Below are 114581 nucleotides of genomic sequence, written 5' to 3'. Positions count from 1 at the left end.
CGATCCTTACAAGGAACTGGCCAAGTGGAAGCCTTACCTCGGCGACGGCTTCGAAGCTCAAGGCTACGCTGACAGTCAGAATCTCTTCACGCTCGGCAAAGCTGCGATCTATCCGGCCGGCTCGTGGGAAATTGCTCTCTTCAACACCCAGGCGCAGTTCAAGATGGGTGCATTCCCACCGCCGGTGGCCAAGGCTGGCGACACCGCCTATATCTCCGACCATCCGGATATCGGTGTCGGCTTGAACACGAAGAGCAAGCATCAGGAAGAAGCGAAGAAGTTCTTGAGCTGGGTCGCTTCCGACGAGTTTGCCAACATCTATGCCAACTCACTGCCCGGCTTCTTCAGCCTGAACTCGCATCCGGTAAAGATGAGCGATGCACTTGCGCAGGAATTCGTCTCCTGGCGTGACAATCACAAGTCGACTGTTCGTTCTACCTATCAGATCCTGTCGCGCGGTAAGCCGAATCTGGAAAATGAAACCTGGACCGAATCCGCAAACGTGATCAACGGCACGGATACACCGGACGATGCTGCCAAGAAGCTCCAGAAGGGCCTCGACAGCTGGTACAAGCCCGGCAAGTAAATAGCTGCATCATGCGGGCGAGGGACCTTACGGGCTCCTCGCCCTTTTCATTGTTTGATAATCGAACCGGCGATCGCCTCGCCATTGCATTCGACACACCCGATGCTGTTTCACTTCGGCCATAAGCCGTAACTGCGGGTGGATTTGAACCTTAGAGCTGCTGCGTCGGCATGCAGCCAAGAAAAACAGGCAGAAAGCCATGAGCGACGCTGCGACATCAGATGCCCTTGAGGTCATGCCGATCAGGCGCTCCAAGCGCTGGCACATCCTCGTCTTCTTATTCCCGGCCTTTGTCGTTTATACGGCGGTCATGATCCTGCCGCTGATCGAGACCTTGCGGCTGTCGCTTTACAATGTCGTCGACAATCAGTCCGTCTTCGTTGGTCTGAACAATTTCAAGGTTTTGTTCGGCGACGAACGCTGGTCGCATGATTTCTGGAACGCGCTGCGCAACAACCTGATCTTCTTCGCCATCCACATGTGCGTGCAGAATCCGATCGGTGTGGCTTTGGCTGCACTCCTGTCTTTGCCGAAGCTGCGTTTTGTCGCCTTCTACCGCACGGCCATCTTCCTGCCGACGCTGCTTTCCTTCGTCGTCGTCGGCTTCATCTGGAAGCTGATCCTCTCGCCGCTTTGGGGTGTTGCGCCCGAGCTTCTGAATGTCATCGGTCTGAAATCGTTCTTCGCCCCATGGCTCGGCAGGCCGAGCACGGCGCTGATTACCGTCGCGCTGATCTCGGTCTGGCAATATGTCGGCATCCCGATGATGCTGATCTATGCGGCACTGCTCAACATCCCCGAAGAGGTCATCGAGGCGGCCGAATGCGATGGCATCACCGGCTGGAGCCAGTTCTGGAAGATCAAGTTGCCGTTGGTATTGCCGGCGATCGGCATCATTTCGATCCTGACCTTCGTCGGCAATTTCAATGCGTTCGACCTGGTTTATACCGTGCAGGGTGCCTTGGCTGGGCCGGACGGCTCGACGGATATTCTCGGCACGCTGCTCTACCGCGTCTTCTTCGGCTTCCAGCTGCAGTTGGGCGACCGTTCGATGGGCGCGACGATTGCGACGGTGATGTTCCTGATCATCCTGGCCGGTGTGTCTTTCTATCTTTTCATCGTCCAGCGGCGCATCCGCCGCTACCAGTTCTGAGGAGGGCGACTCATGTCCAAGGCACGCACTTCCCTTATCCGTACCGGCTTCGTCCATCTGGCGCTTATTGCCTATACGCTGGTTGCTATTTTTCCGGTATTCTTGACGGTCATCAACTCCTTCAAGGATCGCGCTTCGATTTTCCGCGCACCCTTGAGCGTCCCGACGCCATCCTCCTTCAGCATGATCGGCTATGACACCGTTCTGAAGCAGGGGGATTTCCTGACTTATTTCCAGAACAGCTTCGTCGTCACCATCGTCTCGATCATCCTGACATTGCTATTCGGGGCGATGGCCGCTTTTGCGCTGTCGGAATACCGCTTCCGCGGCAATACGGTGATGGGCCTTTATCTGGCGATCGGCATCATGATCCCGATCCGTCTTGGTACGGTCGCCATCCTGCAGGGCATGGTGGCTGCCGGCCTCGTCAACACGCTGACGGCGCTGATTCTCGTCTATACGGCGCAGGGTCTGCCGCTCGCGATCTTCATCCTGTCCGAGTTCATGCGGACAGTTTCCGACGACCTGAAGAATGCCGGCCGTATCGACGGTCTCAGCGAATATGCCATCTTCGTCCGTCTCGTCCTGCCGTTAGTCCGTCCGGCTATGGCGACAGTTGCCGTCTTTACCATGATCCCGATCTGGAACGATCTGTGGTTTCCGCTGATCCTCGCGCCGAGCGAGGCGACCAAGACGGTGACCCTCGGATCGCAGATTTTCATCGGCCAGTTCGTGACCAACTGGAATGCGGTGCTAGCGGCGCTGACGCTTGCCATTCTGCCGATCCTCATCCTTTACGTCATCTTTTCGCGTCAACTCATTCGCGGCATTACCTCCGGAGCAGTCAAGTGAGCTCATCCGAAAAGCCGATCCGCGTTCTCGTCGCCGGCCTCGGCAATATGGGCCGCAGCCATGCGCTGGCCTATCACAACAATCCGGGTTTCGAGATCGTCGGCCTCGTCAATCGCTCCAGGCCGGAGCTGCCTGAGGAACTGCGCGGCTATACGATCCATGCGGATTTCGAGGTGGCATTGAGGGAGCTGAAGCCGGATCTCTGCTCCATCAATACCTATTCCGACAGCCATGCTGATTTCGCCGTCATGGCTTTTGAGGCGGGTTGCCATGTCTTTGTCGAGAAGCCGCTGGCAACTACGGTGGAGGATGCCGAGCGCGTTGTCGCCGCTGCCAAGAAGGCCGGCAAGAAGCTGGCGATCGGCTATATCCTCCGCCACCATCCCTCGTGGATGCGGCTGATCGCCGAAGCCCGCAAGCTCGGCGGTCCCTATGTGTTCCGCATGAACCTCAATCAGCAATCGAGCGGCCCGACCTGGGAGACGCACAAGGCGCTGATGCGCACGACGTCGCCGATCGTCGATTGCGGCGTGCATTATGTCGACGTCATGTGCCAGATCACCGACGCCAAGCCTGTCGAGGTGCGCGGCATGGGCCTGCGGCTGTCGCAGGAGGTGAAGCCCGACATGTATAATTATGGGCATCTGCAGGTGATCTTCGAGGATGGCTCGGTCGGCTGGTACGAGGCCGGCTGGGGGCCGATGATTTCGGAAACGGCCTTCTTCGTGAAGGACGTGATGTCGCCGAACGGCTCGGTTTCGATCGTCATGGATCAGAACGCCAAGTCCGACGATATCGACATGCATACGAAGACGTCGGTCATTCGGCTCCATAGCGCCGAGACAGGGCCGAACGGCCAATTCATCCGGCCGGATCAGGATCTTCATATGGATGGTGAGCCAGGTCATCAGGAGCTCTGCGACTTCGAGCAGGCCTTCATGCTGAAAGCCATCCGCGAGGATCTCGACCTCAATCGCCATATGGCAGATGCCGTTCAATCGCTGCGCATATGCCTCGCCGCCGATGAGAGCGTGCGCACCGGCAAGCCTGTTTATCTATAAGGACAAGAGACTGTGGGATCGCTTCAACTGAAATCCATCCGCAAGGCCTATGGTACGCATGATGTGCTGAAGGGCATCGACCTCGAGGTGAAGGATGGTGAGTTCGTCATCTTCGTCGGGCCCTCAGGCTGTGGCAAGTCGACCCTTCTGCGCAGCATCGCCGGCCTCGAGGACGTGACTTCCGGCGCCGTGCTGATCAACGGCCAGGATGTGACGGTCACGCCGCCGGCCAAGCGCGGCATCTCGATGGTGTTCCAGTCCTATGCGCTCTATCCGCATCTGACCGTCAAGGACAATATGGGCTTGGGTCTCAAACAGGCCGGCACTGCGAAGGCCGAGATCGACAGCCGGGTCGAGAAGGCGTCGGGCATGCTGTCGCTTGCGCCTTATCTCGCCCGCCGCCCAGCCGAGCTTTCCGGCGGTCAGCGCCAGCGCGTCGCCATTGGCCGCGCCATCGTTCGCGAGCCGGAACTCTTCCTGTTCGACGAGCCGCTGTCGAATCTCGATGCCGCGCTGCGCGTGCAGACGCGTCTGGAGATCGCCCGGTTGCATCGCAGTCTCAAGGCGACGATGATCTACGTTACCCACGATCAGGTCGAAGCGATGACGCTTGCCGACAAGATCGTCGTGCTCAATGCCGGTGCGATCGAGCAGATCGGTTCACCGATGGAGCTCTACAATCGTCCGGCCAACACTTTCGTGGCCGGCTTCATCGGCTCGCCGCAGATGAATTTCATCCCGGCCGAGCGCCTCGGCCAAAGCGGCGCCAAGACCGTCGGCATTCGCCCCGAACATATCACGCTGTCGCGCGATCACGGCACATGGGCGGCCAAGGTCATCCATGTCGAGCATCTCGGTGCCGATACGATCATCTATCTCGAATCCGAAACCACCGGCCTTCTCACTGCGCGTCTCTTCGGGGAGCATCAATACGAGCCGGACGAGATGGTTTATGCAACGCCCGATGCGAACCAGATGCATCGTTTCGATGCGAACGATAAGGCAATCCGGGCGTAAATGGCCCCGCCGAGACGAAGCAATAGGCTCCGTCTCGGTTGTATCTTCACGGCTTGAGTTGCATCGTCATTCGCCTTGCGGTCGCGAAGGATCGCCCGCTGTCAGAGCAGCCCGCTCAATGACTTCGGCTATATGAACGGAAAGGGCGGGGTCGGAGACGGCGCGAGCAAGCGTCAGGCCACCGCTCAGCGTAGCGAGAAGAACGATGGCACGATCCTCTGCCGTTGCTTCACCAGAGCTTGTGCTTTCCGGCAGGCCGGCGGCGACATCGGTGATTAGTTTTTTCAATTCCACCGTATAGACGCGGCGTGTTTCCTCATCGGCACGCATGACATCGGGGGAAAGGCTTGGCAGCGTGCAGCTATCACCGAGATCGCAAGTCCGCTTGTAGCCGAGGTAAAAGCTGGCAAGCGCCTTCAGCCAGTCTTTCGGCTGGTTTTCCCTGAGCGCCAGGATTCCTTGACGGAGCTCTTGCAAGCCTTCCACGACGGCTGTGCGAAACGCTTCGCTCTTGGACTTGAAGTGTCCATAGAAGGCGCCGTTGGTAACGCCGGCCGCTTTCGTCAGCGCATCGATGCCCGCGCCGCCATAGCCTTCCTTGCGAAATACCTGCCCCGCGGCCGCGACGACACGGGTTCGGGTTTCTTCCTTGTGTTCGGCGCTATAGCGCATTGCCGCCTCCATTGAGAGTGATCTCTCTTTATTGCTTGCATAGAGAGAGATCGGTATGTATCGTTAAAGAGTGATCGGTATATATCAATTGCCGCCACGGGTCCAACAAGGAGATGTTCCAATGCCCATTACACTCACCGTATCCGAAGGGCTGCTTTCATCCGAAGCGCAGGCGCAAGCATTTGCCGGATTGACGGATGCAGTCCTCGATGTTGCCGGCTTGGCCGGGAATGAATTCATGACGGCCAATGTCATCGGGTCGATCAATGTGCTTCCGGCCGCACATGTGCTTGCAGCTGGAAAGCCCGTTGCGGCGGCCTTCATCGAACTCAAACTACCCGAAATCGCACTCGCGACCGCGGAAGCCAAGCGTGCCTTCATTGCAAGGGCGACCGATGTCGTCGAGCGGGCGGCCGAAGGACGGGTCAAGCGTGAGCATATCTGGTCGAATATAGTCTATGCGCCTGAAGGTGCTTGGGGCATCGCGGGGCAAAGCTACAGCAATGCCGATCTTATCGCTGCGATTGCAGGCGCCGCAGTGCCCGAGGTCGAAACTCGTCGCGCTTGAGATGGGGTAGTTGGCATCAATACGGGCGGCCGCGTGGGCCGTTCGTTCGACAACAAGGAAGGCAGGAAATGCAACTCGCTAATTATCTGTTTTTTACGACGCATTGCGATGAAGCCCTCGCTTTCTATACGGCCTGCGGGCTGGGCCAAGTGACGCTGTTGATCCGTCACAGTACGGATGATGGGATACCGCTTACAAACGAAGCGATGCGGGGCAGGGTAATGCACGCTCGCTTTGAGGGACCAGGCATCTTGTTCTTCGCCTCTGACAATCATGATGCTGAGCCGATGCGAGGTTCCGCTCATATGCTCATGGTGGATGACCGAGAGAGTACCGACAGGATTTTTGCCCGATTGGCAGAAGGCGGCAACGTGACGACACCACTCGCCGTGCAGCCATGGGGTAGCTATTACGGCAAGCTGACGGATCGGTTCGGCGTGCAATGGATGGTGGACTGCCCGCAGTAGGCGCCAACTGATCACGCGTGAGAGATTATCATTATTAGTCCGGTCGTCCGGATGAATTCACATGACTGTTATGAGACCTGGCTATCAAGGGTTCAGTCTACTCCAACAGCGAGAGTATCATGACGAGCGCAGCAACGACTTATGCAACCTGGCACAAGGAACCGCAGGGTGACGCCGCAATGGCAGAATCTCATAGCCCCTATTGGCGGCACTTCATCGAGACGGTGCCGGAGCGGGATTTCTCCTCGAAGACCGTCCTGGATTTCGGCTGCAACCGGGGCGGCTTTCTGCGGCTGCTTTATGCCATGCGGCCGTTCCGACGCGGCGTCGGTATCGATATTGCTTCGGAGTCTGTGGCTGCTGCCGTCGAAGCCGCAGGCAGCATGCCGCTCCAGTTTCGTGTCACGACCGACCTGGCGCCCTTTGCCGACAGCTTCGACGTGGCCTTCAGCTATGAGGTGATCTATCTGCTGCCGCAGCTGAAAGAGCATGCCGAAGGGATGTTCCGGGCCATGCGCAATGGGGGCGTCTACTACGCGGTGACCGGTTGCCACAACGAAATGCCGCTCTGGCCGAAGTGGCTAGAGCTGATCGGCAACAATAGCAATGCGCCCATGCAGGATCGTTCGCCGCAGGACTATATCGAGGCCTTCACGGCGGCAGGCTTCGATGTTTCCGTCAGGCGCTTCGGCTATGATGGTTTTGTGCGTGCCACCAAGGATCGGAAATATTATCCGAGCATTCTCGATGCACTGAGCTACCCTGCTGAATACAAGCTGCTGTTCCGGTTGGAGAAGCGTATCTGATATGGAGACGATCGACCGAAAGGGCGGCAGCGCGCTCTGGCATCAGATCGGCGAGATCCTGGCGGCCGATATCGCCACTGGGACAATCGCGCCCGGAGAGAAATTGCCAACCGAGCCGGAACTGATGCAGCGATTTGGCGTCAGCCGTTTTACCGTGCGCCAGGCGCTGGGGCACTTGGAGCAGCGTGGATTGGTCCGCGCCGAACAGGGACGGGGAACCTTCGTTCATAGGGGCGTGCTCGACTATACGCTGTCGAAGCGCACCCGCTTCCACAAAAATCTGATCGAGCAGGGTTTCGAACCGGGCGGCGAGCTGCTCGTTCACGAGATCGTGCCGGCGACCGAACGCGTCGCGGCCCATCTGAAGATCGCAATCGGCGCGCCGGTCATCCATCGTCGCGGCGTCATGACGGCCGACGGCATTCCGGTGGAATTGGGGGATTCCTATTATCCTGCCGAACGTTTTCCCGATTTCGATCATGCTAGATTACAGCATCCGACAATCTCGGCGGCGCTCGCCAGCTACGGTGTCACTGACTACGAGCGGTTATTGACGGAGATCGAGGCGCGTATGCCGACGGCCGACGAAGCGCGGATCCTGCGCCAGCCGAAATCCGTGCCGCTGCTGGTGACGCGCAAGGTGGATGCGGATACCGACGGAGTGCCGATCACCTATTCGGAATCGGTCTGGCCGGCCGAGCGCACCACATTCAATCTCGATCTGCGGTAAGAGTGCCGGGGAACCCTTGAGGCTCTCCGCGAGCTTGAACTAGCGGTGGGACAGGATATTGACGACCTTGCCGAACGGGTCGCGGACATAGAAGCGGCGGACACCCCATGGCTCGTCCGTGAGATCATACAATATGCCGAAGCCCATGGAGGTGGCGCGCTGATAGAGCGTGTCGACATCGTCGACTTCGATGGAAAGGTCGGGGACGAGCGTTCCCGAACCGCCTTCGCTGGCGACGCTGATCTGCGGCACTGTTGCCGCTTCGGAGGCGAAGGTGAGGATCCAGCCGTGATCCATGACGATGTCGAGGCCGAGAAGGTCATGATAGAAAAGACGAGCCGTGTCTGGATCGGCTGCCGGCAGGTTCGGGATGATGCGTAGGACGGCCACTGACTTCCTCCCTGGTGGACATGGAGGCGGGCAGATGCCGCGCCTCCACCATGCTAAGCTTAAACTGTGACGGCGGGCAGCAGCTTGCCGCGCTCCGCCAGGATGTGGCGGCAGGCGCTGGCGACTTCACGGCCCTTGATGATGAAATGTTCCTTGAAGAACTGGATATGCGCTTCCGATTCCTGGAAGTGATGCGGCGTCAGGACCGCCGACAGGATCGGCACCCCGGTATCGAGCTGGACGCGCATCATGGCATCGAGAACCGTATTGGCGACGAATTCATGGCGATAGATGCCACCGTCGACAACGAAAGCGGTGGCGATGATCGCGGAATAGCGGCCGTTACGGGCAAGCGTCTGAGCGTGCAGCGGAATTTCCAGCGCCCCGGGTACCTCGAAGATATCGATCGGCGGTGCGCCTTCGACCGTCTGCCATTCAGCAACGAAGGAATCGACCGAGCGATCGACGATATCGGCGTGCCAGCGGGCCCGAATGATCGCGATACGGCTCGGTTGGGTAGAAATCGAAATGGTCATGAATTTTGCCTTTCAAGGGTTGTTGTCAAATATCCCTTGGGCGAACACGCAACATCGCAGCACCCCTCGCGCGGAGGAGGTACGATCCTGCTTGCTCTCTTCCATCCGGACTATACCGTCGGCTCCGGCATCTCACCGGATCTGCTGACCCTTCCGAAATCCGGAAGGCGCTCGCGGGCTCGAGGAAACTCCCCATACCGCCGGTGGGGAATTGCACCCCGCCCTGAGAACGCGTGGACTATAGATGCTTTGCCTTATGGAAATCAAAGAAAAACGCAGGGGTTTTGGCCCGGCGTCTGCGAATAATTTTCCAAAATGACCCGGCGATGGAGGGCTCTTTCTCAGTCCTGAATGACGAGGAGGTCGGAGGAGGCAAAACGCAACGTCACCTTCTCACCAACACTCGGAGGCATCATGCCCGGGCTGTTGAACATGTCGAAGGAAATCGTGTTGCCGGCGACATTCATGCGGGTGCGGATGACCGAGCCCAGGAAATGTGCCGAGGAGACTTCGCCTGTGAGGGCTGTATCGCCCTTGGCCGATTCCGCCAGCGAACCGGCTTCCGGACGCAGGGCAAGCGATACGGTATCGCCCGGCTTGTAGGCGGTCACCGACTGCTTCAGGGTCACGCCCTGATCGCCAATCATGATGCGGTTACTGTCGGGATCGACGACCTTGCCTTCGATCAGATTCAGCGTGCCGACGAAGGAGGCGACGAAACGGGTTGCCGGCTTGTTGTAGATTTCGAACGGCGTGCCGATCTGATCGGCGCGGCCTGCATTCATGACCACGATACGGTCGGAGATGGACAGCGCCTCTTCCTGATCGTGCGTCACGAAGACAGTGGTGATGCCGAGCTGCTGTTGGATGGCGCGGATTTCCTCGCGCAGCGAGATACGGATCTTGGCGTCGAGAGCCGAGAGCGGCTCGTCGAGCAGGAGCACCTGCGGCTTGACGGCGATGGCGCGGGCGAGCGCTACGCGCTGCTGCTGGCCTCCGGACATCTGATAGGGATAGCGGCCGGCGAGATGATCGAGCTTGATGAGAGCCAGCATCTCCTTGACGCGTTTGTCGATGTCAGGCTTTGCCATGCCGGCCACCTTGAGGCCGAAGGCGACGTTGTCATGCACCGTCATATTCGGAAACAATGCGTAGGCCTGGAAGACCATGCCGATATTGCGCTGGTTCGGCTTCAGCGCCCGCTGGTCCTTGCCATTGATCGACAGGGTGCCGGCGGTCGGCGTTTCGAAACCTGCGATCATGCGCAGCACGGTCGTCTTGCCGCAGCCCGACGGTCCGAGGAAGGAGACGAATTCTCCCTTCTCGATTTGCATATTGAAATCATGGACGACGTGAATGTCGCCGAAGGACTTCTTGATGTGGGTGAGTTCGAGAAAAGCCATGGTGAGAAGCCTTACGCCTTAATCGGAGCGGATTTTGAGAAACGGGAAACGAGCTGCAACAGGCCCATGCTGAGCCAGGTAACGGCAAGCGCGATGATGGCCAGGGCAGAGGGCTCGTAAGCTCTATTGGCGCCCATGAGCTGCATGTAGGGCCCGAATGCCGGACGGTTGAGCAGCGATGCCATGGTGAATTCGCCCATGACGATCGCAAGGGTGATGAATGCTCCGGAAAGCACACCGCTCATGACATTCGGAAAGATGCATTTGAACATGATGGTTGTCCATTTTGCACCAAGGCTTTCGGCAGCCTCCGTCAGCGTGCCGACATCAATGGTACGCATCGCCGTATCGACCGAACGATACATATAGGGCAGCGACAATACAATGTAGGAGCAGACGAGCAGAATGTTCGTCGTCGAATTATAGCCGGTCAGCGGCAGGATCGACGACGAATTATAGAGCCGCAGATAGCCGAAAACGATGACGATGGCCGGAATGACCAACGGCATCAAGGTGATGAATTCCACGACAGGGCGGAGCTGCGGCAACCGCAACCGCACCCAATAGGCCGTGGGGACAACGAGCAGCATACCGAACATAATGGTCAAAAGCGCCATCAACATCGAGAAACCAAAGGCCGTTATGAAACCGAAATCCGAAAAGACGGAGGCATAGGCGTCAAAACTGTAAGCGTTGCGCCGCATGCGCAGCGAGAACTCCAGCGTACCGATGAGCGGCACCAGGAAGTAGATGAGGCCGATGGCAACGGCGATCCAGGCGAAGAATTTTTGCAGCTTCATTTCTGCCACCGTTCAGCGCGCATGCGCATCAAGATATAAATGACGTTCGAAATACCCGTAATGACGATCATGCCGAGCGCGAGCGCATAGCCCAGATTGGCATTGTGCAGCACGTCGCCGCGGATCTGCGCATAGAGTACGATGGGAACGATATTCAGCGAGCTGCCGGTAAGTGCAATTGCAGTCGCGATGGCGCCGAACGAATTTGCAAACAGTAGCAGTGTCGTGCCAAGCAGGCTCGGCCAAAGGATCGGCAAGGCGACCATCCGCCAATATTGTCCATTGGTTGCGCCTAGAATGGAGGCAGCTTCTTGCCATTCCTTCTTCATGCCGTCGAGCGCAGGCGTAATGATCAGCACCATCAGCGGAATCTGGAAGTACATGTAGGTAATGGTCAGGCCGAAGAAGCTCAGCAGGTTGAAGCCACTGCCGTAGAGGTTGAAGCCGAAATGAGCGAGCAATATCGTGACCAGACCCTGGCGGCCGAGCGTGGCGATGAACGAGAAGGCCAGCGGCACGCCGGCGAAATTCGATGCGACCCCCGAGAAGGTCAGGAAGGCGTGACGGATCCAAGTGGGAAGCCCGCCAAGGACCAGTGCCCAAGCCAGGTAAAAGCCGATGATCGCGCCACCGAGCGCCGAAGCGACCGAGATTTTGATACTGATCCAATAGGCGCTCATGATCGTCGGCGTGAACAGGTCGGCGATGTTCTTGAGCGTCAGGCTGCCGTCCGGCGTCAGAAAGGCGCCTGCTATCAAATAGATCGTCGGAAGAATCAGGAATAGCAGCGCGAAGATCAGGAAGGGTGCTATTCCCAGCCAATCGATAACCACACGCTTGTTGATCATCGGAGTGGAACTGACCGTTGATGTTGTGGCGATGCTCATGATTGGCCCAATCCGCGGCGTCAGAAAAACGGAAACCTCCCCGCCGAAGCGGGGAGGTCATGTCAGGTCAAATTACTGTACGTTCGAACCGACGACAGAATCCCACTTGGTGGTGATGGCGGTCTTGCCGGCAGCCTGCTCGTCGAGCGTCGGGAAGACTGCCTTTTCATAGGCGGCAGCCGGCGGCAGCTTGTCGAGAAGCTCCTGCGGGACCTTCTTGTTCTTCGCCAGATCGTTGAAGCGGATCGGGTGGCAATAGCCCTTGAGCCAGCCGATCTGGCCTTCGTCGGAATAGAGGAACTCCATCCAGAGCTTGGCAGCGTTCGGATGCGGAGCGAAAGCCGAGATCGCCTGGACATAGACGCCTGCGATAACGCCCGAAGCCGGAACGGTGACGTCAACCGGCGGGTTGCCGTTCAGGCTGTCGCGCCAGGAAAGACCGTTGTAATCCCAAGCAACGACGATCGGGGTTGCACCCTGAGCCAGCGAAGCGGACTTGCCGATGACCGGAACGAAGTTGCCGGCCTTGTTCAGCTTCGCGAAGTAGTCGAGACCGGCGGCGCCGACCTTGACTGCATCCTTCTCGCCAGCGGCGAGACCGGCGGCGTAGACGGCCTGAACGGCCTGGTTCGAGGTGCGCGGGTCGCCGGCGAGCGAAACGGTGTTTGCATATTCCGGCTTCAGGAGGTCGGCCCAGTCCTTCGGCGGGTTCTTCACAACGTCCTTATTCACGACGAAGGAGAGAACGCCGTAGTAGTCGCCATACCAGTAGCCTTCGGCATCCTTGGCGCTGTCCGGAATCGAATCCCAGGTGGAAACCTTGTAGGGCTGCAGCAGGCCTTCCTTCTTGGCCGTCGGGCCGAAGGAGAGACCAACGTCGATCACATCAGGAGCCTGCGGGCCGGTGTTACCCTTGTTGGCGCGGATTGCTTCGACTTCATCGCCCGAACCGGCATCCGGATTCAGTTCGTTGACTTCAATGCCGTATTTTGCCTTAAAGGCAGAGATCAGATCGCCATAACCGCACCAGTTGTGGGGCAGCGCGATGGTGGTCAGCGTGCCTTCCTTCTTGGCAGCAGCGATGAGATCGGCGCTCGGTTCCGCGGCGGCAATAGCCGTCGAAGCGACGAGCATTGCGGTAGAGATTGTCAGAAGACGATGAATTTTCGAGATCACTGCATTTCCTCCTTTAGGGTTTTCAGTGCCTGGCGTTGCTGTTAATGACGTTACATGAAGGTTGTGTGACGACTTCAAAGCGTTGGGTTTGCTGAAAACGCAGTCGATTTTTGCTTCTAATCGACAAGTATGACAGTCGCTGTATTCCACATCCTCCAAGAGCTGTTATTTTCTGTTTTCATTCCCCTTCAGCTTAGCTTGCGAAACAGCTTGGTTTGTTCGAAAAGACCTTCCAGTGTCTTCATGCGCTCGCTCGTTTCGTCCCATGTCGAGCTTTGGACGGCTTCGATCAGGGCTTCGACGATGAACAGGGTAACGACCGATGAATCCCAGGCGGATGGCGCCTCGATTTGCACGCGGAACGTGTGCTTGGCGTGTTTGGCGGCCGGAGTTGCCCACTGATCGGTGAAGACGATGATTTCAGCGCCATGGCGGCGGGCAGCCGCCGCGAGATTGACCATTTCCTGCTCGTAGCGCCTGATATCAAAGATGACGAGCAGGTCGCCCGGATTCATGTTCAGGACATATTGCGGCCATGCGCTTGAGTTCGAAGAGAGCAAGGTCGTATTCGGCCGGATGACCTGCATATGAGTGAAGAAATATTCGGCAAGCGCCCCGGTGATGCGGCCGCCTACGAAATAAAGTGCGCGTTTTCTTTCCGACAGCAGTGCCGCGACGCTGTCGAAGGTTGCCACGTCGAGGTCCGACAGGGTCTGCCGCAGATTGCCTGTGATGGTATCGGCAAAACGATTGAGGATATGCGTACCCGGAGCGTTCGACGCCCAGCGATCGTGCTTTGTCAGCGGGTTGGAGATCGTCGCTTCTACTTCCTGATGAAGATGGGCCTGGAAGTCCGGATAGCCTTTGTATCCGAGTTTCTGCACCATGCGCGCGACTGTCGGGGTCGAAACCCGCGCATTCTCGGCGACGGTGGTGATGCTACCCAATCCGGAAACGGGATAGTTGTCGAGCAAGCTCTTGGCGAGCTGCTTTTCGGCGCGCGTTAAAGTGTCAAAGCGCGCATTGATCACGTCCGAAACTGTCTTCGACGCATTGCTCACTCGATTTTTGCTCCCCAAACGGTCTGATGCCGTTTTCTTTCCAGGATATAACAACGCTGTCACAATTCGAGTCAATGTCACAAATGAAGAAATAATTTCAGTTTCCAGTTGACAGCAGGGAAAACCTGAAGAATTCTTTTCTTATAAAGATTTTATTAATCGGCACTGGGGCGTCTCTGATGCTTGCGCAGCAAGGCATTTTGTCGAAGGCGGACGGCGATTGCGTCGCGGTCGAAAGGCCGGACGGAAGCAGCGCAGTTTTGCTCGTTTGCGAGCATGCCTCGCGTGAGATTCCCGAGCGGTTCGGCGATCTCGGGCTTTCAGCCGAGGCGCGTTCCAGCCACATCGCCTGGGACCCGGGTGCACTCGCGGTTGCAAGGAAAATCTCCGCGGGCCTTGATGCCACTCTGGTGTTTCAGCGCTTCTCCCGGCTGATTTATGATTGCAACCGGCCCCCCGAAAGCGCCGGTGCCATGCCGGAGACGAGCGAGATCTATACGATCCCCGGCAATCAGCATCTGGGCGAAGCGGATAGGCAGGCCCGCACGGAGGGGCTCTATATCCCGTTCCACGATCGCATCCGGTCGCTCTTGAAGGAGCGTGCCGCACGCGGACAAAAAACCGTGATCGTGACAATTCACAGCTTCACGCCGATCTACAATGGCAAGCCGCGCGCAGTGGAGCTTGGCATTCTGCATGACGAAGACCGTTGGCTGGCCGATCGCATGTTGGACGCAGCGACCGAAGCGCCACTCTACAAGACTGAACGAAACCAGCCTTACGGGCCTGAAGACGGCGTTACCCATACGCTGAAGCTGCATGGGCTTGCCAATGGTCTGCATAACGTAATGATCGAGGTTCGCAACGACCTCATTCGGGATGACGTCGGCCAAGGGGTCGTGGCCGATTATCTGACGGGGCTTCTCCAGAGCAGTCTGGAAGCCTGAGCATAAAAGAAAAAGACCCCGGGGAGCAGTTCAACTGCGATCGGGCCGCATGGTGAAATGCCAGCGGCCAATGTGACACATGGTTCTCCGCAATCCCGCGGACGACCGGGCTTTAGGGGGAATGGCATGTCTGATTATTCAGAGTTAGACAAAAAGCAGGATATACAAATCCTGCACTCCATGGGCTATGCTCAGGAGCTGGAACGGCGCATGAGTTCGTTTTCGAATTTCGCCATTTCCTTCTCCATCATCTGCATTCTATCCGGCGGCATCAATTCGCTTGCACAGGCGACTTCTGGCGCGGGCGGTGCCGCCATTGGTATAGGGTGGCCGCTCGGCTGCCTGATTTCGGGCGTTTTCGCGCTCTCGATGGCGCAGATTTCTTCGGCTTATCCAACGGCCGGCGGCCTCTATCACTGGGGGTCGATCCTCGGCAACCGGTTCACCGGCTGGCTGACGGCCTGGCTCAATCTTCTCGGCCTGATCACGGTGCTTGGCGCGATCAATGTGGGTACTTGGGGCTTCTTCAGTGGTTCCATCGCCCCTTGGTTCGGCATTGCCGTCGATACCACCACTTCGGCCGGTTTTGCCAACCAGATCATTTTCGTTGCCATCATCACCGGCCTGCAAGCCTTGATCAATCATTTCGGCATCAGGCTCACGGCAAAACTGACCGATATGTCCGGCTACCTGATCTTTGCCGCCGCGATCGCGCTGACCATCGTCTGCCTGATCGGTGTCAAGAGCTGGGATATCAGCCGCATCTGGACTTTCACCAACTACTCCGGAACGCCGGAAGGTGATGCTTCCGTTTGGCCGAAGATGGACAATATCTGGTACGTCTTCGCTCTTGGACTGTTGTTGCCGATCTACACGATTACGGGATACGACGCATCGGCGCACACGTCGGAGGAGACCGTCAAGGCTTCCAGCTCCGTGCCGCGCGGCATGGTCTCGTCGGTCTGGTGGTCATCGTTGTTCGGCTACATCATGCTGCTGGCCTTCCTCCTGGCCATTCCGGACATGAACGAGGCATCGAAACAGGGCTGGAACGTCTTCTTCTGGACGATCAACAGCATCACGAATCCCGTGGTCGCCAATATCCTCTATGTTGCGATCTTCATCTCGCAGCTGCTGTGCGGCCTGGCGACCGTAACCTCCGCATCGCGCATGATTTATGCCTTCTCGCGGGATGGCGGCCTGCCATTCTCGAAGTCGCTCGCCAGCGTCAGCCCGCGGTTCCGTACGCCTTCGATTGCCATCTGGACGGCTGCGATCCTTTCGGTCCTATTCGTCTGGGGCGCTTCGCTCGTTACGATTGCTGGATCTTCGGCCTATACCATCGTCGTGTCGTGCACCGTCATCTTCCTGTTCCTTTCCTTTACCGTGCCGATCGTCCTCGGCATCAAGGCGATCGGAACTGCGAAATGGCCAAAGATGGGGCCTTGGAACATGGGCATCGGCACCTACAAGCTGGTTTCTGTTCTGGTGGTTATTGCCATGGCAGTCATCTTCATCATCGGTGTGCAGCCGCCGAACGAATGGGCGCTCTATATCACAATCGGCTTCCTGGTCCTGACTGCAATCATTTGGTTCGCCTTTGAGAAGCGCCGTTTCCAGGGTCCTCCGATCGGCGACATGATTGCCAAGCGCCAGGGCGATATCGCTGCTGCCGAACGAGCTGTCGGCGAAGTGTGATCCTCATTTCAGCATCAATCCGGCAGGGGCCGCAACCGCGGCCCCATCCAACTGACGAGCGGCTCCGGTAAGCATATCCGACAGCACCGCTGGCCGACCCACTTCCATCTTCTAGGCGGACCAAATTATGAGCAGCAGCTATACGTTCGACGACCTCAAGCGAGATGTGGCCGAAGGGCGCATCGATACGGTTCTGGCATGTCAGGTCGACATGCAGGGCCGGTTGATGGGCAAACGCTTCCAGGCGGAATTCTTCATCGAAAGCGCATGGAAGGAAACGCATAGCTGCAACTATCTGCAGGCGACTGATATCGAGATGGAGACCGTCTCCGGCTACAAGTCGACGAGCTGGGAGAAGGGTTATGGCGACTATACCATGAAGCCCGATCTCGCCACGCTCCGTCGCATACCCTGGCTTGAAGGCACAGCGCTCGTCCTCTGCGACGTGCTCGATCACCATACTCATGAGGAAGTCGCGCATTCGCCACGCGCTATTCTCAAGAAGCAGGTCAAGCGTCTCGAAGCGATGGGCATGAAGGCCTACATGGCTTCGGAGCTTGAATTCTTCCTGTTCGACCAAAGCTACGACAGTGCGCGTGAATCCGGCTATCGCAATCTCAATCTCGTCAGTGGCTACAACGAGGATTACCACATCTTCCAGACCACGAAGGAAGAAGATGTGATGCGGGCAATCCGCAAAGGACTGCAGGGTGCGGAGATCCCTGTCGAAAACTCCAAGGGCGAAGCTTCCGCCGGCCAGGAGGAAATCAACGTCCGCTACGCCGATGCTCTGACCATGGCCGACCGCCATGCCATCATCAAGAATGGCTGCAAGGAGATTGCCTGGTCGAAGGGCAAGGCCATTACGTTCCTGGCGAAGTGGAACTACAGCGCTGCGGGCAGTTCCTCTCATATTCATCAGTCGCTCTGGAGTGTGGACGGCAAGACGCCGCTGTTCTTCGACAAGGAAAAAGAACACGGCATGACGCCGCTGATGAAGCACTATGTCGCGGGCCTTCTGACGCATGCCAGCGAAATCACCTATTTCCTTGCGCCATATATCAACTCCTACAAGCGCTTCGTTGCCGGCACCTTCGCACCCACCAAGGCAATCTGGAGCACGGACAATCGCACCGCCGGCTATCGCCTGTGCGGCGCCGAAACCAAGAGCATTCGCATCGAATGCCGCGTCGGCGGCTCGGATCTCAATCCCTATCTGGCATTTGCTGCCCTGATTGCCGCCGGCCTTGATGGCATCGAAAACAAGCTCGAACTGGAGGCGCCCTTTGTCGGCGATGCCTATGGTGCGCGTGAAGTTCGCGAGATACCGCGCACCCTACGTGGTGCGACCGAGGCCCTGACCAATTCGAAGATGCTGCGCGCCGCCTTTGGCGACGATGTCATCGATCATTATACCCGCGCTGCCGAATGGGAGCAGGAGGAGTATGATCGTCGCATCACGGATTGGGAAGTGGCGCGCGGATTCGAAAGAGCGTAAGGCATTTGCGATCTGCCTCTCGCCCGATTTTCATTCTAGGATCGGGCAGGGGGCGCCGGGATGCTTGTTGACCTGCCGTTTCTTCTTAGAGGCGGCCAAAGGTTCTGCAACATCAGGCAATCAATTGGCTGACCAAGAAAACAGGAATTCGATCATGACCATGATCACATGCGTCTCCCCGGTGAACGGAGAGGTTTATGCCGAGCGGCCGGCGCTGTCGCTGGAAGCCGCCAAGGACGTCGTCGCGCGCGCCCGCAAGGCGCAGAAAGATTGGGCGCGTCGTCCGCTGGAGGATCGCGTTCAGCTCGTGCTCAAGGGCGTGGCCCGGCTCAATGAGATGGCCGAAATAGTGGTGCCGGAGCTTGCCTGGCAGATGGGCCGCCCGATCAAGTACGGCGGCGAATATCGCGGCTTCAACGAGCGCTCCAACTATGTCGCGTCGATCGCCGCCGATGCGCTGGCACCCTTGGTCGTCGAGGACAGCGCCAATTTTGCCCGCCGCATCGAGCGCGAACCGCATGGCGTCGTCTTCGTCATCGCGCCGTGGAACTATCCCTATATGACGGCGATCAACACGGTCGCCCCGGCGCTGATGGCCGGCAATACCGTCATTCTCAAGCATGCAAGCCAAACGCTGCTCGTCGGCGAGCGGCTGGTGCAGGCTTTCGTCGAGGCCGGCGTCCCCGCCGATGTCTTCCAGAATGTCTTCCTCGATCATGAAACGACTTCGGCGCTGATCGCAGCCGGAAGCTTCAACTTCGTCAATTTCACCGGCTCCGTCGAAGGCGGCCGGTCGATCGAGCGCGCCGCTGCCGGCACCTTCACCAGCCTCGGACTGGAGCTTGGCGGCAAGGATCCGGGCTATGTCATGGAGGACGCCGATCTTGACGCTGCCGTCGACACGCTGATGGATGGAGCGACCTACAATTCCGGCCAGTGCTGCTGCGGCATCGAGCGTATCTATGTGCATGAATCGCTCTATGACGCCTTCGTCGAGAAGTCCGTTGCCTGGGTTTCGAACTACAAGCTCGGCAATCCCCTTGATCCCGAGACGTCGCTCGGGCCGATGGCGCACAAGCGCTTTGCCAAGGTGGTGCGTGAACAGATCGCCGATGCGGTCGCTAAGGGCGCCAAGGCGCTGGTCGACCCGAAGCTGTTTCCGGCTGACGATGGCGGTGCCTATCTCGCGCCGCAGGTTCTCGTCAATGTCGATCATTCCATGGCCTTTATGCGCGAGGAGACCTTCGGCCCTGCCGTCGGCATCATGAAGGTGAAGAGCGACGCGGAAGCGCTGGAGCTGATGAACGACAGCCCCTACGGCCTGACGGCTTCGCTGTGGACGAAGGATGTCGAGCGCGCCTCGCGCATCGGCCGCGAAATCGAAACCGGCACCGTCTTCATGAACCGCGCCGATTATCTCGATCCGGCGCTGTGCTGGACAGGCGTCAAGGAAACCGGCCGCGGCGGCTCGCTGTCGATCATCGGCTTCCACAATCTGACGCGCCCGAAATCCTATCATCTGAAGAAAGTAACAGCATGAGCACTATCTCAGCCAATTGGAGCTATCCGAACGCCTTCAAGCTCGGCCGTGGTCGGATTAAGGAACTGGCGGACGCCTGCAAGAGCCTGGGCATGAAGAAGCCTCTCCTGGTCACCGACCGGGGACTTGCCTCGATGGCGATCACGGCGACGGCGTTGGATATTCTGGAAGATGCAGGTCTCGGCCGCGCCATCTTCGCTGATGTCGACCCGAACCCGAGCGAGAAGAACCTCGAAGTCGGCGTGAAGGCGTTCAAGGACGGCGGCCATGACGGCGTCGTCGCCTTCGGCGGCGGTTCCGGCCTCGATCTCGGCAAGTGCGTCGCTTTCATGGTGGGCCAGACGCGTCCGGTCTGGGATTTCGAAGATATCGGGGACTGGTGGACCCGCGCCAGCGTCGAAGGCATTGCGCCCATCGTCGCGGTGCCGACGACTGCCGGCACCGGTTCGGAAGTCGGCCGTGCCAGCGTCATCACCAATTCCACAACGCATGTGAAGAAGATCATCTTCCACCCGAAATTCTTGCCCGGCGTCGTCATCGCCGATCCCGAACTGACCGTCGGCATGCCGAAGATCATCACCGCCGGCACTGGCATGGACGCTTTCGCCCACTGCCTGGAAGCCTATTCCTCGCCGTTCTACCATCCGATGTCGGCCGGTATCGCGCTGGAGGGCATGCGGCTCGTCAAGGAATTCCTGCCGCGCGCCTATCGCGAGGGAACGGATCTCGAAGCCCGCGCCAACATGATGAGTGCTGCCGCCATGGGCGCCGTCGCCTTCCAGAAGGGGCTTGGCGCCATCCATGCGCTCTCACATCCGATCGGCGCCGTCTACAACACGCATCATGGCATGACCAATGCCGTCGTCATGCCGGCCGTCCTGCGTTTCAACCGCAAGGCTATCGAGGATAAGATTGCCCGCGCCGCAGCCTATCTGGGCATCTCAGGCGGTTTTGACGGCTTCTACGACTATGTGCTGCAACTGCGCTCGGAACTCGGCGTGCCGGAAAATCTGTCTGCCATGGGCATCGCGCCCGATCGGATCGACGAGCTCTCCGCCATGGCGATCGAAGATCCGAGTGCCGGTGGCAATCCGGTGCCGCTGACGCTGGAAAACACCAAGGCTCTTTTCCGGGATTGCTTCTGATACTGCGCTCAGCTCCCCGATATGCGGGATGAAATTGGCAGCATATCAGGCCAAACAAAAAAGCCGCCGAGTGTCACCCGGCGGCTTTTTTCATTGAAGCTCTGTCTGGTAATCAATCCACGAATTCTACGACGACGCCCGGCTTGACCATCTTGGCAAGTTCGGTCGCATCCCAATTCGTGAGGCGCACGCAGCCATGGCTCTGCGTCTTACCGATTCTCGAGGGATCCGGCGTGCCGTGAATGCCGTAGGTCGGCTTCGATAGAGCCATCCAGACCGTACCGACCGGGCCGTTCGGGCCTGGCGGAATATTGAGAACCTTGTCGTTTCCGGCTTGCTGGAAGTTGATCTTCGGATTGTAGGTATAGCCCGGGTTGAAGGCGACGCGCTCGACCGTGACTGTGCCTGACGGCGAGGGCGTGTCGGCGGAGCCGATGCTGGCCGGGTAGGCGGCGATCAGCGTGCCGTTGGCGTCATAGGCGAAAACCTGCTTGCGGCCCTTGTCCGCCAGGATCTTGGCGACTGCGCCGGTCTTACTGGGGCCGGTATTGACGACCTTAATGGTGCTGCCCGGCACGGTGAAATCGACGCCGGGATTGAGCGCCTTCAGATAGCCTTCATCCATGTGAAAGCGTTCGGCCAGCATTTCCGTCGTCGAGGTATAGCCGAGGGACGGCATCTGTGCCTTAGCCGCATAGTCCTCAGGAATAGAGGCGACATACGGGCCTGCGGCGTCGGCCGCCGTGATCGTGTAGTTGACGATCGGCATACCGCCGGACATGCGAAGCTGCTCGAGGATCGCGTCGGTATTGTTCGGGTCGAGCGTCTGGCCGGTCATCTGCTGATAGGCATAGATCGCCTTGGTGACATTGGCACCCATTCTGCCGTCAATCGCACCAGGCGAAATACCCTGCCGCGCGAGGAAGACCTCCAGCGCGGTGATCTCCATCTTCGATTTGCCCTTCAGCGTAATGACGGGTTCGGCCGGTGCCGGTTTGTTGACGATGTCGGGCGCGCTCTGCTGTGGATCGATCGACGCGTAGTCGTTGCCGTTTTGGTTCGTCTGGCCCTGGTTCTTGCCAGGCAATGGCTGATTGTCGAGCGGCTGGCGCTGGATATCGCCGTCGCGCGGAATTCCGCCGGTGACCACACCGCGATCCTGCTGGTCGTAACCATTGTTGGGTGCGCCGTCGTAATTTCCGTAGCTGTCGGAGCGATATTGACGATAGTCCTGGTAGTCGCCGTTGTTGGAAAGCTGCGTGTCGCCATACCGGCCGCCATTATTGCCATAGGTATCGCGGGCTGGGGCGCGGGGATAGTAGGTGCTGGCCCTCATCTCCGTGGCGACGACATTGCCGTAGGCATCAATCAGGACCCGGCGGCCGCGACCGTCGCGGGCCATGGAATATCCACCACCATAAGGATACTGATCGAGGATCCGGCCGTCAGGGGTGACAAGAACCGTGTTGCCGTTGCCGCTACGATAATATTGTGCCTGCGCGTCCGTGAGCGCGAGCATGGACACGGTGGCAGTCATTGCCAGGGCAAAACTTAATTTTACGAACCGGTTCACGTCTGTCGGATCCTCGGGATGGTCGTTCGGCTGACACACACATGGCAATTTTGACGCCAGTATGGAGATTTAGATTATCATGCTGAATAAAATATAAAAATTTATGTGATCAAGGCTTCAAGTTAAGATTTGGTAAGCCAAATAACCGCTTATTTCAGCCGCGCGCCAGCTTGGGAAAGCACCTGCGCTCGGCGCCAATCAGGGAGGGCTTTGGGGATGATGGATTTTTCTGCGGCGAAAGGGCCGAAATTGACGCTGGACGAGGGGTCCGTGCTGGATATAGGCGCCTGCATTGTCGAGGGCAATAATCTTGCGCCGGGAAATGCCGTTCCTGACGATGGAGATCCGCGGATCAGTCATTCCGTGGAAGGCTTCCTCTTCACCTGCGGGCCGGATCATATCCGCCATCCGGAGCCGATGTCGGGCGCATATGAAGGCAAGCGCTATCCGCTGCATGGTTCCTTCGCGTCCCATCCAGCCAAAATTCTCTGGACCAAATTCGAGAATGGCAACGCGGAATGCCGCGCCGATATCGATGTCATCACCGCCGAACGCCGCACCGCAAGGCTGGAACGTCTTTGGCGGATCGATGGCGCGACGGGCGAGGTCTCGCTTGCCGATCGTGTGGTCAATACGAGTACCGAGGCGATGCCGGTCTTCCTGATGTACCATATGAACATCGGCGGCAAATGGTTCGATAAGGGCACGCGCCTTGCCGGTCAGATGCTTGACAATGGCGGCTTTCCCTGGACCTTCGGCGAGGAGGGGGGCGATATCTTCTGTGTGCCCGCGCAGGACAAGGGCGAGGATTGGGCGGAGATCAGCCTTGGCCCCATCGCGGCCATCGGCGGCAAGACACTAAGGGTGCGTTTCGGAACGGACACGCTGCCATTCCTGCAGGTCTGGCGCAATCAGCGCGCGCCGGCGCATGTGCTCGGCATCGAGCCTGTTTCGCATCGCTGGGTCTCGCGGGCCGAGCTGGAAGAGACAGGCGAATTCAATATTCTCCAGCCCGGTCAAGCCCGCAATTTCATGCTCAATTTTGCCTTTGTTTGAGAGCGTGCCGCGGTTGACGCTCGCCCTATGGCGGCGTAGATCAAGGCCACGGTTTTAGAGAGGACATGAACCATGGATATCCGCCCGATCGACGATGAATACTCGGTGTCCGGCCAGATCACCGTAGAGGATCTCGACCAGATCAAGGCCCTGGGTTTCAAGTCCATCGTCTGCCATCGCCCCGATGGCGAAAGCCCGGATCAGACGCCGTTCGGTGTCATCGAAGCCCGCGCCAAGGAACTCGGTCTGGAGATCACCCAGGTGCCCGTCGGCCCGATGGGCGTGACTGAAGAGGCCGTCCAGGGCATGGTTGATGCGCTGGACGAGTTTCCGCGGCCGATGCTCGGCTATTGCCGCTCCGGCGCACGCTCGACCGCGATCTATCAGAAGACACATCACATTCGCGGCTGAACGGGTTCTTTCCCCCGGCCTTTTGATTGCAGGGCAGGCGGTGAGCTATGCCCTGCTTGCCTGTCGAAGAACAACATCAGGAGAACACCATGAGCATCAAGCGTATCGACGTTGGCGCCCGCATGAGCGGCGCTGTCATCCACGGCAACACCGTTTATCTCGCTGGCCAGGTTGGCGATGGCGAAAGCGTCACCGATCAGTGCAAGTCTGCGCTGGCTGAAGTCGACCGCCTGCTCGCTGCAGCCGGCACCAACAAGTCGAAGATCCTGCAGACGCTCATCTACCTCTCGGACATCTCCTACTTCGCCGAAATGAACGCCGCCTGGGAAGCCTGGGTCGATCCGGCCAACACGCCGGCCCGTGCGACCAGCGAAGCCAAGCTTGCAGCGCCGAAGTACAAGGTCGAATTCATCGTGACGGCAGCTCTCTAGGTCGCGCCATCCGTGATTTTTCAAGGCCGGTGGGCTCGCGCTCACCGGCCTTTTGTCTGGGCGATTTCCGTCAGAGTGCGGGAGGGGGTGATCGCTTCCGGGTCGAGCGCAATCTCGATGATGGCCGGCTTGCCGCTCGCTCGCGCCCGTTCGAAGGCCGGGCCGAATTCTTCCGTCGCCTTCACTGTTTCGCCGTGGCCGCCATAGGCGCGGGCAAGGGCCGCGAAATCCGGATTGTCGAGTGCGGTGGCGCTGACCCGGCCGGGATATTCCCGCTCCTGATGCATGCGGATTGTACCGTACATGCCGTTGTTGATGACTAAAGCGATGAGCGGCAGTCCATACTGGACAGCCGTCGCAAATTCCTGACCATGCATCATAAAACAGCCGTCGCCGGCAAAGCAGATGACTTCGCGATCGGGAAAGAGCTGTTTTGCGGCAACCGCTGCCGGCAGGCCATATCCCATCGAGCCCGACGTCGGAGCCGCCTGCGTGTTGAAGCGGCGGAAGCGATGGAAGCGGTGAAGCCAGGTGGCATAATTGCCGGCGCCATTGGTGAAGATCGCATCATCGGCCGTATTGGCTTCGATCCAATCCATGACGCGGCCCATGTGAACCGCGCCGGGGCTCTTTTCCGGTGTTTTCGACCAGGTGAGGTAGGCTGCGTGCATACGTTCCGTGCGCTCGGCCCACGGAGTCGCGGTTGGCGCATCGAGTTCCGCCAGAGCTGCAACGAAGTCCGCTGGGCTGGCACAAATGGCCAGGTCCGGCCGATAGACGCGGCCGAGTTCTGAAGGGTCGGGATGTATGTGGACGAGCTTTTGGCGCGGGTAGGGGATATCGACCAGCGTATAGCCGGAGGACGGCATTTCGGAAAGACGTCCACCGAGAAGGATGAGGAGATCCGCCTCTTTGATTTCCTTTGCCAGCGCCGGATTGATGCCGATACCGACATCGCCGGCGTAGTTTGGATGCAGATGGTCGAATAGCATCTGCCGGCGGAAGGAGCAGCCGACCGGCAGCCTGAAACGCTCGGCGAATTGTCTGATGCCGGCAACCGCTTCCTCGTTCCAGCGCGTGCCGCCGAGAATGACCATCGGCCGCTGCGCAGCCGCAAGACACTGGTTAAGTTCTGCAAGCTGGCCGCGGCCCGGATGGGCGGCAACGGGGACATAGGGCAGCGCTTGCGGCGCTTCGACCTCGTCACGCAGCATGTCCTCGGGCAGGGTCAGTACAACCGGACCTGGGCGTCCCGACGTGGCTACCGCAAAGGCACGGGTGACGAATTCCGGAATGCGGGCGGCATCGTCGATCTCGCCGACCCATTTGGTGAATTCGGTAAAGGCGCGGCGAAATTCGACCTCCTGAAAGGCTTCGCGTTCGCGGGCATCGCGCTGGACCTGGCCGATGAACAGGATCATCGGGATCGAATCCTGCCGTGCGATATGAAGGCCGGCAGAGGCGTTTGTGGCGCCGGGACCGCGGGTGACCATGCAAATGCCCGGCTTGCCCGTCAATCGGCCCCAGGTGTCCGCCATCATCGCCGCGCCGCCTTCCTGGCGGCAGACGAGCACCTTGATATCGCTGTCGTGCAGGGCATCTAGCACGGCGAGAAAGCTCTCGCCCGGCACGCAGGACATGCGCTGCACGCCATTGGCCTTCAAAGCCTCGACGATAAGTTGCCCGCCCGTTCGCTTCATCTCCTCGCCTTCCCCTCCAGTTCGGCCAATTCGGCCAGAACTTCCTCCTGATGTTCGCCGAGGCGCGGGCTCGGTCGCGTATAGGTCAACGGCGTTTCCGACAGCACGATCGGCGTGCGGACGCTCGGAATGACAGCGCCGGTGCTATCTTCGAGATCGATCCTCAGTCCGCGCGCCACAATCTGCGGATCGGCGAACATGTCCTCGATCGTGTTGATGGCGCCGACCGGCACGGCGTTGGCCTCGCAGGCTTTCAGCAGCTCTCCCTTGTTCCACTTCAGCGTTGCGGCCGAGATGAAAGCCCGAACCTCGTTGCGGTTCGCAACGCGGGCCTTGTTGGTCGCATAGCGCTCGTCGTCGGCATTGGTTTCCATGCCGAGAATGGCGCAGAGGCGCCGGAACTGCCCGTCGTTGCCGATAGCGAGAATGAGATAGCCGTCGGCGGTGGGCACGACTTCATAGGGCGAGATATTGGGATGGGCGTTGCCGAGCCGCACGGGCGGCTTACCCGAAATCAGATAGTTCATGTTTTGATTGGCGAGCACTGCGGATTGTACATCGAGCAGCGCCATGTCGATGAGTTGTCCTTCCCCGGTCTTCAGCGCATGGATCAGGGCGGCCTCGATTGCCGATACGGCATAGATGCCGGTGAAGATATCGGCGATCGCGACGCCGGCCTTCATCGGCTGGCCATCCGGCTCGCCTGTGATCGACATGAAGCCGGACATGCCCTGCACGATATAGTCATAGCCGGCGAGACCGGCATAGGGACCGGTCTGGCCGAAGCCGGTGATCGAGCAATAGACGATGCGGGGATTGATCTTCTTCAGGCTTTCATAATCCAGCCCGTACTTTACCAGGCCGCCGAGCTTGAAATTCTCGATCACCACATCGGCTGTCTTTACCAGCCGGCGCACCAGGTCCTGTCCATCCTCGGTCTTGAGGTCGGCGGTAATGGAGCGTTTGCCGCGATTGGCAGAGTGGTAATAGGCGGCAGAGAGATTCTCGCCGTCCTTGCCTTCGACGAAGGGCGGTCCCCACTGGCGCGTGTCGTCGCCGCCGTCGGGATTTTCCACTTTGATGACATCGGCGCCGAGGTCGGCCAGCATCTGCCCGGCCCAGGGGCCGGCGAGAACCCGGGCAAGCTCAATGACGCGAATACCGGAGAGCGGAGGCTTTTTGGTTTTCTGGTCCGTCATGTCGATCCGCTCTCCCGCTTACGGCGTGAATGCTGTTTCAGATGTATCGGATACGGGCTTGGAAGCAAAGCGCCGCTCGCGCCAGAGAATGTAAAGCCCCGAGCCGGTGATGATGAGGATGCCGAGCCATTTGATCGCATCCGGGAAATTGTCGAAGACGAGCCAGCCGAAGATCGTGGCGGAAACGATCTCGAAATACTGCAGCGGCGCAAGTGTCGAGGCCGGCACGGCGCGATAGGCATATACCGTGAGGATACCCGCCGCTGCCGCAGTAACGCCAACGCCGAGCAGATAGAGCGTGGCCATCAGATCCGGAATGACCGGATCGAGGATTGTAGATCCCGTCGTTCGACCGATGGCAAGCAGGACCACACTGATGCCGGTCCCCCATAAAGCCGTCCGGAACTGCATCGACCATGCGTCCTCGCTATGGGAGACCACGCGCGTGATCATGACGTAGACGGCGACGCAAAACGCGGTGACGATAGGAAGCAAGGCGAAAAAGCCGACTTCCTGAAAGCTTGGCTGGATGATCAGCATCGCGCCGAAAAAGCCGACGGCACAGGCGGTATAGCGCCGCCAGCCGATGGTTTCCTTCAGGAAGATGCTGCTGAGGATGGTGAGTATCATCGGCTCGACGAAGAAGATTGCAATGGCATCGGCCACTTCCATTATCTGCAGCGTGGTCACGAACGACACCATGGACAGCGTGAGCACGGCGGCACGGATGGCATGGACGCCGCTGCGCCGCCAACTCCACACGCCCCATTTCCCGCGCATTGCCATCATGGGGAGCGCAAAAAGAGCCTGGAAGATGAAGCGGGCGGCGGTCACTTCGCCCGGCGGAATCGTGGTCGCCGCGAGCTTGGAGAAGATATCCATGACTGGCGAGAGGACGACGGAGAGAAACATCGTCACCAAACCGAAGGTCAGCTCCGACTGCAGCAATCGCGCCGAGGAGCCGCTGGAGGTGTTCATTGTGGAATTCCCATGAGAATCAGTTGTTTGCCGCTACCCTCTTGCACCAGTCGGCGAAGTTGGAAATGGCTTCCTCGGCACCGATTTCGTTGAGAGTCTCGTGCCGCATGTCGGGATAGATTTCGGTGGTGATACGAGAGAATCCGGCTTTTTCCAAATGCTTTGCCAACCAGGAAATCGCTTTCGCACCGTCGGTCGCGGGATCCTTGCCACCGCCGACGAGATGGATCGGCATGTCACGTCGGAGACGATCGAGATGTGCCTTCTGTGGCGCGCGGAAAGTGAGTTCGAACAGGTCCAGCCAGAGCGAGACGGATGCGTCGAAGCCGCAAAGCGGATCGGCGATATATTTGTCCACCTGCTCGGGAATGCGCGAGAGCCAGTCGAAATCGGTGCGGCGGTTGGCGATCGATTTACCCCAGGTGTCGAAGGTCAGTTTCGGCAGCGGTCCACTCGGAACGTCCGATCCCTTGAACATGCGCTCCGTTTTGAGGATGAGTTGGGCGGCGCGGCCGGCAAGGCCCGGATTGAAATTGGAATTCCAGACGGTGACGGCATCGAACTTGGCTGGATGCGTGACCACAGTATTCAGGCTAATCAACCCGCCCATGGAATGCCCGAACAGGATGATCGGCAGACCAGGATGGGAGCTTGCGGCAAGCTCGCGCACGGCGAGCACATCGGCGATGACCTGAGCGACGCCATTTCTTCTGGCAAAGCGGCCGATGGGTGCATCAGGGGCCGTCGTCTCGCCATGGCCGCGATGATCATGAGCATAGACATGAAAGCCTCGGCCCGCCATCGCATCCGCGAAGGCCTCATATCGGCGGGAATGCTCGGCGAGACCATGCGATATCAGCAGGATGCCGCAAGCATCGGTTGCTGCCGGCAAATGATGATAGGCAAGGGTTGCACCGGTCGGACTTTTCAGGCGCTGCGTCTCGGCGAACATATATTTGCTCCTCCCCAGTTAGACGAAAGGTTATCCTCCGCTCGATTGCAATGGAGAGGTGGTAAAGCTCACAGAAATAAATCTTTCCGAGCGCCGTGATTCAGGATTGCGCCTGCTCGCTCAAACTGCTTATTTGTTCCCATAATGTTCTAGTTGGAGGCAGGAATGAAGCAGTGGCTTCGAGTATTTGCAGTTGTACTTCTTTCGGTCGGAACGGCGGCGAGCGCCATGGCTCAGGAACATAGCCGCGGACGGACGCGCTTTATCCTGGCGGCGAGCTGGGAGCCGGCATTTTGTCAGACGAACCAGAAAAAGGCGGAATGCCGGAACCAGTCGTCGAACAATCATGATGCCACGAATTTTTCTCTGCATGGCCTCTGGCCGATGCGGCAGGAATATTGCGATGTTTCCGAGGATCTGAAGCAGGCGGATCGTGGCCGCGACTGGAAGGATCTGCCTGCCGTGCAACTTTCCCAAGACGTGAAGGCGAAGCTGGACAAGGCAATGCCAGGCACTCAATCCGGCCTGGAGCGGCATGAATGGATCAAGCACGGCACCTGCACGAAGCTCAGCGCCGACCAATATTTCTCCATCGCCGCTGGCCTGATCGCCGAACTCAATACGTCTGCCGTGCGGGATCTTTTCGCGCAGAATATCGGCAAGGAGCTGGATGCCGAAAGCATCAAGGCGGCCTTTGATCAGAGCTTCGGCGAGGGCGCCAATGCGCGCATCAAGATGAGCTGCCGCCGCGTCGGCGATGTCCGAATGATTTCGGAGCTGACCATCGGTCTCTCCGAAGATGCGATCGATCCCCAGCAGGGCAGTGAGCCGCGGCTCGCCAAACTGATCCAGGGGGCCGGCAGCACCTCCTTCGGCTGTGATCGGGGTGTGGTGGACGCGGCCGGTTTCTGAGAAAATACGGCCTTTCTGACGCGGATAATGCCCTCGGACAAGGTTTCGCCGTTGCCCGAGGGCGGGGTTTCGCCTACATAGCGGCACAAATCGCAACGCTATTCGCCCGTGGAGCAACCCAAGCTATGGCACGTCAGTTCATTTATCATATGGCCGGTCTGAATAAGTCCTATGGCGCCAAGAAGATTCTCGAGAATATCCATCTCTCCTTCTACCCCGATGCCAAGATCGGTATTCTCGGCCCGAACGGTGCAGGTAAGTCGACCGTGCTGCGCATCATGGCCGGCCTCGACAAGGAATATACCGGCGAAGCCTGGCTGGCCGAAGGCGCCACCATCGGCTACCTGGCGCAGGAGCCTCAGCTCGATCCCAACAAGACGGTTTTCGAAAACGTCATGGAAGGCGTTGCCAAGAAAACCGAAATCCTCAATCGCTACAACGAATTGATGATGAACTATTCCGACGAGACGGCGGAAGAGGGCGCCAAGCTCCAGGATATCATCGACAGCCAGAACCTCTGGGATCTGGAAAGCCAGGTGGAGATGGCGATGGAAGCCTTGTGCTGCCCGCCGCGCGATGCCGAAGTCACCAGCCTTTCAGGCGGTGAGCGCCGCCGTATCGCACTGTGCCGTCTGCTTCTCTCGCAGCCAGACCTGCTGCTGCTCGACGAACCGACCAACCATCTCGACGCTGAGACCATTGCCTGGCTGGAAAAGCACCTGCGCGACTATCCGGGCGCCGTGATGATGATCACCCACGACCGCTACTTCCTCGACAATGTTACCGGCTGGATTCTCGAACTCGACCGCGGTCGTGGCATTCCCTACGAAGGCAACTATTCCGCCTATCTGCGGGCCAAGGCCAAGCGCATGCAGCAGGAAGCCCGCGAAGAAGCTGGCCGCCAGAAGGCGATCAGCCGCGAACAGGAATGGATTGCCTCCAGCCCCAAGGCCCGCCAGGCCAAGTCCAAGGCGCGTATCAACGCTTACGAACAGCTGGTCGATGCTGCCGAAAATCAGCGTCCCGGTGATGCGCAGATCATCATTCCGGTCAGCGAGCGTCTCGGCCAGGTGGTGATCGAGATGGAGGGCATCACCAAGGGCTTCGAAGGCCGCACGCTGATCAACGATCTGTCGATCAAGCTGCCGCCCGGCGGCATCGTTGGCATCATTGGCCCGAACGGCGCCGGCAAGACGACCCTGTTCAAGATGATCACCGGGCAGGAAAAGCCGGATGCCGGCACGGTCCGCATCGGCGAGACGGTGCATCTCAGCTATGTCGACCAGAGCCGCGATGCGCTTGACGGCAATAAGACGGTATGGGAGGAGATCTCCGGCGGCGCCGAAGTCATCAAGCTCGGCAAGTTCGACATGAACTCGCGCGCCTATTGCGGCGCCTTTAACTTCAAGGGCGGCGACCAGCAGCAGAAGGTCGGCAATCTCTCTGGCGGTCAGCGCAATCGCGTTCACCTGGCCAAGATGTTGAAGGCTGGCGGCAACGTGCTTCTGCTCGACGAACCAACCAACGACCTCGATACGGAAACGCTGGGGGCGCTGGAAAGCGCGCTTGAAAACTTCGCCGGCTGTGCCATCATCATTAGCCACGATCGCATGTTCCTCGACCGCCTGGCCACGCACATCCTGGCCTTTGAAGGCGAAGGCCATGTCGAATGGTTCGAAGGCAATTTCGAAGATTACGAGCAGGACAAGATCCGCCGTCTCGGCCCCGATGCCCTTAATCCGGGCAGCCAGGCGCATAAGCGCCTGACACGCTGAGCTCCCGGTTTGGCTCTTTGAAAACCCCGGCTTGTCCGGGGTTTTCGTTTATGTAGCAATCGCCCTCGATATTCTGTTTTCGCCGGAAACTAACGGATTTCCGACGTCGAACTCCCCTGGCTAGCCGATTGGCTCTTGCCAAGAAAACCAAAATCACATAAAGATATCTTTATATCTTGATTGGGTGCGGAATGACAGATCTGGTTAAACTCGGCTTGGATGACGTAGTGGACGTGTTGAAGGCGGTCGGAGAGCCGACGAGGCTGCGTCTTCTCGCGCTTCTCGCTGCCGGCGATCTCACGGTGACTGATCTTACCGAAATCCTTGGCCAGTCGCAGCCGCGCATTTCCCGGCATTTGAAGCTGCTCGGCGAAGCCGGACTGATTGATCGTTATCAGGAAGGCGCCTGGGCTTACTTCCGGCTGAAGCAGGAGGGCAAGGCCGTGACGCTGGCCCGCAGCCTCCTGCGCCATACCGCCGAAAAGGATACGGTGCTGCTGCGTGACGGCGAACGTCTTGCTTCCGTGAAGCGTATCCGGGCCGAACGCGCCCAGGCCTATTTCAGCCGCAATGCCGCCGAGTGGGATGAACTGCGTCGTCTCCATGTCGCCGACGAGGATGTCGACAAGGCGCTGATCGACCTGATCGGCCCGCAACCAATCGACTCCTTCCTGGATCTCGGCACCGGCACGGGCCGGATGCTGCAGCTTCTGACCGGGCATTACCGCCGCGCCATCGGCATCGATGCCAGCCGTGACATGCTGGCGGTCGCTCGCGCCAATCTCGACCGGGCCAATATCACAAGCGCCTCCGTGCGTCATGGCGATATTTTCAACCTGCCGCTCGAGCAGCAGGATTTCGATCTCATCACCATCCATCAGGTGCTGCATTTCCTCGATCAGCCGGAGGTCGCCATTAACGAGGCGGCGCGAATGCTTCGGCCCGGCGGCCGGCTTGTCATCATCGACCTCGCGCCGCACGGGCTTGAATATCTGCGTGACGAGCATGCGCATCTGCGCCTCGGCTTCTCGCATCAGGCCATGTCGGATTGGCTGAAACTGGCGGGGCTGGATGTGGAGCGTGTGCAGGATCTTCATTCGGGGAGGGAAGGCGGACAGGCGCTGACCGTTACCATCTGGCTGGCGCGCGACCCGCGGTTGCTGATTGCGGCCGGCCAGGGCCACCAGTCATCCCCCATTCTTGCCGGGAGTGTTTGACATGTCTTCGAGATCAGAAAGCCATAACGCGGGTATCCGCATCTCCTTCGAGTTTTTTCCGCCGAAGTCGGAAGAGGCCGAACAACAGCTGTGGAACACCGTCGAGGAACTCAGCGATTGGGACCCTGAATTCGTTTCTGTGACCTATGGAGCGGGCGGCTCGACCAAGGCGCCGACGCTTTCCGCCGTGCGAAAGATGATCCACGAGACGCCGTTCACGACCGCATCGCATCTGACCTGCGTCGGCGCTACACGCGAAGATACGCATCGTGTGATCGACGAGTTCCTGGCTACGGGTGTTCGCCGTTTCGTCGCGTTGCGCGGCGATCCGCCGGGTGGTGTCGGTTCGGCCTATCAACCGCATCCGGGCGGTTACGCCAATGCCGCGGAACTGGTTGGCGCTTTGCGGGAGCGCGGCGATTTCGACATTTCCGTTTCCGCCTATCCCGAAAAGCATCCGGAAAGCCGCGATACGGCAGCCGATATCGACATGCTGAAGCGCAAGGCAGAGAACGGTGCTGATCGAGCCTTGACGCAGTTCTTCTTCGATAATGACGCCTTCGAGCGTTATCATGATCGCGTTCGCGCAGCGGGCATCAAGATTCCCGTCGTGCCGGGCATCATGCCGATCCAGAACCTGACGCAACTCAAGCGCTTTGCGGGTGCATGCGGCGCCAGTATCCCTTCCTGGCTTGATGAGCGTTTCGACGATCTCGACGACAATATCGAGGAACGCGCCAAGGTCGCAGCCGACGTGGCTGCCGAACAGATACAGGATCTCGTGCGCCGTGGCATTCACGAGTTTCACATCTATACGATGAACCGTTCGCCGCTTGTTTCCGCCGTGCTTGAGCGGCTCGGTCTGCAGCGCAAGGTGGCTTCCCAGGCTGGCGCTGCTGCCTAAACCGCTTTGCGAAGCGTGACGATAAAAAGCGCATGTCCGGCCGGACATGCGCTTTTCTAATAAAGCAGGGGTTTTGTTAACTTATCGGAGTTTGGTCGTGTGCGAATTTCACTGAAGCCGTCAGATGAAAAGCATCGTCACGACGAAAGCGAAGGCCGCACCGACCACTAGGACGTTGATGGATCGTGTTAATCCCATGTCTTCCTCCTCAGTCAGCTGTTAAATGTTATGTCGAAAATGTGTTGCTTGGAAAGAACATTCGATGCTGCGACGCGGTATCGAGTTCGCGGTGTGATTCATGAGCTTTCGGCAACATTTTGATATTACGTTATAAATATCGATTTCTGGCTCGATGACGGGTTGTGAATAAATATTAATATGTTGTGACTGCAGACCATACGAATGGAGCGGGAGATCATGTTTCCCGCGTCCTAACGCCGCGTTTCACCCATAAGAAAAACCGCCCATCGAGGACGAGCAGACCTGCGGCGATGAGCAGCATGCCGGCGATTTCGGTTGGCCCCATCCGCTCGCCGAGAAAGAGGAAGCCGAGCAATAGCGCGCTCGGCGGCACGAGCAGAGTGACGAGGGAGGTGTTGGTGGCGCCGGCGAGCTCGATGATGCGAAAATAGAGGATGTAGGCAAAAGCGGTCGACAGCAGCGCCAGGCCGAGAATGGCGGCAATTGCCGTTACCGGCGGGGTGGCAAGCGCCCAAGGCTGGTCGATCATCAGTGCGACCGGCAGCATGATGAGCGAGGAGCCTGTCAATTGGCCCGCTGCTACAACCGGCGGCGCGATGCCTTTGAAGCGTTTGGCATAAATCGCTGCGAATCCGTAGGAGATTGCCGCGAGAATCGGCAATAGGAGTGCCCAGAAGGGTACCGAGTCACCGCTGGTAACGCTCGGTCCGAGCAACACGATGGTTCCCAGGAGTCCAGTGAGGCAACCAGCCAGCTTGGCCGATGTCAGGCGCTCATCCGTTGTCAACTGATTGCCGATCAACACGGTCCACATCGGCGTTGTCGCGTTCAGGATGGATGCGAGCCCGGCACCCATCTGCGTCTGGCCGCAGAAGATCAGCGTATGCGGTATCGCATTGTTGATTAAGCCCAGCAGCAGAAATTGCGGCCAATGACGGCGCAGGGACTGATAAATGCCGAGGCGGCCGGCTAGATAGAGATGCAATGCCACAGCCGCCAGCGACAGACGCAGAAAGACGAGCGTGAAGGGCGGTACGTCGTGAACGGCGATGCGGGCGAAGAAGAACGAACCGCCCCAGATCAATCCGAGCAACAGCAGCAGGCCCCAGGTCGAGGCGCTCATTCGATGTTCGCCATTCATGGCATCTCTCCTCTTTCGAGGCATCTAAACCGGAAGGAGGGTAGGCTCTCCACCCGTTTCTTGCTGTTTGGGAATTGTGGATGCTCACGAGTGCGAGGAGAGCAGATACAAAAAAGGCGGCCTGGAGCCGCCTTTCGATCGATATATGGAAAAATCAGAGCGCGTTGAGCAGTGCCGTCGTCGCCCAGCCGTCAGCTGGCATGCCCAGGCGGAACTGTTCCTTCTGGATCGCGACACGCGTGCCGGAGCCAAGAATGCCGTCGATCTTGCCGACATCATAGCCGCGGGCCACAAGCTTGGTCTGAAGCGCCTTCATGTCGACGTCGTTCAGGCCCGGCTCGGGATTGCCCTTGTTATAGGGCGGTGCGCCGGCGAAACGCGTGGCGAAATAGGCGGCCGATGTCGTGTAGATGAACGACTGGTTCCATCCGAGAAAAGCATTGTAGTTCGGATAGGTCAGGAAGGTGGGACCTTTGCGGCCCTGCGGCATGATGAGCGCAGCCGGCAACGAGGCGAAATTCGTATTGCCGTCGCGCGGCTTGACGCCGAGCTTGAACCAGTCACCGGCCGTCAACGTGCCGCCGATGCCGGATTTTTCCCAAGGCAGATTGTCTGGTACCGAAACCTCCTGCAGCCAGGGTTGATCGCGAACGAAACCGAGACTTTGGAGAAATTTTGCCGTGGTCAGAATGACGTCAGGCGCGCTGGTCTTCAAGTTGACGTGGCCGTCGCCATCGCCATCGGTGCCGTAAGCAATGATCGAGGGCGGGAGCATCTGCGTCTGGCCAATTTCCCCAGCCCACGCGCCGGTCGTCGTTGCCGGATCAGCGTCGCCGTCCTGCACCATCTTGATCAGGGCGATCAGTCGCGGGCGGAAGGAATCCGGCCGGCGGCAATCATGAGCGAGGGTGACCAAGGCGTTGCGGGTGTTGAAATTGCCCTGAACTGCGCCGAAATCTGTTTCCATGGCCCAATAGGTTGTGATCACGGCCGCAGGAATACCATAGTCCTGTTCGGCCTTGGCGAAGACGTCGGCATATTGCTTCATCTTCTGGCGGCCGATGTCGAGACGGCCCTGGCTTACGGTGCGCTGGGAGAATTCGAGGAAGGTCTGTCGGAAGACACCCTGACTGCGGTCCATGGCGAGAACCTTCTGGTCAATCTGGGCGCCGGCGAGCGTCTTGTCGGCAGCGGCAGCATCTGCGCCATCGGCAATCGCCTCAGCCTTCACACCGGCCAGAAATGCGGTGAGATCGCCGCCGCAGGCTACCTTCGGAGTGGCATCGCTGCTCGCGGGCGGCACTGCAGCCGGAGCCGCGCTTTGAGCCAATGCCGTACCGGTCATGGCTGAGGCGAAGAGCAACGCAAGCGCGCCGCGTCGAATGGTGTGACGATCCATGAGCGATCCTTTCCAGTGATAGAATAGGGTCGCTTTCACAGAAGATTGTGACATAAGCAAGAGAGAATTGGCTGCAGTCTCAAGAATTTCCTTGCTTCTCTACTGCTGCTACCCAGTTGTGCCAATTTTGTTCGGAACCGGCAAAAACATTGATATCCGTCGGGCCTTTGATGCCGGGAATGACGCCCGTCGAGGTATATTGCCAGAAGGCCCAGCTGCGGTCTGCGTAGGTCTCTTTCGGATGCTTGGCGACGGATCGGACCCAGAAGTGATAGTCCTTGAAATAGCCGACTAGATTTTCGCGGTGAAAGTCGACCGAAGTATAAATGATCGGGCGTTTGCCGTAATAGGCCTGCAGGCGATCCATAAAGCGCTTGATCTCGCTGCGTACCGTTTCGGGAGCCGGTCTGGTCTTGCAGGTCGGGGAGCCCGGGTTCCATTCGACGTCGACGACGGGCGGAAGCGCCATGGCATCCTTCGGCACGTTGCGGATGAACCAATCGGCCTGCTCATCGGCTGTCGAGCAGAAATAGAAGAAATGATAAGGTGCGTGCAGTAATCCAGCAGTACTGGCTTCATTCCAATATTCGGTGAAGCGTGGATCGATCCGATCCTTGCCCTCTGTCGCCTTGATGAAGACGAAGGCGACGCCGGAGCCTTTGACTGCCTTCCAATCGATATCGCCCTGCCATTTGGAAATATCGATACCATGGATCGGATGGCGCTGCGGATGATCACGGCCGAAATCTTGCGGCTTTGTATCGGCGAACCTGGTCTTGGGAAGGGCCGCCGTCGAGAGGGCGTCATAGCCCGTTGTGCAGCCAGTCAAGGCAAGAGCGAGCGGCAGTAGGCATGCCAGAAGCCGGCGCATAGATATCCTGTTATGGCCCGAGTGATCTTGCTGCCCCAAGATTTGGCTTCCGTAATGTGGTCCCCGAGACTCCGAAAGAGCGGCAGACCATACCGTTGCCAGCAGGTCTTGCCACTTTATTTACCATATCAACGTAAAAAATGCGTTATCTTCAAGCAAAATCTTATGTTTGGCGCCTTCCGAGGCCGGATTTTGCGCTGGAATCTGTCGCCGCTCAGGCGCCGTGCCGGGTCGCTACAGCCCGCCAGGCGTAACCACGGCCGATCTTTTCGGTTTTCACCGACATGCCCCGCACTGCAGCCTTCTCTTCGAGCACGGTCAAAAGATCGGCGCGGGGAGTGACGTGGAATTTCTTCAGCCAGCCTTTGAGCATGGCACGGAACCAGCCTGGCAACCCTTCCTGCTGGCCGAAATCGACGATGTGAAGCTCGCCGCCCGGTGCGACTGCGTCGAGCGATGCGTCGATGGCATTTTTCCAGTCGGGGATCATCGACAGCGCGTAGGAGACCATGACACGGTCGAAGCCCTCGGTGCCGAAATCGTCGGGCGAGAAAGCGGTGGCATCGGCGACGCGAAAATCCGGCATCTGTTTCAGGCCGCGGAAATTATTGCGGGCGGAGATCAGCATTTCCTGCGAGATATCGAGGCCATAAAGGCGGGCAGAAGGGAAGCGCCGATAGGCGAGCAGCATATTGCGGCCGGTACCGCAGCCCACTTCCAGAAGCGAGCCGCCGACGGGAACATTCAGCTGTTCGATCGTTCGATCGCGGCCGAATAGGTAATATTTGCGGGTAAGGTCATAGATGTGACGCTGATAACGGTACATGCCGTCCATCAGCTTGGCGTGGTTGTTCGCGCTGGTTTCTATGCCTGTGTCCGCCTGGCTCACGCTTTTTTCCCGTAGATGTGGAAGCCGCCATAGATGGCCGAGCGATCACGAACGTTGAGTTCCTGCGAACGCTCCTCGAAATAGACCCACTGGTCGCGGATCGCTTGAGAAAGACGGCCTTCGATGATGCTCTTTTCGGCGGCCGTGCGGAAGATGACACGGGCGCCTTCGCGCGCTGTCCGGGTGATCTCCGCCCAGAGGCCATTGAGCTGCTCGTCGGTCATCCAGTCCTGCGCATCGAGGAGGATATAGCGATCGCGCGAAGCTGCCGGCTTCGAAGCGAGAAGCTCGGTGAAATTGGCGTGATGGACGCTTACACGATCGGCATTGGCGCGAATCGCCGCGTAGTGCTCCGGCTTGAGATAGGTGGGCAGAGGCCCTTGATGCTGGGCAGCGTAGCGCCGAGAGAATGCCTGCCAGGCAAAGTAATTGTCGCGCATCGGAAAATGACAGGCGAGCTTTTCCAGGCGGTGTTTCAGCACGGCAGAAATGGAATCGTCGCCGGCCAGGCTCGCAAGCTCGTCATATTGTTGCGGCGGAATGCCGAGGCCAAAGAGCGAGCTCTTGCGGCCGAGCAGCCAGCGAACTGCCGGTTTGTCGAAGATCGGAGCGATTTCTTCCTCGAAGAACTGACGCTGCTCGCGCATGGTACGGGCTTCAGTCATCTTTTGGAGGCGAACGCCGTGCAGGCGTGCCAGTATATGGGCAGCGCCGATAAACCGGCCGAGAAGGCCGGTCTTGTAGATATTGCGGTTGAAGACCGTGATGCGGCGGCGGCCATAGAGATCGCGACCATCCCAGTAGTCAGCCGTTGCCGTGTCGAGGCGCGGCGCGATGAACTGGTCGTAGGCTTGGCTATTGCCCGAAAAATTGGCCGTTCCGAAGAAACGCACCAGGTCCGTATGGCCGGGAAGCAAGCGGAAGGCTGCAAGCTTCAGCTTGTTCAGTGCGATGTGATGGCGATTGAGATCGACGACATCGATGGATGCGGGATTTTGCGAGAGATAGGCGAGCATGTTGCAGCCGCCCGAACCGATGGTGACGATGCGATGATGCGCTTCCAGCTCCATCGCCTCCATATCGATATCCGGATCCTCCCAAATCTGCGGATAGACAAGGCCGGAAAACAACATGCCGAACAAGCGCTCGGAAAGGCCTGCCTTAGACAGTGCCTTGTGCTGCAGCAGAGCGTCCTTGAGTTTCCGGTTCTTTTGGAGACCGGCATCCGGGGCGAATTCCGTCATCTGAGTCTTGTCACCGATTTGTGAAGTTCAGGGCGTGTAACCCGGCAATGCTACAGTCTGATGACGCGGGCTGTTGGCAGATCCAGCTGCAAAGCATCCTTGCACATATTTAAGGAGCCCTGATCATCATAGGTCTTTCATCTTGCTGCGTTTCCTGATTGTCTCCGCCTACCTTTCTGGAGAGTATGCGACATGCGTTTGATATCGAGAGTGATCGGGGCTCTTATTGTTCTGCTGCTGATCATTGTCGCCGGCGGAGCCGTCTGGCTCTCTCTTTATCCGCCGGAATTGCTAAAGGTCGGCGACGGCTACGCGGCAAAGATCGTCTGCTCCAATACGTTCGTGGCCAAGCGGGACCCGGACAAGGTGATGGAGGAAGATGTCCAGGCTCCCGGCAATCCGGCATTGAAGCTCATTCGCGTCTATGTCGATCGGGACGAGGGTGTGGTGACGGCCCGTTTCCTGGGATTGTTCGCGCCGAACCGTGCGCTTTATCGCGGTGCGCTCGGCTGTGCGCTGGTGCCGGACGGTGATCTGCAAACGGCTCGCAGCGCCGTCTTCCTCAACAAGGTGAAGGCGCCGAAGAGCGATGCGGTTTGGCCCGATGGAGATACGGTAAACCTCGGTCAGGGTGACGTGGGGAAGAAGCTTGCCGATGTCGTATCGAATCCGGATCTCGCCGGGCCGGCCATGCGTGCGATCGTCGTCGTCAAGGATGGCCGTATTGTCGCCGAGACCTATGGCGATGGCTTCAGCAAGGCAACGCCGCTGATAGGCTGGTCGATGACGAAGACGGTGAATGCCGCGATTATCGGCCGACTCATGCTGGCCGGGCGCATGTCCTTCGACGATCAGAATCTTCTGCCGCAATGGAGCGCCGACTCGCGCAAGAACATCAAGCTCAGCGATCTTCTCGCCATGGAAAGCGGGCTTGCGTTCAATGAATCCTATGGCACCGTATCGGATGTAACGCGCATGCTTTATCTCGACGCGGATGTGACGAGCCTAGCAGCCAATGCGCGTCAGCTGGCAGCGCCGGGCGAGCGTTTCAGCTATTCCAGTGGCACGGCTGCGCTGCTTTCCCGCCTCTGGATGAACCGGCTGCCCAATCTGAGCGCTGCCATCTCCTATCCGCGAGAGGCACTCTTCGGGCCGCTCGGCATGTATAGCGCCGTTTTCGAAGCCGACGAGCGCGGCACCTTCGTCGGCAGTTCCTATCTCTATGCCAATGCCCGGGATTGGGCGCGCTTCGGCATGTTTCTGCTGCAAGACGGGGTCTGGAATGGGCATCGTCTGCTGCCGGAGGGATTCGTCGGCGCCATGCGCACGCCGACGAAGGCTTCCGAGGGCGTTTACTCGCAGGTTCAGGCCTGGCTTGCGGGGCCCGGCGGCTCTAACGCCCAATTCGGTCTGCCCGCGGATGCATTTTGGATGACCGGTCATGACGGCCAAACGGTCGCAATCGTCCCGTCGGCCAATCTCGTCGTCGTGCGGATGGGGCTGACGCCGACCTGGGCGGATTATCGGCCGCAAATCCTGCTGAAGCGGATCATGGATGTGATAAAGCCGGCCACGAATTAGGCCGGCTTCTCAGAACTATCTAGATAAAATCAGTAATTGCCGTTGGCGACGTCAGTCAGGCCCTTGCGCTTGGCGTCGTAGTAATAGCCGCGGGCATAAAGCTGCACGGCATTGGCTTCCTTGTTTTGAACCTTGCTGTCGGCCGTCATCCATGCACCGCGTAGATATTTGGCGGCATATTTGATGTTGGTTTCCGCGTCCAGGAGGCCGGACGCCGGGCCTTCGTAGCCCATGGACTTCGCCGTATTATACTTGATCTGCATCAGGCCGAAATATCCGGCGCGATTATAGGCTTTCGGATTGTAACGGCTTTCGCGGTGAACGACGCGATGGATCAGGGATTCCGGAATTTCGTAAAGCTTGGCGTATTTCTGGATGAGCTTCGAAACGTAGCTCTTTTGCTCAGCCGGAACATCGGAATCGTAATTCGCAGTGTTGGGGGTGGTCATGACGGCCGGCACGACAGTCGGACCGCTACTGTCGAAATTGAAGTCATAATGCATGCGATTGTCGGCATAGCGCGGAACGCCCATCTGCGCGGGCGTGGCGAAAGCGACTTCAGTCTGCGGTGTCGAACCTGGACGCGGCGTCGGCACGGCGACCTGAATGGCCGCAACATCCGATGTCATCGGAATGCCGGGCTGGCTCTGAGCCACGGAGGAGGAAACCGGCGTGAGCGCGGCATCACCAGGGCGCGCCGGATTAGGCATCGGGATAGCGACCACGGAAGGCACCAGCGGCACGTCGGACGCGGCATAGGCTGCTGCGGCTGAGTTGCTGCCAACTGGAGCGCCTGTTGCGGCAGCGATTGCGGCGGTTCCCTGATTGGCAGCGCTCGCAACAGGCGTGCCGAAACGTCCCGCGTCCATCTGCTGTTGGCTTGCAGCAGCAACGTTTGTCGAACCTGGGACAACACGGCCGGACTTTGCCATTGCCATCTGTTGCGGCTGCCGCGGACCGATGAAATTCGGCGGTATCGCGGCCACTGCCACGCCGCCTACTGCAGGCGCGGCCGTGCCAGTTGCGGTCAGGGTCGTATTCGGATGCGGCACGTTGGCGTGTGCCGACGGGAGTTCTGCCTGAGACGTCTGCTGCTGAGTGCTTGCACACCCGGCGAGAGCGCCGCACATCATTGCCGACAAGGCAACGCTGCGCTTCAGGCTGGGAAATCCGATCGTTACCATTCTGTCACTTTCGAAAAAACCAAACCTAATTTCGATGCAATTCGGCCACAGGACCGCCAAATTCGGTCACAGGATCGATAAAATTATGAATCCCCATTAACCTATCCGTGATCGCCTCGCAACCCTGCACCGCCTCAGGCGGCCATCCGGCGGTATCCGGCGGTCACTGCACCGGCTGCAATCAGCAGGGTTCCCCCCGTTCTGTTAACAGCGCGTTGCACGCTTGCCTTGCGGATGAAGCCGCGTGCCATATCGGCGACGAAGACGTAAATAAGCGAATTCAAGGCCGCTAAAGTGAGGAAAGTTGCCTCTAGAATAAGCGTTTGCTGAAGAAATGGCTTCGACATGTCGAGAAATTGCGGAACGAACGCAATAAAGAAGACGATGCTCTTCGGGTTGAGGGCGGTCACAACGTATGAGTGTAAGAGAATTTTTAACGGTTTTTCCTCTGGGAGATTGTCGTTGTCGCCCATCGGTCCCGTCACAATAGGGGCTCTCCAGAGCTTGATTCCGAGGAAAACGAGATAGGCTGCGCCGATCAGCTTCAGAATTGTGAATAGTGTCGCTGAAGTGGCAAGGAGGGCGCCGAGACCGGCGAGCGAAGCGGTCATTGCCGTGAAATCGCCAAGCGTGACGCCAGTCACCGTTGCCAGCGCCGTCTTGCGGCCGTGGCCTAGTGCATAGGATATGACGAGGAGAATGGTCGGGCCTGGTATGGCCAGCATAATGCAGGATGCGGCGGCGAAAGCGAGCCAGGTTTCGATGGACATGGAATCCTCCCTAATTCCTATTTCGCCGCCAGCAAAGACATCGGATTAGCGATCCGTCAACCGCTTGATTGACAATCGGGTCGCCTGATTATCAATCAGTCCGTTGATCACAGATCTATCAGGCCTGTGTGTATTTCTGGCCGATATGATCCATGATCTCGGCGAACCAGGGAGTGGAGGTATCGAAGGCCTTGCCGCCCTTGATGCGCGGAAATTCGATGACGCGTAGCTTGCCGCCCTGACCTTCATCATGGCCGGTGACGCCTGATACTTTGTTGAGCGCACTTTCCACGGCGAGATCGACCATGCCCTGGATCAGACGAAGGTCCTCGGCGTTTGCCGGCGCGGAGCGTGCAAAATAGCCCGACTTCTGCACCATCGAGCGTTCGGCGCCGATGATGGCTGCGAATTGCTTCTGGAACCAGCCACCGACATTGATGGTGTCGATCTTTACGTGACCGAATGCATCGCGCTTGACGGTTTCGCCGGCTGCTTCGCGCTCGGCGACGATCGCGTCGAGGCCCGCGCCTTCCGAAACGAACAACGTCACCTGGCCGGTCTTTTCCATGTTAGTGCGCAGGCGTTCGCCTTCAGCCTCGATGTCGAAGACCATTTCCGGCAGATAGAGGCCGTCGATGCGCTTCAAATCGGCATTCATCATGAAGCCTTCGACATATTCGTTGGCGCTGGTCTTCTGAATGTAGGCGCGCGCGGTTGCAGCGGTCAGCCAGCCACAGTGGCGGCCCATCACTTCATGGATGACGAGGGTTTTTGGGGCCGCGGTCTGTTCGTTGCTGACATTGTCGAAGAAGTCGGCACCGACTTCGGCAGCCGTCCAGGCGCCGAGAGACTGGCGGATCGGCACGACGTCGTTGTCAACGGTTTTCGGCAGGCCGACTACCGTCAGGTCGTAGCCATTGGCGCCAAGATAGGCGGCGAGATCGGCGGCCGTCGTATTGGTGTCGTCGCCGCCGATCGTGTGAAGAATGGTCACGCCGTCGGACGCCAGCCGCTCGGCTGCGACGCGCAGCGGGTTTTCGCCTTCCTTGACCAGGCCGCGCTTGACGCAATCGGCGATGTTGGTGAGCTTGACGCGGCTGTTGCCGATCGGCGAGCCGCCGTAGCGATGCAGCAGGTGGGCCTTTTCGCGCATGGCCGGCGTCACTTCGATGCTGTCTCCCAGCAGAACTCCCTGGTAGCCGGAACGATAAGCGATTATGCCGAGGTCAGGTGCCACATCGCTATAGCGCTGAATCAGCCCGCCAACGGCAGACGAAAGGCAGGGCGCCAGTCCGCCTGCAGTGAGCATTGCGACTTTCTGTTTGGCCATGGAGATCCTCCTTGCAGTCATGCTGCGTCATTTCAGTGGTTGCGGTGGGAATGGATGCGACAGGCGGACATGGGTGTAAAGTAAAGAATTTAAGAAATCCGCGGTTTGTTTCGCCCCCAAAGGCCGGATAGGACGCTTGGCTGGTTGCTCGCAATGCAGCATCATTACCAAATTGTGAAAAGTGTTTTCGCCCTTGCGACGAATGGACTGCTTGCAATGGCAACTATTATTTGATCAAGGTGTTCTACTGTTTAGTGGATATCGAGACCGGCATGTCGTTCTGGGAAAAATTGCTGAATGCTATCGGTAGCACTGCCGGCAATGCCCTGTCGGCGGTCGTCGAGGCCATTCGCACTGTCTTTGAAGGCGATCCGGAAACGCGCCGCAAGGTGGCGTTTTCCGTTGCTATAATCGCCCTGTCCGCCAAGATGGCGAAGGCAGACGGCGTGGTCACGGAAAACGAGGTCAACGCATTCCGCGAGATCTTCGAATTTCCGCCCGATCAAGCGAAAAATGTCGCTCGTCTCTATAATCTAGCGCGCCAGGATGTGGCCGGTTACGAAGCCTATGCGGAGCGGCTGTCCTCCCTTTGCGAAACCTGCACGGAGAATTGCCCGGTGCTGGAAGACGTGCTCGATGGTCTCTTCCATATCGCCAAGGCTGATGGCCTGATTCATGAGAAGGAAATGGCCTTCCTTCAGCATGTCGCCGAAATCTTCCATATGAGCGAGGGGCGGTTCGAGCAGATCATGGCGCGCCATGTCAATGTTGGCGGCCGCGATCCCTACAAGGTGCTCGGCGTCTCCCGTCAGGACGATTTTCCGACGATTCGCCGCCGCTACCATGGCCTCGTCTATGAGAACCATCCGGATCGCCTCATGTCGCGTGGGGTGCCGGAAGAGTTCCATGCCATCGCCAACGAGCGCATGGCGGCTCTGAATGCGGCTTACGCCGAGATCGAGAAAGAACGCCGCGCAGCATGAGTGCATTCAAGGCCGATTTCGCTCGCGCCCATGTGCAGCCTTCGCCGAACCATGGCGAGAGGCGAGATGGGCGTCGGCCTGACATCATCCTTTTGCACTATACCGGCATGGGCACGGCTGAGGGCGCTCTCGATTGGCTCTGTCGTGCGGAGAGCCAGGTTTCCAGTCATTATTTCGTCTTCGAGGATGGGCGCGTCATGCAGCTTGTCCCGGAAGGGCGCCGAGCGTGGCATGCGGGCAAGAGCTCCTGGCATGGCGAGACCGATATCAATTCATCGTCGATCGGCATCGAGATTGCCAATGCCGGCCATCCCGGCGGACTGCCTGAATTCCCCGATGCGCAGATCGAAGCGGTGATCGAACTGTGTCGCGATTGCGGCCAACGCTGGGCAATCGCGCCCGAACGTGTGCTTGGACACTCCGATGTCGCGCCTGTGCGCAAGGTCGATCCGGGTGAGAAATTCCCCTGGGCGCGGCTGGCTGCGGCCGGTGTCGGGCACTGGGTTGAGCCGGCTTCGATCACCGGCGGTCGCTTCTTCCAGAAGGGCGATATGGGTCAGCCGATCGAGGCCTTGCAGTCGATGCTCTCGCTCTATGGCTACAGCACTGAAATAAATGGCGAATTCTCGGAAAAGCTGAAGGGCGACGTCGAAGCCTTTCAGCGCCATTTCCGGCAGGAGCGCGTGGACGGCATCGCCGACTTTTCGACGATCGATACGCTTCACCGCCTACTGGCCGCGTTGCCCGGCTATTCGTGAATTCGTTCCATCCTGTCATGGGTGTTTATAGCCGGCTATAGATGCAAAAACGCGTAACACCCTGCTACGCCATAGCTTTTCCCTATTATTTCCGCATTGCATTGGTCTAACGGCGCTCGCTGAACGGCGGTCGCGCCGTCTGGGTTTGTGTGTCGCGCGGCCGTAGACGACTAATGGGGACTGTGCACTCCGGCGGCTCTTTTTGCCTCCAGCCGGACGTGATGGCTTTGGCTATCCGCGGTCCCACCCCTGGAGACAAAAGACTACATGAAAAATTTGATTGTTGCGGCTGTGGCATGCATGGGCGTGCTGCTGATGGGATATGATTGCGCCTCTGCGGGCGAGCGCCACGCAAAGCAGAAAACTGTTCCTCTCAAGATCGTCAGCCGCACTACCGGCTTCCCGGTTCCCAATGTTCCCGTCGAATTGCGTGATGCAGAGACCTCCTTCGCACGGCAAAATCGCTACTCCGTATTGATTGCCAAATATGCCAAGCAGAACGGCGTTGCAGTTGAACTCGCGACTGCCGTCATCCGGATCGAAAGCAATTTCAATCCGAAAACTCGTGGAAGTGCAGGCGAAATCGGCCTGATGCAGATCAAGCCGGCGACGGCCAAGCTGATGGGCTATACGGGTCGCGCCCAGGGGCTCTACGATCCTGAAACGAACATCAAGTTCGGCATGAAATATCTCGCCATGGCGCAGGATCTTGGTGGGGGACCGACCTGCAACACCATCCTCAAATACAATGCCGGCCATGGCGCCACGCGCATGAACCCGATCTCGAAGCGCTATTGCGGCAAGGTGCTTGCACTTCTGGACTGACAGCCAAGCCAGGATTCGGGTAGGGCGGAATCGCTTTCCGTGCTATCGAAACCGCGACTATCGGTGAGGGTTACGGTATGGCAGCGGATTTCAGGTTCATCGTCGTCGGTCGAGGCATGATGGGGGCAGCGGCTGCCCGTCACCTGGCCAGACAAACCGACGGCATCGCCGTTATCGGGCCGGATGAACCTGAAGATCGCGCCAATCACCAGGGTGTTTTCGGCAGTCATTATGACGAGGGCCGTATTACCCGCACGATCGATCCGGATACGGATTGGGCTCGTCTCGCAAACCGTTCGATCGGCCGTTATGCGGATATCGAACGAGATAGCGGCATTCAATTCTACGCCCCGGTCGGCTGCCTTGTTGTCGGGCCGAAGCGGGGTGATGAAATAGCTTATGTCGGTGATGTCGTAGAAGCGGCCAGGCGGCTCGGCGTGCAAACCGATATCCTCGATGATGCCGAACTCAAGGTGAAGTTTCCCTTTTTCTCCTTCGCATCGGGAAGCGAAGGGGTTTTCGAACCGCGTGGGGCCGGCCACATCAGCCCGCGCCGGCTCGTCAAGGCACAATCCCTGCTGGCGGAAAAGGCCGGCGCGCGGGTCATCAAGCAGACGGCGCTATCGATCCGCGACGAGGGCGGCCTAGCTGTCGTGACGACCGCCGAGGGAGAGACATTCAGCGCCGAAAAGATATTGCTCGCCGCCGGCGGTTTCTCCATTGCCGAGAATCTCTTGCCGCGACCTGTTGAGATGAAAGTTTATGGCCGCACGGTCACCTTCTTCGAAGTGAGCGAGACGGAAGCCGAAGCCCTTTCCGGCATGCCGTCGCTGATATCCAAGGCAGCCGATGATGTGGACAGCATCTATATGCTGCCGCCGATCCGCTATCCGGACGGCAAATATTACATGAAGATCGGTGGCGATCCCGATGATCTGCAATTCACGACCGAGACGGAGCTGCGTGCCTGGTTCCGCACGGCCGGTCGCGACAAGGCGCGCGAGCATCTGGTGCGCATATTCCACGGGCTAGTCCCGGGCGTCAGACGGCCGCCGGCTTTCACCAATTCCTGTGCCGTTTCCTATTCGCCATCGGGTTACCCGATGATCGGCTACACCTCTTCGCCACGCGTGGCGGTTCTGACGGGCGGCTGTGGCATGGCCGCCAAGAGCTCCGATGAAATCGGCCGGCTCGGGGCGGAACTGCTGCTTACAGGTCGAATCAAGGATGAAGGCTACGGCACGGATTTCTCAGCGTATTTCCGCAATTGACATCCGCTCTTCACAAACCAGCATATTTCGGTGGCAATTGCCGGCGGTCTCGGTTAATGAGCCTGTGCCAGTTGGCTGGGCAGCCGCGCTTCATCAATGCCGAAAGGCGATGGGGTGAGGAAAGTCCGGGCTCCACGGAAACACGGTGCCGGATAACGTCCGGCGGGGGCAACCTCAGGGAAAGTGCCACAGAAAGCAAACCGCCCGATTTTCGGATCGGGTAAGGGTGAAAGGGTGGGGTAAGAGCCCACCGCGTCTCTGGCAACAGCGACGGCACGGAAAACCCCACCGGGAGCAAAACCGAATAGGGATGACACGGAGCGCGCGAGCGCTCCAGCCTGTTTCCGGGCCGGTCATCCGGGTGGGTTGCATGAGGCGTCGCGTAAGCGCCGTCCCAGATGAATGGCTGCCACGTTCCGGCCTTGGCCGGAGCCATACAGAACCCGGCTTACAGGCCAACTGGCAAATCATCGCGTCACTTCGAGCGGCGCGTCCAACGCTTCCGCAACTAATTTTCGAAGCTGTCGAATGCCTTGAATTTCAGGGCTTCCGGGCCTGACGAGCGAAGGTTTTAACCTGTGAAAACAATCCGTTTCGGGACGTATCCTGAAGCCGATCCTAACCTTTCGTTAAACTTAACGTCTTATGAATATTCAGGCTGTGGCCACGTCTGACGTGGCTTCATCCCATTGACGCCCATATGGTCCCATGGTATCCCAAAAGAACACTGCACAAGGGCAAATCAGAGCCCAATCATCGCAAAGCCATGGTCGCTCCTGTTCTGGGGGTGTCGAAGGGGTGTCGGCTCTTTCGGCTTGCGAAGCTGTGTCCGATTTTGGCTGTGCCTGTAAGCGAGTAGCGGCTTGCGGGTCATGGGGGACGGGTGTTTCGCGTCATGAACCGCTTCCTGTCGAATGCGACCAACCGGATCGATGCCAAGGGGCGGGTTTCCGTTCCTGCGGCGTTTCGTTCCGTGCTGGCCGAGCGCAATATCCAGGAGCTGTACTGCTTTCAGGATTTTGTGTTTCCGGCAATCAGTATCGGCGGTCTCGATCTGCTCGATCGCTTCGAGCGGCAGATTGCGGCGGACGATCCGTTTTCGCCGGCGGCGAACCAGATGTCGCTCCTCATTCACGGGGGCGGGGTCTTTATGAAGCTCGATGCGGAAGGGCGGTTGATGGTCACGGATTTCATTCGCGACTTCACCGGAATCGCAAGCGAAGTGACCTTTGTCGGTCGGGCGGATCATTTTCAATTATGGCGACCGGAGGCCTTCCTGGCCTTGCAGTCGCAGGCACGAGAGGAGCGCAGGCTGGCGGGCAGGCGCTCGGAATAGAGCGGGGAAACGGAATGGCGGCGAATTCAGGCGGAGGTTCTTCTGATGTCGGTGGCGGACCGGTTCGCCACATTCCGGTTCTTCTTTCGGAGGTGTTGGAGGCGCTGGCTCCGGCGCCCGGCAAGATCATCCTCGATGGAACGTTCGGGGCTGGCGGCTATACGTCCGCCATTCTTAATGCCGGCGCCGATGTAATCGCGCTTGATCGCGATCCGACGGCAATTGCGGCGGGGCAGGCGCTCGTTTCCGCCCATGCTGGTCATCTCAAACTCGTTCAGTCGCAGTTTTCTCAGCTGGCCGAGCATGCTCCCGAAGGTGGCCTTGATGGCGTCGTGCTCGATATCGGCGTCTCCTCCATGCAGCTCGACGAGGCGGAGCGTGGGTTCTCCTTCAACAAAAACGGTCCGCTCGACATGCGCATGTCGGCAAGCGGCGTATCGGCTGCCGATGTCGTCAACCGTGCAAAGCTTGCCGATCTCATTCGCATTTTTGTGTTTCTAGGCGAGGAAAAGCAGGCGCCGCGTATCGCGCATGCGATCGAGAAGCGGCGTACGGAAGTCCCTTTCGTGACCACCCGCGATCTGGCAGGTCTGATCGAGGTCGTCACGCCGCGAAAGGCGAAGGATAAGATCCATCCTGCGACGCGGGTTTTTCAGGCTCTGCGCATTTTCGTCAACGACGAGCTCGGTGAGCTGGCTCAGGCATTGTTCGCAGCCGAGCGCGCCCTCAAGCCGGGTGGGCGCCTTGTCGTCGTGACCTTCCATTCGCTGGAAGACCGGATCGTCAAGAAGTTCTTCGCCGATCGCTCGGGCCGTGCTGTTGGGTCGCGTCATATGCCTATCGTAACCGAGCGGCCCGCCACCTTCGAGCCGGTCGGCAAGTCGATGATTTCTGCGAGCGATGCCGAGGCGGAAGTCAATCCGCGCGCTCGTTCGGCCAAGTTGCGTGCGGGGGTTCGCACCTTGGCTCCGGCGGAGGCGGCAGATCTTTCGATCTTCGATCTGCCCAGTCTCGCCAGTCTTGGAAAGCTTGGGGGCTAAAATGCTGAAGACCTTTGACATCGTGCTGATCGGCGTCATGACGGCAATGGCCAGCGTGACCTATACGATCAAGCATCGTGCCGAGCTGAAGCTGGAAGAGGTTCATCGCCTCGAATCCGAAATCAAGCTTGAGAGGGATACGATCGATCTCCTCAAGGCGGACTGGGCGCTGGTTTCGCAGCCGAACCGGCTGGAACGCCTGGTCAATAATTACAATAGCGAACTTCAGCTGCAGCCGACGCTCTCGACGGCGATCGTTCAGCCGAGTGAATTGCCGATGCTGCGCTCGCAGCTTCCGCCGCCAACGGTAACGGCCTCCAATGATCCGAAGAGCGGCAAGGCAGGCGGTGCCAAGAGCGGTGCGTCGGTGGCCTCGAGCAATGGCGATACGACGGATGCGCAGATCAGGAAGGCCATCGCCGATGTCGCCGCTGCGCCGGCGCCGCGACCGAAGCCGCCCGCTCTTGCCAAGCGCAAGAAGCCGGATGTCGACAATATGGCAACGGGATCGGTGAGGGATTAATGTCTTTTCTTTCGCGTATCATGGTCCTGAAGAGCAAGGCCCATTTCTCCACAGACGGCAACAATCGCCCCAACGATGGATTTTCCCGTTCGACATTCGAGGGTGCGCGCAAGCGCAAGTCCAACCAGGCAAAAAGCCGTGTCGTACTGCTGGTGGGGAGTTTCATCGCAATCTACTGCGTGATTGGTGGTCGTATTGCGCAATTTGCCATGACCAAACCAGATATTACGTCAAGCATTCTGCCGCCGGATCGGCTGATGGCCTCGCGTCCTGATATCGTCGACCGCAATGGCGCCCTGCTGGCAACCGACATCCGTACGGTCTCGCTGTTTGCCGAGCCGAACAAGATCATCGACGCGGACGAAGCTGTCGAGGAATTGCGCAAGGTTCTACCGGATCTCGATACCAAATCCACTTACAAGAAGCTTTCGGCGAAGTCCTCGCACTTTGCCTGGCTGCGTCGGCAGCTGACGCCGAAGCAGCAGAACCAGATTTTGGCACTGGGCATTCCCGGCATCGGCTTCCGTCCCGAGAAACGCCGCTTCTATCCGGGCGGGACGACCGCCCCCCACATTCTCGGCTACGTGAATATCGACAATCGCGGCGTTGCCGGAATGGAGAAATATATCGACGACCAGGGGCTCGCCGACCTCGCTGCCGCGGGCATGACCAACGATCAGCCGCTGCAGCCGGTGAAGCTTTCGATCGATCTGCGCGTGCAGGGCATCGTTCGTGATGCGGTCGTCAATGCTGTCAAGAATTTCCAGGCCAAGGGCGCGGGTGCAGCGGTTCTTGACGTCCATACCGGCGAGGTTCTCGGCATGGCCTCGGCTCCGGATTTCGATCCGAACTATCCGAATGAGGGCGCCACGGAAGGTTGGCTTAATCGCATGACGAACGGCACGTTCGAAATGGGATCGACTTTTAAGACCTTCACCATGGCGATGGCGCTGGATGATGGCAAGGTGACGTTGCGTAACGCCTTCGATGCCACCAACCCCATCCGTATTGGTGGCTTTACCATCAAGGATTTCCACGGCCAGCGGCGCGTTTTGACCGTTCCCGAAATTTTCCAGTACTCCTCGAATATCGGTACGGCCAAGATTGCCGATCTCGTCGGTATCGAAGGCCATAAGGAATTTCTCACCCGTATCGGCCTGCTCACGAAGATGCAGACCGAATTGCCCGAGGTGAAAATGCCGTCGCAGCCACGCGTCTGGAAGAAGATCAATTCTATTACGATCTCCTTCGGTCACGGTGTCTCGACGACGCCGCTGCAGACAGCTGTCGCGGGAGCGGCACTTGTCAATGGCGGTAAGCTGATCGAGCCGACCTTCCTGCCGCGCACGCGCGACCAGGCCGACGCAATCGCCAAGATGGTTGTCAAGAAGAGCACCAGCGATGACGTGCGCTTCCTGCTTGAGTTCAACGGCACCAGGGGTTCGGGTCGTAACGCGCGCGTTCCCGGCTACAATGTCGGCAGCAAGACCGGCACGGCCGATAAGGTGGTCAACGGCCGGTATTCCAATACGCTGAACTTCAATACCTTCATGGCCGTGTTTCCGATCGACAATCCGCAATACATTGTCATGACCTTCATCGACGAGCCGAAGAGCGGCGAGCGCGGCGGCGGGACGATTTCGGCCTTCACGGCCTTGCCGATCGCCCGTGATATCGTCGCCCGCGCGGCGCCGATTCTCGGGGTGCAGCCCAATTTTGGAAAAGATGACTCGGCCTTGCTGGCGTCTTATTAAGCGTGAAAGAATACACACGTCGATTCGCGAGGGGCGGACTGATCGAGAAGGCGAAAAGTACATTCGATGAACTTGCGGGATATTGCCGGAAATGAGTTTCCGGAACTCAACACACATATTGGCGGAGCGCTTGGCGATCTTGAGATAAGCGGGATCTCCGCCGATAGCCGTAAGGTGGCGCCAGGCGTGGCTTTTGTTGCCGTCGCCGGCACGAAGGCGGATGGAGCAAGTTTCATTGCCGATGCAGTTTCGCGCGGTGCCTCAGTTATAGTTGCTGGTCATGCGGCCGATGCCGGTAATGTGCCATTGCTGCAGGTTGGCGAGCCGCGCCGATTCCTCGCTGTCGCCGCTTCCCGCTTCTACGGGCGTCAGCCCGAAACGATGGTGGCGGTGACGGGAACTGCGGGCAAGACCTCCGTTGCATCTTTCACGCGCCAGATCTGGGCCTATGTCGGCCATCCGGCCGCCATGATAGGTACAACAGGCGTCGTTTCTCCGTTCCGCAATGAATATGGCGCGTTGACGACGCCCGATCCGGTGTCGCTGCACAAGCTTCTTGCCGAATTGGCGGACGAGGGCGTTACCCATGCGGCCATGGAAGCATCCAGCCATGGCCTCGATCAGTTCCGACTCGACGGCGTGAAGCTTGCCGCCGCCGCGTTCACCAATCTCGGCCGTGATCACATGGATTATCATCCGACGGTCGAGGACTATATGGCCGCCAAGATGCGGCTGTTCCGCGACTTGCTGCCGAAGGGTTCGCCAGCCGTTATCTTTGCCGATGATGTTTGGTCTGCGTCGGCGATTGCCGCCGCACAGGCGGCCGGGCATGATGTCCAAACTGTCGGGCGCAAGGGCGATTTCCTGACGTTGAAGCGCGTCGAGCACTTCCGCCATAAGCAGATCGCCGAGGTGCATGTCGGCGACGACATCTTCGAGGTTCATATCCCGCTTGCCGGAGATTTCCAGATCGCCAATGCGCTGGTCGCCGCCGGTCTCGCGATCTCGACCGGTGTTGCCGCGCCGGTTGCCATGGCCGCGCTGGAGAAGCTGGTCGGTGCGTCGGGTCGTCTGGAACTCGTTGGTCACACGCATGACGGCGCGCTTGCCTATGTCGACTATGCCCATAAGCCGGATGCGCTTGAAAACGTCCTGAATTCGGTGCGGCCGTTCACGACGGGACGCGTCATTGTCGTCTTCGGCTGCGGCGGCGACCGCGATCGCGGCAAGCGTCCGATCATGGGCGAGATCGCCTGCCGTCTTGCCGATGTCGTCGTTGTCACCGACGACAATCCGCGCTCGGAAGATCCGGCAACGATCCGTGCGGAAATCATGGCGGCTGCAGCCTGCGCGACCGAGATCGGTGATCGCGCCGAAGCGATCCGCAAAGCTGTCGGCCTGCTGAAATCCGGCGACACGCTGATCGTCGCCGGTAAGGGGCATGAGGAAGGTCAGACGATCGGCAGCGTCACGCTGCCGTTCTCCGACCATGCCGAGTTGCGCAAAGCATTGGAGGATTTGAAGTCTTGAGCTGGTTATGGACAACTGAGGATCTGATCGCTGCAATCTCCGGCCGCTCTTTCGGAGCGTTGCCGGAGGGCATTACGGGCATTTCCATAGACAGTCGCTCCATCCAGCCTGGGGAAGCCTTTTTCGCCATCAAGGGCGATCGCGTCGATGGTCATGACTATGCCAATATCGCTATGGCGAACGGTGCAGCCTTCATCGTCATCAGCGAGGCGCGCCTGCCTGCCATGGGCAGTCTGACCGTACCGAAGGTTGTCGTGGATGACGTCTTGGCGGCGCTTGCGCGGCTCGGTGTTGCCGCCCGCAAGCGCACGCAGGCGAAGATCATCGCCGTCACGGGTTCGGTCGGCAAGACGACAACCAAGGAGATGCTGCGGCGCGCGCTGACCCCGTCAGGCAAGGTGCATGCCTCCGTTGCTTCCTTCAACAATCATTGGGGCGTCCCGCTGACGCTGGCGCGTATGCCCGAGGACACCGATTTCGGCGTTTTCGAGATCGGTATGAACCATCCCGAAGAGATCAGGCCGCTGGTCAAGATGGTGCAGCCGCATGTGGCGATCATCACCACGATCGCGCCGGCTCATCTCGGCAACTTCAATAGTATCAGTGAGATCGCCGCCGCCAAGGCGGAAATTTTCGACGGCGTCGTGCCTGGTGGCCATGCCATTCTCAATCACGACAACGATCAGTTCGAGATGCTGGAGAAGGCTGCCATGGCAGCCGGTATCGAGCATATCCACAGCTTCGGCCAGCATGCGAAGGCGGATGTCCGTCTTGCCGAGTTCAATGCTTCTGAAGAGAATTCAACGCTTTGGTTGACGATCGGCGGCGAGACCATGGAGGTGGCGCTTGGCGCACCTGGGCGCCATATCGCGGAAAATGCACTCGCCGTACTTGGCGCCGTCATGCTCGTCGAAGCTGATCTCGACCAGGCGGTCGATGCGCTAGCGGACCTGCAGCCGGAAAAGGGCAGGGGACAACGCCACAAGCGCGCGATCGGCAACGGCTATTTCACGCTGATCGACGAAAGCTATAACGCCAATCCCGCTTCCATGCGCGCGGCCATCGCGCTGCTAGCGACGACCTCTCCGCATGCGGGAGCCGGCGGCCGGCCGGGTAGGCGGGTCGCCATGCTCGGCGACATGTTGGAAATGGGGGATTATGCCCAGCGCGTTCATGCCAACCTTGCAGGGCCGCTGCTTGCGGCCGGTATCGAGCATGTCTGGCTGGCAGGTCCGGAGATGGCGGCTTTGAGGGATGAGCTGCCGGAAAGTGTTCATGTCGAATATCACGAGACGACTGAGGAGCTCTCGGAATTCGCGCTCAATTCTGTCGCCCCCGGCGATGTCTTGATGGTGAAATCGTCGCTGGGAATGGGATTCGGAAAGATCATCGCGGGCTTGCTTGACAAATTTCCCGCATTTTCCGACACGGGCCCCCACACCCATCAGGGGCTTTAGAAAGGGCTCTTATGCTGATCTGGCTTGCCGAACTGTCGGACCATATTCATTTTTTCAGTACCCACTTCAGATTCCTCAATCTGTTCAGATACATCACGTTTCGTACCGGCGGTGCCCTGTTCACGTCAGCGTTGATCGTTTTTCTCTTCGGGCCGCGAATCATCTCTTCCCTGCGCGTGCGTCAGGGCAAAGGGCAGCCGATCCGCGCCGACGGTCCGCAGACGCATTTCAAGAAGGCCGGCACCCCGACTATGGGTGGCTTGATGATTCTGGCCGGCATCGTCGTCTCGTCGCTGCTTTGGGCTGATCTTGCCAACGTTTATGTCGTTGCCACCCTGCTCGTGACGCTCGGTTTCGGCGCGATCGGCTTCTATGACGACTATCTCAAGGTGACCAAGCAGAGCGACAAGGGCTTTTCCGGCCGCGCGCGCCTCGGTATCGAATTCGTCATCGCGGCGATTGCTGTGTATTTTATGATGACGACGGCGCTGTCCTCCGGTCCGGCCGGCTCTACCTTCGGCTCGTCGGTCGCCTTCCCCTTCTTCAAGAGCCTGTTGCTCAATCTTGGCATGTTCTTCGTGTTTTTCGGTGCATTCGTCATCGTTGCCGCCGGGAATGCCGTCAATCTGACCGATGGTCTCGACGGGCTTGCTATCGTGCCCGTCATGATCGCAGCCGCGTCCTTCGGCGTCATCTCCTATCTCGCCGGCAACTTCGTCTTTGCCGATTACTTGGCGATCAATTTCGTGCCGGGTACGGGTGAGTTGGCCGTAGTCCTTGGTGCCGTCATCGGCGCCGGCCTCGGTTTCCTCTGGTTCAATGCGCCGCCGGCGGCCATCTTCATGGGCGATACCGGCTCGCTGGCACTCGGCGGCATGATCGGCTCGGTCGCCGTCGCCACCAAGCACGAGATCGTCATGGCGATCATCGGCGGTCTCTTCGTGCTCGAGGCGCTTTCCGTCATCATTCAGGTCGGTTTCTTCAAGATGACGAAGCGCCGCGTCTTCCTGATGGCGCCCATCCACCATCACTTCGAGAAGAAGGGCTGGACGGAAAGCCAGGTCGTCGTGCGTTTCTGGATCGTCGCCGTCATCCTGGCGATGATCGGCCTCTCCACCCTGAAGCTGCGGTGAGGCGTCGATGATTCCTATCTCCACGCTGAAAGGAAAGAAGGTCGCTCTCTTCGGCCTCGGCGGCTCCGGCTTTGCCACGGCGCGCGCTCTCGTTGCAGGCGGCGCCGATGTCACGGCCTGGGACGATAATCCGGACAGCGTGGCGAAGGTGGCTGCCGAAGGGATAGCGGTCGCCGATCTGAGAACGATCGACTGGAACGGCCTGTCGGTATTCGTTTTGTCGCCCGGCGTGCCGCTGACGCATCCAAAGCCACACTGGACCGTCGATCTCGCTCATGCAGCCGGCGTCGAGATCATAGGCGACGTGGAGCTTTTCGTCAGGGAGCGGCGGGCGCATGCGCCGGATTGCCCTTTCATCGCCATCACCGGGACGAATGGCAAATCGACGACGACTGCGCTGATCGCTCATATCCTGCAATCAAGCGGCCGCGACACACAGCTCGGCGGCAATATCGGTACGGCGGTGCTGACGCTCGATCCGCCGAAGGCCGGACGTTTCTACGTTGTTGAATGCTCCTCCTATCAGATCGATCTGGCGCCGACGCTCAATCCTTCGGCGGGCATTCTCTTGAACCTGACACCCGATCATCTAGATCGGCATGGCACGATGCAGCATTATGCCGACATCAAAGAGCGGCTTGTCGCGGGCAGCGACGTCGCTGTCGTCGGTGTCGACGACAGCCATTCCTCCCTGATCGCCGACCGCATCGAGCGAGCCGGCGGCAAGGTCACACGAATTTCGCGCCGGCACGCATTGGCGGATGGCCTCTATGGTGAAGGTAGCCGCATCCTGCGGGCGTCGAATGGTGCGGCAAGCGAAATCGCCGATCTCGACGGTATTCAAACGCTGCGCGGCGGCCATAATGCACAGAATGCGGCAGCGGCAATCGCCGCCTGCCTCGCCGTCGGCGTTTCTGCGGAGGAAATTCGCGCTGGTCTGAAATCCTTCCCGGGGCTCAAGCATCGCATGCAACCCGTTGGGAAGCGCAGGCGCGTCGTCTTCGTCAACGATTCCAAGGCGACCAATGCGGATGCGGCAGCGCCTGCGCTTTCGAGCTACGAGAATATCTACTGGATCGCCGGCGGCCTGCCTAAGGAGGGTGGCATCACCAGTCTGGCGCCGCTCTTCCCGCGTATCGCCAAGGCCTATCTGATCGGTGAAGCGGCACCCGCCTTTGCGGCGACGCTCGGCGATCAGGTGCCTTATGAAATTTCCGGCACACTGGAACGCGCCGTGGCACATGCCGCCGCGGACGCTGACAGGGACGAACGTGAGTCTGCGGCGGTGATGCTGTCACCGGCCTGCGCAAGCTTCGATCAGTATAAGAATTTCGAGGTCAGGGGCGACGCCTTCGTCAGCCATGTCGCTGCTATCGATGGCGTCACCATGCTGATCGGTTCAGCAACTGGAGGCAAATGATATGGTAAGCCGCGTTGAACGTGGGGCCTTGGCCGAATGGTTCTGGACCATCGACCGCGTGTTTCTCGCCCTTTTCATCCTCTTGATCGGCATCGGCTTCATGCTGTCCTTCGCGGCTTCGCCGGCGGTGGCGGAGCGCATCGGGCTTGAGCCGTTCCACTTCGTCAAGCGCCACGCCCTCTTCCTCGTCCCGGCGATCGCGGCGATGATCGGCATTTCCTTCATGACGCCCCGACAGGTGCGAAGGACCGCCGTCATCCTGCTGATCGTGTCGCTGGCCATGATGCTTTTCGCGCTTTTCTTCGGCATCGAGGTCAAGGGCTCGCGGCGCTGGGTCAATATCGCCGCCTTGTCGATCCAGCCTTCGGAATTCATGAAGCCGGCTTTCGTCGTCGTCTGCGCCTGGCTGTTTTCCGAACATGCGCGCCAGCCGGAGATCCCCGGCAATCTCTTCGCCATCATTCTTTTCGGAATCGTCGTCGCCTTGCTCGTCGCCCAGCCTGACCTTGGCCAGACCATCCTGACGACTGCCGTCTGGGGCGGCATGTTCTTCATGGCCGGCATGCCCTGGCTGTGGATCATCGTGCTTGGCGGTCTTGGCGCGGGCGGTTTCGTCACCGCTTATTATGTGTTCGATCACGTCGCGCAGCGCGTGAACAAGTTCCTAACCGGCGAGGGCGATACGTTTCAGGTCGATACCGCCAAGGAAGCGATCGTCCATGGCACCTGGTTCGGTGTCGGCCCGGGCGAGGGCACCGTCAAGCGCATCATTCCGGACGCCCATACCGACTTCATCTTTTCGGTCGCGGCTGAAGAGTTCGGCGCCATCTTCTGCATGGTGCTCGTGCTGATCTTCGCCTTCCTCGTGCTGCGCGGCCTGTCGCATGCCTACAAGGAGAAGAACGATTTCAACCGTTTTGCCGTCGCCGGGCTGGTGCTGCAGATCGGCATCCAGTCGATCATCAACATCGGCGTGAACCTGCAGCTGCTGCCGGCGAAAGGCATGACGCTGCCGCTGATTTCTTACGGCGGTTCGTCGATGACCGCGATCTGCGTGACGGCGGGCTTCATTCTGGCGCTGACGCGTCATAGGCCGGAAAAGCGTGCGCAGGATCGGACAATGTTCCGCGTGACACATGGTTTGCCGGCGGAGTGAGCGTCTTGGGACTACCGGCCATCTGCTCCTCATATCTCCTGCCTGCCGCTCATTCTCCGGTCGCTTTTCCCGAAGCACCGGTCTATGAGGGGGGCTTGGCCCGCGCCGATGACGCGGTCGGGGCGACTTCCTATATTAGGGAGATGCCCCGAGTAGTGGGGTATTCGCGGGAGCGAAAATTATGAGTAAAGGCATTGTCCTTCTTGCCGCCGGCGGTACCGGCGGCCACGTATTTCCGGCCGAAGCACTGGCCTATAAGCTGAAAGAGCGCGGCTATTCCGTGCACCTCGTCACCGACAGCCGTGCCGAACGCTATGCCGGCAAATTCCCGGCCGACGAGATCCATGTCGTGCCCTCCGCAACGATCGGTTCGAAGAACCCCGTTAAGGTCGCGCAAGCCCTCTGGACGCTGTGGACCGGCATGCGCGCAGCGCGCAAGCTGATCCAGCGCATCAAGCCCGTCTGCGTCGTCGGCTTCGGTGGCTATCCGACAGTTCCGCCGCTTCTCGCGGCGACGCGTATGGGCGTACCATCCATGCTGCATGAACAGAATGCGGTCATGGGCCGCGCCAACAAGATGCTGGCGACGCGCGTGCGTGCGATTGCCGGCGGCTTCCTCACGGAAAACGGCGCGTTTGCCGAGAAGACGGTGACCACGGGCAATCCCGTGCGTCCGGCCGTCATCGAGGCGGCCAAGCGTCCGTATGTGCCATCTGGTCCGGAAGATTCGTTTAACCTCGTCGTGTTCGGCGGCAGCCAGGGAGCACAATATTTCTCCAAGGCCGTACCGACAGCTATCAGCCTGCTTGAGGAGCCGCTGCGCAAGCGCCTGCGGATCACTCAGCAGGTGCGCCCTGAGGATATGGAGACGGTCAATAGCTGCACGAGAAAGCTTGAGATGGGCGCCGATGTCGCGCCGTTCTTCAACGACATGGCGGAGCGCATCGGTGCTGCGCATCTGGTTCTCTGCCGCTCCGGCGCCTCCACGGTTTCGGAGCTTGCCGTCATCGGGCGCCCGGCGATCCTGGTTCCCTATCCGCATGCGCTCGATCACGACCAAGCAGCCAATGCGGCCGCACTCGCGGCAACCGGCGGTGTCAAGGTCATCGCGCAGTCGGAACTGACGCCGGAGAAACTTTCCACCATCCTGCGCGGTGCCATGACCATGCCGGAAAAGCTCGCAAAGATGGCGGCATCAGCCAAGCAGGCAGGCAAACCGGATGCGGCAAACTTGCTTGCCGACATGGTTGAGGCTATTGCCGCGGGACGTTCAATTCAGCAATTCAAGGGGGCAGGCGCATGAAGCTGCCGAAGGCAATCGGCCTTGTGCATTTTATCGGTATTGGTGGCATCGGAATGAGCGGTATCGCCGAGGTTCTGCATAACCTCGGCCATCGCGTACAGGGTTCCGATCAATCGGAAAGCGCCAACGTGCAGCGTCTGCGCGATAAGGGCATTCCGGTCCATATCGGCCACAAGGCTGAGAACCTCGGCGATGCCGAAGTCGTCGTTGTCTCCACGGCCATCAAGAAGAGCAATCCCGAGCTCGTGGCCGCGCGTGAAAAGTTGCTGCCGGTCGTGCGCCGTGCCGAAATGCTCGCCGAGCTGATGCGCTTCCGCAACGCCATTGCCATCGGTGGCACGCATGGCAAGACCACGACGACATCGCTGGTGGCGACGCTTTTGGAGGCCGGTGGTCTCGATCCCACAGTCATTAATGGCGGCATCATCAATGCCTATGGCACCAATGCGCGCATGGGCGAGGGTGAGTGGATGGTGGTCGAGGCCGATGAATCGGACGGCACCTTCCTGAAGCTGCCGGCCGATGTCGCTGTTGTCACCAATATCGATCCCGAACATCTTGACCATTACGGCAATTTCGATGCCGTGCGTGCCGCCTTCCGGCAGTTCGTCGAGAACGTACCGTTCTACGGTTTCGGCGTCATGTGTATCGACCATCCGGAAGTGCAGTCGCTTGTGGGGCGCATCGAGGACCGCAAGGTGATCACCTATGGCGAGAACCCGCAGGCCGACGTGCGCTTCTCGAATGTACGGATCGATGGTACGCGTTCGCTGTTCGATATCGAAATTCGCAAGCGCCGCACCGGCAAGGTGATCCAGATCAAGGATCTCGTCATGCCGATGCCTGGTCGCCACAATATTTCCAATGCGACGGCTGCCGTCGCTGTTGCCAACCGGCTGGGGATTTCCAGCGAAGCGATCGCCAAGGGGCTTGCATCCTTCGGTGGCGTCAAGCGCCGCTTCACGCTGACCGGCGAATGGAATGGGGTCAAGGTCTTCGACGATTACGGTCACCACCCCGTCGAAATCAAGGCGGTGCTGAAGGCGGCGCGCGAAGCCTGCAAGGGCCGCATCATCGCCGTCCACCAGCCGCATCGCTATACGCGCCTTTCGAGCCTCTTCGAGGAATTTGCAGCCTGCTTCAACGATGCCGACAGCATCTTCCTGGCGCCTGTCTATGCCGCTGGCGAAGAGCCGATCGAGGGCGTGGATTCGCAAACGCTGGTTTCGCGTATCAAAGCCAGCGGTCATCGCGATGCACGCTTTCTGCAATCACAGGAAGATCTTGCCGCCATGGTTGCAGAGATTGCGCAGCCAGGGGATTTTGTGGTTCTGTTGGGGGCTGGTAGCATCACGTATTGGGCAGCATCATTGCCAAAGGAATTGGAAGGCCTCTCGGGTAAGTCCGCATGAAACAAGTAGATGGGGAAAAGCTTCTGGCGTCGCTCGGCGACGGTGTAAAGGACATCAGGGGACGGCTGACGCCGGACGCTCCGATGGATCGCGTAACGTGGTTCCGTGCCGGCGGGTTGGCTGAACTGATGTTCCAGCCGCATGATACGGACGATCTCGTTGCGTTCCTGAAGATCTTGCCGGAAGACGTGCCGCTGACGGTCGTTGGCGTGGGTTCGAACATATTGGTGCGTGACGGCGGCATTCCGGGTGTCGTCCTCAGGCTTTCGGCCAAGGGCTTCGGCTCGGTCGAGCTGGCCGGCGAGAACCGCATTCTGGCCGGTGCGATCTGCCCGGACAAGCACGTCGCAGCCATGGCGATGGATAACAGCATCGGCGGTTTCCATTTCTATTACGGTATTCCCGGGAGCATCGGCGGTGCCGCGCGGATGAATGCTGGCGCCAATGGTGCCGAAACCCGCGAGCGCGTCATCGAAGTGCATGCGGTCGATCGCAAGGGCGACAAGCATATCCTGACCAACGCCGAGATGGGTTACAGCTACCGCCATTCCGATGCATCTGAAGATCTGATCTTTACCCATGTCCTCTTCGAGGGATATCCGGAGGATCGTGCCAAGATCCGTACCGAGATGGATGCCGTGCGCGCGCATCGCGAGACGGTGCAGCCGGTACGCGAAAAGACCGGCGGCTCGACCTTCAAGAATCCGGACGGTTTCTCTGCCTGGAAGCTGATCGACGAGGCGGGTTGCCGTGGCCTGGTCATTGGTGGCGCCCAGATGTCGTCGCTGCATTGCAACTTCATGATCAACATGGAGCAGGCGACGGGCTACGATCTGGAATATCTCGGCGAGCAGGTGCGTCGCGAGGTTTTTGAAAAATCCGGCATCAAGCTGGAGTGGGAAATCAAGCGTCTCGGAAACTTCATGCCGGGTCGGGAGGTCCGCCCGTTCCAGGGTGTGACGACCGAGTAGGTCCCGACTGCAATTGGTGCCGTCTTCATAAAATGATTCAGCAAAAAGGCCGGGTTTTCACCCGGCCTTTTCAATTGGTTATACATGTTTTCTCAGACTTCGTCATTGCCCGAGAGCAGGATGCCGATCAGCGAGAGCACCGCTGCGCCGGCGAGGTAGTAGCCGACATAGACAAGGCCGTAATTGGTCGCGAGCGATGTGGCAATGTAGGGTGCCAGGGACGCACCGACGATCCCGCCGAGATTGAAGGTCATCGAAGCGCCTGTATAGCGCACCGTGGTCGGGAAGGGTGCCGCCAGCGCCGCACCGATGGGGCCATAGGTAAAGCCCATCAGGGCAAGACCGATGATCGAGCAGGCGAAGGCACCGGCAAGGCCAGCCGTCAGCAGCGACGAGTAGAACAGGCCGAAGATGAGGATGCCGATCGTCGTCAGGATGAGGACGAGGCGGCGGGAATAGCGGTCGGACAGGAGGCCAGAGACCGGGATCATCAGGCCAAAGAAGACGACGCCGACGAGCTGAACGACCAGGAACTGGCCCTGCGAGTAGCCGAGGCCGGCCGGAAGCGGGCCGTTGCCTGGTGGGCGGGTGCCCCAGCTCAGTGTGAATGCCGTCATCAAATAGAACAGCACGAAGGTCGCCACCGCGATGATGGTGCCGAGGATCAGGCTGCGGAAGTGCGAACGGAAGATGACCGCGATCGGAACGGAAACGCGCTCTTCCTTCTCGATGGCACGCTGGAACTCCGGTGTTTCGGTGATCTTCAGGCGGACATAAAGACCGACTGCTACCAACACGATGCTGATCAGGAAGGGAACGCGCCAGCCATAGTTGAGGAAGTCCGCATCGGCCATGGTTTCCCGCAGGATGAGGAAAAGGCCGGCCGACAGAATGAAGCCGATAGGGGCGCCGAGTTGCGGGAACATGGCGTACCAGCTGCGCTTGCCCTCCGGTGCGTTTTCCGTCGCAAGCAAGACGGCGCCGCCCCATTCGCCGCCAAGGCCAAGGCCCTGGCCGAGGCGGCAAAGCGCCAGCAGAATCGGTGCGAGAACGCCAATCGACTCGTAGGTCGGCAGCATGCCGATCACGACGGTCGAGAGGCCCATGGTCATCAGAGCCGCGACCAGTGTCGCCTTGCGGCCGATTCGATCGCCGAAATGGCCGAAGATCATCGCGCCGATCGGGCGCGCGAAGAAGGCGATGGAAAAGGTCGCGAAGGACTGCAGGGTGGCGGACGTCGGGTCGCTTGCCGGGAAAAACAGCTTCGGGAAGACGATAACCGCCGCCGTTGCATAAACATAGAAATCGAAAAATTCGATCGTTGTGCCGATAAGGCTCGCGATCAGAACACGTGCCGGGGAATTCGCAACAGCATTGTTCGATGACGAGGGGGTCGGCGATAAAGGAGATATCGCGTCAGTCATGTTCCCACCATTTCAGAGGATGCTAAGGCGCGCTTAGCGGATAAAAATTGTCCTTAGCGTAATTTTTGTTCAACGCAAACGTTAACTGCGCAAGAAATCAGCGGTTGCGTGCTACTATTTTGACGTAATTGTTGATTCGTGAGCAATCAGTCGGGCGTTTGTTATTGGAGAGGCGTGCTCCGGCTAGTCCTTACCGGAATCTTTTTCACCAATGGCCGATTCTCGCTTGGATTGCGGGCTGAGGAGAAGGGTTTCATGCAGAAAAAACTCATCGCTGAGTTTCTTGGGACGTTTTGGCTCGTTTTCGGCGGCTGCGGTAGTGCGATCTTCGCAGCAGCCTTTCCGAGCCTCGGTATTGGTTTTCTAGGCGTTGCCTTTGCGTTCGGTCTGACTGTGCTGACCATGGCTTTTGCCGTCGGCGGCATATCAGGAGGGCACTTCAATCCGGCCGTTTCGGTCGGCCTGACGGTGGCTGGCCGCTTTCCCGGCGGGCAGCTCGTTCCCTATATTATAGCGCAGGTCATCGGCGCCGTTGTCGCGGCGGCCGTGCTCTATCTGATCGCAAGCGGCAAGGCCGATTTCCAGCTCGGCGGGTTCGCGGCGAATGGCTATGGAGAACATTCTCCCGGCGGCTATTCCATGGTGTCGGCATTGGTGGCCGAAATCGTGCTGACGCTGTTCTTCCTGGTCGTGATTCTGGGTTCGACGAGCAGCAAGGTGCCGGCCGGCTTCGCGCCGATCGCCATCGGCTTGGCGCTGACGCTAATTCATCTGATCTCGATTCCGATCACCAATACGTCGGTCAATCCGGCCCGCTCGACGGGGCAGGCCATATTCGTCGGCGGTTGGGCTCTGCAGCAGCTTTGGCTGTTTTGGGTCGCACCCATTGTCGGCGGAGCGTTGGGCGGACTCGTCTGGAAGCTGGTCGACGACAGCGAGTGATTTCAGCCTCATTTAAAAGCCTTGAGCCCCGCATCGGTCCCTCGATGCGGGGCTCATTGTTTAAAAAAATCTAAATGTAGCGATTTCAAAAGTAGCAACTCCATGATTCCAATGGCAGAATTCTTTAAGTCGGTTTGATTCGAACCATTCGGTCATCGCCAGGACGGCGGAAAGTTAACGAAAGTAAACGCTTCATTAACCTTAATGTCGTTCTAATCGACCTATTGAAAGCGGGGCGAGAATCGCGGTTAGGCGAGGCCCTGCAAACGCAAAGTTAGAGACCGTGGAGTCGGGGGTATTGATGGGTGGCAAGCATGTGGCTGTCCTTTTGGGCGGATTTTCCTCGGAGAGGCCGGTCAGCCTTTCCTCAGGAAAGGCATGCGCCGATGCCCTTGAAGCGGAAGGCTTTCAGGTTACCCGTGTCGATGTCGATCATGACGTTGCCAGTCGGTTAACTGAGTTGAAGCCCGATGTGGTTTTCAATGCATTGCATGGCCCTTTCGGTGAAGACGGTACCATTCAGGGCATTCTGGAATATCTGCAGATTCCCTATACGCATTCCGGCGTGCTTGCCTCAGCGCTTGCGATGGATAAGTCGCGCGCGAAGACTGTCGCCGCTGCTGCGGGTGTCCCGGTCGCGAGTTCGATCGTCATGGATCGTTTCGCCATTGTTGGCGAACACCCGATGAAGCCGCCCTATGTCGTTAAGCCTGTGCGCGAAGGTTCGAGCTTCGGTGTCGTTATCGTCAAGGAAGATCAGGCGCATCCGCCGCAGATTGTTACTTCTGCCGAATGGCGTTATGGCGATGAGGTTCTGGTCGAGCGTTATATTTACGGGCGCGAACTGACCTGCGGCGTCATGGACGGCAAGGTTCTCGGCGTGACTGAAATCGTGCCGCTCGGCCACAGCTTCTATGATTATGACGCCAAGTACGCCAAGGGTGGGTCAAAACATGTCTTGCCGGCGGAAATTTCACCGAATCTTTACCAAAAGATACAAACATTATCGTTAAGGGCGCATGAAGCTATCGGCTGCCGCGGCGTTAGTCGATCTGACTTCCGTTTTGACGATCGCTTTTCCGAAGAGGGCGAACTTGTCTGGTTGGAGATCAACACCCAGCCCGGCATGACTCCTACCTCCCTGGTGCCTGAAATGGCTGCTCATGCCGGCTACTCTTTTGGTGAATTTCTCCGGTGGATGGTGGAGGACGCGTCTTGTTTGCGCTGACGGTCAAAAATATGAGGCGGTCCCGTCATCGCGTCCCGCTCGCCATCGACGAGGTTGAGGACGCATTTGTCCTCCCGCGTCCGCTGCGTCGTGCCGTTCGCTTCCTGGTAAGTCTCGGTTCGGGTCGCATTAACATCCCTGCTCACACGGGAACTGTCTCGACCCTCGTTCTCCTCGCGGCGACTGGCCTTTATGGCATGTCCGTTGGCGGTCACACTCAGGTTGTCGCTGAAGCGACGACCTCTGCTGCCGGCTTTGCTATCGAAGATGTGAAGGTCTCCGGCAACGACGAGACCTCCGAAATCGAGATCCTGCAGCTGCTCGGTCTTGATGGTACGACCTCGCTCGTCGCTCTTAATGCCGATGCGGCCCGCCTGAAGATTGCGAATCTGCCGTGGGTTCAGGACGTCGAGGTTCGTAAGGTCTATCCGAAGGCCGTCGAAGTGAAGCTCAAGGAGCGCAAGGCTTATGCCATCTGGCAGCACGGTTCGGAGCTTTCGCTGATCGAGAAGGATGGCAGCGTGATTGCGCCGCTGCGCGACAACAAGTTTGCAAAGCTGCCGCTCTTCGTCGGTCGTGATGCCGAAACCGCAGCCGCCTCCATCGACGACCAGTTTGCGAAGTGGCCCGAAATTCGCAGTCATGTGAAGGCTTTCGTGCGGGTCGCCGGTCGCCGCTGGGATCTCTATCTGGACAATGGCGTGATCATCAAATTGCCGGAAGACAATATCGATGGCGCGCTGGCGCGGCTGACCAAGCTCGACAAGGATCAAAATCTTTTGCAGCGCGATATCGCTGCCGTCGATCTCCGGATCGATGACCGTACCGCCATTGAATTAACTCCGGATGCCGCAGTTCGTCGCCAGGCCGCAGTCGATGCAAGAAACAAGGCTTTGAAGAAAGCAGGTCAGGATACATGAGCTTATTTGGTTCGTCCCATTTCGGCCTGCCTCGGTTGAAGCCGCTCTCTTCGAAGCGGTCGCATATCGTCTCGGTCCTTGACATCGGCTCGACGAAGGTCGTCTGCATGATCGGTCGGCTGACGCCGCGCGAGGAGAGCCAGGTTCTCCCGAACCGCACGCACAACATCGAGATCATCGGTATTGGTCATCAGCGTTCGCGGGGCATTAAGACTGGCGTGATCGCCGATCTCGACGCCTTGGAAGGTGTCGTCCGGCTTGCCGTCGATGCCGCCGAGCGCATGGCCGGCCTCACGGTTGACAGCCTGATCGTCAATGTTTCGGCTGGCCGTCTCGGCAGCGATATCTACACCGCGACCATCGATCTCGGCGGTCAGGAAGTCGAAGCCAACGATCTCAAGAAGGTTCTGGCTGCAGCCTGCCAGCAGTCGATCCGCCAGGAGCGCGCCGTGCTGCATTCGCTGGCGACGGGCTATTCCCTTGACGGCGAGCGCGGCATTCGCGATCCGCTGGCCATGTTCGGCGACGCTCTTGGCGTCGACATGCATGTGGTGACAGCCGAGCGCGCGGCGCTTCGCAACCTCGAGCTCTGCATCAATCGCGCGCATCTCTCGGTCGAAGGCATGGTGGCAACACCCTACGCCAGCGGTCTTGCAGCCCTCGTCGACGATGAAGTCGAACTCGGCTGCGCTGCGATCGACATGGGCGGCGGTACGACGACGATCTCGGTCTTCGCCGAGGGTAAGCTGGTGCATACAGACGCCGTCAGCCTTGGCGGCCATCATGTCACCACCGATCTTGCCCGCGGCCTTTCCACCCGCATCGAGGATGCGGAGCGCTTGAAGGTCGTCCATGCTTCGGCGCTCGCGAATTCTTCGGAAGAGCGTGAACTGATTTCCATCCCGCCGATCGGCGAAGACGAGCGTGACCAGCCGACACAGGTGCCGAAGGCGCTGGTGTCGCGCATCGTCAAGGCTCGCATCGAGGAAACCCTCGAGCTCATTCGCGATCGCATCCAGCGTTCGGGCTTCAGCCCGATCGTCGGCAAGCGCGTCGTCCTGACGGGCGGCGCGAGCCAGCTGACCGGTTTGCCCGATGTGGCACGCCGTGTTCTTGCCCGCAATGTCCGCATCGGTCGTCCGATGGGCGTGTCTGGCTTGCCGACGGCAGCCAAGGGTCCGGCTTTTTCGACCGCGGTCGGTCTGATGATCTATCCGCAGGTCGCAGACATGGAAACACATGCGCCGAGCAGCGGTCTGCTCTCGTCGTTTGGAGGCAATAACAGCCGGATCGGCCGCGTCGGCCAATGGCTGAAAGAGAGTTTTTGAGTGCCTGATCCCGGAAATCCATTCCGGGGCAAGCGTCAGGCAAGTGAAATCGAGTGAATTGGCCGGCGTGGCGATGCGGCCATAAAGAGAAGGAACGGGTACAATGACTATCAAGCTGCATAAGCCAGATATCACCGAGCTTAAGCCGCGAATCACCGTGTTCGGTGTTGGTGGCGGTGGCGGCAATGCCGTCAACAACATGATCACGGCAGGCTTGCAGGGCGTCGATTTCGTCGTCGCCAACACGGATGCTCAGGCACTGACCATGACGAAGGCGGAGCGGATCATTCAGCTCGGCGTCAATGTCACGGAAGGTCTCGGCGCCGGCTCGCAGCCGGAAGTCGGCCGTGCAGCTGCAGAAGAATGCATCGATGAAATCATCGATCACCTGAACGGCACGCATATGTGCTTCGTCACCGCCGGCATGGGCGGCGGTACGGGCACGGGTGCCGCTCCCGTTGTCGCACAGGCCGCTCGCAACAAAGGCATCCTGACCGTCGGCGTCGTCACCAAGCCGTTCCACTTCGAAGGCGGCCGCCGCATGCGTCTCGCCGAGCAGGGCATCCAGGAACTGCAGAAGTCGGTCGACACGCTGATCGTCATTCCGAACCAGAATCTGTTTCGCATCGCCAACGACAAGACGACTTTCGCCGACGCGTTCTCGATGGCCGACCAGGTTCTCTATTCGGGCGTTGCTTGCATCACCGACCTGATGGTGAAGGAAGGTCTCATCAACCTCGACTTCGCCGACGTCCGTTCGGTCATGCGCGAAATGGGCCGCGCCATGATGGGTACCGGCGAGGCTTCTGGCCAGGGCCGTGCAATGCAGGCTGCTGAAGCTGCGATTGCCAACCCGCTGCTCGACGAAACCTCGATGAAGGGCGCACAGGGCCTGCTGATCTCGATCACGGGCGGTCGCGATCTCACCTTGTTCGAAGTCGACGAAGCCGCAACCCGCATCCGCGAAGAAGTCGATCCCGACGCCAACATCATCCTCGGCGCCACCTTCGACGAATCGCTTGAAGGCATCATCCGCGTTTCTGTCGTCGCAACCGGTATCGATCGCGCGATGAACGAGGCGTCCGACAGGGGCATGGAATTCCGCCCGGCCGCAAAGCCTGCTATGCGTCCTTCCGCGGCCGCCGCTCCGGCAGCGGCCGCAGTTCAGCCTGCCCACGTCTCGCAGGCCCAAACCGCACAGGCCGCCGCTCCGGCTCCTCGTACCGTGGATCCGGTCGCTCAGACCATTCGTGCGGCAGAAGCCGATCTGGAGCGCGAACTGGAATTCCAGATGAGCCGGCAGGCTCAGGCACCGCAGCAGCCGGTCATGCAGCAGGCCGCAGCGCCGGACGATAACTTCCGTCCGCAGAGCCGCATCTTCGCAGCTGCTCCGGAGCCTCAGCCGGTCCGTCAGGCCCCGGTTCAGCCACAGCCGCAGGCGCCGATCATGCATCAGCAGCCGGTCATCCGTCAGGCTCCCGAGCAGGTCCGCATGCCGAAGGTTGAGGATTTCCCGCCGGTCGTTAAGGCTGAAATGGAACATCGCGCCCAGCCGGCCGCTGCCCAGGCGACCGAGGAGCGCGGCCCGATGGGGCTGCTGAAGCGAATCACCAATTCGCTCGGCCGCCGCGAAGAAGATCCGGCTTTCGACGACATGATGGCTTCGACGAACAATGCCGCTCCGCAGCAGCGTCGTGCGCCGTCGCAGGAAGCAAGCCTCTACGCTCCGCGTCGCGGCAATCTTGACGATCATGGCCGCCCGGTCCCGCAGGCGCGCATGGCAAGCCATGAGGACGATCAGCTCGAGATTCCGGCCTTCCTGCGCCGGCAGTCGAACTGACTCGCAACAGGCAGCCCTTTAATAGGTTGCTAACCATATGGAGGAAATCCGGGGCCGAAAGGCTCCGGATTTTCTTATTTTATAACCATTGTCTTATTTAAAATTATCCAATGAATTCAATTGGCTGCTTTCGTAACAAAACGAAAGAAACAGTGATTTGGAATGCGGTGTCTCGACGCGTATGTAGATATCAAGCAAGCCCGCTGAATCACATTCGAAGACGAATGTATGTGAGGTGCGTGGCATAATTAACAGACTGAACCGGCAATAAAGGGTAAGCGTCCGAAGATGACCGCCCAGCCTGGATCAGACAGACGAAGGCAGAATTACATGGCAATCGGATTGCTTGGTTTTCAGACCACCATTGCAAACCCTGTGACACTTTCCGGTATTGGCGTTCATTCCGGTGCCAATGTGTCGATCACTTTCTATCCCGCCGAAGCCGGTACCGGTGTCGTTTTCCAGCGCCTGCACGACAATGGCGATGTGACCGAACTTCGCGCCGTTTCCTCCCAAGTCGGCAATACGGATCTCTGCACGGTTCTCGGTTTTTCCTCGGCGCGCTCCGTCGCGACGGTCGAGCACGTCATGGCTGCGATCTATGCGATCGGCCTCGATAACGTCGTCGTCGAGGTATCCGGCGCGGAAATGCCGATCATGGACGGCAGCTCCTATCCCTTCATCGAGGCGATCGAGCAGGCGGGTATCGTCTCGCTCGGTGTCAAGCGTCGCTACATCCGCGTCATCAAGCCGGTGCGGATTGAAGCTGGCGGTTCCTGGTGCGAGTTCCGTCCCTATGACGGCACGCGCTTCGAAGTTGAGATCGATTTCGAATGCCCGCTGATCGGCCGCCAGAAGTGGCAGGGCGATCTAACGGCCGAAACCTTCAAGACGGAACTATCGCGCGCCCGTACCTTCGGCTTCATGCGCGATGTCGAACGCCTCTGGGCATCGGGTCATGCGCTGGGTTCGTCGCTCGAAAACTCAGTCGTCATTTCCGATGACAATACTGTTATCAACGTCGAGGGCCTGCGCTACGCCAAGGACGAATTCGTTCGTCACAAGACGCTGGACGCCGTCGGCGATCTGGCGCTGGCTGGCGCACAATTCATCGGCTGCTACCGCTCTTACCGTGGCGGCCATCGCATGAACGCGAATGCCCTGAAGGCATTGCTCAGCGATTCCAGCGCCTATGAGGTCGTCGAAACTTCGGCTCCGCGCCAGCGCGCTCACAGCCGCGAATTCGTGCCGGTTAACGCGCCAGAGTTCGCTCCCTGGTCGGCATAACGCTGCGGAATTTGAATAAGACAAGCTGCCGCTCCGATAAGGGGCGGCTCTTTTTTTGACAGGCGAATCAGGCGGTTTACCGTCGGCCTTCGCAAGACGGACAGCGTGCGCGGGCCGATATGAGAATTCCCTGTTAAAACAGGCATTAAAGGCTGCGGATATGCGGTCTTTGCCACAAAAATGCGTTAATGCACCATCAATGCGTTGCCCTGATGGTGTTTTTGCGGCTAGAAACGCCAGCGAGAGAGAACGCCGTCTCCGCAACGACGGTTATGGGACAGTCATCCGATGGGTTTTGCAAGGTCTGAACGCATGAATATCACAGCACGGGCTTTGCTCGTATCGTTCCTTCTGGCCGGTACCGGTGCGGTGGTGACAGGGTGTAACACGAAGAAGGATATCGACATCACCAAGCTTGGTGTCGAGACCGATCCGCCGGAGATGCTCTACAATCAGGGCCTTGCCAACATCAAAGCTGGCAACATGACGGAGGCCGGCAAGAAGTTCGATGCCATCAATCAGCAACAGCCTTTCTCCGAATGGGCGCGCAAGGCATTAGTGATGAGCACCTTCGTGAAATACCGCACAGGCCGGTATGACGACGCGGTGCAGACCGGTAATACCTATCTCAAGCAATATCCCGGCTCGGAAGATGCCGACTACGTGCAATATCTGGTCGGCTCGTCCTATGCCAAGCAGATCGTGGACGTGACGCAGGACCAGCGTGCTGCACAGCAGACGATCGAGGCGATGACCAAGCTCGTCAACACCTATCCGAAGTCGCAATATGTCAGCGACGCTCAGGAAAAGATCCGCTTTGCCAAGGACCAGCTTGCCGGCAAGGAAATGCAGGTCGGCCGTTATTATCTGGAGCGCAAGGATTATCTGGCTGCTATTTCCCGCTTCCGTGTGGTGGTGGAGCAGTATCCGACGACGAACCAGATCGAAGAAGCGCTGGCGCGACTCGTCGAAGCCTATTATGCAATGGGTATTGTTCCGGAAGCCCAGACAGCCGCCGCGGTTCTCGGTCACAACTATCCGGACAGCCGCTGGTATAAGGATTCCTATCAGCTGCTGCAGAAGGGTGGCGTTGAGCCGAGCGAAAATTCGGGCTCCTGGATTTCCAGGGCGGGCAAGAAACTTCTTCTTGGGACGTGAGATTGAGCGCAGATGCTGATCCAGCTTTCGATCCGCGATATCGTTTTGATCGAGCGGCTGGATCTTGCCTTCGAGTCCGGGCTTTCGGTTTTGACCGGCGAGACGGGTGCGGGCAAATCCATCCTGCTTGACAGCCTGTCGCTGGCCCTGGGCGGGCGTGGCGATGGCGGGCTGGTGCGCCATGGCGAAGAGCGCGGCCAGGTGACCGCTGTATTCGATGTCGGCACGCAGCATCCGGCCCGCAAGCTCCTGCGCGAAAACGGCATCGATGATGACGGCGATTTGATTTTCCGCCGCGTTCAATCCGCCGATGGCCGCACCAAAGCCTTTGTCAACGATCAGGCCCTCAGCGTTCAGCTCATGCGCCAGATCGGGCAGCTTCTCGTCGAAATTCATGGTCAGCACGATGACCGCGCGCTCGTCGACACGGATGCGCACCGCATCTTGCTCGATGCTTTCGCTGGTCTCGCTGATGAGGCACAGGAAGTCGGCAGGCTTTACAAGATCTGGCGCGATACCGATCGCACGTTAAGGAAGCACAGAGAGCAGGTGGAGCGGGCTGCCCGCGAGGCCGACTATCTTCGCGCCTCTGTCGAGGAACTGGGGAAGCTCTCGCCGCAAGATGGCGAGGAGGACGAGCTTGCCGAGACGCGCTCGCGGATGATGAAGGCCGAGCGCATTGCCGGCGATATTGCCGAGGCTTCGGAATTTCTCAACGGCAATGCATCGCCCGTGCCGCATATCGCCTCGCTGGTGCGCCGGCTGGAGCGCAAGAGTCATGAGGCGCCGGGCCTTCTGGAAGATACCGTCGCATTGCTGGACGCCGCTCTCGATCAGCTTTCCAACGCGCAGATGGAGGTTGAAGCCGCGCTGCGTAAGACGGAATACGATCCGCGCGAACTGGAGCGGGTCGAAGAGCGTCTCTTCGCGTTGCGGGGCGCCTCGCGTAAATACTCCGTGCCGGTAACGGAATTGCCGGCCCTGGCCGCACGCATGATTTCGGATCTCGCCGATCTTGATGCCGGCGAAGAGCGGCTAGCGCGTCTTGCTGCCGAGCTTTCCTCCGCCAAGGCAGATTATGACGTTGCAGCGCGCAGCCTGTCGGAGAAGCGCCGGCACGCAGGCGAGGCGCTTGCCGCGGCCGTCATGGCCGAATTGCCGGCCCTGAAGCTCGAGCGTGCGCGTTTCATGGTGGAAATATCAAGCGATCCCGAAGCCGGAACGGCCGATGGGATCGATGTCGTCGAATTCCACGTTCAGACCAACCCCGGTACGCGTCCAGGCCCGATCACCAAGGTTGCTTCCGGAGGCGAGCTGTCGCGCTTTCTCTTGGCATTGAAGGTTGCGCTCGCCGATCGCGGCTCGGCGCCGACCCTCGTATTCGATGAAATTGACACCGGCGTCGGCGGTGCGGTAGCGGATGCGATCGGCCAGCGGCTGAAGCGTCTGTCCGATCGCGTGCAGGTGCTGTCGGTTACTCATGCACCGCAGGTCGCCGCTCGTGCTGCAACGCATCTGCTGATCTCCAAGGGACCGGTTGCGGACGGCTCGGAAAAGATTTCCACGCGCGTTGCTACCATGGAGCCGAAGGATCGCACCGAGGAAATCGCCCGCATGCTCGCGGGCGCTTCTGTGACCGAAGAGGCGAGAGCGGCCGCCAAACGCTTGCTGGCCGGCAACGGCTGATCTCGCGACTGTCCATGGAGCAGATATCGGCGACGATCTGCCACGGACATCTCGCTCGGTCTTTCGGCAGTCCTGCGTCACATATCCTTCATCGTCTCCGGCTAGGCAGGCTAGAATCCGGAGACCGTCAATGCACTCGACCGCACAGCCAAATCGCCCCAAAATCGCGGAAACCGTTATCCACCCGACGGCGAATATAAGAGATTCGCGGGTGGGCATGTGCTGCGAGATTTTGGAAGACACGTCTCTGCACACGGTCGAACTTGGGGATTTCTCCTATCTCGGGCCGCGCTGCATCGTCGGTGATTCAACGATTGGAAAATTCTGCGCCATTGCGGCAGAAGTCAGAATCGGCGCTCCCAATCATCCGATGGACCGCCCGTCCATGCATCGCTTCACCTATTGTCCGGAATATTACTCGGTGGACGCCGTGCGGGATCATGCGTTTTTCGATCGGCGCAAGCAGGATCGCGCTATTATTGGCAACGATGTCTGGATTGGTCACGGCGTGATCGTTCTGCCAGGCGTAAAGGTGGGAGACGGTGCCGTGCTTGCAGCAGGTGCGGTCGTCACCAAAGATGTCGAACCCTATACTATTGTCGGCGGTATTCCCGCCAAATTTATTCGAGAGCGGTTTACGCGAACCGTCGCAAAGAGGCTTGCGTCCATCGCCTGGTGGGATTGGCCTTTCGAAACCATCATGGCGCGGCTTGCCGATTTTCAGACAAGCGACATTGAGGCCTTTTGCGAGCGCTGGTCTTGATCTGCTCCTAAAGACGGACGGTCAGCGTTTGCCAGTGATCTTACGAAATCGGACCGTAGGCTGTGAACGAGTTCGGCCGATGCGCGAACTTCTGCGCGACATGCATCAGAGCCGGCACTTAGGATCGATCATATCCTCCGCGGACCCGCGGGATTTGTGTGCTTTGTTTATTCTCGCCAGAACATAGAAACCATGCTGCCCGTCAGGCAATACGGCGCCAAAGACGCCGACCACCACGTTTTCCATATTTGAACGGGCGCCATCGATGCCATCCGCGACGAGCTGCAGGGGGTTCAAATTCGAGAGGTCATCGGCCATGTGGAAACTTGCCCACCAGCCGGCTCGGGTCTTCAGGTCCGTAAACCGGCCGCTTTCAATCTCCGTCACATGAGCCTTCAAGAGCGCCCTGAAGCGAGGTGTCTCGCACCCCATATGAATGTGAAGCCGATCTTGCGTGCGCCAGCTGGCGGCGTTTATCGCCAGAGCAAAATTCTGCCTCGAAGCCTTCGCTGCACGCGGATCGATTGCCGATAACTCTTTCCACGCTTCCTCAAAATAGTTCGGCGCTCCCGTGGTCAGAAGGCGAGGGTCCTCAATACCGGGAACGTCGGCGAGGGGCGCAAGAATGGTTCGTTCTTTGTCAGCCGGTTCGCGAAGGACAACATAGGATGACAGCGGATCCGGCGACTCCACTATCTTGAGGCACGGATATGGCGACCCCGTCAGGGTGGAGTTGATCTCACAAGCTCTAACGACCAGCCCCAAGGCAGAGCGGCTGACGAACGAGCTCATAATCAACACTGCACCGATGAGAGAAATGGAGAGAACGGCAAGACGATACTTCATGCGTGATTTCGAATTTCTGCTGACGATCCGATCATTTCCAGAGGTCTCGCTCTCATAATAACTTATCTTAAATCCCCTGTGATACTCGGGAAAGAGCCGCTGCTCGGGAATTGGAAAGAGAATTCCACCAAGGCTGGCTCGATGCTGATATCTCCCGCACCTGTAACATCAAGAACGACCGATCATGGCGTAAAGTTGTCGTGAACGCTACCATGATGGTCATTGGCATTCGGTAACTGAAATGCAGATTTTTCCCTTTGTTTTTACGTGCTCCGGGGCGAAAACCGCTTCGCACTTTTTGCTGAAGTGCTCTAAAACATCTCCGAAATCGGGGAGTGTAGATTCATGAGCACCGAACAGAAGCCCGTGGAAGATTTGAGCGAAGAGGAAGCGGCCGCAGCGCTTGCCTATTTGGCTGCAGAGATCGCGCGCAACGACGCACTTTATCATGGCAAGGATGCGCCGGAGATTTCGGATGCCGAATATGATGCGCTGAAGCGGCGCAATGATGCGATCGAGGCTCGGTTTCCCGCATTGATTCGCGCTGATAGCCCCTCGCGCCGGGTCGGTGCCGCACCCTCGGAGACCTTTGCGCCTGTCGTCCACGCAAGGCCGATGCTCTCGCTCGACAACACCTTCTCGCAAGAAGATGTCGAGGATTTCGTCGCCAGCGTCTATCGCTTTCTCGGTCGCCTGCCTGATAATTCCATCGCCTTCACGGCGGAGCCGAAGATTGACGGTCTTTCCATGTCCATCCGCTACGAGAACGGCCGCATGGTGAGCGCCGCGACGCGCGGCGACGGCACGACAGGCGAGAATGTCACCGCCAATATCAGGACCATCAAGGAAATCCCGCAGACCTTGCCTGCGGGCGCTCCCTCGGTCGTCGAGGTGCGCGGTGAGGTCTATATGGCCAAGAGCGACTTCCTGGCGCTCAACGCGCAGATGGAGGCCGAAGGCAAGCAGACCTATGTCAATCCTCGCAATACGGCCGCCGGATCGCTGCGCCAGCTCGACGCGAAGGTGACGGCCAGCCGCAAGCTGAAATTCTTCGCCTATGCCTGGGGCGAGATGTCCGACATGCCGGCGGATACGCAATACGGCATGGTGCAGACCTTCAAATCCTGGGGCTTTCCCGTCAACCCGTTGATGGAGCGCTTGAATTCGGTTGCCGATATTCTCGCGCATTACGATCAGATAGGGCTGCAACGGCCGGATCTCGATTACGATATCGATGGCGTCGTTTACAAGGTCGACAGCCTGGAACTGCAGGCTCGCCTTGGTTTCCGCTCCCGCTCGCCGCGCTGGGCGACCGCGCATAAATTTCCGGCGGAACAGGCATTCACGCGTTTGGTCGATATCGATATCCAGGTCGGCCGCACCGGCGCTCTGACGCCGGTCGCGCGCCTCGAGCCGATCACCGTCGGCGGTGTCGTGGTGACCAATGCGACGCTTCACAATGCCGACTACATCAAGGGCATCGGCAACAAGGGCGAGCCGATCCGCGATGGCCGCGATATCCGCGTCAGTGACATGGTGATCGTCCAGCGCGCAGGCGATGTCATCCCGCAGATCGTCGATGTCGTGCTGGAAAAGCGGGAAGCCTCGAGCGCGCCCTATGAATTCCCCAAAGTCTGCCCGGTTTGCGGAAGCCACGCGGTGCGCGATATCAATGAGAAGACTGGTAAAGTCGATGCCGTCACACGTTGCACCGGCGGGTTCATCTGCCGGGCGCAGGCGACCGAGCATCTCAAGCATTTCGTTTCACGCAATGCCTATGACATCGAGGGTCTGGGCTCGAAGCAGATCGATTTCTTCTTCGAGAGCGAGGATCCGGCGCTACAGATAAAGACCGCGCCTGACATCTTCACCCTGGAAAAGCGTCAGCAGACATCACTGACGAAGCTGGAAAATATCGATGGTTTCGGCAAGGTCAGTGTTGGCAAGCTTTATGCCGCGATCAATGAGCGGCGCCAGATCGCCCTGCATCGCTTCATCTTCGCGCTCGGTATTCGCCATGTCGGCGAGACGACGGCGAAGCTTCTGGCGCGTTCCTACGGCACCTATGCGGCCTTCGAGGCAGGGATGAAGGAAGCGGCCCCCCTTAGCGGTGACGCATGGAACGACCTCAACAATATCGAGGGCATCGGCGAGGTAGTGGCGCGCGCCATCGTCGAATTCTACAAGGAGCCGCGCAATACCGAGGTCATCGCGAAGCTCCTGGAGGAGGTGAAGCCTCAAGAAGCGGAGCAGCCGGTGACCTCGGGCAGTCCGGTGGCCGGCAAGACCGTCGTCTTTACCGGCTCTCTGGAAAAATTCACCCGCGACGAAGCCAAGGCGAAGGCCGAGAGCCTGGGCGCCAAGGTTTCCGGCTCGGTGTCGAAGAAGACCGATATCGTCGTGGCGGGGCCGGGCGCCGGCTCGAAGCTGGATAAGGCGCGCGAGTTCAATGTCCAGGTCATGACCGAGGACGAGTGGCTGGATTTGATCGGCTGACGATCGGAGCGGCGGAAATCCCGTCCGCCGCGCCTTGATTGCTCAGAATTTTAGCCGTGCCATCGTGAATGCATCCACATATTCGCCATTGCGGAAACCGAAGGCACGCAGCCGGCCTTCGGTCTCGAATCCGAATTTTTGGTAGAGCTTGATCGCTGGCGCATTGTCGACATAGACGGTCAGTTCCAGCCGCTTGATTGCCAGCCAGTTGTCTGCGGTATCGATGAGGGCGCCCAACAATGCGGAGCCGATGCCGCAGCCCGTAAAATCGTCATGCACGCCCATACCAATACTACCGCTGTGGATCCGGCGGCCGGCAAGGCGGTTCAGGCCGGCATTGCCGACAATCCGCCCGTCAAGCACGGCGACAAGGCCGGTCGAATTGGGCGATGATTTCTCCAGCCAGTGCCGTGTTTCCTCGACGCTTTGAAAGGGCAGGCGAAGCGTGCCGGCGCGAAAGCCGGGTAGATTGGCCATGGCAGCAATTCCTTCCGCGTCGGATGGGTGCGAGGCACGAATCTCTAAAGCGCCAATCTTGCCTGATCGTCGTTTGGCGGGTTCTTGCTCTTTGAAAGACATGGGCTCTCCTTGATATTGATGAGGAGAGCAAGGAGGCTTCAACCCTGCTCGCCTCGGCAGGGTTGAGATGGATCGCGGTCAGCTTAGCGCAACACAGCTTCCACTCGCCCTGCAAAGGGAGAGATGGTGTGAAGGTGCATTACTGTGGTCCGGTTTGCGATCATGGGCGGATGATCCGATGTGGCGCGGAGGTTGTCAATCGTTCCTGGATAAATCCTTCGATTGCCGTGTCTTTGAGGCGCAATGCGATTGCCTCGTCTGCATGCTACTTGACAGGCAACCATTTGGTTGCTTATAAGGTCGTAAAAGGCAACCAAATGGTTTCGTATCCGTGGATGATGATGCAGTCTTCAAGGCGCTGGCGGATGCCAGCCGGCGGCAATTGCTCGACAGGCTTCATGAGCGGAACGGGCAGACCCTGAACGCCCTCTGCGAGGATTTGGACATGAGCCGACAGGCAGTCGCCAAGCATCTTGCCATTCTGGAGGAGGCCAATCTGATTTCCTCGGAGAAGCATGGGCGAGAGAAGCTACATTTCATCAACGCGGTCCCGATCAACGGCATCGCCGAACGTTGGATCAACAAGTTCGAGCAGCGGCATCTGAATACGCTTTCGGCCTTGAAAAAGGCGCTGGAAGGCGAGGGCGGGCAGTGAGCTCAAGAACAGAGGAATAAAACGAGGAGAAATGGCATGACTGGAAGCAAATTCGTCTACGTCACCTTTATCCGCACCACCCAGGAAAAGCTCTGGTCGGCGCTGACCACGCCGGAATTCGTCAAGCAATACTGGTTCGACATGATCCACGAGACCGAGTGGAAGATTGGATCGCCGTGGAAAATGCTCTTTCCGGATGGCCGCGTTGCCGACACTGGAGAGATAGCGGAATTGGACCCGCCACGGCGGCTTGCCATCAAATGGCGCAACGAGTGGCGCCCTGACCTGAAGGCTGAAGGTTGGTCGCGCTGCGTGATGGAGCTGGAGCCGGCGGACGGTGTTGTGAAGCTGACGGTGACGCATACAATCGAGGTCGAGAACTCGAAGCTGATCGAAGCCGTTTCCGGTGGGTGGCCGAAGATCCTGTCCAACCTTAAATCGCTGCTGGAAACCGGCACGGTCGCCATCAGTCAGAAGTGAAATGATGCGTTATCCTGCGTGTTTCCGGACGCCGTTGCTTTGACGGCGTCCTCCTGGCGACCTGCGGCCTGCTGTTGGCGAGGCGTGGCCGCTCGGAGATGGATCTCTTCATCTTGCAACGATCGTGAGCCATCTTACCTTAGCCGTGCCGCTCTTGCTCTGGCGGCTGTTGTTGGAGGATGATCGATGCGTTCACCCAAACTTTCTGCCGCCATTGCCGCGTCTCTTCTGGCTCTGGCGCCCGTTTCCGCTTCCGCCGAAATTGTCGGCAAGGTGGGCGTGGACTGGACGGGCAATGATATTCTGGTCGATGCCGTGCCGGACCCTGAAGTCTCGGGCATCACTTGCCACGTGACCTATTTCGACCGCAGCGTGATCGACCGGCTGCGCAAGGGCAACTGGTTCGAGGACCCTTCCAACAATTCCATCGCCTGCCGTCAGACCGGTCCGATCGAGATCGGCGATATCAACCTGTCCCAGAGCGGTGAGGAGGTATTTCGTGCCGGTCTGTCGCTCATCTGGAAGAAGCTGGTCGTCACCCGCATTTACGACAAGAAGAATGACACGCTCGTCTATCTTATCCATTCGCGGCAGCTGACGGATGGCTCCGCCAAGATGGCCATTTCGACGATCCCCTTGTTCGGCCAACAGGTTACATGGAAAAACGGCAAGCCGAAATAATGGTATTACAATACCGAAAAATAGCTCGTAGAAAGATAACACCAAAAAAAGTCATACTCTTGGGTTGTCGAATTCCTTCTGGTTGCTTTCGGTTTGCACCTTTTTGATGCAATTTCAAAAGCGAACGGGAAGGCGACTCTCGCCTCTGTTCACGGCCTGCAATACCGCGTCCTTGGCTACACCCCTGCCAAAACCGGTTATACAAAAAGCGACCGCCCTGGAGTTCCGCTCCAGGGCGATCTGTTTTGTAAGCCGACTATTGAAATTAGGCTGCCTGCGCCAACTGATCCGCAATGACCGTATCGAGGTTGAGGAAGCAGACCATGGTCTTTTCCAGCGCCACGATGCCGCGGCAGAAGGCGCGCTGCCCTTCGGGGATGATTTCCGGAGCCGGCTGCAGATCTTCGCTCTTGATGGTCATCATGTCGGATACCTGCTCTACCAGGAGACCGACGAGCTTGCCCGCAATATCAGTAACGATGATTGCGGAGCGCTCCGAAGGTTCCGTCATCTTCATGCCGAGGCGGCAGGCCATATCGATGACCGGGATCACCGCACCGCGCAGGTTGATGAGGCCGAGCACGTAAGGCGGTGTATGCGGCATCGGCGTCACCGGCGCCCAGCCGCGGATTTCGCGGATGGCCATGATGTCAATGCAGAACTCCTGGTCGCCAAGATGAAAGGAGACGATTTCCAGATAGGCGCCCGATTGCTTGATGGCGTTCGTCATGTTCGAGAACTTCCCGTTTGGCATCGCCGCAAGCGACGCTCGCGATTGAAAAGAGAGATCGGCTGGAGCGGCTTGGGCAGCGTCAGCATCCGGTGCTTTGGCGACAAAGACGCCTTGCTTCCGGCGGGCGTCATGCCCTTCTGGGATAAAGAGGTTCGCCGCGCTTTCGGGCGGTGGCCGAAAGCGAGTTCGACCGTTGAAGCCGATGTTGGCGCGGACTGGTTAGGATTGATTTAACATCCATCGGGATTTTATCTCTCAGGCCTCAGAGGAGTGGCAAAATGGAGTGAACAAGGCTCGGAAGATCACCGAACCGCATGCTGCGACGATTTCGGCCTCCTCTGAACATCTTCTTGAATTGCGTCCTCCACTTCGAGCCGCTACATCGGCTAGGAGGGCGATCGCACTGCACTTTCGGTGCGATCGTCCGTATTGGTAAGGAATAGCATTCATGAGAAGCGTGCGGATTGCAGTTTGGGTGGCCGTGTTGATCGTGGCCGGACTATTGGGCTGGTTCAGCTTTGGTGGCGGCAAGTCGCCGGAGGTTGCGGCATCCGGGCCTTATGGTGTCCCCTTCACGCTCGTTTCACAGAGCGGCCAGCCGATCAGCGAGCAGGCATTTCGCAGCAAGCCCTCTGCCGTCTTCTTCGGCTACACGCATTGCCCGGATGTCTGTCCGACGACACTGTTCGAGCTGAACGCCTGGCTGCAGAAGGTCGATCCCGATGGCACCAAGCTCAATGCCTATTTCGTGACCGTTGATCCCGAACGTGATACGCCTGCCATCATGGACCAATATGTCTCCAACGTTTCGAAGCGCATTACCGGCATTTCCGGTGATCCAGCTAAGGTGATGGACATGGTCAAAGGATTCCGTGTCTATGCCAAGAAGGTGCCGGTCGACGACAAGCAGCCAAATGGCGACTATACGATGGATCACACCGCTTCCGTCTTCCTGCTGGATTCGCAGGGCCGCTTTGCCGGAACCATCGCCTATGAGGAGGACCCGGACGTGGCGGTGAAGAAATTGGAGAACCTAGTCAAGAAGGGATAGGACCTGCATGGGCGAGGGGATTGGCGGACAGGGAAAATCCAGATCCATTCTGATCGTTGGGGCCGGGCCTGTTGGTCTTGCCGCCGCTCTCGAACTTGCCCGCCGCGGCTTCTCGCCACGTATTGTCGATGACGGCACTGGGCCGACGCCTAAGGAAGAGAGCCGCGCGTTGGGTGTCAACGCCCGCACGCTGACGCTGCTGTCTCCCTCTGGCGTTGCGGAGCGCATTATCGCCGCTGCGCAACCGATCGAGCGCTTTCGCGTCCGCTCGAATAAGAAAATTCTGATCGGGCTGGATACGCGAGAGGTAAAAGGTCGCTTCAGTGCTATTTGCGCCCTGCCGCAGGGCAATACCGAGCGCCTGCTGACGGAGGCGCTTTCAGCCTATGGCATCTCGCCCGAATGGCAGACGGCCGTGGTTGCAGAAGCCATGGTAGACCTTCAAAAACCGGAGGTCACGCTGCGCCGAGCCGATGGTACGTCGGAAACAGCGCGGCCGGATATATTGATCGGTGCTGATGGCGCCCATTCTGCGGTGCGCAAGGCATTCGGCGCCGGCTTCCCGGGCGAGGCGCTGGAGGCTTATTTCTATCTTGCCGATTTTCGCTATGCGGAGCCGGTCGATACGCATTTCGGCGAGATATCGCTCTTCGATCCCGGCATGGTCGGCCGCCTACCTGTCTCGGACGGCATCATTCGCTACATCTCGACGCTGGAGGATTTCGAAAGCCGCATCGCGCATCCGGCTGCGGTTTCGGAAAAGACCTGGGCCTCGCAGTTTCGCATCCACTTCCGGCATGTCGAGCCGATGGCCAAGGGGAATGTCTTTCTTGCCGGCGATGCCGCGCATATTCATTCGCCGGCCGGCGCGCGCGGCATGAATCTCGGCATCGAAGATGCCTGCTGGCTTGCGTGGCTCATTGCGGAAGGCCGCGAACAGGAGTATTCGGCCTTGAGAATTCCCGCCGTCAAGCAGGTCTTGAAACAGACCTATGGCCTGACACGATTGGTGACGATGCAAAACCCGCTGGCAGTTGCGGCGCGAAATTTCCTTGCGCCGCTGTTGCTGCGCTTTGGCCCGGTCCGCCGGCAATTGCTTCGGGGTGTGGCCGGCTACGACACGCCGAAACCGCCCTGGATCGACTGGGCCGAATAAGAACGAGAAAGAGCGACGAGTTGAGCGAAATCCGCCTTTATGTGACGACGAACGAGAAGAAGGCCGGGCAGGTTCTGGACCTGATGACGCCTGTGTTCGAAGACGAAGAATTGCCGATCGCAACGACGGAGATCGACGAGAAGAACGATGTCTGGGAAGCATCGATCTATCTCTACGCAGCGGATGAAGATGAGGTCCGTGATCGCTTCGAAGCGCTCCTGAAGCCGACTTTCGCCGATCTCGTCATTCAAAAGGAAGTGCTTCCCGATATCGACTGGATCGCCAAGTCGCTGGAAGGGTTGAAGCCTGTGCGTGCCGGCCGCTTCCTCGTGCACGGCTCGCATGATCGCGACAAGGTCGGCTCCAGCGACATTGCCATCGAAATCGAAGCAGGACAAGCTTTTGGCACTGGTCACCATGGGACGACTGCTGGCTGCCTTGAGACGATCGAGAAGGTTGTTGCGAGCCGCCGCGTGCGCAACGCGCTCGATCTCGGGACGGGCAGCGGCGTGCTGGCGATTGCCGTGCGCAAGCTGCGCAACATTCCGGTTCTGGCGACCGATATCGATCCGATTGCCGTCCGCGTCGCGAAGGAAAATGTCCGCAGCAACGGCATCGCCTCGGGTGTCACGCTGGAGACGGCACCGGGATTCCATTCCACGGCCTTTTCCCGTCATGGACCGTTCGACCTGATCATCGCCAATATTCTGGCGCGTCCGCTCATCAAAATGGCGCCGCAGCTTGTGGCGCATCTGGCACCGGGCGGTTCGGTCATTCTGTCGGGTATTCTTGCCGAGCAGCGCTGGAAGGTTCTCGCTGCCTATAACGGCGCGCACCTGCGGCATGTGCGCACGATCTGGCGCAACGGCTGGGTCACCATCCACCTCGACCGGCCTTAAGCCGGTCACTTCCCGCATCAACAATTGCAAAAAATAAAAAAGGCGGTGCCGAAGCACCGCCTTCAGATCGGTTTTCGCCGATCTTGCCCGCGAGCGTGTGGAGGAGGAGTGCTCAAGCGGGCTCTAAGCGTTCTGATCATAATCCGAGGGAGGAGGAGAACCGGATTGCGATCGACTTGGAACGCGTAGATCGTAAACTTGTTAGCGGCGACCGCCGCGGCTGGCACCGATTGCCTTTGCGGTTTCGACTTCGAGCTGACGAAGCGAGCCGACGGAATGGCGTACGGTGCGACGCTCGCCAGCCAGCGCCGGGCTAACATATGCGGAGCGAGAGATAGGCATTGTCTTAAGTCCTTGGTTTTGAGCTGGTTCTTCGTGAACCCCGTTTGATGCCGGCGATATAGCGACTCGCCCGTCGGCGTGGCAGGGGGGCGGCTTCATGGGAGCTATGCGTAATATGCATGTTTCATGCCGTGAAGTTGTCATAATCGGACTGACATGCTCACGAAATGGGCGGATTCGTTAACGGCCCGACATGAGATAAACTACTCTCATCCGGTGTGATATTGCAGTCATCGTACATAGCGTCTTAGAGATCGAAAATCACGTCGCACTTCCGATCGTGATGCTCTAACATACTGGCAATATTCAGTTTCACGAACTCTCCATCACTACCGGATCAGCCCATGTTTCAGTCTTTCGACGTCACTTCCACCCCGCAGTTCGGCCGCGAGCGTGTTACCGGTTTGCGTGCTGCCTTCGACGATCTCGGCATTGACGGCTTGCTCGTGCCGCGGGCTGACGAGTATCAAGGCGAGTATGTGCCCAAATGCTCGGAGCGTCTCGCATGGCTCACGGGCTTCACTGGATCGGCAGGTGTTGCGCTTATCACACACTCTCAGGCCGTGGTTTTCGTGGATGGCCGTTATGTGACTCAGCTTGCCGAACAGGTGGATCGAAGCGTCTTCACTGGAGGCGATCTGGTGAACGAGCCGCCGCATGTCTGGCTGCCGCGTCACGCGAAGAAAGGTTTCCGGCTCGGCATCGATCCGTGGCTGCATACGGGTGCCGAAGTACGCCGACTGGAAAAGGCCTTGGCCGAGATCGACGGCAAGCTCGTCTTCCTACCCCATAATCCGCTCGACAGGCTCTGGACCGACCGGCCGCCCGAGCCGCTGGGCAACGTTATCATTCAGGATATCGCCCAGGCCGGTATCCTCGCCAAGGACAAGCTTGCGACGATTGCGAACGGCCTCAAGGAAAAAAACCTCAAGGCGGCGCTGATTACCGATCCGTCCTCTGTCGCCTGGATCTTCAATATCCGCGGCAGTGACGTGCCGCACACGCCGCATCCCTTGGCCCGCGCCATCATCTATGCGGAAGGTGAAGCGGCGCTCTTCCTCGACAAGCGCAAGACCAAGGTCGAGGCCGAAGCCTATCTCACGCAGATCTGCAAGCAACTGCCGCCGTCGGAACTTACCAAGCGCGTGGCCGCTGCGGCCGCGAATGGCGGGCGCATCCTGGTTGATCCGGATCTTGCCTCCTACGCTCTGACCAACATCATCCGTCGTGAAGGTGGAGAGGTCGTGGAGGGCAATGATCCCGCCAAGCTGCCGCGTGCCTGCAAGAATGCTGCCGAAATCAACGGATCGGCCGCGGCGCACCTGCAGGATGGCGCCGCCATGGTCGAGTTCCTTTACTGGCTGGAGACAAGCAAGCATGGAACGGTGACGGAAATCGCTGCGGCGGAACGGTTGGAAGCTTGCCGCGCCCGCGTCGGCGAAAGCATGCAGAATCCGCTGAAGGATATCTCTTTCGATACGATCTCGGGTGCTGGCGAACACGCGGCCATCATGCATTACCGCGTGACCACGGCGAGCGACCGGTTGATCCAGGCCGGCGAACTGTTTCTGATCGATTCAGGTGCGCAATATATCAACGGTACCACCGACATCACCCGTACAGTTGGCATCGGTGCCGTCTCCGAAGAGCAGAAGCGCCTCTTCACGCTGGTATTGAAGGGAATGATCGCCATCAGCACGGCACGTTTCCCGAAGGGTACCCGTGGCTGCGATCTGGATCCGCTGGCACGCATCGCGCTGTGGAAGGCGGGCGTCGATTTCGCCCATGGCACAGGCCATGGCGTCGGCTCCTATCTCTCCGTCCATGAAGGCCCGCAGCGCATTGCGCGCCTTGCCGTGCAGGAGTTGCTTCCCGGCATGATCCTGTCCAATGAACCCGGCTATTATCGCCCTGGTCATTTCGGCATCCGCATTGAAAACCTGATCTACATCCGCGATCCGGAGGAGATCGAGGGAGGGGACATGCCGATGCTGGGCTTCGAGACTTTGACCTTCTGCCCGATCGATCGCAGCCTAGTCCTCGTCGAACTGCTGACGCATGAGGAGTTGCATTGGCTGAACGAGTATCACGCCCGGACGCGCGAAGCGCTGATGCCGCTGATCCATGATCACGACGTACGGGCGTGGCTGGAAAATGCCACGCTCGAGCTTAGCCATTGAGAAATATGGACCCCACCCCTTTGAAAAAGGGGATGGGGTCCGTCTCAAGCGCCTATGGAATGGCGCCATGCCATGACGACGATCCATCCGGTAACGAGCATGTAAGTCGACGGGTAGCGCAGGCCGACGAGAAGAGCTGCGAGCATCGCCACCTTGATATCCCACCCGCCGATAAAGAAGGCGGGTGCGACGAGGGTCGTGAGTACAGCGGCGGGCACGGCATTGAGCGCTGCCTCGACGCGCGGCGGAATGCGGGTCATCTTGACGATCAGGATATAGCCGCCGATGCGCGTCAGAAAGGTCACCACGGCCGCAGCCGCAATCAGCAACACCATATGCGAATTGAAATCGAACATGGTCAGACCTCGTGGCTTTCGTGCGCGATATCAGGCTTGCGATTCGCTTTGACCGGCGGCAGCATTGCGGCAAGCGCGACGCCCGCCAATGCGCCGATGCTGACATGCCAGGGTGAGCCCACATAACGATGGGCAATGGCCGATGCCACGGCGCTGACGGCGACGACGGGCAGGAAGTTGTCGCGCGTGCGGAAGCCCATGACAATGCCGAGGAAATAGACCGGCAGCAGAATATCGAGGCCGATGGCTTTGGGATCACCGATGAAACTGCCGAGAAGACCGCCGATCAGGCTCACCATCACCCAGGGAACATAGATCACCGCCGCAAAACCGATGTACCAGGCGAAAGTCACCGGCTTGCCGCTTTCATGGCGCTTGATCGTCTCGGCGAATTGCGGATCGACCAGCAGGAAAAAGGTGAAGAACTTCTCTACAGCGGAAAAGTGTCTGATATAGCGAGCGATCGCTGCCGAATAGAGCACATGGCGGAAATTCACGGCGAGGATCGACAGCACGATGAGCCAAGCCTGAACATTGTGGCCGAAGAGATCGATCCCGACCATCTGGCTGGCACCGGCATAGACGGTGCCGCTCATCAGGGTCAGTTCGCCAAGGGACATGCCCTGATCGCGCGCCAACGCACCGAAAAGGGCGCCGAAAGGCGCTGCAGCGAGGCCGACGGGAATACCACCCTTCAAGCCTTCAAGAAATTCCGCGCGACTCATGGTCCGCTTTGTCCTTTGTGGAAAATCCGGTGCTTTCGTCCGGATGTTGTGTCGAGGGCGCGCATTCCGCATGGAAACAACGATGGTTGCATCCTTGCGCATTTGTTGCCGCGCTGTTCAATGGCGGGAGGTGTAAGCCGAGCTTTTGGAGCCAGCAATTGAATTTCCTTGATGGATCAATTGATTTCCTTGATCCAGCCCTTGGAGCCCGCTCGCAAAATGGGAGATGGAAAGATGAAGAAGATCACCTTTTCGAAGGAGGAGAAGGCAGCCACGATTGCACGCCTTCAGCGCTATTTCGCCGATGAGCTGGACCAGACGCTCGGCACCTTGCCTGCCGAATTCCTGCTCGATTTCTTCACCGCCGAGATCGGCCCTTACTATTACAATCAGGGTCTGCGGGATGCCCATGCGGCATTGATGAGCAAGATGGAGGATTTCGGCGAGGCGATCTATCTGCTTGAGAAAGAGCCGACCAAGAGCTGATGGCGCCTCATTTCTTCGGCGGGAAGGTATGCTCTAATGCCGGAAACGTGCGGGCCTTCACCTCTTCGGCATAGGCTTCAGCCGCTTTCGAGATCATGGGCGCCAGCTCCGCGAAGTGCTTGACGAAGCGCGGCTTGAAATCGTTGAACAGGCCGAGCATGTCATCGGAAACGAGGATCTGCCCATCGCAGGCGGCAGATGCGCCGATGCCGATGGTGGGAATGGCAACGGCGGCGGTGATCTCGCGGGCGAGCGGTTCGACCGTGCCTTCGATGACCATGGCGAAGGCGCCGGCCTCTGAGATCGCCTTCGCATCGCGTCGGATCTTGGCAGCTTCCTTGTCCGAGCGGCCGAGCGAACGATAGCCGCCGGTCGTATTCACCTGCTGCGGCATGAGGCCGACATGGCCGAAGACTGGAATGCCGCGGCTTGTCAGAAAGGCAACGGTGTCGGCCATCTCTTCGCCGCCCTCAAGCTTCACGCCATCGCAGCCTGTTTCCTTCAGGATGCGGGCGGCATTGCGAAAGGCTTGTTCCTTCGATTCCTGATAGGAGCCGAAGGGCATGTCGACGATGACGCAGGCATGTTTTGCGCCGCGCATGACGGCCTGGCCGTGGGCGATCATCATATCCAGCGTGACGCCGACGGTCGTGTCCATGCCGTAGAGCACCATGCCAAGGGAATCGCCGACCAGCAGCAGGTCGCAATGCGGATCGAGCAGACGGGCAATCGGTGTCGTATAGGCCGTCAGGCTGACGATGGGACGGGTCCCCTTCATCGCTTCGATGGCCGCCGGCGTCGTGCGCTTGGTATGTCCGACGGTGCTCATTTCAGGCGACCCCTTCGTTGGCGGATTTGCTGCCAATAACCCGGTTGTCGAGCAAGCGGGTGGTGCCGACGCGGACGAACAAGGCGATGAGGATCCGCTGCCCCTGCAGTTTGGTCAGCGGTTCCAGCGTTTCGGGATGACGAACGGCGGCGACTTCCACGGTCGCGAGTGGCTCCCTTTCGATGAAGGCGCGGAGCGCCTCTTCGAGTGCTGCTGGATCGTCCGCGCCGAGATCGTAAAGCCTTGCGGCTTCCGACAGTGCCTGGGGGATAATAACAGCGGCGGCACGCTCTTCCTTCGACAGATAGACATTGCGCGAGGAGAGAGCCAGGCCATCTGCATCGCGAACGGTCGGTACCGGTACGACCCGGACAGGCTGGGCCAGGTCCTCGACCATGCGGCGGATGATCGTGACCTGTTGATAGTCCTTCTCGCCGAAATAGGCGCTGTCGGGCTGGGCGATGTTAAAGAGCTTGGTGACGACGGTGGCAACACCGGCGAAGTGCCCCGGACGAACCGCACCTTCCAGCTCCGCCCCGAGCTTCGGCACGTCGACCACCGTTTCCATCGGTCGCGGATACATGTCGATGACACCGGGTGCGAAGAGAAAATCGACGCCGGCGTCACGCAGCATGGCACTATCCCGCTCGAGATCGCGCGGATATTTCCCCAGATCCTCATTGGCGCCGAACTGCAGCGGATTGACGAAAATGGAGGTGACGACGACGTTGTTCTCGGCTTTTGCACGAGAGACCAGTTCCATGTGACCGGCGTGCAGATAACCCATGGTCGGCACCAGGCCGATTTTCCTGCCGGCTTTGCGGTGTTCGCCAAGCCGTTCGCGTAGAGCGGCAATCGTGTGAACGATCTCCATCGTGGCACTCCTCCCCAGGCAATGCCGTTTCCGTATCGCCGGTTTCCATCCCTCAAAATTGCCGGGACTTCTAACGTGTGCAGTGCAAAAAGGCAATTCGCCCGCGCCACCGGCGACGGTTTCGCTTTCAGGCTATAAGGTTCGCAGGCCAACCCAAGGCGATTTAATCTCCGCTGTTGTGCTCCAAACGGTATCACTCTCCCAAGGGGTGCCTGAGAGAGCGAAAACGAGATGATGCTGTTTTGTGTAGAGGCTAGACCGAGCGGGTCAGGCCGCCATCGACTTTGAGGTTTTGGCCGGTGATATACCCAGCGCCATCGGAGGCCAGAAAGGCGACGGTGGCGGCGATCTCGGCGCTGGTGCCATAACGCTGCATCGGCACGCTGTCGCGGCGCTCTTCGGTCGCCGGCAGGCTGTCGATCCAGCCGGGCAGGACATTGTTCATCCGCACATTGTCGGCGGCGTAGGTGTCTGCAAAAATCTTCGTATAGGAGGCAAGGCCCGCACGGAATACCCCCGAAGTGGGGAACATTGCAGATGGCTCAAATGCCCATGCCGTGGAGATGTTGATGATCGCGCCGGATTTCTGTTTCTGCATGATGGGGGCAATGAGGCGCGTCGGACGGATGACATTCATGAGATAGACATCGAGGCCGGTGTGCCATTGCTCGTCGGTGATCTCAAGGATCGGGGCGCGCGGACCGTGGCCGGCGCTGTTGACGAGCACATCGATCCGCCCCCATTTTTCCATCGTCGCATCGACCAGGCGCTTGAGATCGTCATTCGACTGATTGGAGCCGGTAACGCCGATGCCGCCAAGTTCCTGAGCCAGTGCCTCACCCTTTCCGGAGGAGGAGAGGATGGCGACATGGAAGCCATCGGCGGCAAGCCGTCTGGCGCTTTCGGCGCCCATGCCGCTGCCGCCCGCCGTGATCACTGCCACTTTTTCTATCGACATTTTCGGTTCCTCCTTCATCTTGTTCTGCTAGAACTGATTGCCTCGAAATTATCGATGAAATATCATCGTCTTCGCGCGAGAGCGAAGCAGATAAACTCCTGTTTGCCAGTAGAAAAACTATCGCATGAATGGTTCACCCAGTAAACTTCCCTCGCTGAACGGTCTGAAGGCATTCGAAGTGGCCGCGCGCCATTGCAGCTTCAGGCTCGCGGCCGAGGAGCTTAGGGTTACGCAGGGCGCCGTAGCGCAGCAGGTGCGCGGGCTGGAAGCCGAGCTTGGCGTAAAGCTGTTCGAGCGAATGCCGCGGACTTTGGCGCTAACGGGCGAGGGACGGGCCTATATCGCCGATATCAGGCGTGCCTTTGAAATTATCGCACAAGCGACTGGCGATCTCAGGCCGCAGCCCGTCAGGCTCACCATCAGCACCACGCCGACATTCGCATCGAAATGGCTGATTCCGCGCCTGCCGGATTTTACTGCTCGTCATCCCGATCTCGATCTTCATATCCTTGCGACGGAACGCATGTCAGGCTTCCAGGCTGATGGAGTGGATCTTGCAGTGCGCTACGGGCGACCACCTTTCGGGCCGGGGCTGGCGACTGAACTGCTCTTCGAGCAAGAGATCATTGCCGTTTGCAGCCCGGCATTGCTGCAGGACCGAAAGCCGCCGAGGACCGCGGAAGAGCTTGTCGATTACGCGCTTCTTCATGATGCCCATAATTCCTGGCCCGAATTCATCGACAAGCATTTCGGGCGGGCGGCTCACGCCTCCTATAAAGGGATCAGCTTCAACCAGACATCGCATGCGATCGAAGCGGCGATCGCCGGGCAGGGAATCGTTCTTGCCAACCGCGATTTCGTGGCGCGAGATATGGCGGAAGGTCGCTTGACGCAGGTTATCCAGGGGTCGCTAAGTGGTTCATCCGACTTCTATCTCGTCTGGCCGCGCTATCGCAGATCCGCAGCCCTTGAGACGGTTATCGCCTGGATGAGAGGAGAAGCGAGCAGGAAATAAGGGATACCGCTCGCCTAATGTTGGGAGCAGGTTTTTCAGGAATGAAATGCCCCCGGTTTTCGAAGACGGCCCATCAGGCGCGGTCGCGCTGCCGAATGCTGCAATTGTCCTTCCGGGGTTAGCGCTTTCCTCAATCTTTTCCTGTTATCTGAAGCCATGGCGAAGATCGTGGCATTGGCTGCATATTTCTATCAGGCTGCGGTGGCTTTCGGGCTGCTGATCGCTGTGGCGCATCTGCTGACGCCAGCGGATTATGCCGCCTATTCGCTGTTCATCTCGATCAGCCAGTTTGCGGCGATCCTCTGCTTCGAATGGGTTCGCTTTGCCTGCAGCCGCTTCTATCCGGGGCAGGGGCCTGGGAGCGAGGCGCTGGAGCGCAAGGCGCTGACGGTAGAATTCTCGGCATGCTCGGCAATCTGCCTGATCGCCGCTTCCGTCTCGATCTTCTTTTCTGTCTCTGCAGAGATTGCCGTGCTTGGCGGCCTGGTTGCGATCTTCCAGGGTGGCAGCGACCTGCATCTTACCATGCTGCGCTTTCGTCAGGAATTTCGCGTCTTTTCGCGGCTGCAGGGTTCGCGTGCGACGATTTTGGCGATCGGTACGCTTGCGGGCGCGACGATTGCCCCGACTTTCACATGGACCGTCGCCGGTCTGATGGCCGGCTATCTTGCCTATGGGCTCCTTGCCGCATTTCTGACCCGCAACAGTCTTCACGAGGCGGCTTCGTTCGAGAAGGCGCGGGTACGTAAGCATTTCGTCTATGGCAGCGTCGCCGCGAGCGCCTCCGTTATCGGCATGCTGACGCCGCTGGGATTGAAGTCCATCCTTACGGCCATGTTGGGAGCGGGTGGCGCTGCCGGCGCACTTCTGGCGCTTGATCTGCTGCAGCGACCCTTTATCCTGATCGTCTCTGCACTGCAGGCCATTCAATATCCCGATGTCGTTACGACCTATGATCGCGATGGATCGACGCCTGCATTCACCAAGCAGCTCGGAGAATATTATTCACTGCTGACTGGTCTGACGCTGATGACGGCCACCGGCATTTTCGCGCTATTGCAGCCGGTCGGCCAATTGGTCATCGCGGCTGGTTTGCGCAAGGAGTTTCTTGCCGTCGCCCCCTTTGTCATCGGCCTTGCGACCTGCCGTGCGCTGACGGCCAATATGCTGCCCACCCCTGCGCATCTACAGCACCGGTTGCTGACGATCTTTCTGCTCGCGGCACTGGATTGCGTGTTGCTGAATGCGGGCACGATCATCGGCGGCTATCTCGGCTCTTATGATGATGCTGCGCTTATGGCCGGTGGCATGATCGGTGCGCTGTGCGCCATGGTGATCGGTGTGAAGGTGATGATGTCCCTTGCCTTCGATTTCGTCTGGCCGCCCGTTATCTTGTCCGCCATCGGGCTCGTCCTGCCGGTGCTGGCGACGATCGGCTTTGGGTACTCGCTATGGATATTCGTGGCCGGGGGCGTGGTTGGCGGCGCGCTCTTCTGCCTGCTCGGTCTCTATAGCTATTTCGTCATCATGTTCCGGCGGCAAGCTCCGCTATAAAGCTTCAAAGCGTTTCCAGCATGGAGAGGACGCGATCCGCGCTGCCGTCCCATGAAAAGCGCTTGATGTTCTCGTAGCCGCGCCGGCGCAGATCTTCGCGGAGCGTCTCATCCGTCACGATCCTGCGCATGGCATCGAGGAGCTCGTCCTGTCGGAATGGATCGAAGTAGAGTGCGGCGTCGCCCGATGCTTCGCGCACCGCAGGAATATCAGCCGCAAGCACCGGGCAGCCTTGAGTCATTGCTTCCAATGGCGGGATGCCGAAACCTTCGTAGAGGCTCGGAAAAACGAAAGCCGTGGCATGGCGCTCCAGCGCGGCGATTTCCGCGTCGGCGAGCCGGCCGGGGAAGAGCAGGCTGTCGTTTGATTGCTGGCTGTCCGATTTGAACACGGTCGGTGCGGAGCCGCCCACGACGACGAGCTTCTGATTGGTATCTTTGAGCGCCTCGAAAGCGCGGATCGCGAAATCGAGGTTCTTGTTGGGTTTCATCGTTCCCACAAGCAGGAAGAAGCCGTTCGTCTTCAGGCCAAGCCGCAGCATGACGGCCTCATCCGGCTCGATGGCGGCATAGTGATCGACGGCATTGTAGACGACGTCGATACTAGTCGATGGCACCCGGAAGACGGAGGCGAGCTCCTGCCGCGAGAACTCCGAGACGGTGCCGATCTTGGCGGTGCGTGTCAGCACGGTTCCAAGGGCGCCATGCAGCAGGCGGTAGCTGCGCTTGAAGGACTGCGGATGGCGGAAGATCGTCACGTCATGAATGACGACAGCCTGGCGGCGATGCAGAAGCGGCCCGCTGCCGCCGAAGCCGATGAGCCGGCTGCCGCGCGAGCGTGAAAGCAGCGACGTCTGCTCCCAAACGTGACCTGGCCCAGCGCCGAATTCGTCGATTTCGATAGCGGAGAGCTTGAGATCGATAGGCGTGTTGCGCGGCACGGCCAGCCGCCAGCGCACGCTTTTCAGAGAGGCTGGCAGGGCGCCCGCGGAAATCTTGCGGTCGAGTGCCAAGGTGAGCTCCCGCGCAAAGCGCTGCACGCCCGAAAGGGGCTGGCCGAGGAAACGCCCGTTGATGACAATAGATTGCACGCGCAAAACCCGATATTTCATTGATCGGGAACAGCTTGCATCATTTTGTTTAGAGAAGGTTTAGCTGGACTTGCGCGATTTTACGCAAGCGCATCCTTGCTGCTGATCACGGCAACACCACGGGCTCGCATCTCATCGATTGCCGATTTGACGCCGGCGAGATCGATGCCTCGGCTGGCATCTTCGATGAAGCGGACGGTAACGCCAGGCAGCATTTCAACGGCATCGAGGGCCGAGAACTTGACGCAATAATCGGTTGCCAGCCCGCAAAGGTCGAGTTCGGTGACGCCTTTGTTGCGCAGATAGGCGGCCAGCCCGGTGAGGGCGGCTTGATCGTTGTCACGGAAGGCGGAATAGCTGTCGACTGCAGGGTTCTGGCCCTTCTGCTGGATGAAATCGACGGCGTTGATATGGAGGTCCGGGTGAAACTCGGCATCTTTGCTATTCTGAACGCAGTGATCGGGCCACATCATCTGCGGCTTGCCCGAGAGCATGCCGATTTCAAAGGGTTTCTTGCCCGGATGAGCGGAGGCGAAGCTACCGTGACCGGCCGGATGCCAGTCCTGTGATGCGACGATGAGATCGTATCGGCCGCTGTCTATGAGCTCGTTGGCGACAGGCACCGTCAGATTTCCTTCGTGAACGGGTAGGTTGCCGCCAGGGCAGAAGCCGTTCTGGATATCGATGAGCAGCAGCGCTTTCATGAGGCCTGTCCTTCCGTTTTGTTGCGCCGCACGATGCCAAGCGGCGCGTTTCGGATCAAGCCCTTTGCGCCTCGCCGATGAAGGCGGCGAGGCGCGACGGTTTGTAAAAGCTTATGCCGGCTTGTGGCCTTTGAGGCCATAGAAGGCAATGTAGACGTAGCAGATGATCGGCATCAGGAAGGCGAGGTGAATGCCGATGGTATCGGCAAGACCGCCCTGAATGACTGGCAGAATCGCTCCCCCGACGATGGCAAGGCACAGAATGCCCGAGCCTTGGCTCGTATATTTGCCGAGGCCATGCAGCGCCAGGCTGAAGATCGTCGGGAACATGATCGAGTTGAACAGGCCGATCGCCAGCACGGACCACATGGCGACATGGCCTGTCGTCAGCACCGTCACCAGCAGAAGAATGATCGCGATAGCGGCGTTGAACGCAAGCGCCTTGCCATCATCGATGTGGCGCATGATTGCCGAGCCGACGAAGCGTCCGACCATCGCGCCGCCCCAGAAATAGGAGACATAGTGGGCGGCATCGGACTCGGAGAGATGGGCGATATCGGGCTGGCTCAGGAAGTTCACCAGGAAGCTGCCGACGCTGACTTCGGCGCCGACATAAACAAAGATGCCGACAGCGCCGAGCACGAGATGACGGTACTGCCAGGCGGAACCGCCGCCGCGCATCGGCTCGACGGTTTCTTCATCTTCGACCTCGGGCAGCTTCAATGCGGCAAAGACGGCAGCAAGCACCAGGAATGCGGCAGCAAGAAGCAGGTAGGGGAATTTTACCGCACCGGCCTCGGCAAGCCGCATGGCGTCGAGCTGCTCCGGCGTCGCGTTGGTGGCCGCAACGGTCGCGGCGGACAGGATAAGCATTGCGCCGAAGTAAGGTGCAATCGTCGTGCCGAGGGAGTTGAATGCTTGCGTCAGGTTCAGACGGCTGGCGGCCGTATCCGGTGGTCCCAACACGGTGACATAGGGGTTGGCGGCGACCTGCAGGATCGTGATGCCGGTGGCGAGCACGAAAAGCGCGCCCAAGAAAAGGGCGTAGACTCGGTAGGTGGCGGCCGGAATGAACAGGGCGCAGCCGACAGCCGCGATCGCGAGGCCGACAACGATGCCCCATTTATAGGTGATGCGCTTCACGAGCGTGCCGGCAGGAAGCGATATGATGGAGTATGCGCCGAAAAAGCAAAGCTGGATAAGCATTGCCTGGGTGTAATTGAGCTGAAAGACGCTTTTCAGGTGCGGGACCAGAATATCGTTCAGGCAAGTGATGAAGCCCCACATGAAAAAGAGTGAGGTGAGTGCGATGAGCGCGAATTGGTAGTTGCCCTGGCCTTGGCGTGCGGATGCACGGGCGCTGGTGGGCGCAGAGCTTGTTGCTGAGCCAGCCACTTTTTTATCCTCGGTTCTTGTTGTTGCCAGGCTTCGAGATTCGAGCCGGACGAAAAGCCCGAACGGGCCGAAAGAAGAAACTGGCAGCGGCTTGCCGAGACCCCCGCAGGAAACGCAGAATCCCGAAGCCGCTTCAATCGATATAATCGATTGGATTATCATTGGTAGCTTGCTAGGCATGCGGATTCTGCAATGCTGCAATGCAATCGCTTGCAAGAGTGGAATGTCTAGCCATGCCTTACGGTTTTTGGGCGGCCTATTCGATTGGGGCCCGCAGCCGACGTCAGTCAAGGCTGTGCAAATAACCAAGAACGGCGCGTTTCACGCGCAGAGCCAGCTGGTTTTTATCCGTGTCGCCATGGTCCCCTGCGGCATCGACCATTCCCTTGACGATGGCGACCACGTCGCGGCTTGCCACTTCTATATCGACCTGCGGCGGCAAATCCGGTCGCAGCAGGGTTGCGCGCGTGAGCTCCAAGAATCGCCGTTTGACCGCTTCGGTGGCGGCATCGAGCGGCAGCCGCGCCTCCTCGAAATCGAGCAGGCGGGCTAGTGCCGGCCGGCGAAGCTGCTGTTCGACGCAAGGGAGGATGAGCGCCGATAGCGCCTCGCTGCCGGTGGTCTTGTCGGCGGCAATTTCCGCTTCTGCGACGAGGCGCGAAGTCTCGCGCAGGATCAAGGCTCCGATCAGCGCATCCTTGCGTGGAAAATACTGATAGAGCGAGCCGACGCTGACGCCAGCCTTCTCCGCGACGGCATTGGTGGAGAAGGCTTCATGGCCGTGCTCCTCCAAAATGCGAGCTGCAGCCTCCACGATCGCTTCGACTGTTGCAAGCGACCGGGCTTGCTTTGGCGCTTTTCTCGGCGTGGCTCGGCTGTGGAGCGGGCTTTCGGACATGTTCCTGGAATGCGAGTAGCAAAAAGCGAATTATCGCTCATATTACAATTCGCGACCCAATGAAACAAGCATTTCAGCGAACATGCTGGGATTGAGTTCCCAGGCATGACGGAGAGCGCTTGTGCGAGCGACAAGGAGATTTGACGCATGTCCAACGAAATTAGAACCGCGATCGTAACCGGCGCATCCAAAGGTATTGGCGCCGCCATTGCGAAGCAGCTTGCCGACGATGGCTTTCAGATCGTCGTCAATTACTCATCGAGTTCCGAAGAGGCCGGCGATGTTGTCGCCGGTATCGCCGCGGCGGGTGGTCGCGCGATTGCGGTCCGTGCCGATGTCGCCGACGCCGCGGCCGTAACCGCATTGTTCGATCGCGCCGAAGCGGAGTTCGGAAAGGTCGACGTGCTCGTCAACAATGCCGGGATCAGCAAATTCTCGCCATTGGCTGAGGTTTCGGATGAGGATTTTCGGCAGCAGGTTGCCGTCAATCTGACAGGCACCTTCAATGGGATGCGAGAAGGGGCGAGGCGGGTGCGCGATGGCGGCCGCATCATCAATCTCTCCACGAGCATCATCGGTCACTACTCCCCGGGCAACGGCGTCTATGCCGCGACGAAGGCGGCAGTAGAGGCAATGACCCATATTCTTGCCAAAGAGCTCGGTCCGCGCGGGGTCACCGTCAATGCAGTCGCGCCGGGGCCGATCGCGACCGAATTGCTGTTCAAGGGGCGGTCCGAGGCGCTAATCCAGCGGCTGATAAGCGACATTCCGCTCGGGCGCCTCGGGCTGGCGGAGGATATCGCCCAGATCGTATCGTTTCTGGCCGGGCCGCAGAGCGGTTGGGTCAACGGCCAGATCATCAGGGCGAATGGCGGGCGCAACTGAAGTGGCGCAGCGAGGCGCAGAAGCCTTGGCAGCAGAAGGATCGTCTCTTGCCTAGTGACGCGATACTGAATGATGCCATCGCGAAACCGGTCGTGTCTCGCGATAGCTTTCCCGTCGCTTCGTTGCGGGCTCAGTCGAATGCCAATCCTTCCTCGGCGATGGACTTCTGGACGGCCTCCCGTTGCCTCATGCGGCGATACCAAGCTTCCAGATTATGAAGTCCGTCGAAATGGATACCGGCTTTGTAATAGGATTTCAGCCACGGAGCCTGACCCCAACCCGTCAGTGCAAACAGATAGGCGTCGGCAACCGTGAATCTATCGCCCATCAGGAAGGGACGGTCGGCGAGATGCGCGTCGATCCATTGATATCGTTTTTCAAGCTTCGGCCTTGCGGTCTCGACATAGTCTCCCGCGAGCCGCGCATAGAGAAGCGGAATAAACCCCTTGTGGATTTCCGTCGACAAGAAGCCGAGCATTTCCTGCAGCCTGTAGCGCTCCATCGTGCCGGGGGCGGCTGCCAATCCGGCCTCCGGCTTCAGATCCGCCAGATATTGGACGATCGCCGGCCCTTCGCGCAGAAGATTGCCGTCGCCGAGATCAAGCAACGGGACATAGCCATGCGGATTGATATCATAGAAATCGAGTCCGGTTTCGGTCTTGTGGCTGGCGTGATCGACCTTGATCACGTCCACGTCCAAGCCAAGTTCGTTGATGACGATATGGGGCGAGAGTGAGCAGCTTGCGGGCAGATAGTAGAGCTTCACGAGGGTCTCCATGGTGTTTCCGGTGCCAGCTTTCGCTTGGAAAGACTGTCGTAGAACCATGTAATCCCTGCAGTATAGAATAGTAAGAACGGAAAAGTTTGACATCTAGGTACAAAAATTATACCGCCATGCACATGAGGTATGCGCGATGAAAAAGACCGTGACGGGTTGCTCCGTGGAAGAGGCGATGCACTTGCTGGGAGGCCGCTGGCGGCTGCTGATCGTGTCCTATCTGGTCGATGGACCCCAGCGCTTCAACGAACTGCGACGGCTGATGCCTGGCATTTCGCAGAGGATGTTGACGCTGGACCTGCGGGCGCTGGAGGAGGCGGGTCTTATCAAGCGGACGGTCTATCCGACAGTTCCCGTTAAGGTTGAATATTCGCTGACGGAGGATGGGAGGCGTTTGGAGAAGGTTGTCGCCGTAGTGAAAGAATTCGGGTTGTGGCTGAAGGATCGGGATGCGCAGGCTACCGGGAAGCGTGAGGATTCACCAGAGCTCGTAGTATAAGTCCCGCCAATCCGGATTTGTTTTTTAGACTAGATCGATCTTCCACTGTCGATACCAGCGTTTCAGCGATTTTTCTTTTTGTATGGCTGAAACGATGTCTGCGTGGTCTTCATACCAAACCAACCGCGTGCATCCCTATTTCCAAGCGAATCCCGGTGTTAGAGGCCTTCGCGATGTTCGTAGATGCGACGCTCGAGATCGGCGGTGACGCCCATGTACAGCGTGCCTCGCTTGTGATTGGTGATGATGTAAGTGTATCCACCCATGCGTGTACGACGCTGGTTGGGGTAGTGGTCGTCAAGGGTCGCTAGGGATGACGGATGATCTATTGATGCCGGATCAGTGCTCGCATTTGCCACCGACGGCATACCCCACACTCCGTCATCCTCGGGCTTGACCCGAGGATGACGGAGTGGAGGAAGATGAGGAGTCCCATCGCGACCTTCGTATATGCGCGGTCCGCATCAGCAGGTGATTCTATGGCCCCAAACCCGGAATCGCTCCCGATCAAACCCTCTCCACAAACCCGTCCAACACCCTTTTCTGCCCGGCGCGGTCGAATTCGATCGTCAGCTTGTTGCCCTCGATTTCCGAGACGTTGCCGTTGCCGAATTTGATGTGGAAGACGCGGTCGCCTATAGCGAATTTGGAGGGTTCGGAGGAGGTGGATTTGGCCACCAGTTCGCCGTCAATGGTGCGCACCTTCGGGCCGCTTTCGCCGTAGCCGATGCGTTCGACGGCGTGGCCGGAGCGGCTGCCCCAGTTGTCGCGGGTTGCATCGTTGCGGTTGGCCTGGGCGCGTTTCCAGCCCGGGGTGGAATAGGTATTGGCGAAGGGATCTGCCTTGTCGAAGCGGGACTGGCCGTAGCCGCCGCGGCCGTACCCGCCATAGGATTGCTCGACTTCGGCGACCTGAACATGGGTTTCCGGCAGTTCGTCGAGGAAGCGGGAGGGGATCGTGGATTGCCAAAGACCGTGGATGCGGCGGTTGGAGACGAACCAGATGTGGCAACGGCGCTTGGCGCGGGTGATGCCGACATAGGCGAGGCGGCGCTCTTCCTCGAGGCCGGCGCGCCCGCTTTCGTCGAGCGAGCGCTGATGCGGAAACAGGCCTTCCTCCCAGCCGGGCAAAAACACGGTGTCGAATTCCAGACCCTTGGCGGAGTGGAGCGTCATGATGGAGACGGCGTCGAGATTCTCGTTCTGCTCGGCATCCATGACGAGGGCGACGTGTTCGAGGAAGCCGCGCATGGACTCGAAGCTGTCCATGGAGCGGATGAGTTCTTTCAGGTTTTCCAGGCGCCCCGGCGCTTCCGCCGATTTGTCGTTCTTCCACATGTCCGTATAGCCGGACTCTTCGAGAATCTGCTCGGCAAGCTCGGTATGCGGCGTGTTTTCGAGCAGGCCCTGCCAGCGGCGGAAGGACTGCACGACGTCGAACAGCGCCTTGCGCGCCTTCGGCTTCATCTCATCCGTCTCGATGATATCGGCCGCTGCCGCCAGCATCGGGATATCGCGTACGCGGGCATAGTCGTGCAAAGCGCGGACGGTGGTGTCGCCGAGGCCGCGCTTCGGCGTGTTGATGATGCGCTCGAAGGCGAGATCGTCGGCCGGCTGGCAGACGAGGCGGAAATAGGCCATGGCATCGCGGATTTCGAGGCGCTCGTAGAAGCGCGGGCCGCCGACGACGCGGTAGTTGAGACCGAGCGTGACGAAACGGTCTTCGAATTCGCGCATCTGGAAGGAGGCGCGCACGAGGATGGCGATGTCGTTAAGATTGTGCTTGTTGCGCTGCAACTGCTCGATCTCTTCACCGATAGCGCGCGCTTCCTCCTCGGAATCCCAGGAGGCATGCACCTGCACCTTTATATCGTCCGGATCGGAGCGGTCGGTGAACAGCGTCTTGCCGAGCCGGCCTTCATTATGGGCGATCAAATGCGCGGCGGCGCCGAGAATATGCTCGGTGGAGCGATAGTTGCGCTCCAGCTTGATGACCTTGGCGCCCGGAAAATCCTTCTCGAAGCGCAGGATATTGTCTACTTCCGCACCGCGCCAGCCATAGATCGACTGGTCGTCGTCGCCGACGCAGCAGACATTCTGCGGCTCGCCCTTCTGCCGCTGCGCCAGCAGGCGAAGCCACATGTACTGCGCCGTGTTGGTGTCCTGATACTCGTCGACTAGGATATAGCGAAAGCGCTGGTGATAATCCTTGAGGATATCAGGATTCTGCCTGAATATATTGATCGGATGCAGCAGGAGATCGCCGAAGTCGCAGGCGTTCAGCGTTTTCAGGCGGTTCTGGTAGGCGGCATAGAGTTCGCGGCCCTTGCCGTTGGCGAAGGCGCGCGCATCGCCTTCCGGAATATCGGCGGGGCTCAGGCCCTTGTTCTTCCAGGTATCGATCATGCCGGCAAACTGCTTGGCCGGCCAGCGCTTGTCGTCGAGCCCTTCGGCCTGGATCAGCTGCTTGATCAGGCGGATGACGTCGTCGGTATCGAGAATGGTGAAGCTGGAGGTGAGGCCGACCAGCTCGGCATGACGGCGCAAAAGCTTGACACCGATCGAGTGGAAGGTGCCGAGCCAAGGCATGCCTTCGACCGCGCCGCCGACGAGCAGCGCAATACGCTCCTTCATCTCGCGGGCCGCCTTGTTGGTGAAGGTGACGGCGAGGATCTGGCTGGGGAAGGCGCGGTTGGTGGAGAGGATATGAGCGATGCGTGTCGTCAGCACGCGCGTCTTGCCGGTGCCTGCGCCCGCAAGCACCAGAACGGGGCCGTCGAGCGTTTCCACGGCTTCCGTCTGTTCGGCATTAAGGCCCGAGAGATAATCCGGCCGGCGGCCGCTGTCGCGTGCCGCCATGGCGCGTGCCGCGATGCCGCCGCCAATGCTGCCGGCAGCCGGCGCAGAACGGCGCGGTACGGTGTGCTCCGGCTCCTCGTCAAAGAAGGGAATGTCGTCATGTCCAATGGTCATGCCGCCCAATGTAATGATTCTACCCCGAAAGGCAAAAGAAACGGGCCGAAATTAGAACAAAAAGTGCACATTCGCAGCTCTTGATGCGCGTTTTGCATCATGGAGCGGACATGCCGACGAGCCAGTAAAACGTGTCGTTGTCTCACCGAAGATTACAACTTTGTTTGTATCTAAATTGTGGTTTAGCAGTCGATTCATGGGAAGCAACGGCCGCGTGAACGGCGCGGTACACGATGCTCGCCAATCGCCGCGCCGCGGAATAGCGACGAGCCCTCGGGGCTGAGCCAGTTATCGCCCCCGCGCCCAATTATGGTGAATTATGCGTTGTTCTTAGCGCATTTTTAAGCATGTTTGCTAATCATGGAGATATGTAACCGCCAGAGCGCAGGTGTTGTTTTTGCCTGGCTCCTGTTTGCCGATGCGATCGGCCCGCGCGCATGAGCGCCCGCGGCAAGGTTCCGATGTCTCCTTGTATGTGTTGCGTATTGTTGCGTTCGGAGTTCATGTGCCGTGAGTATTTTTTCGACCTTCATCAGGGTCAGTCCCTCTATGAATACAGCGCTGGAAGTGCTGAGGGACACCCAGGCCAAACTGGGTAATGCCGAACGACAGATGTCGTCGGGCCTGCGGGTTCAAACGGCGAGAGACAATGCTACGTACTGGAAAATCTCGACTTTGACGCATACCGACGTCGGTGCGATTTCGTCGGTTCAGGATGCGCTCGGTCTCGCCGCCTCGACCGTCAGCACGGCTTCTACGGGTGTCGGCAGCGCGATCGACGTCGTGACCGAGATCAGGACAAAGCTTGTCAGCGCCTATGAGACCAGCGTCGACAAAACGAAGCTTAATGACGAGATTGCGCAGCTGAAACAGCAGCTGCGCAGCGTCGGAGAGTCTGCGACCTTCAATGGCGTCAACTGGACGGTGCTGCGGGATGGCGCCGATCCTACCGATCCGCACGAAGTGCCGGGTTCGCTGATCCGCGGCAGCAACGGGACAGTGACGATCGGCATGCTGAGCTATGCCGGCGTGAGCTCGACGACAGGTCCGATCACCTCCGCCGATGCGCGTTATCTGATCGATGATCAGTCGAGCGGCTCCGGCGGATATGGCGTGCTGACGTCGACGTCTTTCGCGACCGAGGCCGGGGCTGCAAGGAACTATGTGCTCGTCAGCACTCAGAACGGCAATACGAGCGGCCAGGTGGAGATCTCGCTCGATGCGAATACGACCCAAGGGGCCATCGCCGACATGGTCAACACAGTGACGGGAATGTTGAACCAGCTCAAGACGATCGGGTCCGCATTCGGCTCCCTCGAATCGCGCATCAATCTTCAGACCGAGTTCGCCAAGAATTTGAGCGATTCCCTGACCAGCGGTGTCGGGAAGCTTGTCGATGCCGATATGGAGCAGCAATCGAGCAAGGTTCTGGCGCTGCAGGCTCAGCAGCAACTCGGGCTGCAATCACTCTCGATCGCCAATGCCAGCTACAATACGGCTTTGCAGCTTTTCCAGAATCTCTGAGAGCCAACCAGAATCATAAGAGGCAGAGTTATACGTATCCGCATTGCCTCGGTGGCTTTAGCCGTTTTTTCGCTTGGCTGGAGTGTTCGCGATGCTGTCAGAGGCAGCATCAATGCGGTGGTGATATGGCTCGGCTTCTGGGTCTGATGTCTACTATTGAAAGATTGTTGCGGAAATTGCTTCCATCCCAAAGATATAAGGGCGTCATAGATTTCTCTTCACGATATTGCCGCAATGCTTCATATCTGCTGCGGCCATCGAACCGGAGAGCGATGATTCCATGATGAAGAGAATTGCCATTCTTGCCCTAGCGGCAGCCTTTTTGAACGCATGCACGACCACCGATCCCTACACGGGTGAGCAGAAAGTTTCCAATACGGCCGGCGGTGCAGCGATCGGTGCCGGTGTCGGCGCTGTCGCAGGCCTTCTGATCGGCCATTCGCCGGCCTCGCGCCGCAATGCCGCGCTGATCGGCGCAGGCGTCGGTGCGCTCGCAGGTGCGGGCATCGGCAATTATATGGACCAGCAGGAATCCGAACTGCGTGCGCAGCTGCAGGGCACCGGCGTCTCCGTTACGCGCGTCGGCGACCGCATCATCCTCAACATGCCGTCGGCAATCACCTTCGACATCGACCAGGACGCGATCAAGCCGGAATTCTTCCCGACGCTGAATTCTGTCGCGATCGTTCTGCGCAAGTTCAACCGCACGCTGATCGACGTCAACGGCCATACGGATTCGACCGGCAGCCTGCAGCATAACCAGGATCTGTCCGAGCGCCGCGCCGGATCGGTTGCCTCCTACCTCGGCAGCCAGGGCATCGATCAGCGCCGCATGTCTGCCATCGGCTTCGGCCCGTCGCAGCCGGTCGCAACGAATGCAACCGAGGCTGGCCGCGCCCAGAACCGCCGCGTCGAGATCCAGATCGCACCGATCACGCAGAACGGCTAAGCTTTTTCAACAAAGACGGCCGGGTCTCACGATCCGGCCGTTTTCTTTGCGCGTCCGATCACGCGTGCATGCTGGCGCCCTTGGTGATCTTGTCGACGATTTTCTTGTCCGCGCGCAAGGCGATGCCGACGACCTTGGCGTCCTCGGGTGCGAATTCGGAAAAGACAGCGCGGTTGGCCGCATCATGGCCAGTTGAAAACATTTCCTCGATGAAGATGGAAGATGTGACGCCACGCTCCAGCGAGCGGCGGTGGATGGCGGTAATGCTCTCCTTGTCGGCCGAGAGCACGATGATGGGCTGGATCGACAAAGCGTTGTAGACGTTGCCGGTGCGATCGCGATAGGCTTCTCCAATAATATCTGGATGCTGTCCGGCTATGCCTGTCGACAGGAAGGCCGTTACATTCAGTTTTTGCCAGGATTGAAGGTCGCTTCGCAGAACGATCGCGATTTTGGTATCGAACATCGATGGTCACTTTCATGCAGTCTGGAAATGGGACATTGCGCGAAGATGTAACCGGACAGATCTTCGAGGGTCTTGAACGTTTGTGCGTGACGCCGGAAGCCAATCGCATCCTTTCCGCGCCGGCCTATCCGGGCATCGAACGCATCCAGGCGCAGTTTCGCGGCGATGCCTTCGAACTGCATCGGCACGATACCTATGCGCTTGGAGTCACCATGCGCGGCGTGCAGACATTCCGCTATCGCGGCGAACAGCGCTACAGCCTGCCCGGGCGGGTGATCATTCTTCATCCGGACGAACTGCATGACGGCGGGGCCGCGACCGATGACGGGCTCGTGTACCGGATGCTGTATCTGGAACCATCGGTACTGTTTCAATGTCTTGAGGCGGCGCGTGTCGGCCTGCCTTTCGTCGATGACCCCGTGGTGGAAGACACTCGTCTCGCCGGCTTGTTGCTGGCGGCGCTTGGTGAGCTCGATCGGGAGTTGGATGAGCTCTTCGTTGACGATTTCGTCTCGCGGCTCACCGACGGACTTGTCCAGCATGCCCGTTTGCCGCAACGGCCTTTGGGTAGCATTGCCTGGGGGCAGGTGAAGGCTGCGCGGGACTACCTCGAAGCGCATGTCACGCGGGGTGTGCGCTCGCAGGAGCTTGAGCGCATCACCGGTCTCGATCGCTTTGCGCTTGCGCGGCATTTCCGTGCCGCCTTTGCAACAAGCCCGCATCGGTTCCTGCTGATGCGGCGGCTGCAGCAGGCAAAGGCGATGATCGGCGCGGGAGAACCGATCGCGGAGGTGGCTGCGGCAACCGGCTTTGCCGATCAGAGCCATCTGACCCGACATTTCAAGAAGGCGTTCGGCATTGCTCCAGGTGCCTGGAACACTATGGTTCAAAGAACCGCTTAGCCGAGCTTGCCGACCTTCAATGCAGGCCGAGGAACTGCTTGAGTTCAGGCGTTTGCGGGTTGGCAAAGACTTCGCTCGGCGGTCCGATTTCGTGCACGCGCCCCTGGTGCATGAAGACCACGCGCGAGCAGACGTCCCGGGCGAATTTCATCTCATGCGTCACCATCAGCAGCGTCATGCCTTCGCCGGCTAGTTCTCGCACGACAGCAAGAACTTCCGCCACCAGCTCCGGGTCCAGCGCGGAGGTGATTTCATCGCAGAGAAGCGCGATCGGCTGCATGGCGAGTGCTCTTGCGATGGCGACGCGCTGCTGCTGGCCGCCGGAGAGTTCGTCCGGATAAGCGTCGAACTTGTGCCCAAGGCCGACGCGGTCGAGCATGCGCCGCGCCATCGCCTCGGCTTCGGCCTTGGCGGTCTTCTTGACGACCATCTGCGAGAGCATGACGTTGCGTCCCGCGCTCAGATGCGGGAAGAGATTGAATTGCTGGAAGATCATGCCGACCTTCAGCCGGAGCGCCTTCAGATGTAGGTCGTCGGGCAGAAGCTGCGCGCCGGCGACGGAGATCGAGCCGTCATTGATCGTTTCCAGCCCGTTGATGCAGCGCAGCAGTGTCGATTTTCCGGAGCCGCTCTTGCCGATGATAGCGATGACTTCGCCGGGCTCGACATCGAGGTTGATGCCCTTCAGGACTTCATTGGTGCCGAAGCTCTTGCGGACTTCAGTGATTTCGATGAGCGACATTGAGCTTCCTCTCCAGGATCTGGCTGCTCTTCGACAGCGGCCAGCACAGGGCGAAATAGATGAGCGCGACGAAGCCGTAGACGGTGAACGGCTGAAAGGTCGCGTTGGTGATGACGGTGCCGGCCTTCGATAGCTCGACGAAGCCGATAATGGAGGTCAACGCCGTGCCCTTGACGACCTGCACGGAGAAGCCGACCGTGGGCGGCACGGCGATGCGCAGCGCCTGCGGCAGGATGACGTAGCGCATCTGCTGCAGATAACCCATGCCGAGACTTGCCGATGCTTCCCATTGGCCTTTGGCTACAGCCTCGACGCAGCCGCGCCAGATTTCCGTCAAAAAGGCAGCCGACCAGAGGGTGAGTGCGACGCCGGCCGCCAGCCAGGCCGGTACGTCGATGCCGAAGAGCCCGAGGCCAAAGAAGGCGAGGAAGAGCTGCATCAGCAGCGGCGTGCCTTGAAACAATTCGACGAAGTATCTGACGGCGACACGGCCGGCCTTGGCTTTGCCGATACGCAGAAAGAGCAGGATCGCACCGACGATAGCGCCGCCCGCAAAGGAGACGAGAGAGAGGAGGATCGTCCACCGCGCTGCCAGAAGCAGGCCGCGCAGAATATCCCATGTGGTGAATTGGATCATTGGCGGACCCTGCGTGGAAAGATCAGCTTGCCCACGACCGCCAGTGTCTGCCGAAGCAGGACCGCCAGCGCGAGGTATATCGCCGTGGATACGAAATAGGCCTCGAACGCGCGAAACGAGCGCGACTGGATGAAGTTTGCCGCGAAGGTCAGGTCCTCGGCGGCGATCTGCGAGACGACGGAGGAGCCGAGCATGACGATGACGACTTGCGATGACAATGCCGGCCAGATGCGCTGCAGGGACGGAACGAGGACGACATGCCGGAAGGTCTCGAACCGGGTCATGGCAAGGCTGGCGCCGGCTTCGAACTGGCCGCGTGGTGTTGCCTGTATGCCGGCGCGGATGATCTCGCAGCTATAGGCTCCGAGATTGATGATCATGGCGAGATTAGCGGCGGTCATCTCGTTCATCTGAACGCCGATGCCGGGCAGGCCAAAGAAAATGAAGAAGAGCTGGATCAGAAATGGCGTATTGCGGATGAGCTCGACATAGGCAGCCACGAAGGGTTTGAGCCAGCTCGGGCCAAGTGCGCGAGCCCAGGCGCAGGCAATTCCGAGGATAATGCCAAGCACAGCGCCTATAAGGGTCAGCTCCACCGTGACGAGAACGCCCTTGATCAGCGTGGGATAGTATTCGGCAAGCCAGCCGAAATCGAAGTGATAGCGCATGGGAGAAAGCCTCGCTGAGACCGATCACGCCGCCGAATGACGGCGCGATCAGTCCTGCGTTGATCAGAAGCCGGCCGGCAGGTCGGCGCCCAGCCACTTCTGTGACATCTTGTTCAGTGTCCCGTCCGCCTTGGCGGCGGCAATGATGTCATTGACCTTCTTCTGCAATGCCTGCTCGTTCTTGTTCAGGCCGATGAAGCAGGGGGAGTTGGTGATGAGGAATTTCATCTCGGGCTTCTTCGGCGGATTCCTGGCAAGAATGGCCGCCGCGACGACATTGCCGGTTGCAACCAGCTGAACCTGTCCGGACAGGAAGGCGGAGATGGTGCCATTATTGTCCTCGTAGCGCTTGATCGTCGCATCTTGCGGCGCGACCTTGGTCAGCGCGAGATCCTCGATCGCGCCGCGGGTGACGCCGATCGTCTTGCCGGAAAGGTCTTCCGGCTTCGCGGCCGCGACATCGCCGGGACCGAAGACGCCGTTGAAGAAGGGCGCATAGGCGTCGGAGAAATCGATGACCTTTTCACGATCCGGATTCTTGCCGAGGCTTGAGATCACCAGATCGACCTTGTTCGTCTGCAGATAGGGAATGCGGTTGGCGCTGGTAACCGGAACGAGCTCCGTTTTCACGCCGAGTTTTTCGCCGATCAGATTGGCCATGTCGATGTCATAGCCCATGGGTGCCATGTCCGTGCCGACACTGCCGAAGGGCGGAAAGTCCTGCGGAACGGCGACGCGCAGCGTGCCGCGGGAGGTTATGTCGCTCAGGGCATCCGCCCGAGCTGCGCCAGGGGCGGAAATTGACCCCATCGCCAGCATCGCGATACCGAGTGCCATGAGCATTTGTCTGCGCTTCATCGAATGTCCTTCCAATCGTGGCTGTATGAAAGCTGAAAGGCGAAAGGCAAGACATATGCCAGTCGACGGAAGACTGCCTCGCGGTGTCATGGTATGGATGAAAGTGAATGTTCGGTGATCGTTGAGGTGATGGATTGATTAAAATATAGGCAAAATTCTGCTGCGATGCTTTTTCCCGCCGACCGATCGTCGCACCTTTGATCAATCGCACAAAACTTGAACTTATGCGCGATAGCGGCTCACTTTCATCACTGGACAGCCCCGCCCCAAATGCCCCATAGAACCGAGAGGGGTTAACGCCCTGGACGACCGCGATGGGAGATTCGGACTATGGTTTTGGCTGATGCAAAGGCGGGAACACGCAACGAGGCCGGCATATCCGCCGTTCTCGGCATTCTGAAGCAGGCCTTCGGTGAACGTTTCCAGACCGGCGAAAGTTTTCGTGCCCAGCACGCTCACACCACCACTTATATCCCATCGCAGCTGCCGGACGGCGTGGTCTTTGCTGAAACGAGCGAGGACGTGCGGACTGTCGTGAAGGCATGTGCCGAACACAAGGTCCCAGTTATTCCTTTTGGCACTGGCTCTTCGCTGGAGGGACAGGTGAATGCGCCGCAGGGCGGCATTTCCATCGATTTCAGCCGCATGAACCGCATTCTCGAAATCAATGCCGAGGATCTGGATTGCACGGTCGAGCCCGGCGTCACCCGCGAGCAGCTTAATACCTACCTGCGCTATACCGGCCTGTTCTTCCCGATCGATCCGGGCGCTAATGCTTCGATCGGCGGCATGGCATCGACGCGCGCATCGGGTACCAACGCTGTGCGTTATGGCACGATGAAGGACAATGTGCTGTCCGTGACCGTGGTTACTGCCAATGGCGAGGAAATCCGCACCGCCCGCCGCGCCAAGAAATCATCCGCCGGTTACGATCTGACACGGCTCTTTGTCGGAGCGGAAGGCACGCTCGGCGTACTGACGTCGATCACCCTGCGCCTGCAGGGCATTCCGCAGAAGATCGCCGGCGGGGCCTGCGCTTTTCCGGACATCAAGGCGGCTTGCGATGCCGTCATCATGACCATCCAGATGGGCGTTCCCGTCGCGCGCATCGAGCTGCTCGATGCCATGCAGATGCGGGCCTGCAACCGCTATTCCGGCCTGACCTATGACGAGAAGCCGACGCTTTTCCTTGAATTCCACGGCACTGACGAGACGGTAGCGCTGCAGTCGGAGCAATTTGCCGAGATCGCGGCGGAATGCGGGGGCGGCGAATTCCTTTGGACAAGCAACGCCGAAGAGCGCAACAAGCTTTGGAAAGCCCGCCACGACGCCTATTGGGCCTGCCGCGCGCTGGCGCCGGCGTTGGCTGCGCTATCGACAGATGTCTGCGTGCCGATCTCACGCCTTGCCGAATGCGTAGCGGAAACCCAGGCCGATATCGAGGCGCATGGCCTGCTGGCGCCGATCGTCGGCCATGCCGGCGACGGTAATTTCCATGTGCTCGTCCTGTTTGACGACAAGACCCCTGAAGGGATCGCTGTCGTCGAGGAATTCGTCGCTCGCCTTAACGCGCGTGCGCTCGCCATGGACGGCACATGCACCGGCGAGCACGGCATAGGGCAGGGGAAGATGGCATTTCTGGAGCAGGAGCTCGGCGATGCCGTCGATCTGATGCGTCAAATCAAGGAGTCGCTTGATCCGGATGCCATTTTCAATCCGGGGAAGATATTCCGCAGGCACTGAAAGATGGAATATTTTCATGATCTTGGCTTGCTACAAACGCGAATGACGCTAGGCTGCATCCGCACTTTTCCGGTTTTTGCCATAAAAAGCCACTGACACGCGCTAGAGGAGGCATACCTCTTAAAAAGAGCTGCTGTGACAGGCGGAGATCGGGTAGAACCGTACATAGACTAAATTATGCCGTGTATGCGCTCTGACAAGCGACGCCTGCATACGTTGGGAATGAAGATTGGAGACGACACGCGTTGTTAGGTAGGGTCCTGGTTTTTCTGGGTGGATTGCTTGTGGTGGTGCTGTTCCTGGCGCTGCTCGCTCCGCTCTTCATAGACTGGACCGATTTTCGCAAGAACTTCGAGGATCAGGCGAGCCGCATCATCGGCAAGAAGGTGACTGTTCATGGCACCGTGGATGCCCGTCTTCTGCCGTTCCCGTCGGTGACGCTGCATGACGTCCGCGTCGGCCAGGAGGCTGATGGAACGCCGCTCGTGCAGGTGGCCGAATTCTCTATGGATGCGGAACTTGCGCCTTTCCTTTCCGGCGAAGCACTGATCTTCGATATGCGGGTGTCCAAGCCCAAGGTGCGGCTGCGGTTGCTGAAGGACGGCACGCTCGACTGGATGCGCGGTAGCCAGCCGGAAATTCCCGCAAAGTCCGTCGTGCTCGAAAGCGTTCACGTAGAAGACGGCGATATTCTCTTCATTGACGAGCAAACGGGCAGGACCCGCCACGTCACGGGCCTGAATGCCCAGATGTCGGCGCGGTCGCTTGCCGGCCCTTGGCGTATCGAGGGCGATGCGGCCCTCGACAACGAGCATGGCAATTTCACGGTTTCCAGCAGCCAGCCTGACGACAACGGCGTCCTGCGCGTCCGCACCCGGCTGATGCCGGACCGCCATCCGCTTAATGTCGATCTCGATGGCGAGCTTAAACTCGTCGACAGCAAGCCCGATTACATGGGCTCCTTCACGGCCGGGGTCAACGACAAGCAGACGCGCGATTCTGCCGATCAGAAGGCGCAGCCCCGCATCAAGGGCCGTTTCGAGTTGACGAATGACCGTATTCGCGTTCCGGAATATCGCCTTGAAGTCGGCGCCGATGACGATCCTTATGTCGTCACAGGCGAGGCGACGCTGGATACAGGTTCCAAGCCGGAATTCCTGCTGACGGCCGATGGACAGCAGATCGACGTCAACCGTCTCGGCAACAACAAGGGCACCAACGGCAAGACCAATCGCAACCCGGCAATCTCGGCACGTCAGCGCCTCAACAATCTGATTGCGATTGCGGCTGAAATTCCGGTGCCACAGGTTCCCGGCAAGGCGACCTTCCGGCTGCCGGCGATCGTGGCGGGCGACACGACCATACGCGACGTGCAGCTCGATCTCGAACCGGCGGGAACGGGATGGAGGATCGATCATGCGATCGGCACGATGCCCGGCCGCACGCAGGTCGAAGCGCGCGGCAATCTCATGCTGCGGGACGAGCCCAACTTCATCGGTAATCTGGTCGTTGCGTCCAACCAGCCGTCGGGATTGGCCTCGTGGCTTGTCGGGGCCGTCGATCCGGCAATACGCCAGCTGCGTCAGGCCGGCTTCTCCGCCGATGTCAGCCTGAAGCATGACGAGCAGCGGTTCGAAAATCTGGAGATCGCAATCGGTTCGGCCACGCTGAAGGGCCGGATCGATCGACAGAGTGGGACAGACAAGACCCCGCCGAAGCTTGCGGTCGATCTGACCGGCGATGCTCTCGACCTCGACGCGCTGAGGGCGCTGACTGGGCTCTTTGCAGGCCAGGATACCGAGGAATCTCTCTTCGA

General features: G+C 59.1%; 107 protein-coding genes, 1 other RNA gene, 1 pseudogene and 1 riboswitch (2 of these 110 cut by a window edge). Of the genes and pseudogenes, 66 read left to right on the top strand and 43 right to left on the bottom strand.

Annotated elements, in window-relative coordinates:
* The 5 genes from FHT85_RS02460 to FHT85_RS02440 all read left to right on the top strand — a co-directional run.
* Window positions 1-586: the 3' portion of an ABC transporter substrate-binding protein gene (locus FHT85_RS02460; RefSeq protein ID WP_112334407.1), read on the top strand. It extends 674 nt beyond the left edge of the window; 586 of the gene's 1260 nt are visible here — the last part of the coding sequence; its start codon lies beyond the left edge, outside the window; the stop codon is at window positions 584-586.
* Window positions 587-785: 199 nt separating this feature from the next.
* On the top strand, window positions 786-1739 hold the full coding sequence (locus tag FHT85_RS02455; RefSeq protein WP_112334409.1) for a carbohydrate ABC transporter permease: 954 nt from the start codon (window positions 786-788) through the stop codon (window positions 1737-1739).
* A gap of 12 nt (window positions 1740-1751) precedes the next feature.
* Window positions 1752-2591 carry a carbohydrate ABC transporter permease gene (locus FHT85_RS02450; protein ID WP_112334411.1) on the top strand — a complete coding sequence of 280 codons (840 nt, stop codon included), beginning with the start codon at window positions 1752-1754 and terminating at the stop codon, window positions 2589-2591.
* A complete protein-coding gene (locus tag FHT85_RS02445) occupies window positions 2588-3652 on the top strand; it encodes a Gfo/Idh/MocA family protein (protein ID WP_112334413.1) in 1065 nt (354 codons plus the stop codon). Before FHT85_RS02450 ends, FHT85_RS02445 begins: the two co-directional genes overlap by 4 nt.
* 12 nt (window positions 3653-3664) lie before the next feature.
* Window positions 3665-4669, top strand: a complete 1005-nt coding sequence (locus tag FHT85_RS02440) for an ABC transporter ATP-binding protein (protein WP_112411653.1) — start codon at window positions 3665-3667, stop codon at window positions 4667-4669.
* Window positions 4670-4735: 66 nt separating this feature from the next.
* Here FHT85_RS02440 and FHT85_RS02435 read toward each other — a convergent pair whose 3' ends face one another.
* Complete coding sequence (locus FHT85_RS02435; RefSeq protein WP_112411654.1) at window positions 4736-5341, bottom strand: TetR/AcrR family transcriptional regulator; 606 nt, start codon at window positions 5339-5341, stop codon at window positions 4736-4738.
* Between the two features lie 121 nt (window positions 5342-5462).
* Between FHT85_RS02435 and FHT85_RS02430 the strand changes: the two genes are divergently transcribed.
* The 4 genes from FHT85_RS02430 (at window position 5463) to phnF (ending at window position 7912) form a co-directional block, all read left to right on the top strand.
* Window positions 5463-5909, top strand: a complete 447-nt coding sequence (locus FHT85_RS02430) for a tautomerase family protein (RefSeq protein WP_112411655.1) — start codon at window positions 5463-5465, stop codon at window positions 5907-5909.
* A 68-nt stretch (window positions 5910-5977) separates the two neighbouring features.
* Window positions 5978-6376 (top strand): VOC family protein, encoded by a 399-nt coding sequence (locus tag FHT85_RS02425; protein ID WP_112411656.1) that lies wholly within the window; start codon window positions 5978-5980, stop codon window positions 6374-6376.
* Between the two features lie 119 nt (window positions 6377-6495).
* On the top strand, window positions 6496-7182 hold the full coding sequence (locus FHT85_RS02420; RefSeq protein ID WP_112411657.1) for a class I SAM-dependent methyltransferase: 687 nt from the start codon (window positions 6496-6498) through the stop codon (window positions 7180-7182).
* A gap of 1 nt (window position 7183) precedes the next feature.
* Window positions 7184-7912, top strand: a complete 729-nt coding sequence (phnF, locus tag FHT85_RS02415) for a phosphonate metabolism transcriptional regulator PhnF (RefSeq protein WP_112411658.1) — start codon at window positions 7184-7186, stop codon at window positions 7910-7912.
* 39 nt (window positions 7913-7951) lie between these two features.
* Here phnF and FHT85_RS02410 read toward each other — a convergent pair whose 3' ends face one another.
* The 7 genes from FHT85_RS02410 to FHT85_RS02380 all read right to left on the bottom strand — a co-directional run bounded on the left by FHT85_RS02410 (window position 7952) and on the right by FHT85_RS02380 (window position 14165).
* A complete protein-coding gene (locus tag FHT85_RS02410; RefSeq protein WP_112334423.1) occupies window positions 7952-8302 on the bottom strand; it encodes a VOC family protein in 351 nt (116 codons plus the stop codon).
* A 59-nt stretch (window positions 8303-8361) separates the two neighbouring features.
* Window positions 8362-8838 carry a 6,7-dimethyl-8-ribityllumazine synthase gene (locus tag FHT85_RS02405; protein WP_112411659.1) on the bottom strand — a complete coding sequence of 159 codons (477 nt, stop codon included), beginning with the start codon at window positions 8836-8838 and terminating at the stop codon, window positions 8362-8364.
* An 89-nt stretch (window positions 8839-8927) separates the two neighbouring features.
* Window positions 8928-9073, bottom strand: a riboswitch (FMN riboswitch).
* A 106-nt stretch (window positions 9074-9179) separates the two neighbouring features.
* Window positions 9180-10241, bottom strand: a complete 1062-nt coding sequence (locus FHT85_RS02400) for an ABC transporter ATP-binding protein (RefSeq protein ID WP_015340398.1) — start codon at window positions 10239-10241, stop codon at window positions 9180-9182.
* Window positions 10242-10252: 11 nt separating this feature from the next.
* Window positions 10253-11041: an ABC transporter permease gene (locus tag FHT85_RS02395; RefSeq protein WP_112411660.1), complete on the bottom strand. Its 789-nt coding sequence runs from the start codon at window positions 11039-11041 to the stop codon at window positions 10253-10255.
* Entirely contained in the window at window positions 11038-11928 is an 891-nt protein-coding gene (locus FHT85_RS02390; RefSeq protein ID WP_015340396.1) for an ABC transporter permease, read from the bottom strand. The genes FHT85_RS02395 and FHT85_RS02390 overlap by 4 nt, the downstream gene beginning before the upstream one ends.
* Before the next feature lie 72 nt (window positions 11929-12000).
* Entirely contained in the window at window positions 12001-13104 is a 1104-nt protein-coding gene (locus FHT85_RS02385) for an ABC transporter substrate-binding protein (protein WP_112334428.1), read from the bottom strand.
* A 188-nt stretch (window positions 13105-13292) separates the two neighbouring features.
* Complete coding sequence (locus tag FHT85_RS02380) at window positions 13293-14165, bottom strand: MurR/RpiR family transcriptional regulator (RefSeq protein WP_015340394.1); 873 nt, start codon at window positions 14163-14165, stop codon at window positions 13293-13295.
* Window positions 14166-14344: 179 nt separating this feature from the next.
* Between FHT85_RS02380 and FHT85_RS02375 the strand changes: the two genes are divergently transcribed.
* The 5 genes from FHT85_RS02375 (at window position 14345) to FHT85_RS02355 (ending at window position 20993) form a co-directional block, all read left to right on the top strand.
* Complete coding sequence (locus FHT85_RS02375; protein WP_112411661.1) at window positions 14345-15112, top strand: N-formylglutamate amidohydrolase; 768 nt, start codon at window positions 14345-14347, stop codon at window positions 15110-15112.
* Window positions 15113-15238: 126 nt separating this feature from the next.
* Window positions 15239-16810, top strand: a complete 1572-nt coding sequence (locus FHT85_RS02370) for an amino acid permease (protein WP_112411662.1) — start codon at window positions 15239-15241, stop codon at window positions 16808-16810.
* A gap of 127 nt (window positions 16811-16937) precedes the next feature.
* Window positions 16938-18308: a glutamine synthetase family protein gene (locus tag FHT85_RS02365; RefSeq protein ID WP_015340391.1), complete on the top strand. Its 1371-nt coding sequence runs from the start codon at window positions 16938-16940 to the stop codon at window positions 18306-18308.
* 154 nt (window positions 18309-18462) lie between these two features.
* Entirely contained in the window at window positions 18463-19848 is a 1386-nt protein-coding gene (locus FHT85_RS02360) for an aldehyde dehydrogenase family protein (protein WP_112411663.1), read from the top strand.
* Window positions 19845-20993, top strand: coding sequence for an iron-containing alcohol dehydrogenase (locus FHT85_RS02355; protein WP_112411664.1), 1149 nt, complete (start codon window positions 19845-19847; stop codon window positions 20991-20993). The genes FHT85_RS02360 and FHT85_RS02355 overlap by 4 nt, the downstream gene beginning before the upstream one ends.
* A gap of 112 nt (window positions 20994-21105) precedes the next feature.
* On the opposite strand, the gene FHT85_RS02350 is transcribed toward FHT85_RS02355, so the two are convergent.
* A complete protein-coding gene (locus tag FHT85_RS02350) occupies window positions 21106-22512 on the bottom strand; it encodes a L,D-transpeptidase (protein WP_409527318.1) in 1407 nt (468 codons plus the stop codon).
* A 270-nt stretch (window positions 22513-22782) separates the two neighbouring features.
* Between FHT85_RS02350 and FHT85_RS02345 the strand changes: the two genes are divergently transcribed.
* The 3 genes from FHT85_RS02345 (at window position 22783) to FHT85_RS02335 (ending at window position 24464) form a co-directional block, all read left to right on the top strand.
* A complete protein-coding gene (locus FHT85_RS02345) occupies window positions 22783-23622 on the top strand; it encodes a DUF4432 family protein (RefSeq protein ID WP_112411665.1) in 840 nt (279 codons plus the stop codon).
* Between the two features lie 72 nt (window positions 23623-23694).
* Complete coding sequence (locus FHT85_RS02340) at window positions 23695-24033, top strand: beta-lactamase hydrolase domain-containing protein (RefSeq protein WP_112334441.1); 339 nt, start codon at window positions 23695-23697, stop codon at window positions 24031-24033.
* A gap of 89 nt (window positions 24034-24122) precedes the next feature.
* On the top strand, window positions 24123-24464 hold the full coding sequence (locus FHT85_RS02335; RefSeq protein WP_112334443.1) for a RidA family protein: 342 nt from the start codon (window positions 24123-24125) through the stop codon (window positions 24462-24464).
* 41 nt (window positions 24465-24505) lie between these two features.
* Here FHT85_RS02335 and FHT85_RS02330 read toward each other — a convergent pair whose 3' ends face one another.
* From FHT85_RS02330 to FHT85_RS02315, 4 genes are read right to left on the bottom strand one after another with little or no spacing between them, the layout of a single operon-like run.
* Window positions 24506-26164 carry a thiamine pyrophosphate-binding protein gene (locus tag FHT85_RS02330; RefSeq protein ID WP_112411666.1) on the bottom strand — a complete coding sequence of 553 codons (1659 nt, stop codon included), beginning with the start codon at window positions 26162-26164 and terminating at the stop codon, window positions 24506-24508.
* Entirely contained in the window at window positions 26161-27363 is a 1203-nt protein-coding gene (locus FHT85_RS02325; protein ID WP_112411667.1) for a CaiB/BaiF CoA transferase family protein, read from the bottom strand. The genes FHT85_RS02330 and FHT85_RS02325 overlap by 4 nt, the downstream gene beginning before the upstream one ends.
* A gap of 18 nt (window positions 27364-27381) precedes the next feature.
* Window positions 27382-28341 (bottom strand): DMT family transporter, encoded by a 960-nt coding sequence (locus tag FHT85_RS02320; protein ID WP_112411668.1) that lies wholly within the window; start codon window positions 28339-28341, stop codon window positions 27382-27384.
* Between the two features lie 19 nt (window positions 28342-28360).
* Window positions 28361-29293, bottom strand: coding sequence for an alpha/beta hydrolase (locus FHT85_RS02315; protein ID WP_112411669.1), 933 nt, complete (start codon window positions 29291-29293; stop codon window positions 28361-28363).
* Window positions 29294-29458: 165 nt separating this feature from the next.
* Between FHT85_RS02315 and FHT85_RS02310 the strand changes: the two genes are divergently transcribed.
* The 4 genes from FHT85_RS02310 to metF all read left to right on the top strand — a co-directional run bounded on the left by FHT85_RS02310 (window position 29459) and on the right by metF (window position 34101).
* Window positions 29459-30205, top strand: coding sequence for a ribonuclease T2 family protein (locus FHT85_RS02310; protein WP_112334451.1), 747 nt, complete (start codon window positions 29459-29461; stop codon window positions 30203-30205).
* Window positions 30206-30330: 125 nt separating this feature from the next.
* Window positions 30331-31980, top strand: a complete 1650-nt coding sequence (ettA, locus tag FHT85_RS02305) for an energy-dependent translational throttle protein EttA (protein ID WP_112334452.1) — start codon at window positions 30331-30333, stop codon at window positions 31978-31980.
* Between the two features lie 191 nt (window positions 31981-32171).
* Window positions 32172-33197, top strand: a complete 1026-nt coding sequence (locus FHT85_RS02300) for an ArsR/SmtB family transcription factor (RefSeq protein ID WP_112411670.1) — start codon at window positions 32172-32174, stop codon at window positions 33195-33197.
* Between the two features lies 1 nt (window position 33198).
* A complete protein-coding gene (metF, locus tag FHT85_RS02295; RefSeq protein ID WP_112334456.1) occupies window positions 33199-34101 on the top strand; it encodes a methylenetetrahydrofolate reductase [NAD(P)H] in 903 nt (300 codons plus the stop codon).
* 415 nt (window positions 34102-34516) lie between these two features.
* Here the strand turns inward: metF and FHT85_RS02290 are convergent, their stop codons facing one another.
* The 5 genes from FHT85_RS02290 to FHT85_RS02270 all read right to left on the bottom strand — a co-directional run bounded on the left by FHT85_RS02290 (window position 34517) and on the right by FHT85_RS02270 (window position 39846).
* Entirely contained in the window at window positions 34517-35443 is a 927-nt protein-coding gene (locus tag FHT85_RS02290) for a DMT family transporter (RefSeq protein ID WP_112411671.1), read from the bottom strand.
* Window positions 35444-35597: 154 nt separating this feature from the next.
* A complete protein-coding gene (locus FHT85_RS02285; RefSeq protein ID WP_112411672.1) occupies window positions 35598-36842 on the bottom strand; it encodes a lytic murein transglycosylase in 1245 nt (414 codons plus the stop codon).
* Between the two features lie 79 nt (window positions 36843-36921).
* The gene (locus tag FHT85_RS02280; protein WP_112411673.1) at window positions 36922-37713 is read right to left on the bottom strand and encodes a GH25 family lysozyme; all 792 of its coding nucleotides are present in this window, start codon (window positions 37711-37713) and stop codon (window positions 36922-36924) included.
* A 214-nt stretch (window positions 37714-37927) separates the two neighbouring features.
* The gene (locus tag FHT85_RS02275; RefSeq protein WP_112334463.1) at window positions 37928-38602 is read right to left on the bottom strand and encodes a class I SAM-dependent methyltransferase; all 675 of its coding nucleotides are present in this window, start codon (window positions 38600-38602) and stop codon (window positions 37928-37930) included.
* Entirely contained in the window at window positions 38599-39846 is a 1248-nt protein-coding gene (locus FHT85_RS02270) for a DUF3419 family protein (RefSeq protein ID WP_112411674.1), read from the bottom strand. The genes FHT85_RS02275 and FHT85_RS02270 overlap by 4 nt, the downstream gene beginning before the upstream one ends.
* A 192-nt stretch (window positions 39847-40038) precedes the next feature.
* On the opposite strand from FHT85_RS02270, the gene FHT85_RS02265 reads away from it, so the two are divergent.
* Window positions 40039-41427, top strand: a complete 1389-nt coding sequence (locus tag FHT85_RS02265; RefSeq protein ID WP_112411675.1) for a serine hydrolase domain-containing protein — start codon at window positions 40039-40041, stop codon at window positions 41425-41427.
* Between the two features lie 29 nt (window positions 41428-41456).
* Here the strand turns inward: FHT85_RS02265 and FHT85_RS02260 are convergent, their stop codons facing one another.
* The 3 genes from FHT85_RS02260 to FHT85_RS02250 form a co-directional block, all read right to left on the bottom strand.
* Window positions 41457-42611 carry a lytic transglycosylase domain-containing protein gene (locus FHT85_RS02260; protein ID WP_112411676.1) on the bottom strand — a complete coding sequence of 385 codons (1155 nt, stop codon included), beginning with the start codon at window positions 42609-42611 and terminating at the stop codon, window positions 41457-41459.
* 134 nt (window positions 42612-42745) lie between these two features.
* The gene (locus FHT85_RS02255) at window positions 42746-43381 is read right to left on the bottom strand and encodes a LysE family translocator (protein ID WP_112334468.1); all 636 of its coding nucleotides are present in this window, start codon (window positions 43379-43381) and stop codon (window positions 42746-42748) included.
* Window positions 43382-43499: 118 nt separating this feature from the next.
* Window positions 43500-44711 (bottom strand): pyrophosphate--fructose-6-phosphate 1-phosphotransferase, encoded by a 1212-nt coding sequence (locus FHT85_RS02250; RefSeq protein ID WP_112411677.1) that lies wholly within the window; start codon window positions 44709-44711, stop codon window positions 43500-43502.
* 272 nt (window positions 44712-44983) lie between these two features.
* Between FHT85_RS02250 and FHT85_RS02245 the strand changes: the two genes are divergently transcribed.
* From FHT85_RS02245 to murB, 17 genes are all read left to right on the top strand, one after another.
* Window positions 44984-45694, top strand: a complete 711-nt coding sequence (locus FHT85_RS02245) for a J domain-containing protein (protein ID WP_112334471.1) — start codon at window positions 44984-44986, stop codon at window positions 45692-45694.
* Window positions 45691-46452, top strand: a complete 762-nt coding sequence (locus FHT85_RS02240) for an N-acetylmuramoyl-L-alanine amidase (protein WP_112411678.1) — start codon at window positions 45691-45693, stop codon at window positions 46450-46452. Before FHT85_RS02245 ends, FHT85_RS02240 begins: the two co-directional genes overlap by 4 nt.
* 267 nt (window positions 46453-46719) lie before the next feature.
* Window positions 46720-47277, top strand: a complete 558-nt coding sequence (locus tag FHT85_RS02235) for a lytic transglycosylase domain-containing protein (RefSeq protein WP_112334474.1) — start codon at window positions 46720-46722, stop codon at window positions 47275-47277.
* A gap of 77 nt (window positions 47278-47354) precedes the next feature.
* On the top strand, window positions 47355-48548 hold the full coding sequence (locus FHT85_RS02230) for an NAD(P)/FAD-dependent oxidoreductase (RefSeq protein ID WP_112411679.1): 1194 nt from the start codon (window positions 47355-47357) through the stop codon (window positions 48546-48548).
* Between the two features lie 67 nt (window positions 48549-48615).
* Window positions 48616-49015: RNase P RNA component class A (gene rnpB, locus FHT85_RS02225), an RNA gene on the top strand.
* Between the two features lie 428 nt (window positions 49016-49443).
* Window positions 49444-49884: a division/cell wall cluster transcriptional repressor MraZ gene (gene mraZ / locus FHT85_RS02220; RefSeq protein ID WP_112334477.1), complete on the top strand. Its 441-nt coding sequence runs from the start codon at window positions 49444-49446 to the stop codon at window positions 49882-49884.
* 14 nt (window positions 49885-49898) lie between these two features.
* The gene (gene rsmH, locus FHT85_RS02215) at window positions 49899-50924 is read left to right on the top strand and encodes a 16S rRNA (cytosine(1402)-N(4))-methyltransferase RsmH (protein ID WP_112411680.1); all 1026 of its coding nucleotides are present in this window, start codon (window positions 49899-49901) and stop codon (window positions 50922-50924) included.
* 1 nt (window position 50925) lies between these two features.
* Window positions 50926-51447, top strand: coding sequence for a hypothetical protein (locus FHT85_RS02210; RefSeq protein WP_112334480.1), 522 nt, complete (start codon window positions 50926-50928; stop codon window positions 51445-51447).
* Complete coding sequence (locus tag FHT85_RS02205) at window positions 51447-53201, top strand: peptidoglycan D,D-transpeptidase FtsI family protein (protein WP_112334482.1); 1755 nt, start codon at window positions 51447-51449, stop codon at window positions 53199-53201. The genes FHT85_RS02210 and FHT85_RS02205 overlap by 1 nt, the downstream gene beginning before the upstream one ends.
* Window positions 53202-53267: 66 nt before the next feature.
* Window positions 53268-54731, top strand: coding sequence for a UDP-N-acetylmuramoyl-L-alanyl-D-glutamate--2,6-diaminopimelate ligase (locus FHT85_RS02200; RefSeq protein WP_112411681.1), 1464 nt, complete (start codon window positions 53268-53270; stop codon window positions 54729-54731).
* Window positions 54728-56188: a UDP-N-acetylmuramoylalanyl-D-glutamyl-2,6-diaminopimelate--D-alanyl-D-alanine ligase gene (locus FHT85_RS02195; RefSeq protein ID WP_112411682.1), complete on the top strand. Its 1461-nt coding sequence runs from the start codon at window positions 54728-54730 to the stop codon at window positions 56186-56188. Before FHT85_RS02200 ends, FHT85_RS02195 begins: the two co-directional genes overlap by 4 nt.
* Window positions 56189-56199: 11 nt before the next feature.
* Complete coding sequence (mraY, locus tag FHT85_RS02190) at window positions 56200-57321, top strand: phospho-N-acetylmuramoyl-pentapeptide-transferase (RefSeq protein ID WP_112334486.1); 1122 nt, start codon at window positions 56200-56202, stop codon at window positions 57319-57321.
* Window positions 57322-57328: 7 nt separating this feature from the next.
* Complete coding sequence (gene murD / locus FHT85_RS02185) at window positions 57329-58741, top strand: UDP-N-acetylmuramoyl-L-alanine--D-glutamate ligase (RefSeq protein WP_112411683.1); 1413 nt, start codon at window positions 57329-57331, stop codon at window positions 58739-58741.
* Between the two features lies 1 nt (window position 58742).
* The gene (gene ftsW, locus FHT85_RS02180; RefSeq protein ID WP_015340353.1) at window positions 58743-59897 is read left to right on the top strand and encodes a putative lipid II flippase FtsW; all 1155 of its coding nucleotides are present in this window, start codon (window positions 58743-58745) and stop codon (window positions 59895-59897) included.
* A 181-nt stretch (window positions 59898-60078) separates the two neighbouring features.
* Window positions 60079-61200: an undecaprenyldiphospho-muramoylpentapeptide beta-N-acetylglucosaminyltransferase gene (gene murG, locus FHT85_RS02175; protein WP_112411684.1), complete on the top strand. Its 1122-nt coding sequence runs from the start codon at window positions 60079-60081 to the stop codon at window positions 61198-61200.
* Window positions 61197-62612, top strand: a complete 1416-nt coding sequence (murC, locus tag FHT85_RS02170) for a UDP-N-acetylmuramate--L-alanine ligase (protein ID WP_112411685.1) — start codon at window positions 61197-61199, stop codon at window positions 62610-62612. Before murG ends, murC begins: the two co-directional genes overlap by 4 nt.
* Window positions 62609-63583, top strand: a complete 975-nt coding sequence (murB, locus tag FHT85_RS02165) for a UDP-N-acetylmuramate dehydrogenase (RefSeq protein WP_112411686.1) — start codon at window positions 62609-62611, stop codon at window positions 63581-63583. The genes murC and murB overlap by 4 nt, the downstream gene beginning before the upstream one ends.
* A gap of 92 nt (window positions 63584-63675) precedes the next feature.
* On the opposite strand, the gene FHT85_RS02160 is transcribed toward murB, so the two are convergent.
* Window positions 63676-65007, bottom strand: coding sequence for an MFS transporter (locus tag FHT85_RS02160; protein WP_112398973.1), 1332 nt, complete (start codon window positions 65005-65007; stop codon window positions 63676-63678).
* Window positions 65008-65262: 255 nt separating this feature from the next.
* Between FHT85_RS02160 and aqpZ the strand changes: the two genes are divergently transcribed.
* The 9 genes from aqpZ to FHT85_RS02115 all read left to right on the top strand — a co-directional run bounded on the left by aqpZ (window position 65263) and on the right by FHT85_RS02115 (window position 76159).
* A complete protein-coding gene (aqpZ, locus tag FHT85_RS02155; RefSeq protein ID WP_015340348.1) occupies window positions 65263-65949 on the top strand; it encodes an aquaporin Z in 687 nt (228 codons plus the stop codon).
* A gap of 301 nt (window positions 65950-66250) precedes the next feature.
* Window positions 66251-67177 (top strand): D-alanine--D-alanine ligase, encoded by a 927-nt coding sequence (locus FHT85_RS02150; RefSeq protein ID WP_112411687.1) that lies wholly within the window; start codon window positions 66251-66253, stop codon window positions 67175-67177.
* Entirely contained in the window at window positions 67165-68097 is a 933-nt protein-coding gene (locus FHT85_RS02145; RefSeq protein WP_112411688.1) for a cell division protein FtsQ/DivIB, read from the top strand. Before FHT85_RS02150 ends, FHT85_RS02145 begins: the two co-directional genes overlap by 13 nt.
* Window positions 68094-69425, top strand: coding sequence for a cell division protein FtsA (gene ftsA, locus FHT85_RS02140; protein ID WP_069612528.1), 1332 nt, complete (start codon window positions 68094-68096; stop codon window positions 69423-69425). Before FHT85_RS02145 ends, ftsA begins: the two co-directional genes overlap by 4 nt.
* A 103-nt stretch (window positions 69426-69528) precedes the next feature.
* Window positions 69529-71265, top strand: coding sequence for a cell division protein FtsZ (gene ftsZ, locus FHT85_RS02135; RefSeq protein ID WP_112411689.1), 1737 nt, complete (start codon window positions 69529-69531; stop codon window positions 71263-71265).
* A 330-nt stretch (window positions 71266-71595) separates the two neighbouring features.
* A complete protein-coding gene (gene lpxC / locus FHT85_RS02130) occupies window positions 71596-72552 on the top strand; it encodes a UDP-3-O-acyl-N-acetylglucosamine deacetylase (protein WP_112411690.1) in 957 nt (318 codons plus the stop codon).
* 288 nt (window positions 72553-72840) lie between these two features.
* Window positions 72841-73710 carry an outer membrane protein assembly factor BamD gene (locus FHT85_RS02125; RefSeq protein WP_183709668.1) on the top strand — a complete coding sequence of 290 codons (870 nt, stop codon included), beginning with the start codon at window positions 72841-72843 and terminating at the stop codon, window positions 73708-73710.
* A 12-nt stretch (window positions 73711-73722) separates the two neighbouring features.
* Window positions 73723-75396 carry a DNA repair protein RecN gene (gene recN, locus FHT85_RS02120; RefSeq protein ID WP_112411691.1) on the top strand — a complete coding sequence of 558 codons (1674 nt, stop codon included), beginning with the start codon at window positions 73723-73725 and terminating at the stop codon, window positions 75394-75396.
* Between the two features lie 130 nt (window positions 75397-75526).
* Window positions 75527-76159 carry a DapH/DapD/GlmU-related protein gene (locus FHT85_RS02115; RefSeq protein ID WP_112411692.1) on the top strand — a complete coding sequence of 211 codons (633 nt, stop codon included), beginning with the start codon at window positions 75527-75529 and terminating at the stop codon, window positions 76157-76159.
* Between the two features lie 105 nt (window positions 76160-76264).
* Here FHT85_RS02115 and FHT85_RS02110 read toward each other — a convergent pair whose 3' ends face one another.
* Window positions 76265-77005, bottom strand: a complete 741-nt coding sequence (locus tag FHT85_RS02110) for a CDP-diacylglycerol diphosphatase (protein ID WP_112411693.1) — start codon at window positions 77003-77005, stop codon at window positions 76265-76267.
* Between the two features lie 345 nt (window positions 77006-77350).
* Between FHT85_RS02110 and ligA the strand changes: the two genes are divergently transcribed.
* On the top strand, window positions 77351-79501 hold the full coding sequence (gene ligA, locus FHT85_RS02105) for an NAD-dependent DNA ligase LigA (protein ID WP_112411694.1): 2151 nt from the start codon (window positions 77351-77353) through the stop codon (window positions 79499-79501).
* Window positions 79502-79543: 42 nt separating this feature from the next.
* On the opposite strand, the gene FHT85_RS02100 is transcribed toward ligA, so the two are convergent.
* Window positions 79544-80080, bottom strand: a complete 537-nt coding sequence (locus FHT85_RS02100; RefSeq protein ID WP_112411695.1) for a GNAT family N-acetyltransferase — start codon at window positions 80078-80080, stop codon at window positions 79544-79546.
* 331 nt (window positions 80081-80411) lie between these two features.
* Between FHT85_RS02100 and FHT85_RS02095 the strand changes: the two genes are divergently transcribed.
* The 3 genes from FHT85_RS02095 to FHT85_RS02085 all read left to right on the top strand — a co-directional run bounded on the left by FHT85_RS02095 (window position 80412) and on the right by FHT85_RS02085 (window position 81896).
* Window positions 80412-80735, top strand: a complete 324-nt coding sequence (locus tag FHT85_RS02095) for an ArsR/SmtB family transcription factor (protein ID WP_112334510.1) — start codon at window positions 80412-80414, stop codon at window positions 80733-80735.
* A 36-nt stretch (window positions 80736-80771) separates the two neighbouring features.
* The gene (locus tag FHT85_RS02090; RefSeq protein WP_112411696.1) at window positions 80772-81215 is read left to right on the top strand and encodes an SRPBCC family protein; all 444 of its coding nucleotides are present in this window, start codon (window positions 80772-80774) and stop codon (window positions 81213-81215) included.
* Between the two features lie 186 nt (window positions 81216-81401).
* Complete coding sequence (locus FHT85_RS02085) at window positions 81402-81896, top strand: CreA family protein (protein WP_112411697.1); 495 nt, start codon at window positions 81402-81404, stop codon at window positions 81894-81896.
* A gap of 265 nt (window positions 81897-82161) precedes the next feature.
* Here FHT85_RS02085 and FHT85_RS02080 read toward each other — a convergent pair whose 3' ends face one another.
* Window positions 82162-82626 carry a chemotaxis protein CheW gene (locus FHT85_RS02080; protein ID WP_015340333.1) on the bottom strand — a complete coding sequence of 155 codons (465 nt, stop codon included), beginning with the start codon at window positions 82624-82626 and terminating at the stop codon, window positions 82162-82164.
* Window positions 82627-83077: 451 nt separating this feature from the next.
* Between FHT85_RS02080 and FHT85_RS02075 the strand changes: the two genes are divergently transcribed.
* The 3 genes from FHT85_RS02075 to FHT85_RS02065 are packed head-to-tail and all read left to right on the top strand — an operon-like array spanning window position 83078 to window position 85735.
* The gene (locus FHT85_RS02075) at window positions 83078-83680 is read left to right on the top strand and encodes an SCO family protein (RefSeq protein ID WP_015340331.1); all 603 of its coding nucleotides are present in this window, start codon (window positions 83078-83080) and stop codon (window positions 83678-83680) included.
* A 7-nt stretch (window positions 83681-83687) separates the two neighbouring features.
* Window positions 83688-84836 (top strand): FAD-dependent oxidoreductase, encoded by a 1149-nt coding sequence (locus FHT85_RS02070; protein ID WP_112411698.1) that lies wholly within the window; start codon window positions 83688-83690, stop codon window positions 84834-84836.
* A 20-nt stretch (window positions 84837-84856) separates the two neighbouring features.
* Window positions 84857-85735, top strand: coding sequence for a 50S ribosomal protein L11 methyltransferase (locus tag FHT85_RS02065; RefSeq protein WP_112411699.1), 879 nt, complete (start codon window positions 84857-84859; stop codon window positions 85733-85735).
* Window positions 85736-85936: 201 nt separating this feature from the next.
* Here FHT85_RS02065 and FHT85_RS02060 read toward each other — a convergent pair whose 3' ends face one another.
* Window positions 85937-86077 carry a hypothetical protein gene (locus tag FHT85_RS02060; RefSeq protein ID WP_162711788.1) on the bottom strand — a complete coding sequence of 47 codons (141 nt, stop codon included), beginning with the start codon at window positions 86075-86077 and terminating at the stop codon, window positions 85937-85939.
* A 344-nt stretch (window positions 86078-86421) separates the two neighbouring features.
* Between FHT85_RS02060 and FHT85_RS02055 the strand changes: the two genes are divergently transcribed.
* The gene (locus FHT85_RS02055; protein WP_112411700.1) at window positions 86422-88257 is read left to right on the top strand and encodes an aminopeptidase P family protein; all 1836 of its coding nucleotides are present in this window, start codon (window positions 86422-86424) and stop codon (window positions 88255-88257) included.
* Between the two features lie 44 nt (window positions 88258-88301).
* On the opposite strand, the gene FHT85_RS02050 is transcribed toward FHT85_RS02055, so the two are convergent.
* The gene (locus FHT85_RS02050) at window positions 88302-88613 is read right to left on the bottom strand and encodes an AzlD family protein (RefSeq protein WP_112334517.1); all 312 of its coding nucleotides are present in this window, start codon (window positions 88611-88613) and stop codon (window positions 88302-88304) included.
* Window positions 88614-88615: 2 nt separating this feature from the next.
* Window positions 88616-89338 (bottom strand): AzlC family ABC transporter permease, encoded by a 723-nt coding sequence (locus FHT85_RS02045; protein ID WP_112411753.1) that lies wholly within the window; start codon window positions 89336-89338, stop codon window positions 88616-88618.
* Between the two features lie 234 nt (window positions 89339-89572).
* Between FHT85_RS02045 and FHT85_RS02040 the strand changes: the two genes are divergently transcribed.
* A complete protein-coding gene (locus FHT85_RS02040; RefSeq protein ID WP_112411701.1) occupies window positions 89573-89824 on the top strand; it encodes a DUF2164 domain-containing protein in 252 nt (83 codons plus the stop codon).
* Window positions 89825-89831: 7 nt separating this feature from the next.
* Here the strand turns inward: FHT85_RS02040 and panB are convergent, their stop codons facing one another.
* The 3 genes from panB to FHT85_RS02025 all read right to left on the bottom strand — a co-directional run bounded on the left by panB (window position 89832) and on the right by FHT85_RS02025 (window position 92485).
* The gene (gene panB / locus FHT85_RS02035) at window positions 89832-90653 is read right to left on the bottom strand and encodes a 3-methyl-2-oxobutanoate hydroxymethyltransferase (RefSeq protein ID WP_112411702.1); all 822 of its coding nucleotides are present in this window, start codon (window positions 90651-90653) and stop codon (window positions 89832-89834) included.
* Window position 90654: 1 nt separating this feature from the next.
* A complete protein-coding gene (gene panC, locus FHT85_RS02030) occupies window positions 90655-91527 on the bottom strand; it encodes a pantoate--beta-alanine ligase (RefSeq protein WP_112411703.1) in 873 nt (290 codons plus the stop codon).
* A 253-nt stretch (window positions 91528-91780) separates the two neighbouring features.
* Window positions 91781-92485 (bottom strand): SDR family oxidoreductase, encoded by a 705-nt coding sequence (locus FHT85_RS02025; RefSeq protein ID WP_112411754.1) that lies wholly within the window; start codon window positions 92483-92485, stop codon window positions 91781-91783.
* A 124-nt stretch (window positions 92486-92609) separates the two neighbouring features.
* On the opposite strand from FHT85_RS02025, the gene gcvA reads away from it, so the two are divergent.
* Entirely contained in the window at window positions 92610-93500 is an 891-nt protein-coding gene (gcvA, locus tag FHT85_RS02020; protein WP_112411704.1) for a transcriptional regulator GcvA, read from the top strand.
* Between the two features lie 168 nt (window positions 93501-93668).
* Window positions 93669-95054, top strand: a complete 1386-nt coding sequence (locus FHT85_RS02015; protein WP_312861320.1) for a hypothetical protein — start codon at window positions 93669-93671, stop codon at window positions 95052-95054.
* A gap of 4 nt (window positions 95055-95058) precedes the next feature.
* Here FHT85_RS02015 and FHT85_RS02010 read toward each other — a convergent pair whose 3' ends face one another.
* From FHT85_RS02010 to FHT85_RS01995, 4 genes are all read right to left on the bottom strand, one after another.
* The gene (locus FHT85_RS02010) at window positions 95059-96144 is read right to left on the bottom strand and encodes a glycosyltransferase family 4 protein (protein ID WP_112411755.1); all 1086 of its coding nucleotides are present in this window, start codon (window positions 96142-96144) and stop codon (window positions 95059-95061) included.
* Window positions 96145-96224: 80 nt separating this feature from the next.
* The gene (gene pncA / locus FHT85_RS02005) at window positions 96225-96848 is read right to left on the bottom strand and encodes a bifunctional nicotinamidase/pyrazinamidase (protein WP_112411706.1); all 624 of its coding nucleotides are present in this window, start codon (window positions 96846-96848) and stop codon (window positions 96225-96227) included.
* Window positions 96849-96959: 111 nt separating this feature from the next.
* On the bottom strand, window positions 96960-98243 hold the full coding sequence (locus FHT85_RS02000) for a sugar MFS transporter (protein ID WP_112334815.1): 1284 nt from the start codon (window positions 98241-98243) through the stop codon (window positions 96960-96962).
* Between the two features lie 283 nt (window positions 98244-98526).
* Window positions 98527-99057, bottom strand: coding sequence for a TetR/AcrR family transcriptional regulator (locus FHT85_RS01995; protein WP_409527315.1), 531 nt, complete (start codon window positions 99055-99057; stop codon window positions 98527-98529).
* Between the two features lie 231 nt (window positions 99058-99288).
* Between FHT85_RS01995 and FHT85_RS01990 the strand changes: the two genes are divergently transcribed.
* A complete protein-coding gene (locus FHT85_RS01990; protein ID WP_112411708.1) occupies window positions 99289-100026 on the top strand; it encodes an SDR family oxidoreductase in 738 nt (245 codons plus the stop codon).
* A gap of 130 nt (window positions 100027-100156) precedes the next feature.
* Here the strand turns inward: FHT85_RS01990 and gstA are convergent, their stop codons facing one another.
* Window positions 100157-100792 carry a glutathione transferase GstA gene (gene gstA, locus FHT85_RS01985; protein WP_112411756.1) on the bottom strand — a complete coding sequence of 212 codons (636 nt, stop codon included), beginning with the start codon at window positions 100790-100792 and terminating at the stop codon, window positions 100157-100159.
* 148 nt (window positions 100793-100940) lie between these two features.
* Here gstA and FHT85_RS01980 point away from each other — a divergent pair, with 148 nt between their 5' ends.
* Window positions 100941-101303 (top strand): winged helix-turn-helix transcriptional regulator, encoded by a 363-nt coding sequence (locus FHT85_RS01980; protein WP_112411709.1) that lies wholly within the window; start codon window positions 100941-100943, stop codon window positions 101301-101303.
* 24 nt (window positions 101304-101327) lie between these two features.
* Here the strand turns inward: FHT85_RS01980 and FHT85_RS01975 are convergent.
* Window positions 101328-101569, bottom strand: a pseudogene (locus FHT85_RS01975) (GIY-YIG nuclease family protein).
* 241 nt (window positions 101570-101810) lie between these two features.
* On the bottom strand, window positions 101811-104276 hold the full coding sequence (locus FHT85_RS01970) for an ATP-dependent helicase (RefSeq protein WP_112411757.1): 2466 nt from the start codon (window positions 104274-104276) through the stop codon (window positions 101811-101813).
* 549 nt (window positions 104277-104825) lie between these two features.
* Between FHT85_RS01970 and FHT85_RS01965 the strand changes: the two genes are divergently transcribed.
* Window positions 104826-105800, top strand: a complete 975-nt coding sequence (locus FHT85_RS01965; RefSeq protein WP_112398964.1) for a flagellin — start codon at window positions 104826-104828, stop codon at window positions 105798-105800.
* A gap of 280 nt (window positions 105801-106080) precedes the next feature.
* A complete protein-coding gene (locus tag FHT85_RS01960; RefSeq protein ID WP_112411710.1) occupies window positions 106081-106749 on the top strand; it encodes an OmpA family protein in 669 nt (222 codons plus the stop codon).
* A 58-nt stretch (window positions 106750-106807) separates the two neighbouring features.
* Here FHT85_RS01960 and FHT85_RS01955 read toward each other — a convergent pair whose 3' ends face one another.
* A complete protein-coding gene (locus tag FHT85_RS01955) occupies window positions 106808-107215 on the bottom strand; it encodes a DUF2000 family protein (RefSeq protein WP_112334527.1) in 408 nt (135 codons plus the stop codon).
* A gap of 14 nt (window positions 107216-107229) precedes the next feature.
* Here FHT85_RS01955 and FHT85_RS01950 point away from each other — a divergent pair, with 14 nt between their 5' ends.
* The gene (locus FHT85_RS01950) at window positions 107230-108117 is read left to right on the top strand and encodes an AraC family transcriptional regulator (RefSeq protein ID WP_405047979.1); all 888 of its coding nucleotides are present in this window, start codon (window positions 107230-107232) and stop codon (window positions 108115-108117) included.
* A gap of 16 nt (window positions 108118-108133) precedes the next feature.
* Here the strand turns inward: FHT85_RS01950 and FHT85_RS01945 are convergent, their stop codons facing one another.
* The 4 genes from FHT85_RS01945 to FHT85_RS01930 all read right to left on the bottom strand — a co-directional run bounded on the left by FHT85_RS01945 (window position 108134) and on the right by FHT85_RS01930 (window position 111007).
* Window positions 108134-108859 carry an amino acid ABC transporter ATP-binding protein gene (locus FHT85_RS01945; RefSeq protein ID WP_112398962.1) on the bottom strand — a complete coding sequence of 242 codons (726 nt, stop codon included), beginning with the start codon at window positions 108857-108859 and terminating at the stop codon, window positions 108134-108136.
* Entirely contained in the window at window positions 108837-109496 is a 660-nt protein-coding gene (locus tag FHT85_RS01940) for an amino acid ABC transporter permease (RefSeq protein ID WP_112334530.1), read from the bottom strand. Before FHT85_RS01940 ends, FHT85_RS01945 begins: the two co-directional genes overlap by 23 nt.
* The gene (locus tag FHT85_RS01935) at window positions 109493-110164 is read right to left on the bottom strand and encodes an amino acid ABC transporter permease (protein ID WP_112398961.1); all 672 of its coding nucleotides are present in this window, start codon (window positions 110162-110164) and stop codon (window positions 109493-109495) included. Before FHT85_RS01935 ends, FHT85_RS01940 begins: the two co-directional genes overlap by 4 nt.
* Window positions 110165-110227: 63 nt before the next feature.
* Window positions 110228-111007 carry a transporter substrate-binding domain-containing protein gene (locus tag FHT85_RS01930; RefSeq protein WP_183773984.1) on the bottom strand — a complete coding sequence of 260 codons (780 nt, stop codon included), beginning with the start codon at window positions 111005-111007 and terminating at the stop codon, window positions 110228-110230.
* Window positions 111008-111352: 345 nt separating this feature from the next.
* On the opposite strand from FHT85_RS01930, the gene FHT85_RS01925 reads away from it, so the two are divergent.
* Window positions 111353-112765, top strand: coding sequence for an FAD-binding oxidoreductase (locus FHT85_RS01925; RefSeq protein WP_112411712.1), 1413 nt, complete (start codon window positions 111353-111355; stop codon window positions 112763-112765).
* A gap of 245 nt (window positions 112766-113010) precedes the next feature.
* Window positions 113011-114581, top strand: partial view of an AsmA family protein gene (locus FHT85_RS01920; RefSeq protein ID WP_112411713.1) — the 5' portion only. It continues 2137 nt past the right edge of the window; only the first 1571 of its 3708 coding nucleotides appear in the window; it begins with the start codon at window positions 113011-113013; the stop codon falls past the right edge of the window.

This window comes from Rhizobium sp. BK312 (assembly GCF_014193605.1).
Lineage (GTDB): Bacteria > Pseudomonadota > Alphaproteobacteria > Rhizobiales > Rhizobiaceae > Rhizobium.
The sequence above is the reverse complement of the archived record's forward strand: the minus strand, read 5'-3'. Positions and strand labels throughout refer to the sequence as shown.

Bases quoted from the DNA above. Each gene is read 5' to 3' on its own strand.
- ftsZ (WP_112411689.1), top strand. From the start codon at position 69,529: ATGACTATCAAGCTGCATAAGCCAGATATCACCGAGCTTAAGCCGCGA.
- FHT85_RS02045 (WP_112411753.1), bottom strand. From the start codon at position 89,338: ATGAGTCGCGCGGAATTTCTTGAAGGCTTGAAGGGTGGTATTCCCGTC.
- FHT85_RS02050 (WP_112334517.1), bottom strand. From the start codon at position 88,613: ATGTTCGATTTCAATTCGCATATGGTGTTGCTGATTGCGGCTGCGGCC.
- FHT85_RS02070 (WP_112411698.1), top strand. From the start codon at position 83,688: ATGGGCGAGGGGATTGGCGGACAGGGAAAATCCAGATCCATTCTGATC.
- FHT85_RS02370 (WP_112411662.1), top strand. From the start codon at position 15,239: ATGTCTGATTATTCAGAGTTAGACAAAAAGCAGGATATACAAATCCTG.
- murB (WP_112411686.1), top strand. From the start codon at position 62,609: ATGAAACAAGTAGATGGGGAAAAGCTTCTGGCGTCGCTCGGCGACGGT.
- FHT85_RS02325 (WP_112411667.1), bottom strand. From the start codon at position 27,363: ATGACGGACCAGAAAACCAAAAAGCCTCCGCTCTCCGGTATTCGCGTC.
- aqpZ (WP_015340348.1), top strand. From the start codon at position 65,263: ATGCAGAAAAAACTCATCGCTGAGTTTCTTGGGACGTTTTGGCTCGTT.
- FHT85_RS02290 (WP_112411671.1), bottom strand. From the start codon at position 35,443: ATGAATGGCGAACATCGAATGAGCGCCTCGACCTGGGGCCTGCTGCTG.
- lpxC (WP_112411690.1), top strand. From the start codon at position 71,596: ATGGCAATCGGATTGCTTGGTTTTCAGACCACCATTGCAAACCCTGTG.
- FHT85_RS02085 (WP_112411697.1), top strand. From the start codon at position 81,402: ATGCGTTCACCCAAACTTTCTGCCGCCATTGCCGCGTCTCTTCTGGCT.
- murG (WP_112411684.1), top strand. From the start codon at position 60,079: ATGAGTAAAGGCATTGTCCTTCTTGCCGCCGGCGGTACCGGCGGCCAC.
- ligA (WP_112411694.1), top strand. From the start codon at position 77,351: ATGAGCACCGAACAGAAGCCCGTGGAAGATTTGAGCGAAGAGGAAGCG.
- FHT85_RS01955 (WP_112334527.1), bottom strand. From the start codon at position 107,215: ATGTTCGATACCAAAATCGCGATCGTTCTGCGAAGCGACCTTCAATCC.
- FHT85_RS02255 (WP_112334468.1), bottom strand. From the start codon at position 43,381: ATGTCCATCGAAACCTGGCTCGCTTTCGCCGCCGCATCCTGCATTATG.
- FHT85_RS02150 (WP_112411687.1), top strand. From the start codon at position 66,251: ATGGGTGGCAAGCATGTGGCTGTCCTTTTGGGCGGATTTTCCTCGGAG.
- FHT85_RS01965 (WP_112398964.1), top strand. From the start codon at position 104,826: ATGAATACAGCGCTGGAAGTGCTGAGGGACACCCAGGCCAAACTGGGT.
- FHT85_RS02075 (WP_015340331.1), top strand. From the start codon at position 83,078: ATGAGAAGCGTGCGGATTGCAGTTTGGGTGGCCGTGTTGATCGTGGCC.
- FHT85_RS02420 (WP_112411657.1), top strand. From the start codon at position 6,496: ATGACGAGCGCAGCAACGACTTATGCAACCTGGCACAAGGAACCGCAG.
- mraZ (WP_112334477.1), top strand. From the start codon at position 49,444: ATGAACCGCTTCCTGTCGAATGCGACCAACCGGATCGATGCCAAGGGG.
- FHT85_RS02260 (WP_112411676.1), bottom strand. From the start codon at position 42,611: ATGGTAACGATCGGATTTCCCAGCCTGAAGCGCAGCGTTGCCTTGTCG.
- FHT85_RS02110 (WP_112411693.1), bottom strand. From the start codon at position 77,005: ATGAAGTATCGTCTTGCCGTTCTCTCCATTTCTCTCATCGGTGCAGTG.
- FHT85_RS02270 (WP_112411674.1), bottom strand. From the start codon at position 39,846: ATGACGGAATTCGCCCCGGATGCCGGTCTCCAAAAGAACCGGAAACTC.
- FHT85_RS02285 (WP_112411672.1), bottom strand. From the start codon at position 36,842: ATGGATCGTCACACCATTCGACGCGGCGCGCTTGCGTTGCTCTTCGCC.
- mraY (WP_112334486.1), top strand. From the start codon at position 56,200: ATGCTGATCTGGCTTGCCGAACTGTCGGACCATATTCATTTTTTCAGT.
- ftsA (WP_069612528.1), top strand. From the start codon at position 68,094: ATGAGCTTATTTGGTTCGTCCCATTTCGGCCTGCCTCGGTTGAAGCCG.
- FHT85_RS02365 (WP_015340391.1), top strand. From the start codon at position 16,938: ATGAGCAGCAGCTATACGTTCGACGACCTCAAGCGAGATGTGGCCGAA.
- FHT85_RS02340 (WP_112334441.1), top strand. From the start codon at position 23,695: ATGGATATCCGCCCGATCGACGATGAATACTCGGTGTCCGGCCAGATC.
- FHT85_RS01940 (WP_112334530.1), bottom strand. From the start codon at position 109,496: ATGATCCAATTCACCACATGGGATATTCTGCGCGGCCTGCTTCTGGCA.
- FHT85_RS01935 (WP_112398961.1), bottom strand. From the start codon at position 110,164: ATGCGCTATCACTTCGATTTCGGCTGGCTTGCCGAATACTATCCCACG.
- murD (WP_112411683.1), top strand. From the start codon at position 57,329: ATGATTCCTATCTCCACGCTGAAAGGAAAGAAGGTCGCTCTCTTCGGC.
- FHT85_RS01945 (WP_112398962.1), bottom strand. From the start codon at position 108,859: ATGTCGCTCATCGAAATCACTGAAGTCCGCAAGAGCTTCGGCACCAAT.
- FHT85_RS02055 (WP_112411700.1), top strand. From the start codon at position 86,422: ATGTTTCAGTCTTTCGACGTCACTTCCACCCCGCAGTTCGGCCGCGAG.
- FHT85_RS02240 (WP_112411678.1), top strand. From the start codon at position 45,691: ATGAGTGCATTCAAGGCCGATTTCGCTCGCGCCCATGTGCAGCCTTCG.
- FHT85_RS02310 (WP_112334451.1), top strand. From the start codon at position 29,459: ATGAAGCAGTGGCTTCGAGTATTTGCAGTTGTACTTCTTTCGGTCGGA.
- recN (WP_112411691.1), top strand. From the start codon at position 73,723: ATGCTGATCCAGCTTTCGATCCGCGATATCGTTTTGATCGAGCGGCTG.
- FHT85_RS01970 (WP_112411757.1), bottom strand. From the start codon at position 104,276: ATGACCATTGGACATGACGACATTCCCTTCTTTGACGAGGAGCCGGAG.
- FHT85_RS02230 (WP_112411679.1), top strand. From the start codon at position 47,355: ATGGCAGCGGATTTCAGGTTCATCGTCGTCGGTCGAGGCATGATGGGG.
- FHT85_RS02375 (WP_112411661.1), top strand. From the start codon at position 14,345: ATGCTTGCGCAGCAAGGCATTTTGTCGAAGGCGGACGGCGATTGCGTC.
- ftsW (WP_015340353.1), top strand. From the start codon at position 58,743: ATGGTAAGCCGCGTTGAACGTGGGGCCTTGGCCGAATGGTTCTGGACC.
- FHT85_RS01960 (WP_112411710.1), top strand. From the start codon at position 106,081: ATGATGAAGAGAATTGCCATTCTTGCCCTAGCGGCAGCCTTTTTGAAC.
- FHT85_RS02265 (WP_112411675.1), top strand. From the start codon at position 40,039: ATGCGTTTGATATCGAGAGTGATCGGGGCTCTTATTGTTCTGCTGCTG.
- FHT85_RS02090 (WP_112411696.1), top strand. From the start codon at position 80,772: ATGACTGGAAGCAAATTCGTCTACGTCACCTTTATCCGCACCACCCAG.
- FHT85_RS02455 (WP_112334409.1), top strand. From the start codon at position 786: ATGAGCGACGCTGCGACATCAGATGCCCTTGAGGTCATGCCGATCAGG.
- phnF (WP_112411658.1), top strand. From the start codon at position 7,184: ATGGAGACGATCGACCGAAAGGGCGGCAGCGCGCTCTGGCATCAGATC.
- FHT85_RS02395 (WP_112411660.1), bottom strand. From the start codon at position 11,041: ATGAAGCTGCAAAAATTCTTCGCCTGGATCGCCGTTGCCATCGGCCTC.
- FHT85_RS02430 (WP_112411655.1), top strand. From the start codon at position 5,463: ATGCCCATTACACTCACCGTATCCGAAGGGCTGCTTTCATCCGAAGCG.
- FHT85_RS02125 (WP_183709668.1), top strand. From the start codon at position 72,841: ATGGGTTTTGCAAGGTCTGAACGCATGAATATCACAGCACGGGCTTTG.
- FHT85_RS02300 (WP_112411670.1), top strand. From the start codon at position 32,172: ATGACAGATCTGGTTAAACTCGGCTTGGATGACGTAGTGGACGTGTTG.
- FHT85_RS02060 (WP_162711788.1), bottom strand. From the start codon at position 86,077: ATGCCTATCTCTCGCTCCGCATATGTTAGCCCGGCGCTGGCTGGCGAG.
- ettA (WP_112334452.1), top strand. From the start codon at position 30,331: ATGGCACGTCAGTTCATTTATCATATGGCCGGTCTGAATAAGTCCTAT.
- FHT85_RS02235 (WP_112334474.1), top strand. From the start codon at position 46,720: ATGAAAAATTTGATTGTTGCGGCTGTGGCATGCATGGGCGTGCTGCTG.
- FHT85_RS02200 (WP_112411681.1), top strand. From the start codon at position 53,268: ATGAACTTGCGGGATATTGCCGGAAATGAGTTTCCGGAACTCAACACA.
- FHT85_RS02435 (WP_112411654.1), bottom strand. From the start codon at position 5,341: ATGCGCTATAGCGCCGAACACAAGGAAGAAACCCGAACCCGTGTCGTC.
- rsmH (WP_112411680.1), top strand. From the start codon at position 49,899: ATGGCGGCGAATTCAGGCGGAGGTTCTTCTGATGTCGGTGGCGGACCG.
- metF (WP_112334456.1), top strand. From the start codon at position 33,199: ATGTCTTCGAGATCAGAAAGCCATAACGCGGGTATCCGCATCTCCTTC.
- FHT85_RS02115 (WP_112411692.1), top strand. From the start codon at position 75,527: ATGCACTCGACCGCACAGCCAAATCGCCCCAAAATCGCGGAAACCGTT.
- FHT85_RS02040 (WP_112411701.1), top strand. From the start codon at position 89,573: ATGAAGAAGATCACCTTTTCGAAGGAGGAGAAGGCAGCCACGATTGCA.
- FHT85_RS02400 (WP_015340398.1), bottom strand. From the start codon at position 10,241: ATGGCTTTTCTCGAACTCACCCACATCAAGAAGTCCTTCGGCGACATT.
- FHT85_RS02315 (WP_112411669.1), bottom strand. From the start codon at position 29,293: ATGTTCGCCGAGACGCAGCGCCTGAAAAGTCCGACCGGTGCAACCCTT.
- FHT85_RS02080 (WP_015340333.1), bottom strand. From the start codon at position 82,626: ATGACGAACGCCATCAAGCAATCGGGCGCCTATCTGGAAATCGTCTCC.
- FHT85_RS02335 (WP_112334443.1), top strand. From the start codon at position 24,123: ATGAGCATCAAGCGTATCGACGTTGGCGCCCGCATGAGCGGCGCTGTC.
- FHT85_RS02330 (WP_112411666.1), bottom strand. From the start codon at position 26,164: ATGAAGCGAACGGGCGGGCAACTTATCGTCGAGGCTTTGAAGGCCAAT.
- FHT85_RS02355 (WP_112411664.1), top strand. From the start codon at position 19,845: ATGAGCACTATCTCAGCCAATTGGAGCTATCCGAACGCCTTCAAGCTC.
- FHT85_RS01930 (WP_183773984.1), bottom strand. From the start codon at position 111,007: ATGCTCATGGCACTCGGTATCGCGATGCTGGCGATGGGGTCAATTTCC.
- panC (WP_112411703.1), bottom strand. From the start codon at position 91,527: ATGGAGATCGTTCACACGATTGCCGCTCTACGCGAACGGCTTGGCGAA.
- FHT85_RS02425 (WP_112411656.1), top strand. From the start codon at position 5,978: ATGCAACTCGCTAATTATCTGTTTTTTACGACGCATTGCGATGAAGCC.
- FHT85_RS02320 (WP_112411668.1), bottom strand. From the start codon at position 28,341: ATGAACACCTCCAGCGGCTCCTCGGCGCGATTGCTGCAGTCGGAGCTG.
- FHT85_RS02100 (WP_112411695.1), bottom strand. From the start codon at position 80,080: ATGTCTTTCAAAGAGCAAGAACCCGCCAAACGACGATCAGGCAAGATT.
- FHT85_RS02160 (WP_112398973.1), bottom strand. From the start codon at position 65,007: ATGACTGACGCGATATCTCCTTTATCGCCGACCCCCTCGTCATCGAAC.
- pncA (WP_112411706.1), bottom strand. From the start codon at position 96,848: ATGAAAGCGCTGCTGCTCATCGATATCCAGAACGGCTTCTGCCCTGGC.
- FHT85_RS02025 (WP_112411754.1), bottom strand. From the start codon at position 92,485: ATGTCGATAGAAAAAGTGGCAGTGATCACGGCGGGCGGCAGCGGCATG.
- gcvA (WP_112411704.1), top strand. From the start codon at position 92,610: ATGAATGGTTCACCCAGTAAACTTCCCTCGCTGAACGGTCTGAAGGCA.
- FHT85_RS02205 (WP_112334482.1), top strand. From the start codon at position 51,447: ATGTCTTTTCTTTCGCGTATCATGGTCCTGAAGAGCAAGGCCCATTTC.
- FHT85_RS01980 (WP_112411709.1), top strand. From the start codon at position 100,941: ATGAAAAAGACCGTGACGGGTTGCTCCGTGGAAGAGGCGATGCACTTG.
- panB (WP_112411702.1), bottom strand. From the start codon at position 90,653: ATGAGCACCGTCGGACATACCAAGCGCACGACGCCGGCGGCCATCGAA.
- FHT85_RS01990 (WP_112411708.1), top strand. From the start codon at position 99,289: ATGTCCAACGAAATTAGAACCGCGATCGTAACCGGCGCATCCAAAGGT.
- FHT85_RS02210 (WP_112334480.1), top strand. From the start codon at position 50,926: ATGCTGAAGACCTTTGACATCGTGCTGATCGGCGTCATGACGGCAATG.
- FHT85_RS01950 (WP_405047979.1), top strand. From the start codon at position 107,230: ATGCAGTCTGGAAATGGGACATTGCGCGAAGATGTAACCGGACAGATC.
- FHT85_RS02250 (WP_112411677.1), bottom strand. From the start codon at position 44,711: ATGGCCAAACAGAAAGTCGCAATGCTCACTGCAGGCGGACTGGCGCCC.
- FHT85_RS02280 (WP_112411673.1), bottom strand. From the start codon at position 37,713: ATGCGCCGGCTTCTGGCATGCCTACTGCCGCTCGCTCTTGCCTTGACT.
- FHT85_RS02360 (WP_112411663.1), top strand. From the start codon at position 18,463: ATGACCATGATCACATGCGTCTCCCCGGTGAACGGAGAGGTTTATGCC.
- FHT85_RS02390 (WP_015340396.1), bottom strand. From the start codon at position 11,928: ATGAGCATCGCCACAACATCAACGGTCAGTTCCACTCCGATGATCAAC.
- FHT85_RS02450 (WP_112334411.1), top strand. From the start codon at position 1,752: ATGTCCAAGGCACGCACTTCCCTTATCCGTACCGGCTTCGTCCATCTG.
- FHT85_RS02405 (WP_112411659.1), bottom strand. From the start codon at position 8,838: ATGACCATTTCGATTTCTACCCAACCGAGCCGTATCGCGATCATTCGG.
- FHT85_RS02350 (WP_409527318.1), bottom strand. From the start codon at position 22,512: ATGCTCGCGCTCACGGACGCGCAGGCACAATATTATCGTAGCGGCAAC.
- murC (WP_112411685.1), top strand. From the start codon at position 61,197: ATGAAGCTGCCGAAGGCAATCGGCCTTGTGCATTTTATCGGTATTGGT.
- FHT85_RS02245 (WP_112334471.1), top strand. From the start codon at position 44,984: ATGTCGTTCTGGGAAAAATTGCTGAATGCTATCGGTAGCACTGCCGGC.
- FHT85_RS01925 (WP_112411712.1), top strand. From the start codon at position 111,353: ATGGTTTTGGCTGATGCAAAGGCGGGAACACGCAACGAGGCCGGCATA.
- FHT85_RS02345 (WP_112411665.1), top strand. From the start codon at position 22,783: ATGATGGATTTTTCTGCGGCGAAAGGGCCGAAATTGACGCTGGACGAG.